The sequence below is a fragment of the Pandoraea thiooxydans genome, assembly GCF_001931675.1.
Taxonomy (GTDB): Bacteria; Pseudomonadota; Gammaproteobacteria; order Burkholderiales; family Burkholderiaceae; genus Pandoraea; species Pandoraea thiooxydans.
Window position 1 is genome coordinate 4,215,571 of the sequence record NZ_CP014839.1, and the last position, 113,972, is coordinate 4,329,542.

The 113,972-nt window shown below is 62.4% G+C and carries 97 protein-coding genes, 8 tRNA genes, 3 rRNA genes and 3 riboswitches (2 of these 111 only partly in view); of the genes, 66 read left to right on the forward strand and 42 right to left on the reverse strand.

The window, feature by feature from the left end; all coding sequences use genetic code 11:
* From PATSB16_RS19470 to PATSB16_RS19485, 4 genes are all read right to left on the reverse strand, one after another.
* Positions 1–587: the 5' portion of a response regulator gene (locus PATSB16_RS19470; protein WP_047215645.1), read on the reverse strand. It extends 79 nt beyond the left edge of the window; 587 of the gene's 666 nt are visible here — the first part of the coding sequence; its start codon is at positions 585–587; the stop codon falls past the left edge of the window.
* A gap of 24 nt (positions 588–611) precedes the next feature.
* On the reverse strand, positions 612–1,343 hold the full coding sequence (locus PATSB16_RS19475) for a sensor histidine kinase (protein ID WP_052892758.1): 732 nt from the start codon (positions 1,341–1,343) through the stop codon (positions 612–614).
* 444 nt (positions 1,344–1,787) lie between these two features.
* Positions 1,788–3,182, reverse strand: coding sequence for a sensor histidine kinase (locus tag PATSB16_RS19480; RefSeq protein WP_047215646.1), 1,395 nt, complete (start codon positions 3,180–3,182; stop codon positions 1,788–1,790).
* On the reverse strand, positions 3,179–3,853 hold the full coding sequence (locus tag PATSB16_RS19485; RefSeq protein WP_047215647.1) for a response regulator: 675 nt from the start codon (positions 3,851–3,853) through the stop codon (positions 3,179–3,181). The genes PATSB16_RS19480 and PATSB16_RS19485 overlap by 4 nt, the downstream gene beginning before the upstream one ends.
* Before the next feature lie 251 nt (positions 3,854–4,104).
* Between PATSB16_RS19485 and PATSB16_RS19490 the strand changes: the two genes are divergently transcribed.
* The 3 genes from PATSB16_RS19490 to PATSB16_RS19500 all read left to right on the forward strand — a co-directional run bounded on the left by PATSB16_RS19490 (position 4,105) and on the right by PATSB16_RS19500 (position 6,880).
* Positions 4,105–5,082: an ABC transporter substrate-binding protein gene (locus tag PATSB16_RS19490; protein ID WP_237170385.1), complete on the forward strand. Its 978-nt coding sequence runs from the start codon at positions 4,105–4,107 to the stop codon at positions 5,080–5,082.
* Between the two features lie 110 nt (positions 5,083–5,192).
* Positions 5,193–5,990 carry an ABC transporter ATP-binding protein gene (locus PATSB16_RS19495; protein WP_047215649.1) on the forward strand — a complete coding sequence of 266 codons (798 nt, stop codon included), beginning with the start codon at positions 5,193–5,195 and terminating at the stop codon, positions 5,988–5,990.
* Between the two features lie 35 nt (positions 5,991–6,025).
* Complete coding sequence (locus PATSB16_RS19500) at positions 6,026–6,880, forward strand: ABC transporter permease (protein WP_047215650.1); 855 nt, start codon at positions 6,026–6,028, stop codon at positions 6,878–6,880.
* Between the two features lie 80 nt (positions 6,881–6,960).
* On the opposite strand, the gene PATSB16_RS19505 is transcribed toward PATSB16_RS19500, so the two are convergent.
* Entirely contained in the window at positions 6,961–7,542 is a 582-nt protein-coding gene (locus PATSB16_RS19505; protein WP_047215651.1) for a BPSL1445 family SYLF domain-containing lipoprotein, read from the reverse strand.
* Positions 7,543–7,812: 270 nt separating this feature from the next.
* On the opposite strand from PATSB16_RS19505, the gene PATSB16_RS19510 reads away from it, so the two are divergent.
* From PATSB16_RS19510 to PATSB16_RS19525, 4 genes are all read left to right on the forward strand, one after another.
* Positions 7,813–8,247, forward strand: coding sequence for an Rrf2 family transcriptional regulator (locus PATSB16_RS19510; protein ID WP_047215652.1), 435 nt, complete (start codon positions 7,813–7,815; stop codon positions 8,245–8,247).
* 60 nt (positions 8,248–8,307) lie between these two features.
* Complete coding sequence (locus PATSB16_RS19515) at positions 8,308–8,919, forward strand: NAD(P)-dependent oxidoreductase (protein WP_047215653.1); 612 nt, start codon at positions 8,308–8,310, stop codon at positions 8,917–8,919.
* A 28-nt stretch (positions 8,920–8,947) separates the two neighbouring features.
* Positions 8,948–10,123 (forward strand): 2-methylaconitate cis-trans isomerase PrpF, encoded by a 1,176-nt coding sequence (gene prpF, locus PATSB16_RS19520; protein ID WP_047215654.1) that lies wholly within the window; start codon positions 8,948–8,950, stop codon positions 10,121–10,123.
* A gap of 207 nt (positions 10,124–10,330) precedes the next feature.
* On the forward strand, positions 10,331–10,648 hold the full coding sequence (locus tag PATSB16_RS19525; RefSeq protein ID WP_062551245.1) for a PilZ domain-containing protein: 318 nt from the start codon (positions 10,331–10,333) through the stop codon (positions 10,646–10,648).
* A gap of 88 nt (positions 10,649–10,736) precedes the next feature.
* Here the strand turns inward: PATSB16_RS19525 and PATSB16_RS19530 are convergent.
* Positions 10,737–10,812 (reverse strand) — tRNA-Arg (locus PATSB16_RS19530).
* 304 nt (positions 10,813–11,116) lie between these two features.
* Between PATSB16_RS19530 and PATSB16_RS19535 the strand changes: the two genes are divergently transcribed.
* The gene (locus PATSB16_RS19535; RefSeq protein WP_047215656.1) at positions 11,117–12,037 is read left to right on the forward strand and encodes a c-type cytochrome; all 921 of its coding nucleotides are present in this window, start codon (positions 11,117–11,119) and stop codon (positions 12,035–12,037) included.
* A gap of 110 nt (positions 12,038–12,147) precedes the next feature.
* Here the strand turns inward: PATSB16_RS19535 and PATSB16_RS19540 are convergent, their stop codons facing one another.
* Complete coding sequence (locus PATSB16_RS19540; RefSeq protein WP_047215657.1) at positions 12,148–14,244, reverse strand: UvrD-helicase domain-containing protein; 2,097 nt, start codon at positions 14,242–14,244, stop codon at positions 12,148–12,150.
* 238 nt (positions 14,245–14,482) lie between these two features.
* Between PATSB16_RS19540 and PATSB16_RS19545 the strand changes: the two genes are divergently transcribed.
* The 8 genes from PATSB16_RS19545 (at position 14,483) to PATSB16_RS19580 (ending at position 26,059) form a co-directional block, all read left to right on the forward strand.
* On the forward strand, positions 14,483–15,193 hold the full coding sequence (locus PATSB16_RS19545) for a hypothetical protein (RefSeq protein WP_052892759.1): 711 nt from the start codon (positions 14,483–14,485) through the stop codon (positions 15,191–15,193).
* Positions 15,194–15,274: 81 nt separating this feature from the next.
* Positions 15,275–15,370: riboswitch (glycine riboswitch) on the forward strand.
* An 8-nt stretch (positions 15,371–15,378) separates the two neighbouring features.
* A riboswitch (glycine riboswitch) is annotated at positions 15,379–15,506 on the forward strand.
* Between the two features lie 69 nt (positions 15,507–15,575).
* Positions 15,576–16,682: a glycine cleavage system aminomethyltransferase GcvT gene (gcvT, locus tag PATSB16_RS19550; protein WP_047215658.1), complete on the forward strand. Its 1,107-nt coding sequence runs from the start codon at positions 15,576–15,578 to the stop codon at positions 16,680–16,682.
* Positions 16,683–16,731: 49 nt separating this feature from the next.
* Complete coding sequence (gene gcvH, locus PATSB16_RS19555) at positions 16,732–17,112, forward strand: glycine cleavage system protein GcvH (RefSeq protein ID WP_047215659.1); 381 nt, start codon at positions 16,732–16,734, stop codon at positions 17,110–17,112.
* A 71-nt stretch (positions 17,113–17,183) separates the two neighbouring features.
* A complete protein-coding gene (gene gcvP / locus PATSB16_RS19560; RefSeq protein ID WP_047215660.1) occupies positions 17,184–20,123 on the forward strand; it encodes an aminomethyl-transferring glycine dehydrogenase in 2,940 nt (979 codons plus the stop codon).
* A 158-nt stretch (positions 20,124–20,281) separates the two neighbouring features.
* Complete coding sequence (locus PATSB16_RS19565; protein ID WP_047215661.1) at positions 20,282–21,673, forward strand: L-serine ammonia-lyase; 1,392 nt, start codon at positions 20,282–20,284, stop codon at positions 21,671–21,673.
* 35 nt (positions 21,674–21,708) lie between these two features.
* Positions 21,709–22,653 (forward strand): hypothetical protein, encoded by a 945-nt coding sequence (locus PATSB16_RS19570; RefSeq protein WP_047216779.1) that lies wholly within the window; start codon positions 21,709–21,711, stop codon positions 22,651–22,653.
* 154 nt (positions 22,654–22,807) lie between these two features.
* A complete protein-coding gene (amaB, locus tag PATSB16_RS19575) occupies positions 22,808–24,322 on the forward strand; it encodes an L-piperidine-6-carboxylate dehydrogenase (protein WP_047215662.1) in 1,515 nt (504 codons plus the stop codon).
* A 39-nt stretch (positions 24,323–24,361) separates the two neighbouring features.
* Positions 24,362–26,059: a thiamine pyrophosphate-binding protein gene (locus tag PATSB16_RS19580; protein ID WP_047215663.1), complete on the forward strand. Its 1,698-nt coding sequence runs from the start codon at positions 24,362–24,364 to the stop codon at positions 26,057–26,059.
* Here the strand turns inward: PATSB16_RS19580 and PATSB16_RS19585 are convergent.
* A complete protein-coding gene (locus PATSB16_RS19585; RefSeq protein WP_072628574.1) occupies positions 26,001–27,044 on the reverse strand; it encodes a LysR substrate-binding domain-containing protein in 1,044 nt (347 codons plus the stop codon). The genes PATSB16_RS19580 and PATSB16_RS19585 overlap by 59 nt on opposite strands.
* Before the next feature lie 484 nt (positions 27,045–27,528).
* Here PATSB16_RS19585 and PATSB16_RS20965 point away from each other — a divergent pair, with 484 nt between their 5' ends.
* Positions 27,529–27,693 (forward strand): hypothetical protein, encoded by a 165-nt coding sequence (locus tag PATSB16_RS20965; RefSeq protein ID WP_156884515.1) that lies wholly within the window; start codon positions 27,529–27,531, stop codon positions 27,691–27,693.
* Positions 27,630–29,006 carry an MFS family transporter gene (locus PATSB16_RS19590; RefSeq protein WP_418303873.1) on the forward strand — a complete coding sequence of 459 codons (1,377 nt, stop codon included), beginning with the start codon at positions 27,630–27,632 and terminating at the stop codon, positions 29,004–29,006. The genes PATSB16_RS20965 and PATSB16_RS19590 overlap by 64 nt, the downstream gene beginning before the upstream one ends.
* Before the next feature lie 97 nt (positions 29,007–29,103).
* On the opposite strand, the gene PATSB16_RS19595 is transcribed toward PATSB16_RS19590, so the two are convergent.
* The 4 genes from PATSB16_RS19595 to hemE form a co-directional block, all read right to left on the reverse strand.
* On the reverse strand, positions 29,104–30,255 hold the full coding sequence (locus PATSB16_RS19595; protein WP_047215664.1) for a branched-chain amino acid ABC transporter substrate-binding protein: 1,152 nt from the start codon (positions 30,253–30,255) through the stop codon (positions 29,104–29,106).
* Between the two features lie 208 nt (positions 30,256–30,463).
* Positions 30,464–34,378, reverse strand: a complete 3,915-nt coding sequence (gene putA, locus PATSB16_RS19600) for a trifunctional transcriptional regulator/proline dehydrogenase/L-glutamate gamma-semialdehyde dehydrogenase (protein ID WP_047215665.1) — start codon at positions 34,376–34,378, stop codon at positions 30,464–30,466.
* A gap of 198 nt (positions 34,379–34,576) precedes the next feature.
* The gene (locus tag PATSB16_RS19605) at positions 34,577–36,844 is read right to left on the reverse strand and encodes a primosomal protein N' (RefSeq protein WP_156884517.1); all 2,268 of its coding nucleotides are present in this window, start codon (positions 36,842–36,844) and stop codon (positions 34,577–34,579) included.
* A gap of 400 nt (positions 36,845–37,244) precedes the next feature.
* Positions 37,245–38,315, reverse strand: a complete 1,071-nt coding sequence (gene hemE / locus PATSB16_RS19610; protein ID WP_047215667.1) for a uroporphyrinogen decarboxylase — start codon at positions 38,313–38,315, stop codon at positions 37,245–37,247.
* Between the two features lie 109 nt (positions 38,316–38,424).
* Between hemE and PATSB16_RS19615 the strand changes: the two genes are divergently transcribed.
* Positions 38,425–39,219, forward strand: coding sequence for a transporter substrate-binding domain-containing protein (locus tag PATSB16_RS19615; RefSeq protein ID WP_047215668.1), 795 nt, complete (start codon positions 38,425–38,427; stop codon positions 39,217–39,219).
* Positions 39,220–39,309: 90 nt separating this feature from the next.
* Here PATSB16_RS19615 and PATSB16_RS19620 read toward each other — a convergent pair whose 3' ends face one another.
* From PATSB16_RS19620 to PATSB16_RS19640, 5 genes are all read right to left on the reverse strand, one after another.
* Positions 39,310–40,242 carry an alpha/beta hydrolase gene (locus PATSB16_RS19620; protein WP_047215669.1) on the reverse strand — a complete coding sequence of 311 codons (933 nt, stop codon included), beginning with the start codon at positions 40,240–40,242 and terminating at the stop codon, positions 39,310–39,312.
* 29 nt (positions 40,243–40,271) lie between these two features.
* A complete protein-coding gene (locus tag PATSB16_RS19625) occupies positions 40,272–40,736 on the reverse strand; it encodes a CoA-binding protein (RefSeq protein ID WP_047215670.1) in 465 nt (154 codons plus the stop codon).
* Positions 40,737–41,080: 344 nt separating this feature from the next.
* Positions 41,081–41,875, reverse strand: a complete 795-nt coding sequence (gene otnI / locus PATSB16_RS19630; RefSeq protein ID WP_047215671.1) for a 2-oxo-tetronate isomerase — start codon at positions 41,873–41,875, stop codon at positions 41,081–41,083.
* A 54-nt stretch (positions 41,876–41,929) separates the two neighbouring features.
* Entirely contained in the window at positions 41,930–42,421 is a 492-nt protein-coding gene (locus PATSB16_RS19635) for an energy transducer TonB family protein (RefSeq protein ID WP_047215672.1), read from the reverse strand.
* On the reverse strand, positions 42,418–43,653 hold the full coding sequence (locus tag PATSB16_RS19640; protein WP_047216782.1) for a dienelactone hydrolase family protein: 1,236 nt from the start codon (positions 43,651–43,653) through the stop codon (positions 42,418–42,420). Before PATSB16_RS19640 ends, PATSB16_RS19635 begins: the two co-directional genes overlap by 4 nt.
* A 179-nt stretch (positions 43,654–43,832) precedes the next feature.
* On the opposite strand from PATSB16_RS19640, the gene arsC reads away from it, so the two are divergent.
* Entirely contained in the window at positions 43,833–44,189 is a 357-nt protein-coding gene (gene arsC / locus PATSB16_RS19645; RefSeq protein ID WP_047216783.1) for an arsenate reductase (glutaredoxin), read from the forward strand.
* A gap of 55 nt (positions 44,190–44,244) precedes the next feature.
* Here arsC and PATSB16_RS19650 read toward each other — a convergent pair whose 3' ends face one another.
* Positions 44,245–44,952, reverse strand: coding sequence for a 3'-5' exonuclease family protein (locus tag PATSB16_RS19650; RefSeq protein ID WP_047215673.1), 708 nt, complete (start codon positions 44,950–44,952; stop codon positions 44,245–44,247).
* A gap of 8 nt (positions 44,953–44,960) precedes the next feature.
* Complete coding sequence (locus tag PATSB16_RS19655; protein ID WP_047215674.1) at positions 44,961–45,605, reverse strand: MBL fold metallo-hydrolase; 645 nt, start codon at positions 45,603–45,605, stop codon at positions 44,961–44,963.
* Positions 45,606–45,745: 140 nt separating this feature from the next.
* Between PATSB16_RS19655 and PATSB16_RS19660 the strand changes: the two genes are divergently transcribed.
* Positions 45,746–46,351, forward strand: coding sequence for a septal ring lytic transglycosylase RlpA family protein (locus PATSB16_RS19660; RefSeq protein WP_052892760.1), 606 nt, complete (start codon positions 45,746–45,748; stop codon positions 46,349–46,351).
* A gap of 18 nt (positions 46,352–46,369) precedes the next feature.
* On the opposite strand, the gene rsmI is transcribed toward PATSB16_RS19660, so the two are convergent.
* Positions 46,370–47,251, reverse strand: a complete 882-nt coding sequence (rsmI, locus tag PATSB16_RS19665) for a 16S rRNA (cytidine(1402)-2'-O)-methyltransferase (protein WP_047215675.1) — start codon at positions 47,249–47,251, stop codon at positions 46,370–46,372.
* A gap of 51 nt (positions 47,252–47,302) precedes the next feature.
* Here rsmI and PATSB16_RS19670 point away from each other — a divergent pair, with 51 nt between their 5' ends.
* From PATSB16_RS19670 to PATSB16_RS19690, 5 genes are all read left to right on the forward strand, one after another.
* The gene (locus PATSB16_RS19670; RefSeq protein ID WP_047215676.1) at positions 47,303–47,662 is read left to right on the forward strand and encodes a YraN family protein; all 360 of its coding nucleotides are present in this window, start codon (positions 47,303–47,305) and stop codon (positions 47,660–47,662) included.
* 92 nt (positions 47,663–47,754) lie between these two features.
* Positions 47,755–48,339, forward strand: a complete 585-nt coding sequence (locus tag PATSB16_RS19675) for a phosphoheptose isomerase (protein WP_047215677.1) — start codon at positions 47,755–47,757, stop codon at positions 48,337–48,339.
* A gap of 43 nt (positions 48,340–48,382) precedes the next feature.
* Positions 48,383–49,162, forward strand: a complete 780-nt coding sequence (locus PATSB16_RS19680; RefSeq protein WP_047215678.1) for a BON domain-containing protein — start codon at positions 48,383–48,385, stop codon at positions 49,160–49,162.
* A 174-nt stretch (positions 49,163–49,336) separates the two neighbouring features.
* Positions 49,337–51,052 carry a ShlB/FhaC/HecB family hemolysin secretion/activation protein gene (locus PATSB16_RS19685; RefSeq protein ID WP_052892761.1) on the forward strand — a complete coding sequence of 572 codons (1,716 nt, stop codon included), beginning with the start codon at positions 49,337–49,339 and terminating at the stop codon, positions 51,050–51,052.
* Positions 51,053–51,223: 171 nt separating this feature from the next.
* Positions 51,224–51,550, forward strand: coding sequence for a c-type cytochrome (locus PATSB16_RS19690; protein WP_047215679.1), 327 nt, complete (start codon positions 51,224–51,226; stop codon positions 51,548–51,550).
* 90 nt (positions 51,551–51,640) lie between these two features.
* Here the strand turns inward: PATSB16_RS19690 and PATSB16_RS19695 are convergent, their stop codons facing one another.
* Positions 51,641–52,234 carry an OmpW/AlkL family protein gene (locus PATSB16_RS19695; protein ID WP_047216786.1) on the reverse strand — a complete coding sequence of 198 codons (594 nt, stop codon included), beginning with the start codon at positions 52,232–52,234 and terminating at the stop codon, positions 51,641–51,643.
* A 204-nt stretch (positions 52,235–52,438) separates the two neighbouring features.
* On the opposite strand from PATSB16_RS19695, the gene PATSB16_RS19700 reads away from it, so the two are divergent.
* Positions 52,439–52,514 (forward strand) — tRNA-Ala (locus PATSB16_RS19700).
* 246 nt (positions 52,515–52,760) lie between these two features.
* Here PATSB16_RS19700 and PATSB16_RS19705 read toward each other — a convergent pair.
* The 4 genes from PATSB16_RS19705 to PATSB16_RS19720 all read right to left on the reverse strand — a co-directional run bounded on the left by PATSB16_RS19705 (position 52,761) and on the right by PATSB16_RS19720 (position 57,421).
* The gene (locus PATSB16_RS19705; RefSeq protein ID WP_047215680.1) at positions 52,761–53,306 is read right to left on the reverse strand and encodes a hypothetical protein; all 546 of its coding nucleotides are present in this window, start codon (positions 53,304–53,306) and stop codon (positions 52,761–52,763) included.
* Positions 53,307–53,551: 245 nt separating this feature from the next.
* On the reverse strand, positions 53,552–54,607 hold the full coding sequence (locus PATSB16_RS19710) for a serine hydrolase domain-containing protein (RefSeq protein ID WP_047215681.1): 1,056 nt from the start codon (positions 54,605–54,607) through the stop codon (positions 53,552–53,554).
* 26 nt (positions 54,608–54,633) lie between these two features.
* The gene (locus PATSB16_RS19715) at positions 54,634–55,926 is read right to left on the reverse strand and encodes an MFS transporter (RefSeq protein ID WP_047215682.1); all 1,293 of its coding nucleotides are present in this window, start codon (positions 55,924–55,926) and stop codon (positions 54,634–54,636) included.
* A gap of 79 nt (positions 55,927–56,005) precedes the next feature.
* Positions 56,006–57,421: a M20 family metallopeptidase gene (locus PATSB16_RS19720; RefSeq protein ID WP_047215683.1), complete on the reverse strand. Its 1,416-nt coding sequence runs from the start codon at positions 57,419–57,421 to the stop codon at positions 56,006–56,008.
* A 143-nt stretch (positions 57,422–57,564) separates the two neighbouring features.
* On the opposite strand from PATSB16_RS19720, the gene PATSB16_RS19725 reads away from it, so the two are divergent.
* The 3 genes from PATSB16_RS19725 to PATSB16_RS19735 all read left to right on the forward strand — a co-directional run bounded on the left by PATSB16_RS19725 (position 57,565) and on the right by PATSB16_RS19735 (position 60,095).
* Entirely contained in the window at positions 57,565–58,470 is a 906-nt protein-coding gene (locus tag PATSB16_RS19725; protein ID WP_047215684.1) for a LysR family transcriptional regulator, read from the forward strand.
* An 85-nt stretch (positions 58,471–58,555) separates the two neighbouring features.
* Positions 58,556–59,239: a phosphatase PAP2 family protein gene (locus PATSB16_RS19730; protein WP_047215685.1), complete on the forward strand. Its 684-nt coding sequence runs from the start codon at positions 58,556–58,558 to the stop codon at positions 59,237–59,239.
* A 76-nt stretch (positions 59,240–59,315) separates the two neighbouring features.
* A complete protein-coding gene (locus PATSB16_RS19735; protein WP_047215686.1) occupies positions 59,316–60,095 on the forward strand; it encodes an SDR family oxidoreductase in 780 nt (259 codons plus the stop codon).
* 23 nt (positions 60,096–60,118) lie between these two features.
* Here the strand turns inward: PATSB16_RS19735 and PATSB16_RS19740 are convergent, their stop codons facing one another.
* On the reverse strand, positions 60,119–61,369 hold the full coding sequence (locus tag PATSB16_RS19740) for an Hsp70 family protein (protein ID WP_047215687.1): 1,251 nt from the start codon (positions 61,367–61,369) through the stop codon (positions 60,119–60,121).
* Positions 61,370–61,682: 313 nt separating this feature from the next.
* On the opposite strand from PATSB16_RS19740, the gene PATSB16_RS19745 reads away from it, so the two are divergent.
* The 3 genes from PATSB16_RS19745 to PATSB16_RS19755 all read left to right on the forward strand — a co-directional run bounded on the left by PATSB16_RS19745 (position 61,683) and on the right by PATSB16_RS19755 (position 63,410).
* The gene (locus PATSB16_RS19745) at positions 61,683–62,294 is read left to right on the forward strand and encodes a cytochrome b/b6 domain-containing protein (protein ID WP_047215688.1); all 612 of its coding nucleotides are present in this window, start codon (positions 61,683–61,685) and stop codon (positions 62,292–62,294) included.
* Between the two features lie 27 nt (positions 62,295–62,321).
* On the forward strand, positions 62,322–63,104 hold the full coding sequence (locus PATSB16_RS19750) for a molybdopterin-dependent oxidoreductase (RefSeq protein WP_047215689.1): 783 nt from the start codon (positions 62,322–62,324) through the stop codon (positions 63,102–63,104).
* 84 nt (positions 63,105–63,188) lie between these two features.
* On the forward strand, positions 63,189–63,410 hold the full coding sequence (locus PATSB16_RS19755; protein ID WP_047215690.1) for a hypothetical protein: 222 nt from the start codon (positions 63,189–63,191) through the stop codon (positions 63,408–63,410).
* 57 nt (positions 63,411–63,467) lie between these two features.
* On the opposite strand, the gene PATSB16_RS19760 is transcribed toward PATSB16_RS19755, so the two are convergent.
* A complete protein-coding gene (locus PATSB16_RS19760) occupies positions 63,468–64,025 on the reverse strand; it encodes a YggT family protein (protein WP_047215691.1) in 558 nt (185 codons plus the stop codon).
* 223 nt (positions 64,026–64,248) lie between these two features.
* Between PATSB16_RS19760 and PATSB16_RS19765 the strand changes: the two genes are divergently transcribed.
* The 4 genes from PATSB16_RS19765 to PATSB16_RS19780 all read left to right on the forward strand — a co-directional run bounded on the left by PATSB16_RS19765 (position 64,249) and on the right by PATSB16_RS19780 (position 68,871).
* The gene (locus PATSB16_RS19765; protein WP_047215692.1) at positions 64,249–65,568 is read left to right on the forward strand and encodes a solute carrier family 23 protein; all 1,320 of its coding nucleotides are present in this window, start codon (positions 64,249–64,251) and stop codon (positions 65,566–65,568) included.
* A 223-nt stretch (positions 65,569–65,791) separates the two neighbouring features.
* A complete protein-coding gene (locus tag PATSB16_RS19770) occupies positions 65,792–67,306 on the forward strand; it encodes a DEAD/DEAH box helicase (protein WP_047215693.1) in 1,515 nt (504 codons plus the stop codon).
* A gap of 238 nt (positions 67,307–67,544) precedes the next feature.
* Entirely contained in the window at positions 67,545–68,105 is a 561-nt protein-coding gene (locus tag PATSB16_RS19775; RefSeq protein WP_047215694.1) for an LbetaH domain-containing protein, read from the forward strand.
* A gap of 13 nt (positions 68,106–68,118) precedes the next feature.
* Positions 68,119–68,871, forward strand: coding sequence for a peptidylprolyl isomerase (locus PATSB16_RS19780; RefSeq protein WP_047215695.1), 753 nt, complete (start codon positions 68,119–68,121; stop codon positions 68,869–68,871).
* Positions 68,872–68,902: 31 nt separating this feature from the next.
* Here the strand turns inward: PATSB16_RS19780 and PATSB16_RS19785 are convergent, their stop codons facing one another.
* Complete coding sequence (locus PATSB16_RS19785; protein WP_047215696.1) at positions 68,903–69,229, reverse strand: DUF190 domain-containing protein; 327 nt, start codon at positions 69,227–69,229, stop codon at positions 68,903–68,905.
* A gap of 13 nt (positions 69,230–69,242) precedes the next feature.
* Positions 69,243–69,638, reverse strand: a complete 396-nt coding sequence (gene crcB / locus PATSB16_RS19790) for a fluoride efflux transporter CrcB (protein ID WP_047215697.1) — start codon at positions 69,636–69,638, stop codon at positions 69,243–69,245.
* An 88-nt stretch (positions 69,639–69,726) separates the two neighbouring features.
* A riboswitch (Fluoride riboswitch) is annotated at positions 69,727–69,800 on the reverse strand.
* Between the two features lie 104 nt (positions 69,801–69,904).
* On the opposite strand from crcB, the gene mobB reads away from it, so the two are divergent.
* Complete coding sequence (mobB, locus tag PATSB16_RS19795) at positions 69,905–70,423, forward strand: molybdopterin-guanine dinucleotide biosynthesis protein B (RefSeq protein WP_047215698.1); 519 nt, start codon at positions 69,905–69,907, stop codon at positions 70,421–70,423.
* Between the two features lie 52 nt (positions 70,424–70,475).
* On the opposite strand, the gene PATSB16_RS19800 is transcribed toward mobB, so the two are convergent.
* Positions 70,476–71,165, reverse strand: coding sequence for an orotate phosphoribosyltransferase (locus PATSB16_RS19800; protein ID WP_047215699.1), 690 nt, complete (start codon positions 71,163–71,165; stop codon positions 70,476–70,478).
* A 240-nt stretch (positions 71,166–71,405) separates the two neighbouring features.
* On the opposite strand from PATSB16_RS19800, the gene PATSB16_RS19805 reads away from it, so the two are divergent.
* Positions 71,406–72,647: an MFS transporter gene (locus PATSB16_RS19805; RefSeq protein WP_047215700.1), complete on the forward strand. Its 1,242-nt coding sequence runs from the start codon at positions 71,406–71,408 to the stop codon at positions 72,645–72,647.
* Positions 72,648–72,805: 158 nt separating this feature from the next.
* Positions 72,806–75,082: an NADP-dependent malic enzyme gene (locus tag PATSB16_RS19810; protein WP_047216787.1), complete on the forward strand. Its 2,277-nt coding sequence runs from the start codon at positions 72,806–72,808 to the stop codon at positions 75,080–75,082.
* A gap of 79 nt (positions 75,083–75,161) precedes the next feature.
* Here PATSB16_RS19810 and PATSB16_RS19815 read toward each other — a convergent pair whose 3' ends face one another.
* A complete protein-coding gene (locus tag PATSB16_RS19815) occupies positions 75,162–78,713 on the reverse strand; it encodes an indolepyruvate ferredoxin oxidoreductase family protein (protein WP_047215701.1) in 3,552 nt (1,183 codons plus the stop codon).
* 369 nt (positions 78,714–79,082) lie between these two features.
* Here PATSB16_RS19815 and PATSB16_RS19820 point away from each other — a divergent pair, with 369 nt between their 5' ends.
* Positions 79,083–79,271, forward strand: coding sequence for a hypothetical protein (locus PATSB16_RS19820; protein WP_047215702.1), 189 nt, complete (start codon positions 79,083–79,085; stop codon positions 79,269–79,271).
* Positions 79,272–79,350: 79 nt separating this feature from the next.
* Here PATSB16_RS19820 and hppD read toward each other — a convergent pair whose 3' ends face one another.
* Positions 79,351–80,460, reverse strand: coding sequence for a 4-hydroxyphenylpyruvate dioxygenase (gene hppD / locus PATSB16_RS19825; protein WP_047215703.1), 1,110 nt, complete (start codon positions 80,458–80,460; stop codon positions 79,351–79,353).
* A gap of 153 nt (positions 80,461–80,613) precedes the next feature.
* Between hppD and PATSB16_RS19830 the strand changes: the two genes are divergently transcribed.
* Entirely contained in the window at positions 80,614–81,102 is a 489-nt protein-coding gene (locus PATSB16_RS19830) for an Lrp/AsnC family transcriptional regulator (protein ID WP_047215704.1), read from the forward strand.
* A 72-nt stretch (positions 81,103–81,174) separates the two neighbouring features.
* Here the strand turns inward: PATSB16_RS19830 and PATSB16_RS19835 are convergent, their stop codons facing one another.
* The 10 genes from PATSB16_RS19835 to PATSB16_RS20970 all read right to left on the reverse strand — a co-directional run bounded on the left by PATSB16_RS19835 (position 81,175) and on the right by PATSB16_RS20970 (position 89,154).
* Positions 81,175–81,837, reverse strand: coding sequence for a GNAT family N-acetyltransferase (locus PATSB16_RS19835; RefSeq protein WP_047215705.1), 663 nt, complete (start codon positions 81,835–81,837; stop codon positions 81,175–81,177).
* A gap of 254 nt (positions 81,838–82,091) precedes the next feature.
* Positions 82,092–83,054, reverse strand: coding sequence for an MBL fold metallo-hydrolase (locus PATSB16_RS19840; RefSeq protein WP_047215706.1), 963 nt, complete (start codon positions 83,052–83,054; stop codon positions 82,092–82,094).
* A gap of 122 nt (positions 83,055–83,176) precedes the next feature.
* On the reverse strand, positions 83,177–83,779 hold the full coding sequence (locus PATSB16_RS19845) for a TetR/AcrR family transcriptional regulator (RefSeq protein ID WP_047215707.1): 603 nt from the start codon (positions 83,777–83,779) through the stop codon (positions 83,177–83,179).
* 2 nt (positions 83,780–83,781) lie between these two features.
* Entirely contained in the window at positions 83,782–84,564 is a 783-nt protein-coding gene (locus PATSB16_RS19850) for a DUF1835 domain-containing protein (RefSeq protein WP_047215708.1), read from the reverse strand.
* A gap of 68 nt (positions 84,565–84,632) precedes the next feature.
* Entirely contained in the window at positions 84,633–85,721 is a 1,089-nt protein-coding gene (paaE, locus tag PATSB16_RS19855; protein WP_047215709.1) for a 1,2-phenylacetyl-CoA epoxidase subunit PaaE, read from the reverse strand.
* 56 nt (positions 85,722–85,777) lie between these two features.
* Complete coding sequence (gene paaD, locus PATSB16_RS19860; protein WP_047215710.1) at positions 85,778–86,350, reverse strand: 1,2-phenylacetyl-CoA epoxidase subunit PaaD; 573 nt, start codon at positions 86,348–86,350, stop codon at positions 85,778–85,780.
* Positions 86,344–87,153, reverse strand: coding sequence for a 1,2-phenylacetyl-CoA epoxidase subunit PaaC (gene paaC, locus PATSB16_RS19865; RefSeq protein ID WP_047215711.1), 810 nt, complete (start codon positions 87,151–87,153; stop codon positions 86,344–86,346). The genes paaD and paaC overlap by 7 nt, the downstream gene beginning before the upstream one ends.
* Positions 87,154–87,199: 46 nt before the next feature.
* Complete coding sequence (gene paaB / locus PATSB16_RS19870; protein WP_047215712.1) at positions 87,200–87,496, reverse strand: 1,2-phenylacetyl-CoA epoxidase subunit PaaB; 297 nt, start codon at positions 87,494–87,496, stop codon at positions 87,200–87,202.
* Between the two features lie 43 nt (positions 87,497–87,539).
* A complete protein-coding gene (gene paaA, locus PATSB16_RS19875; RefSeq protein WP_047215713.1) occupies positions 87,540–88,547 on the reverse strand; it encodes a 1,2-phenylacetyl-CoA epoxidase subunit PaaA in 1,008 nt (335 codons plus the stop codon).
* A 295-nt stretch (positions 88,548–88,842) separates the two neighbouring features.
* Entirely contained in the window at positions 88,843–89,154 is a 312-nt protein-coding gene (locus tag PATSB16_RS20970) for a hypothetical protein (RefSeq protein ID WP_156884521.1), read from the reverse strand.
* A 74-nt stretch (positions 89,155–89,228) separates the two neighbouring features.
* Between PATSB16_RS20970 and PATSB16_RS19880 the strand changes: the two genes are divergently transcribed.
* The 24 genes from PATSB16_RS19880 to rplC all read left to right on the forward strand — a co-directional run.
* A 16S ribosomal RNA gene (locus PATSB16_RS19880) occupies positions 89,229–90,763 on the forward strand.
* 128 nt (positions 90,764–90,891) lie between these two features.
* Positions 90,892–90,968, forward strand: a tRNA-Ile gene (locus PATSB16_RS19885).
* A gap of 14 nt (positions 90,969–90,982) precedes the next feature.
* Positions 90,983–91,058 (forward strand) — tRNA-Ala (locus PATSB16_RS19890).
* A gap of 251 nt (positions 91,059–91,309) precedes the next feature.
* A 23S ribosomal RNA gene (locus PATSB16_RS19895) occupies positions 91,310–94,188 on the forward strand.
* 110 nt (positions 94,189–94,298) lie between these two features.
* A 5S ribosomal RNA gene (gene rrf, locus PATSB16_RS19900) occupies positions 94,299–94,412 on the forward strand.
* The 16S, 23S and 5S rRNA genes sit together here with 5 tRNA genes alongside, the layout of an rRNA operon.
* 208 nt (positions 94,413–94,620) lie before the next feature.
* Positions 94,621–94,706, forward strand: a tRNA-Tyr gene (locus PATSB16_RS19905).
* A 35-nt stretch (positions 94,707–94,741) separates the two neighbouring features.
* A tRNA-Gly gene (locus PATSB16_RS19910) sits at positions 94,742–94,815 on the forward strand.
* Positions 94,816–94,839: 24 nt separating this feature from the next.
* Positions 94,840–94,914 (forward strand) — tRNA-Thr (locus PATSB16_RS19915).
* Between the two features lie 61 nt (positions 94,915–94,975).
* Positions 94,976–96,166, forward strand: coding sequence for an elongation factor Tu (tuf, locus tag PATSB16_RS19920; RefSeq protein WP_047215714.1), 1,191 nt, complete (start codon positions 94,976–94,978; stop codon positions 96,164–96,166).
* Positions 96,167–96,236: 70 nt separating this feature from the next.
* Positions 96,237–96,312: transfer RNA gene (locus tag PATSB16_RS19925), tRNA-Trp, on the forward strand.
* A 21-nt stretch (positions 96,313–96,333) separates the two neighbouring features.
* A complete protein-coding gene (secE, locus tag PATSB16_RS19930; protein ID WP_047215715.1) occupies positions 96,334–96,714 on the forward strand; it encodes a preprotein translocase subunit SecE in 381 nt (126 codons plus the stop codon).
* Between the two features lies 1 nt (position 96,715).
* A complete protein-coding gene (nusG, locus tag PATSB16_RS19935) occupies positions 96,716–97,273 on the forward strand; it encodes a transcription termination/antitermination protein NusG (RefSeq protein ID WP_047215716.1) in 558 nt (185 codons plus the stop codon).
* 119 nt (positions 97,274–97,392) lie between these two features.
* Entirely contained in the window at positions 97,393–97,824 is a 432-nt protein-coding gene (rplK, locus tag PATSB16_RS19940) for a 50S ribosomal protein L11 (protein WP_047215717.1), read from the forward strand.
* On the forward strand, positions 97,825–98,523 hold the full coding sequence (gene rplA / locus PATSB16_RS19945) for a 50S ribosomal protein L1 (protein WP_047215718.1): 699 nt from the start codon (positions 97,825–97,827) through the stop codon (positions 98,521–98,523). It begins immediately after the preceding gene.
* Between the two features lie 281 nt (positions 98,524–98,804).
* Complete coding sequence (gene rplJ, locus PATSB16_RS19950) at positions 98,805–99,302, forward strand: 50S ribosomal protein L10 (protein ID WP_047215719.1); 498 nt, start codon at positions 98,805–98,807, stop codon at positions 99,300–99,302.
* 65 nt (positions 99,303–99,367) lie between these two features.
* Positions 99,368–99,742, forward strand: a complete 375-nt coding sequence (rplL, locus tag PATSB16_RS19955; protein WP_047215720.1) for a 50S ribosomal protein L7/L12 — start codon at positions 99,368–99,370, stop codon at positions 99,740–99,742.
* Between the two features lie 361 nt (positions 99,743–100,103).
* Positions 100,104–104,210: a DNA-directed RNA polymerase subunit beta gene (gene rpoB, locus PATSB16_RS19960; protein ID WP_047215721.1), complete on the forward strand. Its 4,107-nt coding sequence runs from the start codon at positions 100,104–100,106 to the stop codon at positions 104,208–104,210.
* A gap of 29 nt (positions 104,211–104,239) precedes the next feature.
* Positions 104,240–108,451 (forward strand): DNA-directed RNA polymerase subunit beta', encoded by a 4,212-nt coding sequence (gene rpoC, locus PATSB16_RS19965; RefSeq protein WP_047215722.1) that lies wholly within the window; start codon positions 104,240–104,242, stop codon positions 108,449–108,451.
* Between the two features lie 255 nt (positions 108,452–108,706).
* The gene (rpsL, locus tag PATSB16_RS19970) at positions 108,707–109,084 is read left to right on the forward strand and encodes a 30S ribosomal protein S12 (RefSeq protein ID WP_047215723.1); all 378 of its coding nucleotides are present in this window, start codon (positions 108,707–108,709) and stop codon (positions 109,082–109,084) included.
* Between the two features lie 117 nt (positions 109,085–109,201).
* A complete protein-coding gene (rpsG, locus tag PATSB16_RS19975; protein ID WP_047215724.1) occupies positions 109,202–109,672 on the forward strand; it encodes a 30S ribosomal protein S7 in 471 nt (156 codons plus the stop codon).
* 112 nt (positions 109,673–109,784) lie between these two features.
* Positions 109,785–111,887, forward strand: a complete 2,103-nt coding sequence (gene fusA / locus PATSB16_RS19980; RefSeq protein ID WP_047215725.1) for an elongation factor G — start codon at positions 109,785–109,787, stop codon at positions 111,885–111,887.
* A gap of 46 nt (positions 111,888–111,933) precedes the next feature.
* Positions 111,934–113,124: an elongation factor Tu gene (gene tuf / locus PATSB16_RS19985; RefSeq protein ID WP_047215714.1), complete on the forward strand. Its 1,191-nt coding sequence runs from the start codon at positions 111,934–111,936 to the stop codon at positions 113,122–113,124.
* A 113-nt stretch (positions 113,125–113,237) separates the two neighbouring features.
* Positions 113,238–113,549 carry a 30S ribosomal protein S10 gene (rpsJ, locus tag PATSB16_RS19990; RefSeq protein WP_006998489.1) on the forward strand — a complete coding sequence of 104 codons (312 nt, stop codon included), beginning with the start codon at positions 113,238–113,240 and terminating at the stop codon, positions 113,547–113,549.
* Positions 113,550–113,691: 142 nt separating this feature from the next.
* Positions 113,692–113,972 carry the start of a 50S ribosomal protein L3 gene (gene rplC / locus PATSB16_RS19995; RefSeq protein ID WP_052892763.1) on the forward strand. 382 nt of this gene lie beyond the right edge of the window, so the window shows 281 of its 663 coding nt (coding positions 1–281); its start codon is at positions 113,692–113,694; its stop codon lies beyond the right edge, outside the window.

Sequence of the window (113,972 nt, forward strand, 5' to 3'; positions counted from 1 at the left end):
TTGGACAGGCGCATTTTCTCGAGCAGGCGCGAGCGGTAGACGCTGACCGTCTTGACCGACAGCGACAGGGCATTGGCAATGTCGGTCAGGCGCTTGCCGGACCCGATCATGCACAGCGTCTGGTATTCGCGATCGGACAGGATTTCATGCGCCGGGCGGTCGGCATCGGGCGCCAGATAGTCGGCCAGCGATTCGGCCACTTGCGGGCTGACATATTTGCGTCCGCTGGCGACCTGCCGCACCGCGTGCACCAGTTGCGTCGCGCTGGCGCGCTTGCTGAGATAGCCTGCCGCGCCGGCCTTGAGCGCGCGCAGGGCGAACTGCCCTTCGTCGTACATGCTGAAGAGCATTACCGGCAGGCACGGGTGGTCGCGCCGCAGTTGCTTGAGCACCTCGAGTCCGTTGGTGTCGGGCAGCGAAATGTCGAGCAGCACGACGTCCCAGTGGGACTGACGGACCAGTTCGATGGCCTGGGCACCGGTTTCGGCTTCGCCGACCGCGCTGACGACGCCATCCGCCATCAGCAGCTGCCGCACCCCTTGGCGTACGATCGTGTGGTCATCGGCGATCAATACTCTAAGCATCATGATGATTGTTCTGCGCAGGAAATGTCAGGAGAGCGTGGCAGACCCTGCGCGTCGGGGCAGGGTGACGCGCACGGCCGTGCCATGGGGCTGGGCGTTTTCGATGCGAAAGGTGCCGTTGAGGGAAATGCAGCGTTCTTGCATGCCTTTGAGGCCGAGCGAAGTACTTTTTCGCCGGGCGCCGGCGGGGATGCCGCGGCCGTTGTCGGCGACGGTCAGGGTAACGGATTGGCGCCTGGCGACCAGAGCGACACGCAACTGCGTGGCACGCGCGTGCTTGGCGGCATTGTTGAGCGCTTCCTGAGTGATGCGAAACAGCGCGGCGGCGGTCGCCGGCTCGAGCGCATCGAGTGCCGCCGCATCGTCGCATTCCCATGCGCACGGCAGTGCGGTGCGGCGCTCGAATTGCCGGACCCAGGCGCGCAGCGCCATGCTCAGGCCGTCGCGCAGTTCCGGCGGGTGCAGGTCGTGGGCCAGGGTGCTGACTGCCGTTTGCGTGTCGGCCAGTCCAAGTTCGAGCGACTCGAGCGCGCTCGACAGCGCGCTGTTGCCATCAGGCGCCTGCCGGCGTACCAGTTCGAGCGTCAGACGCAAGGCGGTCAGATGCGCGCCGAGCACGTCGTGGAGTTCGCGTCCGATACGAGTGCGTTCCGCATCGCGCGCGGCATTGATCTGTTGAGGCGCGAAGTGCATGACCTCGCGCCGGCGTGAGGTGCCGGGCCTGATCTGCGTCGTAATGGAATCGACGGAATGCCGCATCAAACTGTCCTGTAAATTCAGTGCACAAGCGGACTTGTCTTACGCGCTTGTTGACTTGCCGAGAATTTAACAAAATTTACATTTCGCAACAATTACAAGCGATGAAATTCTTGATAAATGACAGTTTTTCTTTTTGTTCGTTGATTTAAAAGGAAATTTATAAAAATAAGATGGTTAAAAGAAGTAAAAAGATTTGAAATCCTTAAGTAAGTAAGGGTATCTCCTTAGGGAATCGGGTCGAATTTCGCCAAAAAGCAACGCTCTCCGAATAAATATTTTTTGCGTTGTCGCCGGTTGAGCACAAATTACCGGCCGTCGAGACGGCTCGGACGACGAATCAGCATGACCGACGCGGACACATCGGTGGGGTTTGTAAGAATTTGTAAGGCATGGCGGTACGCCGTTCGGCTCGAGTGAATCGCCCGCCGTGCCCCGGCGTGATGACTAGGTGCCGCGATTCGAGGGTGCGGCCAGCGGCAGACGCACGCAAACAGCCAGGCCAATGCCGCCCGGGCCGGCTGCCAGTTCGATGGCGCCCTGACTGGCCGCGACGATCTCCTTGACGATCGCCAGGCCCAGACCGGTGCCTTCCTGTCCGGGGGCGGCGTGGCGATAGAAGCGCTCGAATACGCGGGCGCGGGCTTCGGCGCCGATGCCGGGGCCATTGTCCAGCACGACCAGTTCGGCAGCCTGACCGCGCCGGTGCGTCGATACGGTGACCTTGCCGCCCGACGGGATGTAACGGATCGCGTTGTCGACCAGGTTCATGACCAGTGCGCTGAATAGACCCGCATTACCGGTGACCCACACCGGGCTTGGGTCGGCCTCGAGTCCCAGATCGATGTCGCGGCGTTGCGCCAGCGCGGCCAGCTCTTCGAGTACGGCCGCGCTGACGGCCACCAGGTCGACGGGCTGGCGCAGCAGCGCGGCCGTGTTGGCCGCTTCGGCCTGCGCGAGCAGCAACAGTTTGTTGGTCAGGTCGATCATGCTGCGGCTGCTGTTGTGCATCGCGTCGAGCACGTCGGCGACGGCGGCGCGGTCGTCGAGCTGGGTGGCGAACTGAATTTGCGTGTCGAGCAGGGTGAGTGGGGTGCGCAGCTGATGCGCGGCGTCGGCGATGAAGCGCTTTTGCGCGGCCACCTGGGTGTGCAGCCGTTGGATACACAGATTGATCGCATCGACCACGGGGCGCAATTCGAGGTGCAGGTCGCCGGCGCGAATCGGCGCGAGCTCCATCGGGTCGCGTCCGGCGACGTCGTCCTTGAGGCGAATGATCGGGCGCAGTTCCATGGTCAGCCCAATCACCGCGAGCAATACGGTGAGCGCCAGCATGGCTACCTGACGATGCAGCGATGGCCGCCATAGCTCGGCGAGCATGCGGTCATGGCCGCGCCGGGTTTGTCCGACCAGAATGGCGACGCGGTGCGGCACGCCCGAGTCGTACATGGTGCGGATCGTTTTTGCCACGCGTATCGGCTGGCCGCCGAGGACAGCGTTGCGGTAGGTTGGCGCGGCGGCCGAGAAAGGCGCGGCGAACGGGAAGTCGGGGATGCCGGCGAGCAGCCGGCCATGCTCGGTGATCACCTGGTAATAGACCTCGTCCCGATCGGGGGAGGCGAACAACTCCAGCGCCGCCGGCGGCACGCTCACGTGCAGCGAGCCGTCGATCCAGCCGAGCTGGCCGGCGATCACCTGGGCCGACGTCGACAGAGCCCGGTCCTGGATCAGGTCGGCGGTGTCGCGCGCACTGAGGTAGGCCAGCCAGGCGCTGACGCCGATGTACAGCGTGAGGGGAATCAGCAGCCACAGCAGCAGCCGCAGGCGCAGGCTCGAGATCATGGCCGGTCTTTCGGGCGTAGCAGATAGCCCAGGCCGCGCAGCGTCATGATGCCGGCCTGGCAGGGTTCGAGTTTCTTGCGCAGGCGATGGACGTAGATTTCGATGGCATCCTCGCTGGGCTCGTCATCCAGGCCAAACACGCCGCTCATCAGCGCACTCTTCGAGATGGTCTTGCCCTGCTTGAGCATCAGGATCTCCAGCACGGCGTGTTCGCGCGCCGGCAGCATGAGGACTTTGCCGGCAATCGCGAACTCACGGGTGTGCGTGTTGTAGCTGAGGTCGGCGCAATTCATCTCGGCCGCCTTGTCCGGTGTTTGCCGGCGCACCAGTGCTTTGATGCGGGCCACCAGCTCGCGGACTTCGAACGGCTTGACGAGGTAGTCGTCGGCGCCCACGCCCAGGCAATCGACCTTCTCGTCGACCGAGCCGCTGGCGGTGAGAATGATCACCGGGACGTTGTCGCGTCGCTCGCGCAACCGGCGCAACACGCTCTTGCCGCTCATTTGCGGCAGCATCAGGTCGAGCAGCACGACGTCGTAGGCCTCGCTTTGCAGCAGGCGGTCGGCGGTGTCGCCGTCGCTGGCCGCGTCGACGGTGAACTTTTCCTCGCGCAGCATTTTGGCGAGCCAGTGCGAGAGCGGCAAGTTATCTTCGATGAGCAGTAATTTCATTGGTTGGGGCCGCTGGCCTACTCTGCCAGGGTTTGTACGTAGCGCCTGCAAAAAATCGAGGTTTAGAAAGCTGGATGAAAGGTGCGCACGCCTAGAATCGCTTCGCAGTATCGCCTTTATCGTGAAGGCGGTCTCATTATCCCGAAAAAATTATAGGAGACAACACCATGCGTGTTATGACCCGTTCTGGCCGGCCCCTGGTTCGCTCCCTGGTGGCATCGAGTATCCTCGGCGCGCTGTTGAGCGCGGGCATGGGTGCAGGGGTGGGCGCGGCACAGGCTGCCGACGCACCCAAGATATCGATCATGGTGGGCGGCATAAACAAGCTGATTTATCTGCCGGCCAAATTGACCCAGCAGCTGGGTTACTTCAAGGACGAGGGGCTGGACGTCGAGTTGCTGTCGCAGCCGGCGGGGGTCGACGCCGAGAACGAATTGCTGGCCGGCGCCGTGCAGGGTGTGGTCGGCTTCTACGATCACTCGATCGACCTGCAAAGCAAGGGCAAGGAGGTCGAGGCTATCGTGGTGTTCGGCCAGGTGCCCGGCGAGGTCGAACTGGTGTCGTCGAGCGCGGCCGCACAGATCAAGAGCATGGCCGACATCAAGGGCAAGACGCTGGGGGTGACCGGCCTGGGCGCGTCGACCAACTTCCTGACGCAGTTTCTCGCGGCCAAGAACGGCGTCAAGTCGAGCGAGTTTTCGGTGCTGCCGGTCGGCGCCGGCAATACCTTCATCGCCGCCATGCAGCAAAAGCGCATCGACGCCGGCATGACTTCCGAGCCGACGGCCTCGCGCCTGCTGTCGACCGGCCAGGCCTCGGTGCTGGTTGACATGCGCTCGCTCGAAGGCACCGAAAAGGCGCTGGGCGGCGCTTATCCGGCGTCGAGCTTCTACGTCAACCGCGCCTGGGCTCAGTCTCACAAGGCGGAAGCGGCCAAGCTGGCACGCGCGTTCGTCAGAACGCTGCAATTCATTCATACGCATACGCCCGAGCAAATCGCCGAGAAGATGCCGAAGGATTACTACGCCAACAACAAGGCGTTGTATTTGCAGGCGCTGACCAACTCGATGCCGATGTACTCCCCCAACGGCAAGATGCCCGTCGGGGGGCCGGAAACGGTGCTCAAGGTGATGTCGTCGTTCAATCCGAACGTCAAAGGCAAGCATATCGATCTGTCGAAGACCTATACCAACGAGTTCGTCGACCAGGCGCTGCACGCCAGCAAGTAAAGCTCTTCCCGCGAGCCCCCGGCACGCCGTGCCGGGGATCGATACCCCCGCCATTCGGCGCGTCTGACGATGCGGGGGCACGCTCGCGCTTCGTATTTGAAGGATTCCTTATGAACCCATCCGTTTCCCGCGACACGCCGGCGATCGAATTCAACCACGTGTCGTGCCGCTTCATTTCGCCCGACGGCAAGGCGACCGTGGCCCTGCGCGATTTCACCATGAGCGTGGCGCGCGGCGAGTTCGTCGCAGTGGTGGGTCCGACCGGTTGCGGCAAGTCGACCACGTTGAGCCTGATCACCGGCCTGCTCAAGCCGACCGTCGGCGAGGTGCGCGTGATGGGCGTGCCGGTCAGCGGCATCGATCCGCGCATCGGCTTTGTGTTTCAGAACGATGCGGTTTTTCCCTGGCGCAACGTGATCGACAACGTGGCAGCCGGACCGATGTTTCGCGGGCAGTCGAAGCAGGCCGCGCATGAGTTGGCGCGCGAGTGGATACGCCGGGTCGGGCTCGACAAGTTCGCGCATCATTACCCGCATCAGCTCTCGGGCGGCATGCGCAAGCGCGTGGCCCTGGCGCAGACTTTCATCAATCGCCCCGAAATCCTGCTGATGGACGAGCCGTTCAGCGCGCTCGACATGCAAACGCGCACGCTGATGCAGGATGAACTGTTGCAGCTGTGGGCGGGCAACGCCGGATCGGTGGTGTTCGTGACGCACGATCTCGAGGAGGCGATCGCCCTGGCCGACCGCGTGTTCGTGCTCTCGGCGCGGCCGGCCACGCTCAAGCGCGTCTACAACATCGATCTGCCGCGCCCGCGCATCACTTCAGAAGTGCGCTACGAACAGCGGTTTATCGATCTCTCTCGCGAAATCTGGGCGGATTTGCGCGAGGAAGTCCAGATCGGCTGATCGATCAACTCCCAGCAATTGGCAAGGTAAACACCATGAGTGAACAAGTGACGATGGACGGCTTCGACGACGTCAGCATGGCGCGCGAAGAGCAGCGGGCTCAGCGCAGGATTCGGCAGCGCTACTGGTTTGTGATTTTCCTGCGCGTGGCGATTCTGGTGGTGGCGCTGGGCGGCTGGGAGGTGGCGGCCGACATGAAATGGATCGATCCGTTCTTCTTTTCGCAGCCGTCGCTGATCGTGGCACAGATCTACGATTGGTTTGTCAATGGCACTTCGCAGGGACCGTTGCTCACGCAGGTGCTGGTGACCCTGGAGGAAACGGCGCTGGGCTTCCTGATCGGCTCGGTCGCGGGCGTGATCTTCGGCATCGTGCTGGGGCGCAACAAGTTGCTGTCTGACGTCTTCAGCCTGTATATCCAGATTGCCAATTCGATCCCGCGCGTGGTGCTGGGCTCGATCTTCGTGATCGCCTTGGGCCTGGGCATGGCCTCGAAGGTGGCGCTGGCCGTCGTGATGGTGTTCTTCGTGGTATTCGGCAATGCGTTCCAGGGGGTGCGTGAAGCCGACCGCTATATGATCGCCAATGCGCAGATTCTGGGGGCGTCGCCGCGACAATTGACCATGTCGGTAGTGATTCCGTCGGCGCTGAGCTGGATCCTGGCAAGCCTGCACGTGAGCTTCGGCTTCGCGCTGGTGGGCGCGGTCGTGGGCGAATTTCTCGGCTCGAAGCAGGGCATCGGCTTGCTGATCTCGACCGCTCAAGGCGCATTCAACGCCAGCGGCGTGTTCGCAGCGATGATCGTGCTGGCCGTGGTGGCGCTGGCCGCCGATTATGTGCTGACGTCGCTGGAGAAGCGCCTGCTCAAATGGCGCCCAGCGGCCTTTTGAACCAAGGCCGAGTCACGCCTGTACCAATAGGTCGTTGAATGAGGCGGTGGCGGTGCGCGTGGCGCGCCGCCACCGCTTTTTCATTCGACCTTGAGCCGGGTGATCTTCGTGCCTTCGATACTGAGGTTGGCCATCAGCCCTTGATTGGTCATCACGATGACGTCAACCGGGGCGGTTGCCGTGTTGAGGTCGACGTTGCCGTTGGCGCCCGCCTTGACGACGGCCACCGAGGCGTCCACGCCGGCGGTCCAGCCCTGGCTGCCGCGGAATTTATCCAACGCCTCCTGCGTCATGAACAGGAAGATGACGGCTTTGGACTGAGCGCCGATTTGCAGTCCGAATGAACCGGAGGCCGTGTTGTAGTAACCGACCGTTCGGCCGCCCACACGCAGTGCGCCTTCGCCGTATTGCGCGCCAACCACGAAGCCGGCAGCCAGTACGGACGGAAATACCAGCACGCCGCGCGCCTTGTCGACCAGTTCCCGCGAGCCGGGTACCGTCGTGTATAGACGATTGAGCGTGGCGGTGGTGTCGGCATCGATTTGCCGGGCCTTATCGGTGCTGGTGACGCTCGACATCGGGGTGGTGGTGCAGCCGGAGAGCACCAGAGTCGTTGCGCAAAGCGCGGCGGCTGATTTGACCAAAAACTCTCTTTTATGCATTTCGTTCTCCGCGACAGTTCAATGATGTAACCTGCGGCGATGGCGAAGCGCTGTTGCATCGACATGCGCGCAGGGATGGCGTGAATGTAGCGCTGCGGGATCTCTGGTCTTGTGCTGCTGCATTTTTGCAAATGCGTAAATTCATTATGCGGGTAAATCCCTGCTTGTCAAGAATCGGAGTGCTGGGCGTGTCTCGAGATTTTTTCAATTTCATGAAATTTGACAAGCCGCTCATATGTTACTAACATAGTCACACATTGGGCCATCACGATGACTACCAGCAGCCGATTCGCCGTTGCCGTACATATATTGACGTTGCTTGCCGGCGGCGACGGACCTATCCCGTCGACGTTGATCGCCGGCAGCGTGGGCACCAATCCGGCATTGATTCGCCGGTTGATCTCGCGTTTGGCCGAGGCCGGTTTGGTGGCATCGGAAATGGGCTCGCAAGGCGGGGCTACGCTGGCCAGGCCTGCGGCGAAGATTACGCTGCTGGAGATCTTTCGGGCAGTCGAGTCGACCGATCTCATCGCACTGCATCGCAGCGCGCCGAACCCGGCGTGCACGGTCGGCAAGGAAATCACCGGTGTATTGCAGCGGGTCGCCGAAAAAGCACAGGCAGCGATGGACGGTGTGCTTGCGGATCTGACGATTGCCGACATGCTGTCGCAGGTCAGGGCGGCTGGTCGTCGGGGCCGCCGGTGAATTTTTTTACCCCAATATGTAACTATATTGGTTTCATATTGCATTGAGGAGGAAATCATTATGAAAATCGCACTGATTGGCGCAACCGGCAACGTCGGACAACGGTTGACGGACGAAGCGCTGCGCCGTGGCCACACCGTGACGGCGATTTCCCGGCATGCGTCTCGATTGCCGGCAAGCCCGTCGTTGCTCACGCGTGACGTCGACTTGCACGATAGTGCCGCGCTGGCCGAGGCGCTCGAGGGAAGTGACATTGCGCTCAGCGCGGTGCGCTTTCAGGATGCGTCGGCGCCGGCTATTACCGGGCCGGTCAAGCGCGCGGGCATCCGGCGGCTGCTCGTCGTGGGTGGCGCCGGCAGCCTCGAGGTCGCGCCTGGATTGCAACTGGTCGATACGCCGGAATTTCCCGACGCCTATAAGAAGGAAGCCTTGGCCGGTCGCGATTTTCTCAACGCGTTACGGCAGGAACCCGAGCTCGACTGGACGTTTGTATCGCCATCGGCGTTGTTTGCGCCCGGCGAGCGCACCGGCAACTTTCGGGTGGGGCAGGACACGCTGCTCACCGATGCGCTGGGAAAGAGCTGGATTTCGATGGAGGATTTCGCGATTGCCTTTCTGGATGAAGTCGAGCGGCCGCGTCACAGCCGTCAGCGGTTTACGGTAGGTTATTGAATTCATACCACCAGACGCGAGGGCGGCCATGCCGCAACGAGAAATTCCCGCCGTTTACATGCGCGGCGGCACGAGTAAGGGTGTCTTTTTCCTGACCGACGATCTGCCGGCCGATCCCGCGCGGCGCGACCGCATGTTGCTGCGCGTGATCGGCAGCCCGGACCCTTATGGGCAGCAGATCGACGGCATGGGGGCGGCGACTTCCAGCACCAGCAAGGTTGTGCTGGTTGGGCCGTCGAGCCGGCCCGATTGCGATGTCGATTACCGCTTCGGACAGGTGGCGATCGACCGGCCGCTGATCGACTGGTCGGGCAATTGCGGCAATCTCACTTCGGCGGTCGGCCCGTTCGCGATCGCGCAAGGACTGGTCGCGGCGCCGCGCGATGGTACGGCCGTGGTGCGTATCTGGCAGGCCAATATCGCCGCGAGAATCATCGCGCATGTGCCGATGCGCGATGGCGAGGTTGTCGAAGAGGGCGATTTCGAACTCGACGGCGTGACGTTTCCCGCGGCGCAGATCCGCATCGAATTTCTCGACCCGAGCCCGGCGCGGGACGCAGAAGGGGCGCCCGGCGGCATGTTCCCGACCGGGCAGGCACTGGACTTGCTGGAGGTGCCCGGCATCGGGCGCGTGGAGTTGACGATGATCAACGCCGGTAACCCGGCCGTATTCATCGACGCAGCGCAGCTGGGGTTGCGGGGCAACGAAATGCAGCGCGAGGTCAATGGCGACGCAGCGCTTCTGGCCAGGTGCGAGGTGATTCGCGCGCACGCGACGGTTCGCATGGGGTTGGCGAGCGACGCCGACGCGGCAACGCGGCTGCGGCCGCACACGCCCAAACTGGCGTTCGTCGCGCCGGCGCTGGCCTACACGGCGTCGAGCGGCAAGGCGATCGAGCCGGCGATGGTCGACTTCAATGCACGCATTCTGTCGATGGGCAAGCTGCATCATGCGATGACCGGCACCGGGGCGGTGGCCATCGCGGTGGCGGCGGCGATACCGGGCACCCTGGTCAATCGGCTGTTGCCGGCCGGAGCGGTGCCCGAGCAGGTACGCTTCGGACACCCGTCCGGCGTGATGGCGGTGGGCGCCCAGGCTGAGCGGCGCGGCGACGCCTGGGTGGTGACCAAGGCGATCATGAGCCGCAGCGCGCGCCGGTTGATGACGGGCAAGGTCCACGTGCCAGCCGATGCCTGCGTCTGAAGGCGGCCGATCGCGGCGCATCTTCAGGATAAAATATGGCGAAAAAAGGTTCGCAATCCGGCATTGAAAGCCTGATTGACGTATGCTGGAATTCCAAGCGTAGCGACCCCTTTTCCAGGATAAACAGAATTGACCTCCGATGCTTCTCGCCTCGCATCCAAATTAGGTCTCTCACCGGGAATCTCGGTCGAGCGGTTCGGCACGCGCGTGCGAGTCAACTGGCAGGCCGCATTGCAATTCGAGGGCAGGGAGTTGTCGGTGCGTGTCTGGGATATTTCGATCGACGGACTGAGCTTCGTCACGGATGCCGCGATTGCGCTGGGCAGCAAGCTGGTCATGACGCTGCTGATCCGCGCCCCCGATGAATCCGGGCAACGGCTTGCGGTGCCGCTGTCGATCCAGGTCTGCAACAACATCCTGACCCGCGAGGGTTTTCGCACCGGCGCCTATATCGAAGCGATCGACCCCGAGCACAAACAACTGCTGACGACCTGGATCGAGCGGCTGCAGCCGCAGGGCGAATAGCGGATCCGGGTTCGAGCGGTGACGAGGGGTGATGGTGCGCGCACCGAGCCCAAAGGGCGATACGGCAAACAGAAAGACGTGAATTGGTTGGCGCGCCCGACTGGAATCGAACCAGTGACCCTCGGCTTCGGAGGCCGATACTCTATCCCCTGAGCTACGGGCGCATTCGTGTGTGGCGGTGTGTCAGACCGATTGGAGCGCGCAAGGCTGGCCTGCGGCCAATTAAGACGTGGAAGGATAGCGGTTTTAGCCCTCGCCGTCCATGCCTTGGCCGTGTTTTGCGACGCTTTTGTGTGAAAAAAACGACCGACGGCGTCCGTTGCAGGAAAATCCGGCTGTTCAGCCGAACTCCCATGCGATATTAAATAGCGGAGGTTTGCCGCTATAATTCCGTGTTAATTTTACTTAATAGCGCGCTAGACGCTAAAAGTCGACGCCCCCGGTTTCCACAAATTTTGAGAGATCCGCATGAGCGAAGCGCATAACGAGCACGAGACGCCGATCAAGACGCCGAAGCAGCTGATTGCCGTGGTTGCCGCTGGTTTTCTTGTCCCAATTGCCATTATTGCCCTGCTGGTGGTGTACGTCGGCAACAGTGCCCGCACCGGCGCCGGCAGCGGCGGGATGTCGGCGGAGGCTGTGACGCAGCGCATCGCGCCGGTAGCTCATGTGGAAGTGCGCGACGCCAACGCGCCGCACGTGTATCAGACCGGCGAGCAACTTTTCAAGGCGGTCTGCTCGGCTTGCCACGCGACCGGCGCGGCCGGAGCGCCCAAGGTGGGCAATAGCGCGGACTGGGCGCCGCGCATTGCGCAGGGCTTCCCGACGCTGCTCAAGACCGCGTTGGCGGGCAAGGGTGCGATGCCGCCGCGCGGCGGCACCAACCCGGCCGATGTCAGCGATTACGAAATCGCGCGCGCCATCGTCTATATGGCGAACCAATCGGGCGGCCACTTCAGCGAGCCGCCGCCGCCCGCGCAGCCCGCCTCGGGCGCTGGTGCGGCACCGGCTTCCGCTGCGGCGGCACCCGCGTCGGCGGCAAGCGCCGAGACGAACGCCGCGGCTGCGGCGATTGCCGCGATTTCCGCCGCCAAGCCGGCAGCCACCGCTTCGGCTGGCCAACCGGCGCCGGGCAGTCCGGCCGATCTGGCCGCCGGCAAGAAGCTATACGGGCAGGTTTGCGTGGCTTGCCATGCCGCCGGCGTGATGGGGGCGCCGAAGTTCGGCAACAAGGCGGACTGGGCCCCGCGCATCAAAACCGGCATGAACACGCTGTACAACGCGGCATTGCACGGCTTCAACGCAATGCCTGCCAAAGGCGGCTCGAATGCGCCTGATGACGAGGTGAAGTCCGCTGTCGATTACATGGTGCACGCGGCCCAGCAGTAAGACCCCTGGCGTGTTCCGATCAAGCCCCGTGCGCGCACGGGGCTTTTTTATATCCGCCCGCCCGACGCGTGGGCGCTTGGGCCTTGGGCGAGCAGGCTCGGCGGCGCGGCTCAGGCCGGGTTTGGCGTTTTGCCGCCTGCCAGCAGGGCCTTCAGGCTCGCCAACCGTTCCTTGGGCGTCATCGGCGCGTCTTCCGGGGCGGGCGGCGGCGCGTCGTCAAGGTTCATTTCGCGCACGAAGCGCGAGACCTCGCACACCATGGTGTCGCGCGCGCGCTTGCGCTTCTTGCACCAGCTCAAATGCAGGCTGCGTTGCGCACGGGTAATACCGACGTACATCAAGCGCCTCTCTTCCTCGATTTTTTCGTCGGTGATCTCGTCGTCTTCGCGCAGGTGCGGCAGGATGCCTTCCTCCACGCCGACCAGGAAGACGTGCGGATATTCGAGCCCCTTGGACGCATGCAGGGTCGACAGGCGCACCGCATCGGGATCGTCCTCGCGACCTTCGAGCATCGACATCAGGGCGACGGTCTGGGTCAATTCGAGCAGATTCTTGCCGGTATCGGCCAAGCCGTCGGCGTTGTCGAAGCCGGTCGCGCCGGCGCCTTCCTCCGCTGGCTTGGTGCCCCGGCGCTTGAGCCAGTCGAGAAACTCCAGGGTGTTCTGCCATTTGGCCTGTGCCTGCCGCTCGTCGAAGGCGTCATACAGATAGGCCTCGTAATGAATACCTTCCATCAGCTCGTTGAGCACTTCGGTGGCCGGGTCGCGCCCGGCGCGGTCGGCAATGCGCGTGATGAAGTCGCAAAAAGCGCGCAGCGGCTCGAGCTGGCGAGCCGCCACGCGCGTCTCGAGCGCGCCCATGTAGACGGCCTCGAATAGCGATACCTTGGCCTGGCCGGCGAAACTGCCGAGCGCTTCGAGCGAGCTGCTGCCGACGCCCCGGCGCGGCGTCGTGACGGCGCGAATGAAGGCCGGGTCGTCGTCCGGATTGGCGATCAGGCGCAGGTAAGCGCACAGATCCTTGATTTCGGCCTTGTCGAAAAAGGATTGACCGCCCGACAGGACATAGGGAATGCGCTCGCGACGCAGGATCTGTTCGAAAATACGGGCCTGGTGATTGCCGCGATACAGGATCGCATAGTCGCGGAATTGCGCGCGCCGCTCGAATTTATGCGCCGAGAGTTTGAACACCACCGATTCGGCTTCGTGCTCCTCGTCGTTCATGCCGGTGACGCCGATCGGATCCCCCATGCCGTGTTCGCTCCACAGCTTCTTCTCGAACAGCTTCGGGTTGTTGGCGATGACGTTGTTCGCTGCCTGCAGGATGCGCACCGTCGAGCGGTAGTTCTGCTCGAGCTTGATGACCTTGAGTTGCGGAAAATCGGTTTGCAGCTGTTTCAGGTTTTCGAGGGTGGCGCCGCGCCAGCCGTAAATCGCCTGGTCGTCGTCGCCGACGGCCGTGAACGCCGCGCGCGGGCCCGCCAGCAGCTTGAGCAGCGTGTATTGGCAGGTATTGGTGTCCTGGTATTCGTCGATCAGCAGGTAGCGCAGGCGATTTTGCCAGCGCTCGCGCACCGCTTCGTCCTTGGCAAACAGCTCGGTCGGGATGCGGATCAAGTCGTCGAAGTCGACCGCCTGGTAGGCGTGCAGCGTAGCCACATAGTTGCGAAACACCATGGCCGCCTGATGGTCGTCGGCGTTTTGCGCGCCGGCGAGCGCCTGTTCGGGCGTTACCAGGCCGTTTTTCCATAGGGAAATGGCGTTTTGCACGCGCCGGATCATGGCCTTGTCGGTGGTGCCCAACTGCTCCTGGATCAGCCCGAAGCAGTCGTCCGCGTCCATGATCGAGAACTGGGGCTTGAGGCCCACGTTTTCAGCCTCGCGGCGCAGGATCTGCACGCCCAGCGAATGGAAAGTGCAGACCGTCAATTGATTGACCGGCACCTTGCGGCCTTCCTTGCCGGGGGCGGTCAGCGTTTTGCCGTCGAGCAGTTTGGCCACGCGCTCGCGCATTTCGGCCGCCGCCTTGTTGGTGAAGGTCACGGCGGCAATGTGGCGGGGTTCGAATCCTTTCGCTTCGATCAGGTAGGCGATTTTTTGTGTAATGACGCGCGTCTTGCCGCTGCCGGCGCCGGCCAGCACCAGACAGGGGCCGTCGAAATAACGCACCGCCTCGTGTTGCGCGGGATTCAGTGGAAATGAGGACATCGGGATTCAACAGGCCGAGAATGACAGGCGGTTGCCGGGCGCGCGCGACGGCGCGGTGTCACATAACCGCCGGGCGGCCAAGTGTATCATGGGCTCCCAGGGCGGCTCGCGGGCCTTCGGGCAGCGGAACTTGTTACGGAAGATCGCGTCCAGTTTGTGTCGCAGGCGCGCCAGTGCTTACCGATGCGTATCGTCGGATGTGCGGTTGCGGGCATTCGACGTCATCAGAGGACGGCCCATGAATTTAAATCAAGTCGAAGAATCCCGGTGGCTGACCGGGGGGCTCATCGCGTTTGCCGCGGTGCTGACCCTGATCGCGCTCGGCGGCGCCTGGTGGGCGGTGACGGATCCCGGCGTGGTGCCGTCTGGCGACTTGCACGTCTTGCCGACCCGGGCCCCCGAGGCTAGCGGCCCGGTGCTCGCGGCGGCGTCCGCCGTTACCGGCAATGCGCCGCCGGGGGCCGCGGCAATCGAGCCGGCTGCCGCGCAAGGCGTGCCCGACACCATCCGTGCAGTGCCGATTCCGCCGGCGCCGCCGGTTGCGGTTGCCGGTAACGCGAGCGCCGGCACTCTGCCCGCGAGCATCGGCGCGACTCAGGCCGCACCATTGATGCTGCCGCTGGCCTCGGGCGTCGACGCCAGTGCGCAGGCGGCAACGCCTATGCCGGCGGCGCCGGCACAGGCGCCAGCACCCGATCTCATGCAGGCGCTGCAGCCGGTCGATGCCGCGCCCGCCACCACCCGGGCGCCGGACGCCACGCGGACGGCGGCGGCGCCGAAACCGGCGGCTGCGAGTGCGCCGAGCCTGGCGGGGCAGGTGGCCGCGTGCGATAAGTACGCGTGGTACCAGGTCCTGCAGCGCCAGCAGTGTTTGTGGTCGGTCTGCAATGGACGGTGGGGCCGGGACGGCTGCCCGGCTTACCAGCATCACTCGAGCGGCGAACATTAGGCGCCCGACGCGCGCTCGCGGGCCGCAGAGGCAATGCCGTCAACGGCATTTGACAAGCGGTAAGGTTGCCCTTACAGTGCCGATTCGTGATCGGGAGAGCGCGCCGGGAAGCACATGCCGACGCCGCCGAAGGGGTAACACCCGCAAACTCTCAGGCAAAAGGACCGATCGTGACGAAAGCGAAGCTTTCGATCTCTGGAGAGCGGCGGCGGCGATCAGCCGGCTGCCCACCGAAGGGGCGCGCGAGGCTCGGTAGCCACCCGTTGGCAACCCGCCGCGCAATCTCTCAGGTACCGAGGACAGAGGGGTCATCCAAGTATCCGGCCATCCGTGGCCTGGCGCTTGGATGACCCTTTTTCCTTTTCAGGACCCGAGACATCTCATGACCGAACTCAAACGTACTCCGCTGAACGCCGTGCATCGCGCACTGGGTGCCCGCATGGTCGATTTCGGCGGGTGGGACATGCCCGTCAACTACGGCTCGCAGATCGACGAACATCACGCCGTTCGTACCGGGGCAGGAATGTTCGACGTATCGCATATGTGCGTCGTCGATCTGTACGGGCCGAGCGTGCGGGAGTTTCTGCGCTACGCGCTGGCCAACAATGTCGACAAGCTGCAAACGCCGGGCAAGGCGCTCTATTCGTGCATGCTCAATCCCAACGGCGGCGTGATCGACGATCTGATCACCTATTTTTTCAGCGAAGATCATTTCCGGCTCGTCGTCAATGCCGGCACCGCGGATAAAGACCTCGCCTGGCTCGGCCAGCTCAATGCTCACGGCGACTACAACCTGACCATCACGCCGCGCCGCGAACTGGCGATCGTCGCGGTGCAAGGCCCTCAGGCGCGCGCCAAGGCGTGGCAGGCGGTACCGCAGATCCAGGCGGCCAGCGAAGTACTCAAGCCGTTCAACGCGACGGTGGTGGCCGACACGCCGTTCGGCGAGCTGATGGTGGCGCGCACCGGCTATACCGGCGAGGACGGTTTCGAACTGATTTGCCCGGCCACGCACGTGGCGGCGCTGTGGCAGGCGCTGGCCGCCGCCGGCGTGCGTCCGGCCGGACTCGGCGCACGCGACACGCTGCGCCTGGAAGCGGGCATGAACCTGTACGGACAGGATATGGACGACGATGTCTCGCCGCTCGACGCGGGCCTGGCGTGGACCGTCGAGCTGCAGAGCGAGCGGGCTTTCGTCGGCAAGGATGCTCTGGAGACGCAGGGACAGCGGGCGCGTCTGGCTGGCTTGATCCTGCTCGACAAGGGCGGGGTGCTGCGCGCGCACCAGAAAGTGCTGACGCCGCATGGCGCCGGCGAAATCACCAGCGGCACCTTCAGTCCGACGTTGCAGCAGTCGATCGCGTTTGCCCGCCTGCCGCGTGAGGTTGCCGACGGCGACACCGTACAAGTGCAGATTCGCGACAAGCAACTGGCCGCTCGTGTGGTCAAATTACCGTTCGTGCGCCACGGCAAGGCGGTCAACGCCTGAACTGGACCGAGCCGACACTTCTCCCCCTTTTCTTTTTCCGGAGCCTGACATGAGCATTCCCGCCGATCTGAAATACACCGAATCCCACGAATGGGTGCGCCGCGAAGCCGACGGCACGCTGACCATCGGCATTACCGATCACGCCCAGGAAGCACTGGGTGACATCGTGTTCCTCGAATTGCCCGACGCCGGCCGGCAAGTGGCCGTCGGCGAAGCGGTTGCGGTAATCGAGTCGGTCAAGGCCGCGTCCGACATTTATGCGCCGGTGGCCGGCGAGATCGTTGCCAACAATGGCGAGCTGGCCGGCACGCCCGACCAGATCAACAGCGACGCCTACGGCGCCTGGCTGTTCAAGATCAAGCCCGCCGACGCCGCGGCCGTCGAGAAGCTGCTGTCGGCCGAGGCCTACGCCAAGAGCATCGGCGCTTAAAGCCGGCACGCTGTAACGCCAGGGCCCGCCCGCCGCGGCGGGTCCGCCAAGACCCCAAGAGATTGTTGACCATGAACGCTTTGACTGACCTGCCTTTGACCCGCCGCACGCTCGCCGAGCTCGAGCAGCGCGACAATTTCGCCGCACGCCATATCGGCGCCGACTCCGGCGAGCAACGCGCCATGCTGGCCGAACTCGGTTATGCCTCGCGCGACGCCCTGATCGACGCGGTCGTTCCCGCCTCGATCCGCCGCGCCGAGGCGCAGTCGCTGGCCGCCGCATTGAGCGCGGCCGGACTGCCGGCGCAGCCGCAAACCGAGCAGGAGGCACTGGCGCGGCTGCGCGCGCTGGCCGACAAGAACAAGGTCTGCAAGTCTTTCATCGGCCAGGGTTACTACGGCACCTTCACGCCCGGCGTGATTCTGCGCAACGTGCTGGAAAATCCGGCCTGGTATACGGCCTACACGCCGTACCAGCCCGAAATTTCGCAGGGCCGGCTGGAAGCGTTGCTGAATTTCCAGCAGATGGTGATCGACCTGAGCGGGCTGGCGATCGCCAATGCCTCGATGCTCGACGAAGCGACCGCCGCGGCCGAGGCGATGACGCTGCTCAAACGCACCGGAAAATCCAAGTCGAACATCTTTTTCGTCGCTGATGACGTATTGCCGCAGACCATCGAGGTGGTGCGCACCCGTGCCCGGCCGCTCGACATCGAGGTGATGGTCGGACCCGCCGAGGCAGCTGTCGACGCCCAGGCGTTCGGTGTATTGCTGCAATATCCCGGGGTCAACGGCGACGTGCGCGATTACCGCGCGCTGGCCGACGCGGTGCATGCGCAAGGCGGCGGAGTGATCGCCGCGGCCGACCTGCTGGCGCTGACGCTGCTGGTGCCGCCGGGCGAATGGGGCGCGGACGTGGCGGTCGGCAACAGCCAGCGCTTTGGCGTGCCGATGGGCTTCGGCGGCCCGCATGCCGCATACATGGCAGTGCGCGACGAACTCAAGCGCTCGATGCCGGGCCGTCTGGTCGGCGTCACGGTCGACAGTCAGGGCAAGCCGGCGCTGCGCCTGGCGCTGCAAACCCGCGAGCAGCACATCCGCCGCGAAAAGGCGACCTCGAACATCTGCACGGCGCAGGCGCTGCTGGCCATCATGTCCAGCATGTATGCCGCATATCACGGGCCGCAGGGGCTGCGCACCATCGCCGAGCGCGTGCACCGCCTGACGGCTGTACTGGCCGCCGGTCTGGCGCAAATGGGACTGGCGCCGGTCAACACGACCTTCTTCGATACGCTGACCGTGCCGGTGGGCGGCAATGCGGCGGCCGCACACGCGGCAGCCGCGGCGCGGGCGATCAATCTGCGGGCGATCGACGCCGCGCATGTCGGCATTTCGCTGGACGAAACCAGCACGCGCGACGATGTCGTCGCGCTGTGGTCGGTGCTCGCCGGCGCGGCCGGCGTGAGCGCGGCGCAGCCGGATTTCGACGCGCTCGAGACGAACGCGGGCAATGCCTATCCGGCAGACCTGGCGCGGCACAGTGCGTACCTGACGCACCCGGTATTCAACCGCTATCACTCCGAGCACGAAATGCTGCGCTATCTGCGCAGCCTGGCCGATAAGGATCTCGCGCTCGACCGCACGATGATTCCGCTCGGCTCGTGCACGATGAAGCTCAACGCGACCAGCGAGATGCTGCCGGTGACGTGGCCGGAATTCGCCCATATCCATCCGTTCGCGCCGGCCGATCAGACGGTCGGTTATCGCGAAATGATCGCGCAGCTCGAACAGATGCTGGTGGCGGCGACCGGTTACGCGGCTGTCTCGCTGCAGCCCAATGCCGGCTCGCAGGGCGAGTACGCGGGCTTGCTGATCATCCAGGCCTACCACGCGTCGCGCGGTGAATCTGCGCGCAACGTCTGCCTGATTCCCGCGTCCGCTCACGGCACCAATCCGGCCTCGGCGCAAATGGCGGGCATGCAGGTCGTGGTGGTGGCCTGCGACACGCAGGGCAACGTCGATCTGGCCGACCTCAAAGCCAAGGCGGAGCAGCATCGTGATCGCCTGGCCGCGATCATGATCACCTATCCGTCGACGCACGGCGTGTTCGAGCAGGGCGTGCGCGAGATCTGCGATATCGTGCACGCCAACGGCGGGCAGGTCTACGTCGACGGTGCCAACATGAATGCCATGGTGGGGCTGTGCGCGCCCGGCCAATTCGGCGGCGACGTCTCCCACCTGAATCTGCACAAGACCTTCTGCATTCCGCATGGCGGCGGCGGCCCCGGCGTGGGCCCGGTGGCGGTCGGCGCGCACCTCGCGCCGTTCCTGCCGAATCAGGCCTCGACCGGCTACGTGCGCGGCGAGCAAGGCATCGGTGCGGTGTCCGGCGCGCCGTACGGCTCGGCGTCGATTCTGCCGATTTCGTGGATGTACATCGCGATGATGGGTGCGCAGGGGCTGAGCGCGGCCACCGAAAATGCGATTCTCAATGCCAACTATCTGGCAAACAAGCTCGCGCCTCACTACCCGGTGCTGTACAGCGGGCCGGGCGGACTGGTTGCGCACGAATGCATTCTCGATCTGCGTCCGCTCAAGGAAGCCAGCGGCATCTCGGTCGACGACGTCGCCAAGCGGCTGATGGATTTCGGCTTCCACGCGCCGACCATGAGCTTCCCGGTGCCAGGCACCTTGATGATCGAGCCGACCGAGTCGGAATCGAAGGCCGAGCTCGACCGCTTCATCGAAGCGATGGTGGCCATTCGCGAGGAGATTCGCGCCGTCGAGGAAGGCCGCGCCGACCGCGAGGACAATCCGCTCAAGCATGCGCCGCACACCGCGGCGGTGGTGACCGGCGACGAATGGACGCATGCCTATGCGCGCAGCCAGGCCGCTTATCCGGTCGCCAGCCTGCGCGAACGCAAGTACTGGCCGCCGGTGGGCCGTGCCGACAACGTGTACGGCGATCGCAACCTGTTCTGCGCCTGCGTGCCGATCAGCGAGTACCAGTAGCGGCGGGAGGCAGCGCGCCGCATGGCGCGCTGCACAACGGCATGTGTGCGGCATGACGAAAAAAGATGGAACGGCCGCCACACCGACGACATCGAACCGATAGTTGCAGCCGCATGTGAGCGCTCACATGCCGTTCGTGCCACCAAGGAGGCTGATGCATGGCGGTTTCTGTTTTCGATCTCTTCAAAATCGGCATCGGGCCGTCCAGCTCCCATACCGTCGGACCCATGCGCGCGGCGCTGATGTTCGCGCAAGGGCTCGAGCGTGACGGCCTGCTGGCGCAGACCGCGAGCGTGCGCGCCGAGCTGTATGGCTCGCTGGGCGCCACCGGCAAGGGGCACGGCACCGACAAGGGCGTGATCCTGGGGCTGATGGGCGAAGCGCCTGACACGGTCGAGCCGGCCGGCATCGCCGGCAAGCTCGCGCAAATGCGCGCCGAGCGTTCGCTGGCCCTGCTCGGCAAGCATCCGGTGCCATTCATCGAAAAGGAGCACATCGTCTTCTATCGCCGCGAAGCGATGGCCGAGCATCCCAACGGCATGAAGTTTCACGCGCTCGATGCCGCCGGCGCCACCTTGCGCGAGGGTCGTTATCTGTCGGTCGGCGGCGGCTTTGTGGTCACCGCGGGCGCCGCCAACACGCAGGTGCTCAGCGCGCACGACCAATTACCGCACCCGTTTCGCACCGGCAAGGAAATGCTGGCGATGTGCGAGCAGACCGGCAAGAGCATCGCTGGCCTGATGTGGGAAAACGAACGCGTGTGGCGCTCGGATGAAGACATTCGAGCCGGCCTGCTGCGCATCTGGGCGGTGATGCAGTCGTGTGTGGCCCGCGGCTGCGGCATCGGCAACACCGATGCCGACGGCGAACTGCCCGGGCCGCTGCATGTGCGGCGCCGCGCCCCGGAGCTGCATCGCCATCTGACGCAGCGCGCCGAACGCACCTTGTCCGATCCGTTGTCGGTGATGGACTGGGTCAATCTCTATGCGATCGCGGTCAACGAAGAAAACGCCGCCGGCGGCCGCGTCGTGACCGCCCCGACCAACGGCGCGGCCGGCATCATCCCGGCGGTCATGCACTACTACGACCGGTTTGTGCCGGGCTCCAGCGAGCAAGGGATTCTCGATTTTCTGTTGACTGCCGGCGCAATCGGCATCCTGTACAAGCTCAATGCATCGATATCGGGCGCCGAAGTGGGTTGTCAGGGCGAGGTCGGCGTCGCGTGCTCGATGGCGGCGGGGGCGTTGACCGCAGTACTCGGGGGCAGCGCGAGCCAAGTGGAAAATGCGGCCGAAATCGGCATGGAACACAATCTTGGACTCACCTGCGACCCGGTTGGCGGCCTGGTGCAGATTCCCTGTATCGAGCGCAACGCGATGGCCTCGATCAAGGCCGTCAACGCGGCCCGCATGGCATTGCGCGGCGACGGCCAGCACTACGTTTCGCTCGATTCGGTCATCAAGACCATGCGCGAGACCGGGGCGGACATGAAAACCAAATACAAGGAAACCGCACGCGGCGGGCTGGCGGTCAACATCGTCGAATGCTGATCCCGGCGCGCATGGTCATGGGGGCCGGAACTCGCATGCTGGCGCGCCTCGCGCTGGCCGGTGCCTTGCTCGGGGCGGCGGTGGCGTCGGCCGCACCGGTGGCCGTGACGGTGACGAACCATACCCGGCCCACCCGTTGCGCGGAGGAAGACAATGTGACGTTTACGCTGAGCGCGCCGGGCATCGAACAGTTTCGTGTCGAAGCCTTGCAGCCGGCCTATATCGGCGCGATACGCGATAACCATTTCGCGCCGGACTTCTCCGGATGCGACTTCAGCGGGCGTGGCAATGCGGCCGACCCGCACTACACCTTCACACCCCGCCACAAAGTGCTTTACCAAGGGCGCCGCACGCGCATCGTCGGCATCACCTTGCCGTCGTTCTGGCGGCCGGCGCGGGTGCCCGTGCGGGTTGCCGGACGCGCCGACACCGGCTTTCATCTGATCCAGATTTTTCGAAAGACGCACGGCCACTTCGTCGAGTCGATGGTTCTTTATCCCGCGGACGGCTATTGGCGTATCAAGCCCCTGCCCGCGCCCGGGTTGCGCGACAGCGGGTATGGCTCGTCATTCCTGGTCGGCCCGATCGAAAACGAGGGGCGGCCGGTGGTCGATATCGCATCGATCGACATTACCCCGGCGCCCCTGTCGGTGGTGCTGAATTTCGTTCAGGGCGGCCGTGCGGTGGCCACGCTCGAGAAAATCGATACGACACGCACGGCACTGCGTTTCACGCTGTTGCCCGGCAGCAGTGGCCGGCGGCCCTTCGCAATGCTGCGCTCGATGTATGTGGCGCCGCACAATGCCGACGTCAGCGAGGTGCGCTGGCGCGACGGGACCAACAGCGCCGGCCGGGCCGAGCCGCTGCCGGCGGTGACGACGCTGTATGCGACCGATGTGCGCTTTGGCCGGTCGGTGCCATCGCGGCACAACACCAGCGCGCCGGACATGCGATTCAGCGACTTCCAGAAGGACCGCTGAATCGGCGTTGGCGTCGGTGGGTGACCCAGTTTGTGCGAATTACGCACAAACTGCCGCATAAAAAGCGTTTGCACCGCAGACTCGCGCGGCGCTACGCTACTCGTCATTGACATGACACTGACGGCGCGTTCGCGTCGCCGCATGAGGAATCCCCATGAACCCGGCCGCATTGCTGCAATCTCTTGGCGTCGACATCGCCGCTCTCGAAGGATCCGACCTGCCGGTGCGCTCGCCGCGCGACGGCGCCCGGCTCGCCGTGCTGCGCGCCGACGATGCGCAGAGCGTCGAGCGCAAGATCGCGCTGGCCCACGCGGCGTTTGAACGCTGGTGCGTCGTGCCTGCGCCGGTGCGCGGCGAACTGGTGCGCCTGCTCGGCCAGGTGCTGCGTGAGCGCAAAACCGAACTGGGCCAGCTGGTGACGCTGGAGGCCGGGAAAATTCTCTCGGAAGGGTTGGGCGAAGTGCAGGAGATGATCGATATCTGCGACTTCGCGGTCGGCCTCTCGCGCCAATTGCACGGTCTGACCATCGCCTCCGAGCGGCCCGGTCACCGGATGATGGAGACGTGGCATCCGCTGGGCGTGTGCGGCGTGATTTCAGCGTTCAATTTTCCGGTCGCCGTGTGGTCATGGAACAGTGCGCTGGCGTTTGTATGCGGCGATGCCGTGGTGTGGAAGCCCTCCGAAAAAACGCCGCTGACCGCGCTGGCATGCGAAGCATTGCTGCGTCAGGCGATCGCTCGCTTCGAAGCGGCGCGCCCCGGCGTCGTGCCCACGGGGCTGCTTCAGGTCGTGCTGGGCGGGGCCGAGGCGGGCGATGTCCTGGCCGCCTCGACACGCGTGCCGGTGGTCAGCGCCACCGGCAGCACCCGCATGGGCCGCGCGGTCGCGCAACGGGTCGCGCAGCGCCTGGGGCGCAGCATTCTCGAGCTGGGCGGCAACAATGCGATGATCGTCACGCCGAGCGCCGAGCTCGATCTGGCATTGCGCGCCATCACCTTTGCCGCGGTCGGCACCGCCGGACAACGCTGCACCAGCCTGCGGCGTCTGATCGTGCACCGTTCGCTGACCGACACGCTGTGCGAGCGGCTGAAGAAGATCTATGGCTCGGTCAAGATCGGCGATCCGCTGGCAAGCGATACGCTGGTCGGTCCGCTCATCGACCGAGCTGCGTTCGAACAGATGCAACAGGCACTCGCGCAGGCGCGCGAACAGGGCGGCGAGGTCTTTGGCGGCGAGCGCGTGGCCAGTGACCTCGGAGATGATGCGTACTACGTAAGACCGGCCCTGGTGCGCATGCCGGCCCAGACCGACGTCATGCGGCATGAGACATTCGCCCCGATCCTCTACGTGCTGTCGTACGACGACTACGCGCAAGCGCTGCAGCTGCACAACGACGTTCCGCAAGGACTCTCGTCGGCGGTTTTCACCAACGACATGCGCGAGGCCGAGCGTTTCATGTCGCCGCAGGGCAGCGACTGCGGGATCGCCAACGTCAATATCGGTACCAGCGGCGCGGAAATCGGCGGAGCCTTCGGCGGCGAGAAAGAGACCGGCGGCGGGCGCGAATCCGGCTCGGACGCCTGGAAGGGTTACATGCGCCGCGCCACCAATACGATCAATTTCAGCACCGAGCTGCCGCTGGCGCAGGGCGTGCGGTTCGACATTTGAGGGCCGGGCGCCGCGGTTTTTCTGTCCTGAAAGGAATCTATGTCTTCGACCCCATCGACTGAACTCACCACGGGGGCGCGCCTGCTGGTCGAGGCGCTGGTGACGCAAGGCGTCGAGCGCGTTTTCTGCGTGCCCGGCGAGAGCTACCTGGCGGTGCTCGACGCACTGTACGACGTGCGCGAGCGCATCGAACTCGTGGTGTGCCGCCACGAGGCCGCGGCGGCCAATATGGCTGAAGCCACGGGCAAACTCACCGGCCGGCCGGGCATCGTGATGGTCACCCGTGGCCCGGGCGCCACGCACGCGTCGATCGGGGTGCACACGGCGTATCAGGACTCCACGCCGATGATTCTGCTGATCGGTCAGGTCGCACGCGATTGTCTGGACCGCGAAGCATTTCAGGAAATCGACTACCGGCGCATGTTCGGCCAGATGGCCAAATGGGTCGCGCAGATCGACGATGCGCGCCGGGTGCCCGAGTATCTGTCGCACGCGTTTCACGTCGCCGTGTCGGGTCGGCCTGGGCCTGTCGTGCTGGCGCTGCCCGAGGATATGCTCAGCGAGCCGTGCCCGGCAATGCCGGCCGCCCCTGAGTATCAGCGCGTGGCCGCGGCGCCCGCGCCGGCGCAGATGGTGCGCCTGCGCGCCATGCTGGAGGGTGCCCAGCGTCCGCTGGCGATCCTCGGCGGCAGCGGCTGGAACGCTCAGGCGTGCGCCGACGTGCGGCAATTCGCCGAGCGCTGGGATCTGCCGGTCACTTGTGCTTTCCGCTTCCAGGATCTGTTCGACAACACGCACCCGCAGTATGCGGGCGACGTCGGTCTCGGCATCAACCCGGCGCTGGCCAGGCGCGTCAAGGACGCCGATCTGATTCTCGCGATCGGCCCGCGTCTGGGCGAGGCAACCACCGGCAATTATTCGCTTTTCGAGATTCCACGCCCACGCCAGGCCCTGGTCCATATCCACAGCGGGGCCGAGGAATTGGGGCGCGTGTATGCCGCCGATTTGCCGATTAACGCCGGCATGCCGGAAATGGCCGCGGCGCTGGCCGGGCTCGATGGCCCGGCAGCGGTGCCGTGCTGGCGGGCCGCGACGGCCGAAGCCCACGCCGAATATATCGGCTGGAACACGCCGCAGCCGATCCCCGGGCCGCTGCAGTTGGGCGACATCATGAAGCAATTGCAGGCCCGCCTGCCCGCCGATGCCGTGGTTACCAACGGTGCGGGCAATTACGCGATCTGGCTGCACCGCTTCTTTCAGTATCGTCATTTCAAATCGCAACTGGCGCCGACTTCCGGGGCGATGGGTTACGGCGTGCCCGCCGCGCTGGCCGCCAAGGCGGCGCAGCGCGATCGCACGGTGGTGGCGCTGGCCGGTGACGGGTGCTTTCTGATGAGCGGCAACGAGTTGGCCACAGCGATGCAGTATGGCCTGGCGATCATCGTGCTGGTCATCAACAACGGCCAGTACGGCACGATTCGCATGCATCAGGAGCGGCACTACCCGGCGCGCGTGCACGGCACGGCGCTCACCAATCCGGATTTTGCCGCCTATGCGCGCTCGTTCGGCGCGTTCGGGGAAATAGTCGAGGACACCGCGCAATTCCTGCCGGCTTTTGAACGGGCGACGGCTTCTGGCCTGCCGGCAGTGCTCGAGCTGAGACTGCCGGCGGAGGCGATTACGCCGGCGACGACGTTGAGCGCCTTGCGCGCCCAGGCGCAGCAGCGGCCGGCGTGACGGACCCCGCGCGGCGCGTACGCCGCTTGGCCGGCGCAGGTGTTTGCGCTGGCCAGCCGTCGGCTTGCGCCCGATAGGCGAGCGTCTCGCGTTGCAGCCAGTCGCGAAACGCAAGCAACAGCGGCGCATCGGCACGATTCTCGGGAAATACCAAGTAATACGCCTTGGTGCCGCGCAGGCCCGGTTCGACTGGCACGAGCAGCCGGCCCTGATCCAACGCATCCTGCACCAGAAAGCGCGGCACGAGCGCCACGCCCATGCCGCAGATGGCGGCCTGCACCAGCATGCTGAACAGCTCGAACTGGTGGCCGGTGCGCATGTTGCGGGTTTCAGCCTCAAGCGCGCCGGTATGCACGCGAAACCAGTCGCGCCACGCATCCAGGCGCGTCGACTGGTGCAGCAGTGCCAGTTCGGCCAGCCTGGCCGGGTGCCGCGCAAAATAACCCGCAGGCCGGCCTGCGAGCAGCGCCGGGCTGCAGACCGGCACGACTTCCTCGCCGAACAGATATTCGACTCGCGCACCCGGCCAGACCGGATCGCCGAAATGGATGGCCGCATCGAACCCCGTATCTTCGAACAGGAACGGCCGGGTGCGCGTGGCCAGGTTGATCACAACGTCGGGATGGGCCCCGGTGAAGCTCGCCAGGCGCGGAATCAGCCATTGCGTGGCGAACGTCGGCAGCACGGCCAACTCGATCTTGCCGCCTTTGCCCTGACGGGCGATCAGATCGAGCGTGTCGGCCTCGAGATTGCCCAGGTAGGCGCGCACCTGCTGCCAGTACGCATGGCCGGCCTCGGTCAGCGTCACCCGCCGCTTGGCGCGATGAAACAGCTTCAGGCCGACCATCGCCTCGAGCGCGCCGATTTGCCGACCGATCGCGCTTTGCGTGTGGCACAGCTCTTCGGCCGCGCGCGAAAAACTCTGATGACGTGCGGCTGCCTCGAAGGCAATCAGCGACAGGGTACTCGGGATCATGCGGCGCATTGGGGCTCCGGTGGCAACGGGCGGGTCGGATGGCGCAGGGCCGATCGTATGTTACCGCCTTCGGCTTCGGTGTGGACGATCGCCGGCATCGTGGGCCAGGTGGCACTGGGTTGGCATCGGTCATCGTGTGCGGCAGGGGCAACGCGCCCGCGATGCTCCGGGATCGCGAGGGCGCAGCAGCGACGATATAAAGCGTCGTTCTGCGAACTATCGTAGTGTGAATCGATTGCCGGCTGGGATAGAATGGCCGGCGTCGCTCTCTTGCCTGTGGCGCATGGGCCGCGGCAGGTAGCCGGCCGTGGCCTGAAGCGTTTTGCCTTGTCGGATCGCATGCCGGTGCGCCCATTGGCGCGCTCTTCGTCATTTTCCGTATCGCCCCCTTGTAGCCCCGAGGGGCCCCGTGACCCAGCGGAGCCCGTCTCTTTGTTTGCCCTCCAGCTGTTCGATGCAGCTGGTGCGGACTGTCGCTAAAAAGGAGTGCTTAATGAAATTTTTCATGCAACCGACTGTCGACGCTGTCGATCGCGCGCCGCAGGAGCGCAGGCCGGGCTTGCCATGGCCGACGCTCATCGACGGACTCGCCGTGTGTGTCGCGGGCTTGCAAATTCTTTTTCTGTCGCCTGCGGGGCGTCGTCCGCGCGTGCGTTAAGAGGAGCGACGAAGATGATGAAGGAAGACAGATTTTCGCGTGCCGCGGATCAGCGTCGACGCATTTTTGCCATCGTCGGCGCATCGTCGGGCAACCTGGTCGAGTGGTTCGATTTTTACATCTACGCTTTTTGTGCGATTTATTTTGCCCACGCCTTTTTCCCGACCGGCAATCCCACCACGCAGTTGATGAATACCGCCGGCGTGTTCGCGGCCGGGTTCCTGGTACGGCCGATCGGCGGGTGGTTTTTCGGTCGCCTGGCGGACAGGCACGGCCGCCGCACGGCCATGCTGGTCTCGGTGATCATGATGTGTACCGGGTCGCTGGTCATTGCCTGCTTGCCGACCTACGCGACCATCGGCGCGGCCGCACCGGCGCTGCTGCTGGTGGCGCGACTGTTCCAGGGGCTCTCGGTCGGCGGCGAATACGGCACCAGCGCCACCTATATGAGTGAAGTGGCGCTCAAGGGGCGGCGCGGCTTTTTCGCCTCTTTCCAATACGTCACGCTGATCGGTGGTCAACTGCTGGCGCTGCTGGTGCTGGTGATTCTGCAATTCCTGCTCTCCACCGAGGAACTGCGGGCATGGGGCTGGCGGATCCCATTCGTGATTGGCGCTGCGATGGCGATCGTCGCGCTGTATCTGCGCCGCTCGCTCGATGAAACCACATCGGCCCAGACGCGTGCGCGCGAGGATGCCGGCACCCTCAGCGGGTTGCTCAAGCACAAGCGGGCGGTATTGACCGTCATTGGCTTCACTGCTGGCGGGTCGCTGGCCTTCTATACCTTCACCACTTACATGCAGAAATACCTGGTCAACACGGCTGGCATGAGCGTGCCGGCAGCCAGCGCGGTGATGACGGGGGCATTGCTGGTGTATATGTTGTTGCAGCCGCTATTCGGGGCTTTGTCCGATCGTATCGGGCGCCGCACTTCGATGATTTGGTTCGGCGCGCTCGGCACGCTGTGCACCGTGCCGATCCTGCATGCCCTCAAGGAAGTCACCAATCCTTATCTGGCCTTCGTGCTGGTGATGGCCGCGCTCACGATCGTCAGCTTTTACACTTCCATCAGCGGCCTGATCAAGTCGGAAATGTTTCCTCCCGAAGTGCGCGCGCTGGGCGTGGGCCTGTCGTACGCGATTGCCAACGCGATTTTTGGCGGCACGGCCGAGTATGTAGCGCTGGGCCTGAAGGCGCGGGGCTCTGAGGAAATGTTCTTCTGGTACGTGACCGGCTTGTGCGCGATATCCCTGATCGTGTCCGCGCGCATGGCCGATCCGTCCCGCACCGGGTATTTGAAAGACGCCGACTGAGTCTGCGGCATTGCGCCAGTCGCGCGAAAAAGGAGGCCGGCACACACTGCCGGCCTCGGTCCTGGCGCGGTAACCCCGGCGAGTTCGCGCGGGGTGTCTATCGTTCGACTGCCGTATTCAGCATTTGCCATCGGCCGCCGACCGCCTTGTAGACCGTGATGGTGCCGTATTTCAGGTTGCCGTGCGCATCGTAGGCGATGGTGCGCGCTGTCACGCCGGGCATTCGGGTGGCGGCCAACGCCGGCAGGAACCTGGCGGGCGCGGTGGAGTTGGCGCGTTTCATCGCGTTGATCATCGCCATGGTGCCGTCGTAGGCGTACGGCGCATATATGCCCGGCGCGGCGCCGAAGCGCTTGCGATAGCGGCGCTCGAAGTCCGCGCCACCCGGCATGCGGTCCAGCGGCATGCCGGCCGTCGAGGCGATGGTGCCGTTGGCGGCTTTGCCGGCGATCTGCAGAAAGGAGTCGGACTTGAGCGCCTCGCCGGCGATCAGCGGTGCGCCAATGCCGAGTTCGCGCATCTGTTTGACCAGGAGCGCGGCCGGTGCCTCGGCACCGCCATAGAATATGGCATTCACCCGCTCGCGCTTGATGTGCCCGAGCATCGCGCGAAAGTCACTGGCCTTGCGATTGAGCGCGTCGCGCCGCACGATGCGTGCGCCGGCTCCCTTGGCCGCTTTCTCGAATTCGTCGGCCAGCGCGCGGCCATAGGCGGTTTGGTCATCGACAATCGCGATGCGCTTGATGCCAAGGTGCTTGACGACGAATCTTCCGAGCACCGATCCTTGCTGCGTGTCGGTGGTCTGCATGCGGAAGGTCGAGCTGAAACCCTGCTCCGTATAGGCCGGGGCGGTGGTCATGGCAATTTCCGGAATGCCCGCGGCGGCGTAAATGCGCGATGCGAGAATCGTCGTTTCGGCGTTAAGGTGTCCCAGCATGCCTTGAATGTCGTCGTCGACCAGACGCTGCGCGACGAGCACCGCGCGGCGCGGGTCGCCTTTGTCGTCAGCCGCATCGAGCACGAACTTGACCGGCTGGCCGCCGATGACCGGCTTGCTCGCATTGACCTGATCGATTGCCAGCCGGACGCCGTTTTCCATGTCCTTGCCGTCACTGGCCTGTGTGCCCGACAGTGGAGCGGCAAAGCCCAGCTTTACCTCCTGTGTTTGCGCGAGCGCCGGCAACGCGGCGCCAAGCGCCAGCAGACCAGCGACGGCAATTGCGGCGCACCGATTGCGCTTGCCTTGCATCGACTTCTCCTTGCTCGATTCATGTACCGGCATAACGCGCCGAGCGAAATATAACGTCGACGCGGCGTGCTCGACTTACGGCGAGCCGATACGGAATGCGCATGATACGCCGGATCGATCTGACCCCTGGTGGACGAGGCATGCAAAAAACACGCGGGCGAGCCCCCATGGGAGGCCGCCCGCGTGCCTTGCGAGTGCCCGAAGATGTTCAGCCGATCGTCATCAGGCTTGCATTGCCGCCGGCCGCGGCAGTGTTCACGCTCACCGAGCGCTCGGTGAGCAGCCGTTCGAGCAGGTAGTCTTCCCCGGCGGCCAGAGCCTCCGGCGCCAGGCCCTGCACCGACAGGATCGGCCCGCTGCGTTGCGCGACTGCGCGGCTGAGGTCGCGCAGCTCATCGCTGTCGCCCTCGAACAACACGGCCGCGAGTTCGGCTACAGCGCCCGCATCGGCGTCGTCGGGCAGCATGCTGACGCGCGCCTTGAACGCTTTGGGCAAGGTGTCGAACAGGCTCTTGGCGGCCGGCCGCGCCGTGAAGATTGCGCGGTTGCCGGTTGCCAGCACGGCGGCCAGCTGGGTTTGCGCGCCCAGCGGCGAGCTGGCCACGCACAGGACTTGTCCGCGGGGCTCCAAACCGTAGGTGTTGCGCTCTCCGGTCGGGCCGGGCAGCACGGCGGTGGCGTCCAGCGGCGACGTCGCCAGATAGCGTTCGCAACGCTCGATCGCATCCTTCGCACCTTGCGCGGCAAGCCATTCGCGATACTCGGCCAGCGGTGCGAGCGCCGGCTCGTTGCGTGTGAATTCGGGCGGCAGCGACGCCGGGCAGGTCGCCAGCAGGCGCGGCAGGTAGAGCGGGCCGCCAGCCTTGGGACCGGTGCCCGAGAGGCCCTCGCCGCCGAACGGCTGCACGCCGACAACCGCGCCGATGACGTTGCGATTAACGTAAATATTGCCTACTTTCGCGCGTTCGGTGACGTAGGCGATAGTCTCGTCGATGCGCGTATGGACGCCGAACGTCAGGCCGTAACCCGTGCCGTTGATATCGTCGAGCAGTCGATCCAGATCGGTTCGCGCGTAGCGCACCACATGCAGGACCGGACCGAACACTTCGCGTTGCAACGATGTCAGGCTGTCGATTTCGATCAGGGTTGGCGGCACGAAAGTGCCGCGCCGGCAACGCTCGGGCAGCGTCAACTGATGGATCTTGAAACCCTTGCTGCGCATCGCCTCGATGTGACGTTCGATATTGGCCTGGGCTTCTGCGTCGATGACCGGGCCGACGTCGACCGACAGATGATCGGGGTTGCCGATCGTCAGCTCCTGCATCGCGCCCTTGAGCATATGCAGGGTGCGCTCGGCGATGTCGTCCTGCAGGCACAGCACGCGCAGCGCGGAGCAGCGCTGGCCGGCCGAGTCGAACGCCGAGGCAAGCACGTCATAGACGACTTGTTCGGGCAGGGCGGAGGAATCGACGATCATGGCATTCTGCCCGCCCGTCTCGGCGATCAACGGGATCGGCCGACCATTGGCATCGAGCCGGTCGGCCAGGGTACGCGCGATGAGGCGCGCCACTTCCGTCGAGCCGGTGAACATCACCGCCTTGGTGCGGGGGTCGGCGACCAGCGCGGCGCCTACCGTCTCGCCGTTGCCGGGCAGCAGTTGCACCGCACCGGCCGGCACGCCGGCCGCATGCAGCAGGCGCACGGCTTCGGCAGCGATCAGCGAGGTCTGTTCGGCGGGTTTGGCCAGCACGGGATTGCCGGCAGCCAGCGCGGCTGCTACCTGGCCGGTGAAAATCGCCAGCGGGAAATTCCACGGACTGATGCAGACCACCGGGCCCAGCGGGCGATGCAGGTCGTTGGAGAAGCCGCGCCCGATTTGCGCTGCGTAGTAGCGCAGGAAATCGACCGCTTCGCGTACTTCGGCGACCGCGTTGGGCAGCGATTTGCCGGCCTCGCGGATCACCAGGCCCATCAGCGTCGGCATGTGGGCCTCGAGCAGGTCGGCGGCGCGCAGCAGGCATTCGGCGCGCTCGCCCACGGGGGTGGCTTGCCAGATCGGCGCGGTGGCGACCGCCTGCGCCAGCGCTGCATCGACGTCGGCGGCGCCGGCGTCGATCACCTGGCCGACCACGTCGTGAAGATCGGCCGGATTGCGCACTTCGCGCACGACCCCTTCGGTGCGCTCGCCGTCGGCCAGCAGCGGCGCCGCACGCCAGGCGGTGCCGGCACTGGCCAGCAGCGCCGAGGAGAGTGACGCCAGGCGATGCTCGTTGGACAGGTCGATGCCGGCCGAGTTGGGCCGCTCGCGCCCGTAAAGATCGCGCGGCAACGGAATCTTGGTGTGCGGAGCGCCCAGCGGCGAAATTTTTTCCGCCTCGACAATGGGATTGGCCACCAGATCATCGAGGCTCACGGACTTGTCCGCGATGCGGTTGACGAACGACGTGTTGGCGCCGTTTTCGAGCAGGCGGCGCACCAGATAGGCGAGCAGCGTTTCGTGGGTGCCGACCGGCGCGTAGATGCGGCACGGCCGATTCAGCTTGCCGTTGGCCACCGGGCCGACCACTTCTTCATACAGCGGCTCGCCCATGCCGTGCAGGCACTGGAATTCATACTGGCCGGGATAGTAATTTTGCCCGGCAAGGTGGTAAATGGCCGACAGTGTGTGAGCATTGTGCGTGGCGAACTGCGGATAAATCGCGTCGGGCACGCTCAGCAGCTTTTTGGCGCACGCCAAGTAGGAGACGTCCGTGTAGATCTTGCGGGTATAGACCGGGTAGCCTTCCAGACCCTCGACCTGGGCGCGCTTGATCTCGGTATCCCAATAAGCGCCCTTGACCAGGCGGACCATCAGGCGATGGCGGCTGCGGCGGGCCAGATCGATCACGTAATCGATCACGAACGGCGCGCGTTTCTGGTAGGCCTGAATGACGAAGCCGATGCCGTTCCAGCCGGCCAGCTCCGGATCGAAACACAGCGCCTCGAGCAGGTCGAGCGAAATTTCGAGACGGTCGGCCTCTTCGGCATCGATGTTCAGGCCGATGTCGAACTGCCGGGCCAGCCGGGCCAGCGCCTGCACGCGCGGCAGCAGTTCGACCATCACGCGGTCTTGCTGGGCGCGGGAATAGCGCGGGTGCAGTGCCGAGAGCTTGATCGAAATACCCGGGCCCTCATAGATGCCCCGGCCGGCCGAGGCCTTGCCGATCGCCTGGATCGCCTGCTCGTAGGATGCGTAGTAGCGCTGTGCGTCTTCCTCGGTAGTGGCCGCCTCGCCCAGCATGTCGTAGGAGTAGCGAAAGCCCTGGGCTTCGAACTTGCGGCTGTTGGCGAGTGCTTCGGAGATGGTCTCGCCGGTGACGAACTGCTCGCCCATGAGGCGCATGGCCATGTCGACGCCCTTGCGGATCAGCGGCTCGCCGCCCTTGCCGATCATGCGGGTGAGCGCCGTCGAGAGGCTGGCTTCGCTGGTCGTGGTGACCAGTTTGCCGGTGATCATCAGGCCCCAGGTCGCGGCATTGACGAACATCGACGGCGAGTGGCCCATATGGGACTGCCAATCGCCCTTGCTGATCTTGTCGCGGATCAGCGCGTCGCGCGTCGCTTTGTCGGGGATGCGCAGCAGCGCTTCGGCCAGGCACATCAGTGCCACGCCTTCCTGGCTCGACAGCGAAAACTCATGGATCAGACCTTCCACGCCGCCGCCGGTGCGCTTGCCGCGCAGCGCCTCGACCAGCTTGCGTGCGAGCGCCTGGGTCGTATCGGCGAGCGCGGCGGGCAACTTGGCCTGACCGATCAGCACCGGCACGCACTCGGGTTCCGGGCGCCGATACGCGGCTGTGATGGCCGCGCGCAGCACCGATTGCGGCTGCACGTTTTGGGCGAACTCGAGAAACGGCTGCACGGTGCTCTCGTCATCGGGCGTCGACGAATCGACGACCTCGGTGCTACCCGGTCGCGCCGATTGCAGCTCCGGGGGCAGCGTGCCGCTCTCGATCTTTTCCAGATACGCGAAAATGGCCTGCTTGATCAGCCAGTGCGGAGTGCGTTCGATGAGCTGCGCGGCGGCCTTGAGCCGGCCGCGCAAGTTTTCGTCAACCTTGACGCCGAGCGTGGTATTTGCCATGAGAAGCACCTGCGAAATCCCTGACCGCCGATCGGCGGCCGGATTATGGGGTGAGTGGGAACTGCTCGAATCGTACCGTGCTTTAAAGTGGGGTGCAACCGCATTTTTGGATGGGTTGTACCTTTTCCGGTGCAACGGGATCGACCTCCCCGGGTTGCGCCGGGTGCGGCGCGGTGCACCCGGCCGATGCGCAGATGGTCAGATGTCGAGCGGGTCGACTTCCAGATACCAGCGGGCGGCCGTTTTGGTGTCCCTGAGGCGGGCGACCCAGCCGCTCAGGAATTGCTGCAAGGCCGGCCGCGACGGGCTCTCCACCAGCAATTGCGCGCGCTCGCTGTTGGCCACGCGCACCAGTGTCATCGGCACCGGATCGTAGAGCGTGACCTGCGCCGAGGCGAGTTCCGGCGTTTGGCCCAGGTCGCGGGCGGTTTGCAGAAACTCCAGTGCGACGGCCAGCGCGCGCGCTTCGGCGCGCAGCAGCGCCTGGTGCGTGAAGGGCGGCAGGCTGGCCTGTTCACGCTCGGCCAGTTGGCCGGCGGCAAAACCCGCGTAGTCGTGCCGCAGGAGCGCGGCATACAGCGGATGATCGGCGTAGCGTGTCTGGATCAGGACTTCGCCCGGCTGGCCGGCGCGGCCGGCGCGGCCGCTGACCTGCATCAATTGGGAGAACAGGCGCTCGCCGGCGCGAAAATCGTGCGAAAACAGGGCGGCGTCGGCGTTGATCACGCCCACCAGCGTGACATTGCGAAAATCGTGCCCCTTGGCCACCATCTGCGTACCCACCAGGATGTCGATCGCGCCGGCATGCACTTCGTCGAACAGTGCCTGCGCGCTGCCTTTGCGGCGGGTACTGTCGGCGTCGATGCGGGCGATACGGGCGTTCGGAAAGCGCCTTGCGAGCGTCTCCTCGATGCGCTGCGTGCCGCGCCCGAGCGGCGCCAGATCGAGATTGCCGCAATCCGGGCAAGCGCGCGGAATGGCTGCCTCCAGGCCGCAGTGATGACAGCGCAGGCGCCGCTCGCTTTTATGCAGCACCAGATGCGCGCTGCAGCGCGGGCAGCCGCTGATCCAGCCGCAAGCGTCGCATGCCAGCACCGGGGCGTAGCCGCGCCGGTTCAGAAACAGCAGGCTTTGCTGGCCGCGCGCCAGCCGCTGGGCGACCGCACCCAGCAGCGGTTGGGCCAGACCGTCTTCGAGGGCGCGCTGCGCCTGGCCCTCGCGCTGCAGATCGATCAGCCGGACTTCGGGCAGCACCGCGTCGGGCGAGGCCCGCTCGCGCAGCGTGAGCAGGCGGTAGCGGCCTTGCTGGGCGCGGCGCCAACTGTCCAGCGAGGGCGTGGCCGAGCCCAGCACGATCGGGATGCCGCGCTGGTGCGCGCGCCATACCGCCAGATCACGAGCGGAGTAGCGCAGGCTCTCCTGCTGTTTGTAGGACGGATCGTGCTCCTCGTCGACCACGATCAGGCGCAGGTGCGGCAGCGAGGCCAAGACCGCCAGCCGCGTGCCGAGCACGATGCGAGCCCGCCCGCGATGGGCGGCGAGCCAGTGGCGGGCGCGTTCCCCCTCGGCCAGGCCGCTGTGCAGCGTGGCCAGGGTTTCCTTGGGAAAGCGTCGGCGAAAGACTTGTTCCAGTTGCGGTGTGAGATTGATTTCGGGGACCAGAACCAACACCTGGGCGCCGGGATGCAGGAGCGCCGCGGCAACCGCGTGCAGGTAAACCTCGGTTTTGCCGCTGCCGGTCACGCCGTGAAGCAGGAACGGCGCCGGCGCGGCGTCTTCCCGGCGCAGCGCAGCATCGATTGCCTCGAAGGCGGCTTGTTGCTCGTCGGTCAGGCGCGGTGCGGCGGCTACTTCGAGCGGCGCGGCTGCGTCGGCGTAGTCATCGGCGTCGGTGTTTTCGACGATTACCCAGCCCTGCGCGGCCCACTGGTGCAGCAGTTCCGGCGCTTGTGCGCACAGGGCGCGGGCTTCGTCGGCATCGAGCGTGCCGGCGGCGCAAAGTCCTTCAGCCAGCCGGCGCCGGGCTTTGGCGCGGGCTGGCAGACTCGCCAGCAGCGCCGACTCGCCGCGCGGGTCGAGCCGAAAATGCCGGGCGCCGCGCTCGGCCAGCAGGCGTGGCCATCGGGCGGCGCTGCGCAAATGGGTCGGCAACGCGGGCAGGGCGACCTCGCCCAGCGCGCGCTGGTAGTAGCGTGCGGCGAATTCCATGAGCGCGCGCCAGTCCGCCGGCAAAGGCGGCAGCTCCCGCCACGCGATTTCCAGGGATCTGATTTTTTGCGACGGTACTTCGCTGCGCTGCGTCATCTCCCATACCACGCCAACCACCTGGCGGCGTCCGAACGGCACCTGCACCAGTTGGCCGGGGACGATGGGCGGCTCGCCGTGCCCCGTATATTGGACGCGGTAGTCGAACAGCGTGGTCAACGGCGTGTCGAGCGCGACACGCGCGAATAGGTCTGGAGGCACGGGCAAAACTTAAAGTAAAACCTCAGAATTCGCCATAAACCGAGGATTCATAGACGCTTTCATGGTTCGGGGCAAACCTGTGGATAACTATGTTGAAAACCTGCAGACGGCAGACGGCTGAATCACTGGCCGAGGTTCAGCTCGGCAAAATACTTCGCATGTGAACAGGCTAATTCTTATTTTTAATCAGTAAGTTATAACGAATGATGGGGCCATCCACGGGAGTGGTGGCTTTTGTCGCGATGCAGCGAGCATTTTGTGCATAAGTCAAGTCTTGCCAGGTCATTTTTTAAGGGGTTTTTCAATTTTTCTCCTTGACTTTTGCGTCTTGCCGACTCGGCCGAGCCTACTGGGGCGTAGCGGCCGCACAGGCCGCATGACGCTTTCGTGTCGGTCGAATTTACTTGATTTGACGCACCTTTCGGCTGTACGCGTGAACCTCGTCGACCAGGACGGCGACATGATCGGGCTCGGTGAACTGGGAAATGCCATGCCCCAGATTGAACACGTGGCCCGGATGGTTGCCGTAGGCGTCGAGCAGTCGGCGCGCCTCACTGCGGATGGCTTGCGGCGAAGCAAATAGAGCCGTCGGGTCGAGGTTGCCCTGCAGCGCGCAGCGTACGCCGATACGTTGGCGCGCGGCGGCCAGATCGACGGTCCAGTCCAGGCCGACGGCGTCGGCGCCGCTCTCGGCGATTGCCTCGAGCCATTGACCGCCACCCTTGGTGAAAACGATCTGCGGAATTCGGGCGCCGTCGTGTTCGCGTTTGATCTTCGCCAGCGCGCGAGTCATGGCCGCCAGCGAGAAACGCTGGTAAAGGCCATCGGCCAGCGTGCCGCCCCAGGTATCGAAAATCATCACCGCCTGCGCGCCGGCCTCGATCTGTGCATTCAGATACTGGGCGACAGCCTCGGTATTGATGTCGAGGATGCGCGTCAGCAGATCGGGGCGCTGGTACATCATCGTTTTGACGGTTCGAAAATCCGCCGATCCGCCGCCCTCGACCATATAGCAGGCGAGTGTCCATGGGCTTCCGGAGAAGCCGATCAGGGGCACTCGGCCGTTCAGGGCCGAGCGGATCTGCGTCACCGCGTCGAACACGTAGCGCAACGACGCCATGTCGGGCACGGCAAGGCTGGCGATGGCGGCCTCGTCGCGCAGCGGGTGCGCGAAGCGGGGCCCCTCGCCGGTCTCGAACGACAAGCCGAGCCCCATGGCGTCGGGAATCGTCAGGATGTCGGAGAACAGGATGGCCGCGTCCAGCGGGAAGCGCTCGAGCGGCTGCAGCGTCACCTCGGTGGCGTAGGCGGGGTTTTTCGCCAGCCCGAGGAAGCTGCCGGCGCGCGCGCGCGTCGCATTGTATTCGGGCAGATAGCGGCCGGCCTGGCGCATCAGCCAGATCGGCGTGTAATCGGTGGGTTGGCGCAGCAGCGCGCGCAGGAATGTGTCGTTTTGCAGGGTGGCGGGCACGGCGGTCTGGCTTCCGGTGTGGGGCAATGATGCATTCTACCTAACCATGCCCAAAGGGCGAACGCTAGCGTAGTATTTGACTTTCCATATGTTCGACGAGGAGACAACAATGAAAAGTCGTTGGATTGCCGTGGCGCTGTCGATGTTGCTTGGCGCTTTTTGCAGTGTGTCGCAGGCGCAGGCGCCGGCGAGTGTCGGGAACTCGCGGCTCGATGCGGTCATCAAGAGCGGCACGCTGCGTGTTTGCACCACGGGCGATTACAAGCCCTATACGTTTTTGCGTCCCGATGGCCAATTCGAGGGAATCGATATCGATCTGGCGAAGTCGCTGGCGGCGTCGCTGGGCGTCAAGGCCGATTTCGTGAAAACCACCTGGCCGCATCTGATGAGCGACTTCCTGGCCGACAAGTGCGACGTCGCGGTGGGTGGCATCTCGGTGTCGCTCGAGCGTGCCAAGCGCGTTTATTTCAGTCATGTGGTGATGGTCGACGGCAAGTCGCCGATCGCGCGCTGCGCTGATGTGAAGAAATACCAGACGCTGGCGCAACTGGATCGCCCGAGCGTGCGCGCCATCTTCAACCCGGGCGGCACCAACGAGAAATTTGCCCGCGCCTATCTGAGCAAGGCGCATTTGATCGAATACCCGGACAACGTCACGATTTTCGACCAGATCGTCAAGGGTAAAGCCGACGTGATGGTGACCGATACGTCCGAGACGCTGCTGCAGCACAAGCTGCATCCGACGCTGTGCCCGGTCAATCCGGGCAAGCCGCTGCAGTACGGCGAGAAGGCTTACATGCTGCCGATGGGCGACAACGTGTTCCGCGCTTATGTCGACCAATGGCTGCACCTGACCAAGGCCACCGGCGCCTATCAGAAGGTGGTCGACAAGTGGCTGAAGTGATGAGGCCCTGAGTCTGCGGATCGTGGCTAGTGGATAGCCGCGCAGCGCGGCAAAGGCGGCAGACGAGATGTCTTGCCGCCTTTTTCGTTGTCAGGCGAGCCAGTGCCGCAACCGGGCGGCGGCATCTTGCATGGCGCGGCGCCCGGCCGGGGACAGCGACTGCAGGCGCGCGAAGCCATGCGTCATGCCGTGCGCCTTGATCAATTCCGCTCTCCCCCCGTGTTGCTCGACGAAGTGCGCGTAGGCGACGCCGTCGTCATGCAGCGGGTCATGCTCGGCGACCAACACGATGGTCGGCGGTAATACGTGGCTGGGCGGCGCCGCGAGCAGGTCGACCCGGGTATCGTCTTGCGGCGCCTGCGCGCCATCCAGGAATTTCTCCCAATACCAGCGCATGTCTTCGCGCGAGAGGCCGATGCCATTGGCATGGGCAATGTAGCTGGGCGTGTCGAGATACGGTCGGGCGACCGGGTAGATCAGCCATTGGTGAGTCACCAGGCCGGGCACGGCAGCGTTGACCGAGGCGCAGGCCTGGGCCGCGAGATGGCCGCCCGCGCTGTCGCCGCCGGCCACCAGCGCGTCGCTCGCGAGCCCCAGCCGCACACGCTGCTCGGCGCACCACAGCAGCGCAGCGTGAGCGTCGTCGCACGGCGCCGGGAACGGATGCTCCGGGGCCAATCGATAGTCGACGCTGATCACGGCCACGTCGGCGTCGGCCGCGGCCAGGGCGCACAGCGAGTGATGGGTGTCGACATCGCCCACGACCCAGCCGCCACCGTGAAAATAAACCAGCAGCGGCGGGCGCTTTCGGGCCGGCCGGTAGAGCCGCGCGCGCAGGGTGCGTCCGGGCAGCGGTATCGTCATCTCGGTGATCTGGATGTGCGGCAACTGCGGCTGCGGGGCTTGACTGGACAACTCGGCAAAGCGCTGGCGGCGCGCCACGGCGTCGTTCGGGTCCGGCAGCGGCGCGTACTGCTGTGCGATGCGGGCGTAGTAGGCGGCAAGATCGGCGTCAATGCTCATCGGGCGGACTCTTCGGTTAAGCGGCAGATTCAGTGGGGCGATGTCAATTCGGCTTGCCAGCGCGCATGTTCGATCTTTACGCACCGGTCCATCACGACATCCAGCCCGGCGGCGCGGGCCTGCGCGGCGGCCTGCGGATGTTCGATGCCCAGCTGCATCCACAGGCTGCGCGCACCGATGGCGATGGCCTGCGCGGCAATCGGCGGAATATCTTCCGAGCGACGGAAGCAGTTGACCATGTCGATCGTCTGGCCCTGCGCGCGCATCGCTTGCGCCGCGTCTCGCAAGCTCGCGTAGCAGGTTTCGCCGAGAATGCCGCCGGGCAGGTCGACCGCCTGCGGATTGACCGGCACGATCCGGTAGCCGTGCGCCTGCATATAACGGCTGGTGGTATAGCTGGCGCGATCGGGGCGCGGTGAGAGTCCAACCACCGCGATCACCCGATCGCGTGCAAGGATCTCGGGAATGCGTGAGAGATTGTCGGTGTCGCTCATCGAAAACAAGGTCGGGATGATTATCGCTTCAAACTAACACGGCTTTGCGCGCAGGCGCCTGACTGAGCCGGCGCACCGCCACGCAAGCTCCGCGGGGCTCTCGAGACAGGCATGGAGGTTACATCCTGAAACACTTTGTTACCCCTGCATGAGGGGCTTTGTACCACAATCCTTCCATCGCTGTTGCACATTCCCCCGAGCGTTTGGCAGCGATGCCATATCGAGCAAGCGTTTCCCCCGATGCGTTCTCATGCTCACCGATATGGCTACCCAATCTGGTCTCCTCGCGCTAACCCCGTAGCGTGTGGTTTTGGCGGGCATATGCCCCGCCATTTTTTTTGTCTTCACGCTTTGCAAGTGGCACGCAGCCATGGCTTGAGCCAGCCGAGGCCCGCACGCGTCTGGCCCTGCGGCCGATATTCGCAACCGATCCAGCCGGTGTAGCCCAATTCATCGATCAACCTGAACAGGAACGGGTAATTGATTTCGCCTGTATCCGGTTCGTGGCGCGCGGGCACGCCGGCAATCTGGATGTGCCCGATGCCAGGCAGATATTGCCGCAACTTGACTGCCAGGTCGCCCTCGACGATCTGGCAGTGATAGAGATCGCACTGCACGCGCAGATTGGCCGCGCCGACGCGCAGGCATATGGCGTGGGCGTGATCCTGGCGATTCAGAAAATAGCCGGGCATGTCGCGGGTGTTGATGGGTTCGATCAGGATGGTGATGCCACGGGCTGCGGCTTGCTGTGCCGCATGCGTGAGGTTGGCGATGTAGCTGGCCTCGCATGCGGCGATGGTCTGTCCGGCGCCGACGATGCCGGCCATCACGTGCAGTTGCCGGCAACCAAGCGTGTCGGCATAGTCCAGGGCGCGTTCCAGTCCGTCCCGGAACTCCGCTTCGCGTCCCGGCACGGCAGCCAGGCCTCGTTCGCCCGCTGCCCAATCGCCGGCGGGCGTGTTGAACAACACTTGGGTCAAGCGATGCGCATCGAGCTGCGCGCGTACCTCGGCAGCCGGCGCTTCATACGGGAACAGGCATTCGACACCCTGAAAGCCATCGGCGGCCGCAGCGCCGAAGCGCTCGAGAAAAGGGTGCTCTTGATACATGAGCGTCAGGTTGGCGGCAAAGCGGGGCATGACACACTCCATGTAACGAAATGCGCGCCACCGTCGGCACGCGTTCAAGGGATGCTACTCGTCACCGATTTGCGCCGCGGCGACGCTGCGCAGCTGGAATCGTCCGTCGTTATTGAACAGCCACGTCTCGACGATGTGCACGTGGCCGCTGCTATCGAGCAGGGTTCGGCTCGGTGCCGGAAATGGCGAGGCGCGCCGCAAGCTCATCAGCGCCGTGGCATCGGCGGCCCGATCGCCGTTGTCGCGAAATAATCGCACACCCGTGAGGTACCCGCGCCGGTCGACCGCGTATTCGAGTGTCACTACCGAGCGCAACAGCGCTTGCGGCCGGCCCGGTGTAATCATGCGCGCATCGACCCGCGTGATGTACTTGGCCAGCGACACCTTGTAGCTCTCCAGGGCCGGGTTGGACGGCGCGCCAAGAACCAGCGGGCCGGGGTGCTTTTCGGAGATTGCGCAGCCGCCGAGCAGCAGCGCGAGCGCCAGCAGCAACCAGCCGCCGCCTGCGCGCCACCGGGTTTGCTGCGATGCGCAAGTGGTACTCATTCCTTACCCTCGCTTGTGCGCCAATTCGGCATCAGCGTGTTGGACGGCAAATTTTCGTCGAGCAGCTTGCGCGCCGTATCGATGCCCGCAACCGGCAAGCCGGTGGGCTCGAGCAGGCCGATCTGCACCAGTACGCTGGCCTGATCCCAGTAAATGTGCTCGTGATACAGCTTGTCGCCGCGGAACTTGACGATGGCGACCAGCGGAATCTGCACGCGTCGCCCGGTCGGCGCGACGCCCGGCAGCATCCAGTCGATTTCGCAGGTATGCGTGAAGCAGAACAGCATTTCGTCGACCAGCTGGTTGGCGCCAACCGTGCGCGATATCGGAATCAGTTTTGTGTCGGGCGGATTGGCGTTGACGAAATGGTACTGGTAGAAGCGCTTGAGTTGTTTATGACCGACCCCGCCGGTCATGGTGGGGATGTGATTGACATAGGGCTCGTCGACCATGGTTTTCATCAACGGCTCGACCTCGCGCGACTCGAACTCCAGCGCGCAGTGCGCCTCCCACAGCGACGGAAAATCGAAGTAAGGGCCGATTTCGCGCCGCAGGGCGGCAATCGAGCGTTGATGCGCCAGCGTGGCAGCGGGTTTGTCGAAGTGGTCGCCGCCGGGGCGCGCAAAGGCGTGGTCGACGCCGGGGTAGACGTACATCTCGGCATTGGGCGTTTGCGCAAATGCATCGATGATCTTGCCGCGCGTCTCGGCCGGGCAATACTTGTCGTCGGCGGCGAAGTGCAGCACCAGGCGCGACTTGATATTGCCGATTTCCTCCAGATGCTTTTCCAGCCCCACGCCGTAATAGCCGACGGCTACGTCCGCGTCGGTGCGGCACGCCGCCAGCATCGCGAGCTTGCCGCCCAGGCAGAATCCAAGCACGCCCGCCTTGCCGGCAAACTCCTTGCGCTCGCGCAACACCGCCAGGGTGGCGGCAATATCCTCCATGCCCTTGTCGACGTCGAACGCCTGCAGCAGGGCGAAAGCCTTTTGCCAATCGCCCGCGGTGTAGCCGAGCTCGATGTTGGGTTCCTGGCGCCAAAACAGGTCGGGTACCAGCACGACGTAGCCTTCCTCGGCATAGAGGTCGGCGAGATCGCGCATGGTCTGGTTGACGCCGAAAATCTCCTGGCACAGGACGATGCCAGGGCCGCGGCCGTCGGGCGGCACGGCCAGATAAGCGCGGAACTCCTGTCCTTGTGCGCTGGGAACGTTGATATAGCTACCCGCCATGCTGCCCTCCTTGGGGATGTCGATAAAACGGATCCGCGCGGGCCTGTGAGGCTCGACGACCGGCAGGCCATACGGACTCCGCAGCAAAGTCTCTTTCAAGATAGCACGACGACGAGCCGGGCATGCCGATAAAATGCGAGGGAAATCTGTTGCCCATTCGGGCCGATACCGGGAATGACATGATTACGATTTACCACAATCCGCGCTGCTCGAAGTCGCGTGGCGCATGCGATCTATTGGCGCAATCGGCGGCCGCCTCGGGCGAGACCGTGCAAGTGATCGAATATCTGAAAACGCCGCCGACGCTGGCGCAATTGCAGGTGCTGCAAAAGCAGCTCGGCGTAAGCGCCCGGGCAATGCTGCGCGATGGCGAACCGGAGTACCAGGCGTTGGGGCTGGACGACCCGTCGCTGGACGATACCGCCTTGCTGAGCGCGGTGGCCGAGCATCCGAAACTGTTGCAGCGGCCGATCGTCGTGCGAGGTGAGCGGGCCGTGATTGCGCGTCCGCCGCAAAAGGTGGAGGAAATTCTCTGAGGTGCGCCGATCCGGGCGTTGTGTCGGCCGGCCCGCGCATGCGATGGTTCAGCGCTTAGCGCTGTCCCGCCGGCCCGCTGTGCTCGGGCAGCGATGCGACACTGCCTTCTTCGTCTCCGGCATTTTCAGCGGCCGGCTCGCCGGCACCGACGCCGTCTGCTGAACCCGCGCCGGCTTCCGGAGCTTCGGCCAGCACGGCACGACGCGCCTTGAGTTCGGCCAGCATGTTGCAAAACAGCGCACCCTGCTCGATGGCATCGTCGAGCGCGACATGGGTATGCGGCAGCGGATCGAACCAGTGCTTTGGCAGGTTGGGCTTGATGCTCTTGCGGTACGGCAGGTCGGTCAGGGCGAAGGCAAGCGTTTTGATATCGAGCGCGGACCAGGAGAACGGACAGCGACCGGCAAAACGCATCATGTACCAGAACATGAAAGTGAAGTCGAAGCCCGCCGGATAGGCGACGAAGACCGGTTTGCCGGGCAGGGTGTCGACCCATTTGACGTAGGCCTTGAGCGCTGTCTCCGGCGCCTGCAGATCCTGGCGGCAGGCAGCCCACGCCTCGGGCTCGGTCTTCCACCATTTCATCGTGAAGGGATGCCCCTCGGCGCCGGGCAGCGTTTCGAGGTTGGCGCTGAAGGTTGCGATCAACTGCTTGTCGGCCGTGTAGGCGGCCGAGGCGAAACTCAACATCGAATGCGGGCCGGGGATAGGGCCGTCGGCTTCGACATCGGTGCTGACATAGATTTCAGGATTTTCGTTCATGGAGGGCATCAGCCAAAACGGGTATCGGCCACGAAGGGATTGGTGCGGCGTTGCTCGCCGAAAGTGGACACCGGCCCGTGGCCTGGCACGAAAGTGACGTCGTCGCCCAGCGGCCAGAGTTTTTCCCGAATCGAGCGAATCAGGTCGGCGTGGTTGCCGCGCGGGAAATCGGTGCGCCCGATCGAGCCTGCGAACAGCACGTCGCCCACGATCGCCAGCCGCGTCGGGCGATGGAAAAAGACCACGTGGCCCGGCGTATGCCCGGGGCAGTACAGCACCTCCAGCGTTTGCTCGCCGAAGCGTACGGTATCGCCATCGCTCAGCCAGCGATCGGGCGCCAGCGGCTCGGGTGCGGGAAAACCGAAGCGGGCGCAGGAGGCCTCGAGCTGATCGATCCAGAATTGGTCGTCTTGGTGAGGGCCTTCGATCGGCACGTCGTGGCGCCTTGCCAACGCGCCGGTGCCGGCGCAGTGGTCGACGTGGCCGTGCGTGAGCAAGATCTTCTCAAGCGTGGCGCCCTGGCGGGCGAGTTCTGTCTCGATCAGATCGAGATCGCCGCCCGGATCGACCACCGCGGCTCGGCGGGTGGTTTCACAAAGCAGGATGGAGCAGTTCTGCTGGAAGGGGGTAACGGGGATCAGAATGACTTTCATTGGACGCGCCGGTATCGATGGCGACATTGTAAAGCGCTATCGCCCGCGCCATCCTGTTGCGTTGCAAAATAAGTCAGCATGTACTTACTTCCGTTGCCGGTCTCAGCCGTGATAAACTCGCCGGCATGCGAATACGCGACATGCTCAAACGGTTCGCGATCGGCAGCCTGGCCGCCACATTGCTTGCGGCCTGCACTACGCCGCTCGAACCCTCCCCGCCCGCCTCACCGCCGACATCTTCCAAAGCAGCTCCGTCGTCGTCGGATGATGCCGCGCACACGTCTGCCACCGCATTTCATCCGCTCGACCTTGGCTGGCCCGGTACCTCGCCCGCCGATGCCGACGGCGTGCCCGAGGATGGCTCGGCCCATCTGCGCGCCGATGTCGGCACGTTCTTCGAGGAGGGCATGGCATCGTGGTACGGCAAAGCGTTCAACAAGCGCCGCACCGCCAGCGGCGAGCGTTTCAATATGCACGCGATGACCGCCGCGCATCCGACGCTGCCGCTGCTGAGTTGGGTGCTGGTGCGCAACGTGCGCAACAATAAGGCGGTGATGGTGCGCATCACCGACCGCGGTCCCTACAGCAAGCACCGCATCATCGATCTCTCATACGCGGCCGCGAAGAAGCTCGGCTTCGCCAAGCGGGGTGTCGCCAAGGTTGAAATCCGCAAGCTCACGCACAGCGAGGTCATCGCCTTGCGCATGGACCAGGAGGCTTCGCTCGACGGGTCCTCCGACAAATGATCGGGGGGCGGCAACCGGTTACCGCTCGCCCTTGAGCGCCAGCGCCCGTTCATACAGCGCGTTCTTCGACGCCCCGGTAATTGCCGCGGCCAGTTTGGCGGCCCCTTTGGTTGGCAGTGCTTCGAGCGCCAGCGCCAGTACGCGCTCGACCTCCGGCGACAGGGCGTCCGACGCGGCCGGCGGCGCACCTTGAACCACCAACACAAACTCACCGCGCTGCCGGTTGGCGTCGGCTTCGAGCCATGCGACGGCTTGCGCCAGCGCGCATTCATGCAGACTCTCGAAGCGCTTGGTCAATTCCCGGGCGATCAGTATCCTGCGCTGCGCACCGAGCACTTGACACAACGCGCCCACGGTCTCGACGATGCGGTGCGGTGCTTCGTAAAACACCAACGACTGCGGTTGGGCCGCCAGCGCCTGCAGCGCGGCAACGCGCTGCGCCGCCTTGGACGGCAGAAAGCCGATGAAAGTGAAGCCCTCGACCCAGGCGCCGGCGACACTGACGGCGGTGATCGCGGCGCTCGGGCCCGGCAGCGGAACGACCTCGAGGCCGGCAGACCTGACGGCTTCGACCAGCCGGGCGCCCGGATCGGAGATGCCTGGGGTGCCGGCGTCGGAAATGTAGGCAACACGCTCGCCCGCGCGCAGACGTGCGATGACTTTCTCGGCGGCGCTGCGCTCGTTGTGCTCGTGGGCGGCCAGCAGGGTTTTCTCCAGGCCGTAGCGCGCCAGCAGATGCGCGCTGTTGCGCGTGTCTTCCGCCGCCACGGCGTCGACCATGCCCAATACGTGCAATGCTCGCAGCGTGATATCGGCGGTATTGCCGATGGGCGTGGCGACCACGTACAGAGCGCCGCTCGGGTAATGCTGATCGTCCGCCAATGCAAGCAGGGCGCTCATGCGGCCAACTCCGGGAATAGGTAAAAAATTAACAACTTTTTCAGTGGACTCATGTCGAATCAGCTCGGTGCGGCGTACGAGGCTCGTGCGCTGCAATACCTGCGACGCCAGCGCCTGACTTTGGTGGCGCGTAATTATCGATGCCGTCGCGGCGAAATCGATCTCATTATGCGCGATCCCGACGACGTACTGGTGTTTGTCGAAGTGCGCGCCAGAAGGCAACGTGATTTCGGCGGCGCGCTGGAGAGCGTGACAACGCGCAAGCGCCAGCGGCTGGTGGCGGCGGCCGAACATTATTTGGCGACGCAGACCACGGCGTGGCCGGCCTGCCGGTTCGACGTGATCGCCTTCGACGGCCCGCCCGAGGCCGCGCCGCAGTGGGTGCGCAATGCGTTCGACGGGAGCGGATGAGCGCGGTGCAGCCTGTTAAACTTGCGCACTGGTGGTGTGCCGGGATGCAACCAGCGGCGTGCCCGAATCAACGATAGCTCCGCGATAACATCATGTCGATCGAACGCATTCAGCAACAATTCCGTGACAGTGCCGAACTCAAGCTCGCCGCGCTGGAGACCCTGGCGGCGCCGATCGAGGCGGCCACCGAACTCATGTTTACCGCCTTGGCCAACAATAACAAGGTGCTTGCCTGCGGCAATGGCGGCTCGGCCGCCGATTGCCAGCATTTCGCCGCCGAGCTGATCGGCCGCTTCGAGCGCGAACGCCCGGGCTTGCCTGCGATTGCCCTGACCACCGACAGTTCTATCCTGACTGCAATCGGTAACGACTACGATTTCAACAGCATCTTCGCCAAGCAGGTGCGCGCGCTGGGGCAACCCGAGGACGTGCTGCTGGCGATTTCCACGAGCGGCAATTCCACCAACATCCTGGCCGCGATCGAAGAAGCGCATGAGCGCGACATGACCGTCGTGGCGCTGACCGGTCGCGGCGGCGGCAAGATCCGCGACGCGCTCACTGAGCTGGACGTGCACATTTGCGTGCCGCACGAGCGCACCGCGCGCATCCAGGAAGTGCATTTGCTGGCGATTCACTGTTTATGCGATGGCATCGACGCCATGCTGCTTGGCGATTGAGCCCCGATCGCGTTTTGCTTGAAGCCCGAAGGAGAGCAACTTGATGATTTCACGACGTTCTATCAGAAATTTGTGCACCGGCTTGCTGCTGGCCGCGACGGTGGCGACGTTGCCTGGCTGCGGCTTGCTGCTGCTTGGCGGCGCGGCAGGGGGCGTTCTGGTGGCCACCGATCGACGCTCGCTGGGGGCGCAGACCGAAGACCGGGAGATTCAGGTCAAGGCGATCAGCGACCTGAACAGCAATCTGCCTGACGTCGCGCATGTCAACGTCACCTCCTTCAATCGTCGTGTGCTGCTGACCGGCGAAGTGCCCGACCAGGCGACTCGCCAGGAAGCGGAAAACATCGTCAAGGGCATTCAAAACGTGCGCGGCGTGGTCAATGCGTTGGCGATCTCAGGCGCCAGCTCGCTCTCCTCGCGGGCCAACGATGCGTGGATCACCAGCAAGGTCAAGGCATCGCTGGTTGCCGCGAAGGATATCTCGGCCAACGTGTTCAAGGTCGTCACCGAACGCTCCGACGTTTATCTGATGGGGCTGGTTACGCCAGCCGAAGGCGCCCGCGGCGCGGATATTGCGAGCCGCGTGCCTGGCGTTGACAAAGTCGTGAAGGTGTTTGAGTACATTCAGCCCGAAGACGCGCAGCGCCTGACAGAACAGGCTGCGAAAACCCCGCAGCCGGCCGAACCGGCCGACGAGACGGCGACCACCAGCGCCGTGCCGATCGGCAACGTCAGCACGACGCCGCTCTCCACGCCGGCCCCGATCAGCGATGCACCGGTGATCCCCGCGACGCCGGCCTCGCAACCCGGCGCACCGAAGTAAGCGAGGTCGCGCCCGGGGCAACGGGTAGCGGGCCGGCCGGGCGATGAAGCCGGCCGGCCCGTTGTTTGTGACCCCGATTTATCAGAGATCTCCCTCTAGCCCGCCGTTATTTCGTTAAGCCAAATATCTCGGTACACTGCGGGGCAGTGGATAAAAGCAATGGGAGGGGGCGCAATGGAAAAAGCTTCGAAGCCGCTGGGGGCGGGTGGCGGGCACCATCAGTTGACGCGGTTCGCGCTGGGCTTCGCGCTCGCCGCCCTGGCGACGGGCAGTGCGTATGCCGGCGATGGCAGTCCGTTGCGGGGCAACCCGATGGATTCGTTACCGACCATTCAGGCGCCCCAGGCCGCCCCGCCCACTTTTCACCTGCAGGCACCGACCCAGGAACAGGCGCTTCAAGCATTGCTCGCGCGCAAGATCGTACCGGTCAAATTCGGTATCGAGGGCGTCAAAAGCATCCCGTTCGCAACAGTCGCCAAGCTGTTCGCCCCACTGGCTGGCCATCAGATCACCATCGGCGAATTGGTCGCACGCGCCAACGACGTCACCAAGCTTTACCAGCAGCACGGTTACCTGCTGTCGTTCGGCTTCGTGCCCGCGCAGGACTTCAAGAATGGCTTCGTGAAAATCGTCGTCGTCGAGGGTTATGTCGCGCACACGCGCATTACGGGCAACCCCGGACCTTCGCGCGCCAAGCTCGAGGCGATCGCAGCTCACATCCAGGCCGAGCGGCCGTTGAAACGCGCCACTTTCGAGCGCTACCTGAACGTGCTGACCCTCGTGCCGGGTATGCATATCAAGGCGGATATGAAGCCGCCCGTGCGCACCGATGGCGCGACCGACCTGACGCTGGATGTGCGGCGCAAGCCGATCGCGGTGGGCGTCTCGCTCGGCACCAGCGACCCGGGCCTGCGCGGGCTGATCACAGTCACCACCAACGGGCTCACGCCGCTCGGCGAGCAAATGCAGTTCGCCACTATCGTGCCAAAGGGGCCGAACCACGAAGAGTACTACGCGGCATCGTACTCCCAGATGATCGGCAGCAACGGCCTGTCGCTCAAGCTCGATGCGTCTCATTACCGCGGCGTGCCGCACGACCAGACGCTCATCGACGACAACCTCACGCGGCACATCGATAACAAGCGGGCCGGCGCCACGCTGAGCTACCCGTTCGTGCTCAACAATCAGCGCCGGCTGGTCGGCAGCGGCGGGGTATACGCGGTCGAAAACAGCGACAGCTATCAATCGACCGTCAGCACGGCAAACGCCACGTCGAAGGTCAACATTCGTGTCGCCAATGCGCAATTGAGCTACAACGAGACGACGCCGAAACAAGCGCGCAGCGCGTCGATCGCCATCTACAAGGGCATCAACGGACTGGGGGCCAGTCAGAGTTCCAACTCGCCGGCGCTGGGCCCCTACGACCTCGGGTTCACACGCTATGTCGCCAGCGCAACGCAGAGCTTCGTGCTGCCGCATCAGTTTGGCGTGGTGCTGGCGGCCACCGGGCAATACAGCCCCAACACCGTGCCCACCCCGGAGCAGGCGACCTTCGGCGGCACTCGCTTCGGGCTGGGCTACCCGGCCGGCGAAGTCGCCGGGGATTCCGGCTGGGGTGCCTCGATCGAATTCAACCGGTTGTTCCGCACCAGCTTTGCATGGCTGAAGACGGTGCAGCCCTATATCGAAGCGGACACCGCGCGGGTTTATCTGAATCGGGGGCAACTGCAGCACGATAAGCTTGCCTCGCTCGCGCTCGGCGTGCGCGTGTCGGACCAACGGCACTATACGTTCGATCTTTCGCTGGCCAAGCCGGTGGCCGACAAACCCGCCAACAGCAATAACCGGTCGTTGCGTGTGAACGCCGCCTACTCCTACCGGTTCGACTAGATGGCTGCCGGCGTCGGCCTGCCGGCGTCGCCACACGGCCGGAGGAATCCGAATTATCGGGAAACCCGGCTGGCTGAATTCTTGCGGTTCGATCAAAATATCGGCCGGATGCGGCGGTGAGCCGTGCGTGTTGCCGCATCGCGAATTGACAAAAAATCGCAAGGAGTCGAAATGAAACAGGTGGTTCTTGCCGCGTTACTGATGACCGGCGTGTCGATGGCGCATGCGGTCGATGTGGCCCGGGCCAAGAAAATCGTTGCCGCCAATGCCTGCATGGGCTGCCATGCGGTCGATCGCAAAATCCTCGGTCCGGCTTTCCGCGACGTCGCGGCCAAATACAAGGGCGATAAGGGTGCCGAGGCGCAATTGGTGAGCAAGGTCAAAAACGGCGGCTCGGGCGTATGGGGCGTTGTCCCGATGCCGGCGCACCCCAACATGAGCGATGCCGACATCAAGACGGTCGTGCAGTGGATCCTGGCCGGCGCCCCCGACAAATAGCGGGCGATTCTGCGTGATGCCGGCAGCGGTGGGCGCTGCAGCCTGACGTGGCGGGCGGGGTGCTCGGCACGTCCGGCCTCGAATCACCCGTCAGAACTTCATCCCCACCCCAACGCCCACGACCAGCGGGTTGATCTTGAGCGTACCCAGCGGCACGCCGCCGGCCGATGCGTCAGTCTGGATCCAGAGCTTCTTGATATCCGCATTCAGGAAGACGCGCTTGGTCAACTGGACATCCATGCCGATTTGCAGTGCCGGGCCGACGCTGCTGCGATCGATCGATACCGGTTGGGCGCCAGCCTTCAGGTTGTCGTTATAGAACAGCGTGTAATTGATCCCGGCCCCGACATACGGCCGAATCTTGCCGTCGGGATTGAAGTGATATTGCGCGAGCAATGTCGGCGGCAGCAGACTGACACGGCCAAGCTCACCGATACCGGACGTTACCGTGTGGCGCGCGGTGCCGAGGATCAATTCGACACCGATATGCCGGGTTGCCATATACGTGAAGTCCAGCTCCGGAACGATCGAATTGTTCACGCCGACGCCCAGCGTCGACAGCACGCCCGAGGTCGATACGTCCGGCTGGATGCTGATCGCCCGCGCGCGAACCAGAATATCTCCGGCATCCGCGTGTGCTACCGCGCTGCCAGCCAAAAGTCCAATTGCCAGGGAACCGGCCATTCCCAATCTCAACGCCGTTTGCATCTTGCTCATCATGGCTCCGATCAATAGGTGATTTCATTGCTGCTTTCGGAGATCGACTGTAGTCAATGACCGCGTGACAAGCTTTGCGCCAGGTCAATTGGTGCTCGAGTGTCGTCGCAACGCAACTGCGTGCGGTGCCTAGCAACGGCCCAAAAAAGTACGCTATAATCGCCGCTTCGTGGGGCGGTAGCTCAGCTGGGAGAGCGTCGCGTTCGCAATGCGAAGGTCGGGAGTTCGATCCTCCTCCGCTCCACCAGAAATTCTCAATACGTTGATTGGCAAGGAAACTTGCCCTCCGACTCGCCGGTTCTGGCTTCGTGTCACACGACCGTGTCACGCAAGGCAAACCGGCGATGGCTTTCAAACTCCCCGCACATCTGCATCGCAAGCGCTATGGCGTGTTGCGCATCCCGCTTCGCATACCCAATGACTTGAGACGGATTTTCCTCACGCGGAAAATCGCGCCACGCGAAAGTCACCACGTGGCGCCCGGCGCCCCGTTTCACTTCAGCAGCGACGCGAACTCTGGCGCGTGGACGACCTTGCCGATCAGGTCCTGGACGGCGGGCATGAGCGCCTGGGCGGTTTGGTTGCAGGCGGTTTCGCCGTAGTAGCTGGTGGTGTAGGTGTACTTTTCGGCGACTTGCATATGCTGACCGTTTGACGATGTGACCGTAAGCGTCAGGTTCCAGATGCCGGAGGTGGACGAGAAGTCGATGCTGTCGAGGTGGCCGGTGAGCTGGATGGGCGCGGTGGGCGCATAGACGCCGGCGATTTTCAGTTCGGAGATAAAGGCCCGGCGGATGAATTCCGCGAACGGCTCGCCGTCCTGGGTTTTAATGGGTCCGACGCCGCGGCACATGATTTCGTTTGGATGTTGGTTGGCGCTCAGCGTCTGCGTGAACGCGCCCACGCCGACGCCATTGACTGCTGCGGTCTTCAGCGCGGTGACATTGTCTGCCGAAATAGAATATCGCGGCACGGCGTAGGTCGAACATCCTGCCAGCACGGCCGACGCGAGCGAAACGAGCGCAATGGTTTTTTTCATTCTTTTCCCCGATACATGACGTTTGGCGGCCCGGTGATTTGTTGGACACAGTGTCGCCGCCGGCATAACTGTGCCTGCCTGCATTCGGATTTTATGAAGTTCGTTGGGTCGAAGGCGGGCGATCTCGCCGCTTATTGAGCTACGACAAGAAGCAGGGAAATATTGGCAAAGAGATCGGCGCGCCAAACGGGGCAAGGCCAGCCGAAGCCGGCCGGCCTTGCCTTTGCGCGGACGTTGGCGCCAGGCTATGCGTCGTTGGCGATCGCCTGATAAACGCGGCCGAAGAAGTCATTGGCGTGCGCCGGGTCGAGCCAGCGCGCGATAACGACCAGCCGCTGCGTCGGTTCGATCCAGGTGAAGGAGCTGCCTGCGCCGATGGCGAAGTAGCTGGTGGCCGGCACGCTCGGGAACACACTGCGCTCGTGGTTGAGCCACACCAGATACCCGTAGTAAGGGGCGAGCGCGCACGGGGTGCGCATGCGCTGCAGCCACGCCTTCGAGAGGATTTGGCGGCCGTGGGCGAGTCCGTCGTCGAGCAGGAGTTGCCCGATCTTGAGTTGGTCATTGGCGCTGATCGACAGGCCGCCCCCCCAGTGCGTGCCGCCCGGCACCGATTGCACGCGCCGCCCGCCGACATCCACCCAAGCGTTGTCATAGCCGACCCAGCGCCAGTCATCGCTCGCGCCCAGCGGTTGCATGATGGCCTCGCGAAACACCTCCGGCAGCGGGCGGCCGAACAGGTGCAGCAACGCCAGCGAAAACTGATTGATGCGAACGTCGTTGTATTCCCAGTAAGTGCCCGGCGCTTGCAGGGGGCGCAAGTCCCCCTTCTTGCCGCCCGGTGCCTTGCCGAAGGTGACCGCGCGATAGTGATCGGCCTGATCGGACACCCCGAAACACGTGCCTTGCCACTCGCTGGTCTGCTGCAGCAGGTGAGCCCAGGTTACCGCTTGATTGTGCGGGTCGTCGAAGCCGATGCCGGGCACGCGCACGCCTACCGGTTCGTCGACGTCCGGCAGCAGGCCGCGATCGTGCGCCACGCCGGCCAGCAGGGCCAGGTAGGTCTTGGCGATGCTGAAGGTCAAGTCGGCGCGCTCGGGCTCGCCCCAGGTCGCCAGCAGGCGGCCGTCCCTGGCGATCGCGCCCGAGGCCGGGCCGCGGTCGTGTACCGGGCCGAGCAGGCGATTCCACGGCGGCGGGTCGTTGACATGCACGCCCCAGGCGCCGTCGACGTGACGGTCCCAGAGACTTTCATGATCGATCGCGAATTGTGTGGCTTGCTCGAGCGGGGTGGGCGGCATACGGCTCCTTGTCGTGACGACGGCATTCAATGCACGTTCAGGCGGCTGCGCGCCCAGACGATGGTGAACAGGCTGACTACGGCGGCGATCATCAGGTACAGGCCGGGCGCCAGGTTGTTGCCGGTGGCGGCAATGAGCGAGGCCACCGCCAGCGGCGTGAAGCCGCCGAAGATCGTGGTGCCCAGGTTGTAGCCGACGGCCATGCCGGTGGTGCGCGTGCGGGTCGGGAACAGATCGGCCATCAGCGCCGGGACCGGTGCGAAATAAAGCGCCTTGAGAATGCCGACCCACATCATGGCGGTGAGCAGCGTCGCCAGCGATGGATGCGCATTAATGAACATGAACGCCGGATAGATGGTCAGGAGGAACGCCAGCCCGGCCGCGAGCATGATGCGGGTGCGTCCGACCTTGTCCGACCAGTGGCCGACGAAGGGTGTCATGACCATGATGATGGCGCCGGTGACCAGCGTGCCGATGAAGCCGTACGAAGGCGCCAGCCCGAGCTGGCGTGTGGCGTAGGTCGGCATATAGAGAATCATGTATTGGGCGGTGGTGGTCAGCACCAGCGCGCCGATCGCCACCAGCAGGCGCTCTTTCTGCGTCGTCAACACTTCGCGTACCGGCGTGCGCGTCGGGCGCGTGCGCTCGAATTCCGGCGACTCGTCGACGTGGCGGCGGATGTACAGGCCCAGGGGGCCGATCAACATGCCGAACAGAAACGGAATCCGCCAGCCCCAGCTCGATAGTTGCGCCGGATTGAGCGTTGTGGTGAGCAGCACGCCGAAAGCGGATGCGAGCAGTGTGCTGGCGCCCTGGCTGGCGAATTGCCAACTCGACATGAAGCCGCTGCGCGCCGGGGCATGTTCGACCAGGAAGGCGGTCGAACTGCCGAACTCGCCGCCGGCCGAAAACCCCTGCAGCAGCCGCGAGATGAAAATGCCCAGCGGTGCAAGAACGCCGATCGTGGCGTAGGTGGGCATCAACGCGACCATGCCGGTACCCAGCGTCATCAGCGCGATCGACAGCATCAACGATGCCTTGCGGCCTTTGCGGTCGCTGTAGGAGCCCAGCACCATGGCGCCGATCGGCCGGGCCAGGTACGACAGCGCAAAGGTGCCGAGCGCGAGCAGCAGCGAAACGGTGCGGTCGTGGGTCGGGAAGAACAGGCGCGCCAGCGTCCCGGCGAAATAGCCATAGACGATCAGGTCGTACCATTCCAGCGCATTGCCGAGCGATGTGGCCAGAATCAGCCGATAGATACCGGTGGGTTGCCGGGATGCCGCGTCCAGCCGGGTGCTGCTTGCCGCATTGGGGTTCATCGGGTGCTCCTCCGAGGGGTGGTTAATCGATGCGGCTCGTGGGTCACCGGGCGCGGGCACCGGCATCGACCCCGGACGCTTACTTGTTGTTCGATCGTTGCCGTTGCTGCAGCACGGCCGGGCCGGCCTCGCCCAGATCCCAGAACAGGCCGGCCATGATGCGCAACCCTTCGCGCGCCACCGAGCCGAGCAGGTGTTCGTTCGGCGCATGCTGCGAGCAGCCGGGATAGGAGTGCGGCACCCACAGCGTGGGCAGGCCGAGCACCTCGGCGAAAACGTCGTTCGGCAGCGTGCCGCCGAGGTTCGGCAGCAGTACCGGCGCCTTGCCGGTCGTGCGCTGCAGCGAGGCGAGCGCCCATTGCACCCAGGGGTCGTCCGGGTCGACGCGCGTCGCCGGCATGCCGCGCTCGACCTCGATCTGGACCTGCGCGAAGCCATGCGCGTCGAGGTGATCGCGCACGATCCGCTCGAGATCCTCCCAAGGGGTGCCTACCACGAAGCGGATTTGCATGAATGCGAACGCGTAAGGCGGAATCGCATTGACCGGCTTGTCCGGATTGCCGGTCTTGAAGGCCAGCACTTCCAGGTTATTCCAGCCGAACACGCGTTCGGCCGGTGTCAGCCCCGGCTCGCCATAATCGGCATCGACCTCAGGCTCGCCCGGATTGCCGCCCACGGCGATGCCGGCCAGTGCGCGGCGCACCGCGTCGGGCAGCGGCGGCGGGCGCAGGCCTTCGACCAGAATGCGGCCGTGCCGGTCGACCATCGAGGCAATCGCATTGGCCAGCACCACGCCTGGGTTACGCAGCAGTCCGCCCCAGTTGCCGGAATGGTGCCCGCCATCGCGCAATTGCAGCGACAGCTTGAAGTTGACCAGGCCGCGCGAGCCGAGGAACAGCGTGGGATGAGCGGCACCCAGACGCGGGCCGTCCGAGGCGATCAGCAAATCGGCGGCCAGCACCTCGCGCTGGCTGGCGCAAAACGCATGCAGGCCTGGTGAGCCGGTTTCCTCGCCGGTCTCGAACAGCACCTTGAGGTTGAAGCCGAGGCGACCGCCGCGCGCATCGAGCACTGCCCTGAGCGCGGCCAGATTGATGCTGTGCTGCCCCTTGTTGTCGGCGGTGCCGCGCCCGTACCAATGGTCGCCCTCGACGGTGACCTGCCAGGGCGAGAGGCCGCCGCGCCACTGAGCTTCATAGCCGCGCACCACGTCGCCATGGCCATAGGTCAATACCGTCGGCAGGTTGTCACTCTCGTGCCGCTGGGCCACCAGGAACGGGCCGGCGCCGGCGACCGGATTGTCGTATAGGCGGGAGCCGAACCCGAGTTCGGCCAGCGCCGGGGCGATTTCGTCGCTCAGGTAGGCCCGCAGCGCCGGGCCGCTGTCGGGTTCCTGGCTTTCGGTGCGAAACGCCACGCGCTGGCGCAACGTCTCGAGAAAGGCGCCACGCTCGAAATGGTGGGTGACGTTGTCGATGGCGATGTCGCGGCTCACGTGGGTTCTCCGGGGCGGCGCGTTCGGTTTCGGATGCCGGCCGACGCGCACAAATAGATGCGGAAATTGTGAGCCGCGCCACCGGTGTAGACAATGTCAATATTTATCACTTATCTTTGCCGAAATGGCAAAGCGGAGAGATCATGCAAAACAATGCGCTACGTTATTTTCTCGAGGTGGCGCGCACCGGTTCGCTGACCAAGGCATCCGAGCGGCTCTATGTGGCGGTCTCGGCGCTGAGCCGGCAGATCGCCAAGCTCGAGAGCGAGATGGGCACGCCGTTGTTCGAGCGGCGCCCGCGTGGCATGGTGCTCAGCGAGGCCGGCGAGCTACTGGCCGCTCATGCGCGGCGCACCCTGCTGGAGGCCGAGCGTGTGACCGACGAAATTCGGGGTCTTACCTCGGGCGGCCGGGCGACCTTGCGGGTGGCGAGTTCCGAGGGTGTGGCCAACGACTTCCTGCCCCAGGTGTTTGCGCGATTTCGCCAGTCTTATCCGCAAACGCACCTGCAGCTCAATGTAGCCGCGCCGTCCGAAGCGACCCGCCGGGTGCGCGAGGGTACTGCCGATATCGCGGTGTGCTTCAGCCTCGCGCCGGAAAAGGACATCCACGTCCACTATGCACAGCGCGCGCCGATTTTCGCGCTGGTGCGAGATATTCATCCGCTGGCAGGGCGCGAGGCCGTTTCGCTGGCCGATCTGTTGCCGTACCCGCTGGCGATCTCGGAGCCGGGAGTGACGATCCGGCAACTCTTCGATATTGGTTGCAGCCTCGAGGGGCTGCTGTTCGAACCGGTGTTTGTCAGCAACTATCACGCCGCCCTGTACAGCTTCGTGCAGACCACCGACGCGGTGATGCTGACGGGCTACCTCACCGTGCGCGGCCGGCTCAAGTCGGATCGCGTGGCCGCCGTGCCGCTGAGCAATCCGGAATTGCACCAGCGAACCTTGCAAGTGCAGACCATGGCCGGGCGTACGCTGCCGGGCGCGGTCAATGCATTCCTCGACCTGGTGATCGCCGCCATTCACGATCCGACCCGGCTGGATTGAGCGGCCTTGGCGCTCGCATCGGCCGCGGAATTGTTAAACTGTGGCGAACGGCGCCACTCGCCGGTTTCCCAGCCCGACACTTCTCATGCTTGCCCCTTCTCACTGGATGATGCTGACCAATCTGGCCGATTCGGCGGTGCTCGCGCCCGCCGCGCTGGCGATTGCGATCTGGCTGGCCGCCAGCCGGGCCTGGCGCCTGGCAACGCTGTGGTGCGCGTTGTTCGGCGTCGGCGTGGTGATGGTCGCGGCAACCAAGATCGCCTTCATCGGTTGGGGATTGGGGGTGCGGTCGCTGAATTTCACGGGCATCAGCGGCCACACGATGCTGGCCACCGCCGTCTACCCGACCATCCTTTGGCTCGTGCTGCAGCGTTACCGGCCGGCGGTGCGCAACACGGGCGCCGCGCTCGGGCTCCTGTTCGGTGTCATTGTCGGCCTGTCGCGACTGGTGCTGCATGCGCATTCGCCATCCGAAGTGGTCGCCGGGTGCCTGTGGGGCGCGGTCGTCAGCATCGGGTTCATCGCACTGTCGCAATTGCGCAGCCTGCCGGCCCTGCATCCGTTGATGTTCGTCTGCAGTCTGCTGCTTATCGGCGCGGTGTTGTACGGCACGCGGGCGCCGAGTCAGCGTCTGATCATTCGCACCGCGCTGGCGCTGTCGGGCCATCACGAGCCTTATATACGCGTTACCTGGCGCATGCGTGGCACGGGCCGCAACCAACCCGCTCATGCGGCGCCTGTGTGCCGCGACGGGTTGTCGGGAACATAGCGCCGAGCTGTTCTTGCCGGGCGTTGCCCGATAGTGTCGTCTTGCCGTGCGTCATACCCATGGATATCGATCGCCGATGAATTCACTGCCGTTTCTCGAACGTTTCTCCCTGCAGGGGCAATGCGCGCTGGTGACCGGCGGCGCGCGCGGGCTCGGGTTCGAAATCGCCCGCGCGATGGCCGGCGCCGGCGCGCACGTGGTCATCTCGGGGCGCGACCCGGCTCGCCTCGAGCAGGCACGGGAAGTCATCGCGGCCGGTGGCTCGGCAGTATCGGGCGCTGCTTTCGACATGGCCGACACGGCGGCGATGCGCGCGGCGCTCGGCGCCATCGTCGCCCGCCAGGGGCGGCTCGATATCGTGGTGAACTGCGTCGGCGCTCGCTCGCGCCAACCGCTGCAGGATTTCGCCGATGACGATATTCGCGCACTGCTGGAGACCGATCTGACCGCCGGTATCCTGTTGGCGCGCGAAGCGGCCCGGCATATGCTGGCGCGCGGCCATGGACGGCTGATTACCGTGACTTCGATTGCCGGTCATGTCGCGCGCGCGGGCGATGCCGTCTACACGGCGGCCAAGCAGGGGCTGACCGGACTGGTACGGGCGCTGGCCGTCGAATATGGCGCGCACGGCATTACCAGCAATGCCATTGCGCCGGGATTTTTCGCCACCGAGACGAACGCGCCGATGGTGACCGACCCCGCGATCGTCGCCCATGTCGAGCGGCGCATTCCGCTCAAGCGCTGGGGCCGGCCCGATGAGATCGCCGGCGCGGCGGTGTTTCTCGCCTCGCCCGCGGCGTCATTCGTCAACGGCCATGTGCTGACGGTGGATGGCGGTATGACGATTACGATGTGAACCCGGCTGCGCGGGGCTGCCGCTCAGGAAAAAATCCGGCGCGCGTGAATGCCCAGGCCGGTAGCCACGCTGGCCAGCCGATCGCCTGCCACCGGCAAGGCGTTCGGAAAGGCAGCGGCCAGCGCGTTCGACAGAAAGCGCAATCCGGTCGAGCCGCCGGTGAAGTAGAGCGCGTCGATCGCCTGCGGAGCGACGCCGGCGGCGCGCGCGGTGTGTGTAGCAGCGGCCACGATGCGCTGCGTTTCCTCGCGTGTCGACTCGATCAATCCATGCTCGTCGAACGCGAGCGACAGATCCTCCTCCAGTAATTCCAGATCGATGCGCGTAGCGCTTCCGGCAGCCACGGCGATCTTGGCGTCTTCCGCGCAGCCGGCCAGCGCATGCCCCAGGCGCTGCGTGACGGTGCGCATCAGGCGGTCGTGATGGATCGGATCGGCGTAGAGATGGCGCATCAGGCGAATCTCGGCTGAGCGCTTGGGCCCGTAGATCGTGTTGATCAGATGCCAGGTCGCGAGGTCGAAATACACGCCGTTGGGAATCTCGCGTGCATCGGTGCCGATCGTCTTGTAGCCCATCTCGCGCAGGATGGTCGCCATTTCCACGCGTCGATCGAAATCGGTGCCGGCCACGTGCACGCCGTGATGCGCCAGCACGTCGGACTTGCGCTCGAGCTGGCGCATGCGTTGCGGCCCGACCCGCACCAGCGAGAAGTCGGAAGTGCCGCCGCCGATGTCGGCGACCAGCACGAGTTGTTCGGTCTCAAGCCGCGACTCGTAGTCGAACGCCGCGGCAATCGGTTCGAACTGAAATTCGATGTCCTTGAAGCCGACCTGGCGCGCCGCTTCGGTCAGCGAGCGCTGGGCTGCGGCGTCGCTGGCCGGATCGTCGTCGACGAAGAAAACCGGGCGGCCGAGCACCACCCGTTCGATCGGATGCCGCGCGTGTTGCTCGGCGGTGTGCTTGAGCTGGCGCAGGAACGTGGCGATCACGTCGAGATAGCGCATCGAGCGGCCGCCGCCGATGTCGGTGGCGCTCTCCAGCAGCGGCGAGCCCAGGATGCTTTTGAGCGAGCGCATCAGGCGACCGTCGTAGCCGTCGATATAGGCCGCTATCGCGGCGCGCCCGAAGGCCTGCGAGTTTTCGTCGGCGTTGAAGAATACTGCCGTCGGCATGGTCGAGTGAGTGCCTTCGAGCGTGGCCAGGCGGATGCCGGCGTGCTCGGGCAGCGCAACGGCGGAATTGGAGGTGCCGAAATCGATCGCGCAGAAACTCATGATGGCGATGGGTGAGAAGCAGACAAGCCGCCGAGTCTAGCACGGCCTGACGGGTGGCCGGGACGCCGCTCCTGCTCCGGCATACGGGTTAACCCGTGTTTATGGCCCGATCTGGCCGAGGAGCCGGGGCTATCGAAAATATTTGAAATTCGTCTGTAAGGAAATGCGTGGCCTGTCCGACTACGGCTTCAACAAAGCAGCGCGGGCTGCGATCTTGAGCCGTCGAACGCACCCGCTCGGGCCGCATGGGCCACGTTGGCCACCCAGGATACCTATCGTTGAACGATTCGATGACCGATTGGCAGGAGCACGAATGATGACAAAGCAAACTCCGCAGAAAACACCGGCGATCCACCCGGCCTGGTTGCGAACCATGCACTGGCTCAATGCCGTTGCCGTGATTGTGATGGTGCTCAGCGGTTGGCGGATATACGACGCCTCGCCAATCTTCGGCTTTTCGTTTCCCCCGGGCATCACGCTGGGCGGCTGGCTGGCCGGCGCGCTGCTGTGGCACTTCGCGGCGATGTGGCTGCTGGCCATCAATGGCGTGCTGTATCTGGCATTCAACCTGTTCACAGGGCGTTTCGCCCGCAAATTTTTCCCGTTACGGCCTGCCGAGATCCTGCGCGATCTGGGTGCCGCACTGCGCGGGCGTCTGGCGCATGCCGATTTGCGGCATTACAACGCGGTGCAGAAGCTGGCCTATTTATTCGTGATGGTCGACATCGCGGTGCTGGTGCTCTCGGGGCTGGTGATTTTCAAGTCGGTGCAATTCCCATTGTTGCGCGAGTTGATGGGGGGCTACGACACGGCGCGCGTGGTGCATTTCGTCGCGATGTCTTTGCTGGTCGCGTTTTTCATCGTGCACGTGGCGATGGTGGCGCTGGTGCCGCGCACCCTGCTGGCGATGCTGCGCGGGCGCTGACCGATAACCATTAACGAGGAGAATGTGATGCCGCGACCCATAGCGTCGAATGAAATCGATAGCCGTACCGCGCAGGATATCGTCGAGGCCGCCCGCCAGGAGTTGGGTTCGCCGGCCCGCCGTCTGTTCGGCAGGCGCTTGCTGACCCTGGGCGGCCTGTCGATGCTGACCGGCTGCACGGTCAACGGCGAGGGCGACGCCGAAAAATTGCTGATGCAGGTCTCGCGCCTGAACGATCGCGCGCAGGCCTGGCTGTTCGATCCCACCCGGCTGGCGCCGACGTATCCGGCGAGCATGATCACCCGGCCGTTCCCGTTCAACGCCTATTACGGCATCGATCAGGTGCCTCGCGTGGCCGGCAGCACATACAAGCTGGAACTCGGCGGCCTGGTGGCCGACAAGCGCCCGTGGACACTGGCCGAACTCAACGCGCTGCCGCAGACCAGCCAGATCACGCGCCACATTTGCGTGGAAGGGTGGAGTGCCATTGGCCAGTGGGGCGGCGTGCCGTTCGGGCTGTTTCTCAAGCGCATTGGCGCGGACCTGAGTGCCAGGTACGTCGCCTTCAAATGTGCCGACGATTACTACACGAGTATCGATATGCCCACCGCGCTGCATCCGCAAACGCTGCTGGCGCTGCGCTACGGCGACCAGACGTTGCCGGCGAAGTATGGCTATCCGATGAAGCTGCGCATGCCGACCAAGCTGGGCTACAAGAATCCGAAGCACATCATGGCGATCACCGTGACCAATACGTATCCGGGCGGTTACTGGGAAGACCAGGGATACAACTGGTTCGGCGGCTCCTGAGGTGGTTGCGCGGTACCGATTTCGTCTGGCTTGCCAGATGTTTTATCCGGCATGGTGCCGGTTCATTTTAGATAGGGGCGTTTCATGAAAAAGTTGATGATGGCAGTACTGGCCGCTTGTATCGGCATGGCGTCGGCAGGTGCGTTTGCACAGGACACGATGAAAAAGGACGCGATGGGCCATGAGTCGATGGCCGAGAAGACGATGAACAAATCTCATGCGAAGCAATCGCATGCGATGAAGAAGGACGGCATGGCCATGAAGAACGACAGCATGGGCATGAAGAAGGACAGCAAGATGCAGTAAGCGCGACGGCAAGAGCGTCGCGGGCGCGGCCGGCGGTTTGCCGGCCGCGCCCCTTTTTTACATGCCGAACAGCAGAAAGCCGCCGCGCGCGAGCAACATGAGCAGCACCTGAATGATCAGGAACAAGGCCAGCGGCGACAGATCGGCTCCGCCGATGGGCGGCAGCACGCGCCGGATCGGACGCAGGAACGGCGTGGTGAGGTAGTCGAGCACGGGCATCGCCGGCGAGTGCGGGTTGACCCACGACATGACCGCCATGAGCAGCGTCAGCCACATCAGCAGGTTGAGCGCCCATTTGACGAGCGTGAGCAGGGCGATCAGCAAGCCCAGCGGGAATAGCAGGGCGGGTTGCCCGCCCACCGCGGCGACCATCAGCACGAGGAAAACCAATGCCGTCAGATACGCCGCCACCAGGCTGGCCCAGTCGATGCCGCGATACCCGGGCAGGATGCGGCGCAGTGGCAACACCAGCCAGTCGGTGACCTGAAATACCCCACGCGAAATCGGATTGCCGGGCGGCATGCGGATGACCTGCATCCAGGCACGCAGCAGCAAAACGGCACCAAACAGCGTGAAAATGGTGTCGATCAGAAAACGTGCAATTTCACCAAACATCTGGGCTCCTAGCAGGGGAGCCGGCATTTTGCCGGCCGTCGACGATATGCAAAAGCGGATTGTCGCACGCTTTACCGCGCTTACCCAGGGCGCGCTGCCTTGCCATTCGCGCGGGGCCTCCGTACACTCGCGCCTAGCCTGAGCGGCCGGCTCGGGCCGAAGACTCGTTCCGCTCGCACACGCGACCAATCAATAAGAGGTTGAACCTCAAAGGAGAATATCGATGGCGGATTCCTATTTTCCCAAATGGCGACTGTCATCCGGTGTCGCGGGCAAGCAGGTGGTGGCTCCCGACGAGCGTCTGCCGGGGTTGCAGACGGTGGCGATGGGCGTGCAGCACGTGGTGGCGATGTTCGGCTCGACGGTGTTGGCGCCGCTGCTGATGGGCTTTGATCCGAATCTGGCGATTTTCATGTCCGGCGTCGGCACCTTGCTGTTTTTCGTGCTGGTGGGCGGGCGCGTGCCGAGCTATCTCGGCTCGAGCTTTTCGTTCATCGGGCTGGTGATCGCCGTGACCGGCTATGCCGGGCATGGCCTGAACGCGAACATCGGTGTGGCGCTGGGCGGCATCATCGCGTGCGGCGCGGTGTATGCGGTGATCGGGCTGGTGGTGATGGCGATCGGTACGCGCTGGATCGAAACGCTGATGCCGCCGGTGGTCACCGGTGCGGTGGTCGCGGTGATCGGTCTGAACCTGGCGCCGGTTGCCGTCAAGGGCGTCAGCGGCCAGGGCTTCGACAGCTGGATGGCGCTGATGACGATTCTGTGCGTGGGCGGTGTCGCGGTGTTTGCGCGCGGCATGATGCAGCGGCTGCTGATTTTGCTGGGATTGATCCTGGCCTACCTGATTTATGCACTACTGACCAATGGCGCCAGGCTTGGCACGCCGATCGACTTCGCGCCGGTGGCGCAGGCAGCATGGTTCGGCCTGCCGAAGTTCACCGCGCCGGTGTTTCACGCCAACGCGATGGTGTTGCTGGCGCCGGTGGCAATCATTCTGGTGGCGGAAAACCTCGGTCATATCAAGGCCGTCAGCGCCATGACCGGACAGAATCTCGATCCCTACATCGGCCGCGCCTTTCTGGGCGACGCGCTGGCGACCATCGTCTCGGGCAGCGTCGGCGGCACCGGCGTGACGACCTACGCGGAGAACATCGGTGTGATGGCGGTCACCAAGATCTATTCGACGCTGGTATTCGTGGTGGCGGCATGCATCGCACTGGTGCTGGGCTTCTCGCCGAAATTCGGCGCGCTGATCCATACCATCCCGGGGCCCGTGCTGGGCGGCGTTTCGATCGTCGTGTTCGGCTTGATCACGGTGGCCGGCGCGCGTATCTGGGTGCAGAATCGCGTCGATTTCTCCGACAACCGCAATCTGATCGTGACCGCTGTCACACTGGTGCTCGGGGCTGGCGACTTCACGCTGCGCTTTGGCGGTTTTGCGCTCGGCGGCATCGGCACCGCCACCTTCGGCGGGATTCTTTTGTACGCGCTGCTGCGCGGCCGCGCGCAGCCCGAGACCGGGACGATGGTGCAACGGTAAGAGCGACGCGCCGCCGGTCCCGGCGCGTCGGATCGCTGTGATGTTGCGCCGCACATGGTAGACTACGCGCGCTTGAATCCCGATAGACGGTGCCCGCGTTAGCGCGGCGGCCAAAGGATTCAAACGCGTCGCCCGCTGATCAATGTCGATCCGCTGAATGCGGCGCCCCATGCTTCTTCGATTTCTCTAAAGTGCGCCGGCCGCGGCCGGGCGCCTCATCATTATGTCCTTCAAAACACTCGGATTGTCCGAGGCCATCCTGCGTGCCGTGACCGAATTGGGTTACACCACGCCGACTCCCATTCAGGCGCAAGCGATCCCGGCGGTGCTGGCCGGCGGCGACCTGCTCGCCGGCGCGCAAACCGGTACCGGCAAGACCGCCGGCTTTACCTTGCCGATTCTGCAACGCCTGTCGCAAACGCCCGTGGCGCGCTCGCACGCGCCCGGCAAGCCGGCACCGGTGCGCGCGCTGATTCTGGCGCCGACGCGCGAATTGGCCGCGCAGGTCCAGGAGAGCGTGGCCCAGTACGGCAAATACCTGAAATTGAGTTCCGCCACCGTATTCGGCGGCGTGAGCATCGTGCCGCAGGTCAAGCAACTGGCGCGCGGCGTCGACATTCTGGTCGCGACCCCCGGGCGGCTGCTCGATCACATGCAGCAAAAGACGGTCGATCTGTCGCGCGTGGAGATCCTGGTGCTCGACGAGGCCGATCGCATGCTCGACATGGGCTTTATCCGCGACATTCGCCGCGTGCTCGCGGCGTTGCCGGCCAAGCGGCAGAATCTGCTGTTTTCGGCGACCTTCTCCGACGAGATCAAGGCGCTGGCCGACGGTTTGCTCGACCGCCCGGCGCTGATCGAAGTCGCGCGTCGCAACACCACCGCCGAACTGATCGCACAGAAAATCCACCCGGTCGATCGCGAACGCAAGCGCGAGTTGCTCGAGCATCTGATTACGTCGCAGAACTGGCATCAGGTGCTGGTGTTCACGCGCACCAAGCACGGCGCCAATCGCCTGGCCGAGCAATTGAACAAGAGCGGCATCACCGCGCTGGCGATCCACGGCAACAAGAGCCAGGGCGCGCGCACCCGGGCGCTTGCCGAATTCAAGCAAGGCACGCTGCAGGTGCTGGTGGCCACCGACATCGCGGCGCGCGGCATCGACATCGACCAGCTGCCGCATGTGGTGAACTTCGAGTTGCCGGAAGTCGCCGAGGATTACGTGCACCGGATCGGCCGCACCGGCCGCGCCGGCGCCAGCGGCGAAGCCATTTCGCTGGTGTGTGTGGACGAGCGCGATTTGCTGGCGAGTATCGAAAAGCTGATCAAGCGCAGTCTGCCGCGCGAGGTAGTGGCGGGTTTCGAGCCCGACCCCCATGCCGTCGCTCAGCCGATCCGCAAGAATTCTCGGCAGGGCGCGCCTGGACGCAACGGCGGGCAGCGCGCGCCGGCTACGCCGGCAGCCACGCAAGTCTTGCGCATCAAGAACGCGCCGAAGAAAAAAGCCGGCCAGTCTGCTGGCCAGCCGGGCAAGTCGCGCGCGCCGGGCAAACCGGCGTCCGGGCAAAGGAGCGTGCCGGCATCGGCCGAGCAAGGTCGTGCCGGCGCACCCAAGCCCGGCGGCGGGCGTTCCCGGGCGCAGACAGCGCAGGCCGCGCCGTCCCAGGGGCGGCGGCCGCAACGTGCCTCCTCGCAGGCGGCGCTGCTCACGCCAAAGGCAAAGTCCAGGCACGGGTAGCAGCGGAATTATCTCGATTTGCCAGACAAACCGGGCACCCCGCCCGGCTGTGGGCGTGCGGCAACAGTTGGCGCATGCCGCGCCACCGCAAATTTGATTAAACGGCGTTCATCGCCTAAAACTTCCTTATACCTGCATAACAGTTCGCCCTGCGCAATGCGGCATTGCGCAGGCGTTCCGGATATGGGAGTCAAGGTGAATTACCGGTGTGGCTGGCGACGGTAAGGAGCCATCGAAAATGCTGAGAAAGAATCCGCGCGGGGATTTCCCCGTGGTGCACGAAACGTCGTTTGTCGACCCGACGGCGATTTTGTGCGGCAAGGTCGTGGTCGGAGAAAATGTTTTCATCGGCCCCTACGTGGTGATCCGGGCCGATGAGGTCGACGAGCACGGCGACATGGCCCCGATCGTGATCGGCGCCAATTCGAATCTCCAGGACGGCGTGGTGATTCACTCGAAAGATGGCGCGCCCGTTACCATCGGCCAGAACACATCGATCGCGCACCGCTCGATCGTACATGGCCCGTGCGCCATCGGCGAGAACGTCTTCATCGGTTTCAACTCGGTGCTGTTCAATTGCGTGGTGCACGACTATGCGGTGGTGCGCCATAACTGCGTGGTCGACGGGCAGGACATTCCTTCCAATTTCTATGTGCCCTCGACCACCCACGTCAGCCCGGACACCGACCTGTCGACGATCCCCAAGGTCACGCGCGATGCCCGGCAATTCTCCGAATCCGTGATTCATACGAATGTCGGATTCGCGCGTGCCTATCGCCGGATTCAGAACGAATTTTGAGCCAGGAGTCGTTATGTCTTTGAGCGTCAACGGAATTGCGATCGATCCGCGCACACTGGCCGAGGAGATCGACCAGCACCGCGACCGGGACGATCCCGAGTCTGCCGCGCGACAGGCGCTGGTCGCGCGTGAGTTGCTGCGCCAGCGGGCGGTCGAGCTTCGTTTGCTTGGTGAAGATGGCGTGTTCGACGAGTCGGTCATCGACGCGCTGGTGACGTCCGACGTACGGGTGATGCCGCCGAGCCTGGAAGATTGCCAAACCTACTACGCCAACCACGCGACGCAGTTCCGTCAGGGCGACAAGGTAACGCTCAGCCAGATTCTTTTTGCCGCGGCACCGACGACACCGTTGAGCGTCGTGCTGCGCCGCGCCGAGGACACGTTGCAGGCGGTGCTTGCCGATCCGTCGCGCTTCGACGCCCTGGCGCGACAGTGTTCGGCATGCGGGCACGCGCAGCAGGAGCGTCATGTGGGCGAACTGGTGCGAGGCCAAAGCGTGCCGGAGTTCGAGTTGGTGGTTTTCAACGGCGATCGGCTGGGCGTGCTGCCGCGGCTGGTCAACACGCGCTTCGGCTTTCATGTGGTGCGCATCGAGCGTCGCGTCGTCGGCGAAGTGCCTGGTTTCGATGCCGTACGGGAGCGGGTCGAGCAGGTGCTGTGGCAACAGAACCGGCGTCAGGCGCTGCGCCATTACGTGGCGCTGCTCGCCGGCACGGCCGAGATCAGCGGCATGGCGACCTCGCCCGGCGGCGGCTGGCTGCAATAACGATCGCGTTGGCCGGGCGGCAGCGCAGTGCTCAGGGCGTGGCGGCCGAGCTCAGCATCCCGTATTCGATCGGAACCTTGACGTAAAAGACCTCGACCTTTTCGGCCCGCAGGCTGGCGAACAAGCGCTCCATTTCATCGGGACTGACGGCCAGCGTGACTTCGACGGGTTGCTCGGCCAGTTCGAAAAATCGCGCGCAATGCAGCCGCCCGCCGCGGCCATACCCCTCGGCGGCGTGCACGACGGTGGCGCCGCCGATGCCGAGGCGCTTGGCCTCGCCGACGATCCAGTCCGCCAGCGGCTGGTGCTTGTGGCGTTTGTTCTCCTGAAAGAACAGCGTGATTTGAAAGCCTTCCATAGGAATCTCCCGGTCAGGTATTGCGCAGCAGGAACGATGCGCCGGCGACGGTGGCCATGCCTAGAAACGTCATGATGAGCGCGCCGCTCACATGGATGAAAATCTCTGCCATGGCCCAGCCCAGCCGGCCTTCCTGCAGCAGGGTCGCGACTTCGGCGGAAAATGTGGAGAACGTCGTCAGGCCGCCGAGAAAGCCGGTAATGACCAGCAGACGCCATGCGGGCGGCAAGCCCGGGTACTGTCCGAAGAAAGCGGTGGCAATACCGATCAGATAACCCCCGGCCAGGTTGGCCGCCAGGGTGCCGAGCGGGATGGTCGGGAACAGCGCATTGAACTGTATCCCCAGTAACCAGCGCAGCACCGCGCCGAGCGAGGCGCCGAGGCTGATGGCGGCGATCGAGAGAAACATGCGGGCGATCCTTTCACATGAAGAAGTGCAATAAGGTACCCGATATTGGCGGCGCGCAAGGCGTGATGGCCCACGCGCCCGCGTCACGGGTTGCGTAGGCATCATCAGCCCCGGCACGAGGCCGGTGGCGGTTAAAGGAGGCATGCCATCTCCTGCCGCGAGTGTAGCAGAGCGGCCTCGCTTTGTGCCGCGGGTTTGCGCGCGGCGCCGGCTCAGGCAGAATAGCGGCGAGGCGGTGCGCCGCCACGAAAAGTAAAAGGGATCCCATGAAAGTTTTTGGCATCGCGGGCACCTCGGGTAGCGGCAAAACCACCTTGACCGAGGAACTGATCCGACGCTTTACCGAGGACGGCGTGCGTGTGGCCGCGGTCAAGCACACTCATCACGGTTTCGATCTCGATACGCCGGGCAAGGATTCCTACCGGATGCGCGAGGCGGGCAGCACCGACGTCGTGCTGGTGAGCGAGAGCCGGCTGGTGCTGATGCGCGAATATCGCGCGGCGCCCGAGCCGGAACTGCCGGACGTGCTGGCGCTGCTCTCGCCGTGCGACGTGGTGCTGGTCGAAGGGTATAAACGCAGCGCGGTGCCGAAGCTCGAGGTCTACCGGCCTTCGCGCGGCAAGCCGCCGCTGTGGCCTGAATTTCCCGACGTGGTGGCAGTGGCCAGCGACGAGCCGTTGACTACGCCGCTGCCGCGGCTCGATCTGAATGACGTGGATGCGATCTATGCGTTCATCCGCGATTATTTGACGCGATCGCCGGAAATTACCGTGCCGCAGCGATAAAAAAAGCGACCTCGCAGGCCGCTTTTTTCCGATGGCGCGAAGACGCTCGCGCTCAGTCCTTCGGGAAAGTCGAGGCACCGCCATGCTCGCCTGACCACTTGGCCGGCTCGTGCAGGAATTTCTCGACTTCGGCCAGCGTCTTGGCGTCGAAGTGATTGTTGGCCTTGGCCACACGCAGCACATCCCACCAGGTGGCCAGCGAGTGCAGCGAGACGTCGATCTCCTGCAGGACCTCACGGCTTTCCTTGAAGATGTCGTAATGGAAAATCACGAACACGTGATTGACCTTGGCGCCGGCCTCGCGCAGGGCCTTGCAGAAGTTGATCTTGCTGCGCCCGTCGGTGGTCAGGTCTTCGACCAGCAGTACACGCGAGCCTTCGGGCAAATCCCCTTCGATCTGGGCGTTGCGGCCGAACCCCTTCGGTTTTTTGCGCACGTATTGCATCGGCAGCATCAGCTTGTCGGCAAGCCAGGCGGCAAACGGAATGCCGGCGGTTTCGCCGCCGGCCACGGTGTCGATCTGCTCGCAGCCGATTTCCTGGATGATCACCGACTCGGCCAGATCCATCAGGGTGCGGCGCACGCGCGGGTACGAGATCAGCTTGCGGCAGTCGGTATAGACCGGGCTGGCCCAGCCGGAGGTGAAGATATACGGTTTCTCGGCATTGAAATGCACGGCCCCAACTTCGAGCAACAGCTTCGCGGTGAGGTCGGAAATCGTTTGACGGTCGATGCCTATCATGGACAGATCCTATGCGTGACGGTGTGGCGCCGTGGGTCGGAGGGCGCGCCGGATGCTTTGCCGAGCGCCGCCCCGGCGGGCCTGGCAGATGGACGGCAGGCGGCCGCCCTGGACGGACGGCGCGAGTTTCCTAACCCGGCATTATGCCACAGCGAGGGCTCGTCCGGGGCACCCGCGGGTTGCGTGGCGGCGCTGGCCGGGACTACACTCTGGCCACTTCGAGGCTCCCTATCCCATGTCATGGAAAATCAATCGGCCCTGCCGGCGGCACCGGCCGCGGAGACTGCCGGTCACCGCTACGCCAGTCGCGCGCTCTGGGCGGCCGCCGTGGGCTATGCGCTGGACGGATTCGATTTGCTGGTGCTCGGCTTCATGTTGCCGGTGATTGCCGCAGCCTTGCGTCTGAGCGCCGCTCAGTCCGGCGCGCTGGTGAGCTGGACGCTGGTCGGGGCCGTCGCCGGCGGCATTGGTTTCGGCATGTTGAGCGACCGGTTTGGCCGGGTGCGCGTGCTGAGCTGGACGATTCTTCTGTTTGCCGTGTTCACCGGACTGTGCGCGCTGGCGCGCGGCTACTGGGATCTGCTGCTCTATCGCACCGTGGCGGGGGTGGGCCTGGGTGGAGAGTTCGGTATCGGCATGGCGCTTGCGGCCGAGGCCTGTGCCCCGGCGCAACGGGCACGCGCTTCGTCGTTCGTGGCGCTGGGCTGGCAGGCGGGGGTACTGGCCGCGGCGCTGCTGACGCCGCTGCTGCTGCCGGTCATCGGCTGGCGCGGCATGTTCGCCGTTGGCCTGGCGCCGGCCGTCGTGTCGTTCCTGATGCGTCGCGCACTTGGCGAGCCCCGGCTGTTTCTGGAGCAGCGCGCGCGTGAGCCGCGCCCGGCCGGCTCGCTGCGCCTGCTGGTGAAGGACGGGCCGACGACGCGGGCGAGCGTGGGCGTGGCGATTCTGTGTTCGGTGCAGAATTTTGGTTATTACGGTTTGATGATTTGGATGCCGAGCTATCTGGCCAGGACGTTCGGCTACTCGCTTACCCGATCGGCACTCTGGACCGCCGTGACGGTGGTGGGCATGGCCTTCGGTATTTGGCTGTTCGGGCGGCTGGCCGATCGCATTGGCCGGCGCCCGACCTTCATTGGCTACCAGGTCGGCGCGCTGGTGATGGTGTTTGTTTATGCGAGGTTGCAATCGCCCGGGGCGCTCTTGATCGGCGGGGCGATCATGGGGCTGTTCGTCAACGGCATGATCGGCGGTTACGGGGCGCTGATTTCGGAACTGTATCCGACCGAGGCGCGTGCCACCGCGCAAAATGTGCTGTTCAATATCGGTCGGGCGGTCGGTGGATTCGGCCCGCTGGTGGTCGGCGCGGTAGCCCTTGCGTGGTCTTTCAAGGCGGCGCTGGGGCTGCTTGCCTCGCTTTATGCGCTCGACGTGCTGGCCACGCTGTGGCTGATTCCTGAGCGCAAGGGAGTGGTGCTCGACTGAGCGGGGCCGGCGGGCGCGCCCGCCCGAAACCGACCCGAGGTGTACACTCACGATCCTGCACGTCGCTGGAGGCGGCAGACTCAGGTGCGCACCGCAACGGCGCAGGCACCATGCGCATGGCAGATTGGCCAGTGAATTTGTTGAATCAGGTTACGAACATGGACGAACAACTCAAGCAAAGCGCGCTTTCCTATCACGAGAATCCGCGTCCGGGCAAAATCTCGGTTACCCCGACCAAACCTCTGTCGAATCAACTCGATCTGGCGCTGGCGTATTCGCCGGGGGTGGCTTTTGCGTGCGAGGCGATTGCAGCCGATCCGCTCAACGCCAATCGCTATACCTCGCGCAGCAACCTGGTGGGTGTGGTCACCAACGGCACGGCGGTGCTGGGCCTGGGCAATATCGGCCCGCTCGCGGCCAAGCCGGTGATGGAGGGCAAGGGGTGCCTGTTCAAGAAGTTCGCCGGTATCGACGTATTCGACATCGAACTGGCCGAGCACGACCCGGACAAGCTGGTCGAGGCGATCGCCATGCTCGAGCCGACCCTGGGCGGCATCAATCTCGAGGACATCAAGGCGCCGGAATGTTTCTACATCGAGCAGAAGCTGCGCGAGCGCATGAAGATTCCGGTGTTTCACGACGACCAGCACGGCACGGCGATTATTGCGTCGGCCGCGATTCTCAATGGCCTGAAGGTGGTCGGCAAGGACATCGGGCAAGTCAGGCTGGTGTGCTCGGGCGCGGGCGCCGCGGCGATCGCTTGCCTGGATCTGCTGGTGCACCTGGGCTTGAAGAAGGAAAACATCCTGGTGCTGGATTCGAAGGGCGTGATCCACACCGGGCGCGACAAGCTGGACCCGAGCAAGGCGCGTTATGCCGCGCAGACCGAAGCGCGCACGCTGGCCGATGCGAGCCAGGGCGCGGATGTGTTCCTGGGCTGCTCGACCGCCGGCGTGCTCAGCGCCGAGATGGTCAAGAGCATGGCCGACAAGCCGCTGATTCTCGCGCTCGCCAACCCGGAGCCGGAAATCCGCCCGGAAGTCGCCAAGGCGGCGCGGCCCGATTGCGTGATCGCCACCGGGCGCTCGGATTATCCGAATCAGGTCAATAACGTTCTGTGCTTCCCGTTCATCTTCCGCGGCGCGCTCGATGTGGGCGCGACCACCATTACCGAGGAAATGAAGCTCGCGACGGTCAAGGCGATTGCCGAACTGGCGCAGGAGGCCGAGCAGAGCGAGGAAGTGGCGCGCGCCTATGAAGGCCAGACGCTGGAGTTCGGCCCGGAATACATCATTCCGAAGCCGTTCGACCCGCGCCTGATCATCAAGATCGCGCCAGCCGTGGCGCAGGCCGCGATGGACTCCGGGGTGGCGACGCGCCCGATTCAGAACATGGACGCCTACCGCGAAAGTCTGGGCGCCACGGTGTACCGCTCCGGCATGGTGATGCGTCCGGTGTTCGCGGCGGCCAAGGCTCGCCCGGCGCGCATCGTTTTCGCCGAAGGCGAGGATGAGCGGGTGCTGCGCGCGGCGCAGTTCGTGCTCACCGAAGGCATTGCCAAGCCGATCATCATCGGGCGCCCGTCGGTGGTCGAGATGCGATTGCAGAAAATCGGTGCGCGCATCAAGCCCGGCGTCGATTTCGAGATCGTCGATCCGGAAAACGACGCACGCTATCAGCAGTGCTGGCAGGAATATCACAACCTCGGCGCGCGCCATGGTGTCACGCCGGACGTCGCCAAGGCGGCGATGCGCAAGGACAACACCCTGATCGGCGCGATCCTGGTGCGGCTGGGTGATGCCGACGGTATGATCTGCGGCATGATCGACACCTTCCATCGCCACCTCGGGGTGATCGATCAGGTGTTGGGCAAGGCGCCCGACGCGCAGCACTATGCGGCGATGAATCTGCTGATGCTCTCGGGCCGCAACCTGTTCATCAGCGACACCTATGTCAACGAATTGCCGAACTCGGAGCAACTGGCCGACATGACGGTGCTCGCCGCGCGCGAGATCGAGCGCTTCGGGATCGTCCCCAAGGTTGCGTTGCTGTCGAACTCGAATTTCGGCAGCGTGGCGTCGGCCTCGGCACAGCGTATGGCCAAGGCACGCGAGCTGCTGGCCGAGCGGGCGCCGGCGTTGGAAGTCGACGGCGAGATGCACGGCGATGCGGCGTTGTCCGAGACGGTGCGGCGTGCTGCGTTCCCAGCCTCGCGCCTGAGCGGTGAAGCGAATCTGCTGGTGATGCCGAATGTGGAGGCCGCCAACATCACGTATAACCTGCTCAAGATGACCAGCGGCGAAGGCGTGACGGTCGGGCCGTTCCTGCTGGGCTGCGCCAAGCCGGTACACATCCTGACGCCGGCCGCTACGGTGCGGCGCATCGTCAATATGACGACGGTGGCGGCAGCCAACGTGGCGGTCAACACGAAGTAAGTACGCCGCCGCGCCCGCGCGCGGCAAACAAAAAACGCATGAGGCCATAACCTCATGCGTTTTTTATTGAGTGCCGCGCTCAGGCAACCTGTTGCTGCGCCGGATTGCGGTATTGCGTCAGGAGCCTGGTCCATTTGGCGCGCACCTGCGCGAGGTTGCGTGCCTTGACGTGACCGAAGCCGCGAATCTCTTCCGGCAGGCTGGCGAGCTGCACTGCGAGCGGCAGATTGCGCTCGCTGAGCCCGCTCAGCAATTCGGCCACCAGTGTTTCGTATTCTCCGATCAGTGCGCGTTCGGTGCGACGCTCCTCGGTTTTGCCGAAAGGATCGAGCGGTCCGCCGCGCAGGCCCTTGAGTTTGGCAAGCAGCTTGAAGGCAGACATCATCCACGGGCCATACTGCTTTTTGAGCAGATTGCCATGCGCATCGCGCTTGGCAAAAAGCGGCGGCGCGAGATGGAATTTGAGCTGGTAGTTGCCCTCGAACTGGGCCTGTATTTTGGCCATGAAGGCCGGGTCGGTGTACAGGCGTGCGACTTCGTACTCGTCCTTGTACGCCATCAGCTTGTACAGGCCGCGCGCCACCGCTTCGGTCAGCGGCGTTTGCGTCGGATTGGCGCTGGCCGCCTGCTCGGCCGCACGAACTTTCTCGACCAGCGAGCGGTAACGCTGTGCATAGGCGGCGTTTTGATAGGCGATCAGCGATTCGCAGCGCTGCGCGATGAGGGTATCGAGCGCCTTGGGGGTATGCAGGGCGATCACGTTGGCCCCGTTCGGTGCCGCATCCTGCTGCGCCAGTCTTTGCACGCTGGCCAGATCATGTGCGGCGCGGCGGCCCCACTCGAAGGCTTGGCGATTTTTTTCGATGGCGACGCCATTGAGTTCGATGGCGCGCACGAGCGCCGCGTGCGACAGCGGTATCCAACCTTTTTGCCAGGCGTAGCCGAGCACGAACGGATTGGTGTAGATCGCGTCGCCCAGCAAGCGCAGCGCCAGTTGATGCGCGTCGACGAAATCGCAGGCGTCGCCAGCGGCATTGCGAATGTCCTGCTCGGTGCTGCTTCCCGGGAATTGCCAGTCGGGATTCTTGATCAGCTCGGCGGTCGGCGTGTGGGCGCTGTTGACGACCACGCGCGTGATGCCGTGCTGCATGCGCGACAGGGTGTCGTCGGAGGCGGTGACGATCGCGTCGCAGCCGATCACGACTTGCGCCTCGCCCATGGCGATACGCGTGGCGTGGATGTCGTCGGGGTGGTTGGCGATTTGCACGTGACTCATCACGGCGCCGCCCTTTTGCGCCAGGCCGGTGACGTCGAGCGTGGTGACGCCTTTGCCTTCCAGGTGGGCGGCCATGCCCAGCAGGTTGCCGATGGTGACGATGCCGGTGCCGCCCACGCCGGTCACGAGAATGCCGAATGGCCGCCGGATGGGCGGCAGCACCGGTTCGGGCAACGTCGGCAGGGTGTCCAGCGAGGCTTGCGCCGCCTTGGGTTTGCGTGGTTGCGCGCCCTCGACAGTCACGAAGCTCGGACAGAATCCCTTGAGGCAGGAGAAGTCCTTATTGCAGGACGATTGATTGATTTGCCGCTTGGTGCCGAATTCGGTGTCGAGCGGCTCGACCGACAGGCAGTTCGATTGTACCGAGCAGTCCCCGCAGCCCTCGCACACGGCGTCGTTGATGAATGCACGCCGCGCCGGATCCGGGTAGGTGCCGCGCTTGCGGCGCCGACGCTTCTCGGTGGCGCAAGTCTGGTCGTAGATCAGGATGGTGGTGCCGGGCACTTCGCGCAACTGGCGCTGGACCGCATCCAGTTCGTCGCGATGGTGCACCGGTGTGCCGGCAGCCAGTGCAACGCCCTGATATTTTTCGGGCTCGTCGGTGACCACGACGATTTTCGCGGCGCCTTCGGCTGCCAGCTGCTGGGTAATTTGCGGAACCGTCAGCACGCCGTCGACCGGCTGGCCGCCGGTCATCGCGACCGCATCGTTGTACAGGATCTTGTAGGTGATATTGACCTTGGACGAGATCGCCGCGCGGATCGCCAGCAGGCCCGAGTGAAAATACGTGCCGTCACCGAGGTTGGCGAAGATGTGGCGGTCCTGCGAGAACGGGGCCTGGCCTATCCAGGACGCGCCTTCGCCACCCATCTGAGTGAAGGTTTCGGTGCGGCGATCCATCCACACGGTCATGTAGTGGCAGCCGATGCCGGCGACCGCGCGCGAGCCCTCGGGCACATTGGTCGACGTGTTGTGCGGGCAGCCCGAGCAGAACCAGGGCTTGCGTTCGACCGCCACGCGCGGCTTGGCGAGCGCCTTTTCCTTGGCCTCGATCAGGGCGATACGAGCGGCGATGCGCGCGCGCACATCGGAAGGCAGTTCGAATTTTTCGAGGCGGGTCGCGATCGCCTTGGCGATGACTGCCGGCGACAGTTCGTAGTGCGCCGGCAACAGCCAGTTGCCCATCGGTACCGACCATTCGCCGCCTGCGCCGTCCTTTTCGTCGAACTTGCCGAATACGCGCGGGCGTACGTCGTCGCGCCAGTTGTATAGCTCTTCCTTGATGGCGTATTCGAGGATCTGGCGCTTTTCCTCGACCACCAGGATTTCCTGCAGGCCGGTGGCGAAGGCGCGCGCGCCCTGCGCCTCGAGCGGCCACACGCAGCCGACTTTGTAGAGCCGGATGCCGATGCGGCTGCAGGTTTGTTCGTCGAGACCGAGATCCGATAGTGCCTGGCAGACGTCGAGATACGCTTTGCCGGCGGTCATGATGCCAAAGCGCGCGTGGGGCGAATCGATCGTCACGCGGTCGAGCTTGTTGGCGCGGACGTAGGCCAGGCCCGCATACCATTTGTAGTCGAGCAGCCGCGCCTCCTGGACCAGCGGCGGGTCGGGCCAGCGCAGGTTGAGGCCATCGGGCGGCATGACGAAGTCTTCGGGCAGGGCGATGCGCACATGGTGCGGATCGATCATGACCGAGGCCGACGATTCGACCACATCAGTGACGCATTTCATGGCCACCCATAGTCCGGAATAGCGGCTCATGGCCCAACCGTGCAGCCCGTAGTCGAGGTATTCCTGCACGTTGGACGGGTACAGCACCGGCAGGCCACACGCCTTGAATACGTGTTCGGATTGATGCGCCAGGGTGGACGACTTGGCGGCGTGGTCGTCGCCGGCGAGCACCAGTACGCCGCCGTGCCTGGACGAGCCCGCCGAGTTGCCGTGCTTGAAGACGTCGCCGCTGCGATCGACGCCCGGCCCCTTGCCGTACCACATGGCAAATACGCCGTCATATTTGGCCGGATAGAGGTTGGTTTGCTGAGAACCCCACACGGCGGTGGCGGCCAGATCTTCATTCACGCCGGGCTGGAAGACGATGTTGCGCCCCGCCAAGTGCTGCTTGGCTTTCCATAGCGAGAGATCGAGCCCGCCCAGCGGTGAGCCACGGTAGCCGGAGATGAACCCCGCCGTGTTGAGCCCGGCCGACGCGTCGCGCTGCTGCTGGAGCATCGGCAGGCGCACCAGGGCCTGGATGCCGCTCATGTAGGCGCGGCCTTGCTCCAGCGTGTATTTGTCGTCGAGCGTGACGGAATCGAGCGCGGCCAACAGGCTGGCGTTCACGGGGGCGTTCATGGATGTGTGCTCCTCACAATTTTGGGATCGCCAAAACGACCTCATGCCGACTCTCGTGAAGTCTGGCCATGAGGGTGTCGTTGCTGGACCTTCGAGCCGGCTGCATGGCTCGACCGCAAGCGGGGATCCTATTCTTGCCGACTATGGTAGCACTCGCACTGCTCGCCCACCGCGCCGTCGCTGAGGTGATCGAGTCGGGGTGTTTTACCTGGCGCAGAGTATAGCTGAAATTGCCTTACGTTTACGTTAACGTTAACCCGGAAATCGACGGTAACAAGGTGTAAGTCCTAATGATGCGATAAGGCGCACATGGGCAGAATGGCACAACTGGCTACCGACTGATTTAACCGTGCAGCAAGGAGGACCCCCGTGAAGCATCGCCATGTCGCCAAATTCCTTTTGGTCTCGGCGTCGTTCCTGGCGCTCGAAATGAGTGTCGCCCGGGCCGACGAAATGGTGCGCAACAAGATTGCCAGCAACGTGACGTCGGCGCAGCGCGTTGCCAACGCCCGACAGGTCGGCGGCAACCGAAACACCTTGCGTCGACTGCCGAATTAGTCGATTTTCGATCGCAAAAAAACGCCACGCCGGCATTGCCCGCGTGGCGTTTTTGTCGAAGGCTGTCGTTAGGAGGCGATCAGTGCGTGGGTTTTTCGCCGGCTTCGAGGACCCCGCGACGGATCTGATCGAGTTCGATGGACTCGAATAACGCTTTGAAGTTACCTTCGCCGAACCCCTGGTTGCCCTTGCGCTGGATGATCTCGAAGAACACCGGGCCGATCTGGTTTTCGGTAAAGATTTGCAACAACAGGTCGTGCGGCGCGCCATCGATCAGGATCTTGCGCTGGCGCAGCTCGTCCAGCGGTTCGCCGTGGCCGGGAATGCGCCGATCGACCAGCTCGTAGTAGGTGTCGGGCGTGTCGAGCAGCGTGACCTGGGCCGCGCGCAAGCGGTCGACCGTCCGGTAGATGTCGGCCGATCCCAGCGCGATGTGCTGAATGCCCTCACCTCGGTAGGCGTCGAGATATTCCTGGATCTGTCCGGCTTTTTCCGATCCCTCTTCGTTGATCGGAATGCGGATCTTGCCGCACGGCGAGGTCATGGCCTTGGACTTGACCGCCGTTACCTTGCCCTCGATATCGAAGTAGCGCACTTCGCGGAAGTTGAAAAAGCGCTCGTAGAATTCGCTCCATTCTTTCATGCGCCCGCGGTAGACGTTGTGCGTCAAGTGGTCGATATAGGTCAGGCCGAATCCGGCTGGGTTAGGGTTGGCGCCTGGAATCGGCTCGAAGTCGACGTCGTAGATGCCGATGTTGCCGATATCGCCTTCCTTGGCGCCGTTTTTGCCGCGCCAACGGTCGACGAAATAAATGAGCGAGTCGCCGATGCCCTTGATGGCCGGGATGTTGAGCTCCATCGGACCGCTATGGCTGTCGAAGCCCCAGGCGCCCAACTCGAGCGCGCGCTGGTAAGCCTTGGCTGCGTCCTTGACGCGAAAGGCGATGGCGCAGATCGACGGACCATGCAGACGCGCGAAACGCTGAGCAAATGAATCCGGCTCTGCGTTGATCAGGAAATTGATGTCGCCCTGACGGTAGAGCGTGACGTCTTTGTGGCGGTGTTTTGCAACAGCGGTAAAACCCATTTTTTCGAACAACTGCCCGAGTGCTTTGGGATCGGGCGCGGTGTATTCGACGAATTCGAATCCGTCGGTCCCCATGGGGTTGTCCCAAGGTTGGAAAGTCATGGCATGTCTCCGTGCGGGGCGCTGGTTGCAGTCGCGCCGTTGTTCAAAATTTGAAGTGTAGACGAAGGCATGAGGGAGGAAATTGCCAAATTCGCTTCATTTTCATGATTTATAGCAATAAGATTGCTCTATATTTTGAGAATTGAGGAGAATATGCCAAGCATTGTGTTGGATAAAACGGATCGAAAAATTCTGGCGCTGCTTCAGGAGAACGGGCGGCTATCGAATCTGGAAGTGGCCGAACGGGTGAATTTATCGCCGAGCCCTTGTTTGAGACGCATTCGGCGCCTGGAAGAGGCGGGGGTGATCCGTGGCTATGTGGCGCTGGTCGATGCTGCGCAGGTCGGCTTGGGGCTGCTGGCGTACGTGAATGTGCGCCTCGACAAGCGTGGCGGGCCAGACAGTCGGGGGAAATCCCATGCGGAGCTGTTTCGCGCGGCGGTTGCGGCGTGGCCGGAGGTCGTCGGGTGTTATGCGATGACCGGCGAGATGGATTACTTGTTACGCGTGCATGTGCAGGATATGGAGCACTTTTCCCGTTTCGTGCAGGACGAGCTGCTGCATCACCCGAGCGTGATCGACGTCAAGACGAGTTTTGTGCTGGCGCGTTTCAAGGAGACCACGGCGCTGCCGCTGCCGTGAAGGCGGCCGAGATCATGGATTGACGATAAAAAACCCGGCCGTAGCCGGGTGGAGGTGAATCGTCGACCGGGTTCAGGCGACTTTCAGTTGCGGCAGCCACGCCGCCAGCAGTTGCTTGGTGTCGCGCACCTGCCGCTTGACCGCATAGTCGAAGGTTGCCGCCTGCTCCTGCAGGATTTCGTCGACGACTGTGGCGGTGTCGGCCGGCGGCAGTGTCAGATAGGCGTCGGCTTCGCCATACGCGTAGTTGATGTCCATGCCAGCCTTTTTCGCGATGTGCATCATGGTGGCATTGCGCGACAGGCAGTGCATATACAGTGTCTTGACGTGCTTGTTGCGGCAGTGCATGGCGGTGCGTTCGAACAGCCGTGAGCCGATCCCTTGGCCGCGGGCCTGCGCCAGCACGGACACGCCGAATTCGGCGACACGCTCGGAGCCATTGTCGGGAAGCATGGCGACATGCGCCGCGGCGATCAGATTCAGGTTGTCGTCGAAGACGCCAAAGACCGTGTCGCGAGAGAAATCGATGCCGCCGACGTAACCCTCGATGATGGCATCGCTGACGACCTGGCCGAAGCGTAGCAGGCGGTCGTCCTCGTCCAGCATGGCGAGGTGCTCGAACAGCTGGTGGCGATCAGCGGAGGTGAGTTCCCGGATCAGGACAGCGGTTTGCGCGGGATGGGCCGGCACGGGGTCGGCTGCGGGGATGGCGAAAATGCGTTCGAATAAGTTCATGGCGGGCCCCTCGGGGCGCCGGCTCTCGTGGCCGGAACAATATGATGCAATGCAACATATTATACAGACATTTATAGGTATTAACCCTTATTTTTCTGAGAAGATTCCGAATGGATCCTCTATTTTTCCTGCCTGTGTAACGGGCCGTGAGGCTGAATGCCATGCCGTAGTGCAGCAAATTTGCGCCGCTCGAGGGCAAAAAAAGCGGCCGGTGCATAGCCACCGGCCGCTTTGGCTGCTTTGCTGGCGCCTGATTACGCGCTTTGCAGGGCGCCCCACATTTCTTTGTCGCGCTCGGCGGTCCAGATGCGCGGGTGTTTGGTGCCGTTGGCCTCGTCATATGCCCGGCTCACGTCGAAGGGCAGGCAGTGTTCGTAGATGAAGACATGTCCGAATTTCGGATCCATCTGAGTTCGCGTGTAGTCGAACGCTTCCTTGAGCGATAGGCCCTTGTCGACCGCGGTCCGAGCGCTGCTCAGCAAGGTGGTGACGAAATCGCGGGTGTAATCGAGCCCCTCGTTGACGCGTTCGGGGGTGGTCAGCGCCGGGCCGCGGCCGGGGACGAGCTTTTCCGCTTTCATCGCGCGCAGGGCCTCGAGCGTGGCGGGCCATTCTTCCAATTGGGCATCGCCCGTGTAGGCCGCGGCCTCGAATTCAACCAGATCGCCGGAGAAAAGCACTTTTTGCTGCGGCAGCCAGACGATGGTGTCGCCCTTCGTGTGGCCCATGCCGACGTGCATGATCTTGACTTCCAGCTGGCCCATGAAAAGGGTCATTTCCTTTTCGAACACCAGGGTCGGCCAGGTCAGGCCGGGGATCGAGTCGACCGCCTGGAACAGGCGCGGGAATCGCTCGATCTCGGACTTCATGTCGGCCTCGCCGCGCTCGACGATCATCTCGTAGGTGCCGCGGCTGGCGATGATTTGCTCGCACCCTTCGGCTTTGTAAGCCGCTGCGCCGAGCACGCGAACCGCATGGTAGTGGGTCAGCACGACGTATTTGATCGGCTTGTCGGTAATTGCGCGGATGTGGGCGATCAGTTCCTTGGCCATCACCGGGGTTGCGGTGGTGTCGATCACCATCACGCCGTCGTCACCGATGATGACGCCGGAGTTCGGGTCGCCCTCGGCCGTATAGGCATAGGCGTTATCCGAAAGCTTGGTGAAAGTGGTTTTTTTGGCGGCCAGGTCGCCTCGGGACGCGAATTGTTTGCTCATGGGATATCCTGTCTCTCCGGTTAAACTAATCGTAATGAATTACGTATTATTTAATTATAGATGAGCGCAGCTATTTTGTCAGAATCCCGTCGTTCGCGTCCGATGGCCGGATCGAACCGAACTCAGGGCGCGCCGAGTCCATGCTCGAAGACCTGGATGACCTCTTCGGCAAAATCGCGATATCCCATGCGGCCGCCCGGCTTGAGCCAGGTGAATGTCCAGTTGATCATGCCGAACAACATCATGGTCAGGGCGGTTCGATTGTCTTTGTTGACGCGCTGCGGGTAGGCTCGCGCCAATTGTCGCGTGAAGGCTGCGACGACGTCGCGTTGCCGATTCAGGACGATCTCGCGCTGTTCGTCGGCGAGGAACTTGACGTCGTTCAACAGTGCGATGTGGCGCGTCTGCGATGTTTCATATTCGTGCAAGAACGCGCGCACGAGTTCGGCGAAGGTTTCCTGCTCGGACAGATTGCGGCGCTGACCGAGTGCCTCGACCTCGGCGATGATCAGCATCAGACGCTTGGTGTAGCGATCCAGCAAATCGAAAAGGATCGCCTCCTTGCTGGCGTAGTAGTGGTACAGGCGAGCTTTCGACGTGCCGCAGATTGCCGCGAGTTCGGACATCGACGTGCTGGGGTAGCTGGATTGAGCGAACGCCTGTGCCGCGACGTCTAGAATTTGTTCGCGTTGCGATTCGTGGTTGGGAGCCTTGGTACGTGCCATTGTTATAGTCGTGTGAGTTCACAGTTGGACGAGTCGTACGGATCTCCGCGCAGCTCCAGGCGGCCGGACGCCTGCAATTCCCGGTAACGCCAGAGCACAAACGTGTCGGTTGCGAAGAAACCTCGTATGGCCTGTGTGGCTGCCGCAATCGTCAGGCTGGTGGAAATCGCCGTCTCGGGCAGCAGCGCCATCAGGGTTTCGTCGACGTCTGCATAGGTGCCGCCTTCGAAGGTGTTGTGCTGCCAGCGGCGAATCTGCGTCTCGGCATGCTTCAGGGCGCGCCATTCCAATGCAAGACGGCCGATACGCAGCACGGAGATCGGCGCGATCAGCCTGAGCCGGGTGGCAATCACCGACTCGGGATACATCGCAAGGGCCGTCGGAGCATCGGCAGCCAGCCCGGGGTTGCCGAGGTCTGGCGCTTTAAGGGCAACTTCGTTCAGCCTCGCCGGGCAGGTACGCAAATGAAAGGCGACGCGTCGCAGCATCAGCTGATCGGCCGCGCTGTCACCGTGCCAGATCGAAACTTGGTTGGATTCCCCGGCCAGCTCGCGCAGCGTGTCGAGTTCGCTCGTCAGATCCAGTGAAAAATCCCGCTTGAGCATGGGCGCGACGCGCTGCCAAAAGGCTGCGCGTTGCCGGGGGTCGTCGTCGATTTCGCGCAACGGGCCGATAGCCAGGTCGTCGCGCAGGACAACCACGCGCTCCCCGCGCCCTGCATGCTCGAGCACTTGCCGCATGACGCCGCCGGCATGGTCGCCATTGACGATGTGAGTGTATTCCATGCGGCCAGTTTACACTGGTACGGCCACCGTTCCGTCGCGTTGGCACGATGCGCTGGCGTTTTCCCTCGTCAACGCTCGTCGTAACTGACGACAACGCGCTCGCTTACTGGATGCGCCTGGCAGGTCAGGATGAAGCCCTGCGCGATCTCGTGATCTTCCAGCGTGTAGTTCTTGTCCATCTTGACTTCGCCCTCCAGCACTTTGGCCCGGCAGGTGCAGCAGACGCCGCCCTTGCAGGCGTATGGCAGTGCCAGGCCGGCCCGCAGACCGGTGTCGAGGATGCTCTGGCCTTCATAGGGCTGGCGCAGGCGGCGTTCCTTGCCGTCGAGCACGACCACCAGGTCGGCCGCAGGCGTGCTGTCGGTGATTTCGATCGGCTTGGCGCCGGCCTGAGGCAGCGGAATGCCGAAGCGCTCGACATGAATCTTCTGCTTGGCCACCCCGGCGTCGGCCAGTGCGGCCTCGGCGGCGTCCATCATCGGGGCCGGGCCGCAGATGAATGCTTCGTCGATGCTCGCCGGCGGGATCAGGGTGTCGAGGAAGGCCGCGCATTTTGCCTGGTCGAGCAGGCCGCTGAAGAGGTCGATTTCCTGTGCTTCGTCGGACAGCACGTGGTAGAGCCGCAGACGGCCGAGGTAGCGGTTTTTCAGGTCTTCAAGTTCTTCGGCGAACATGATGGTCGGCACGGCGCGGTTGCCGTAGACCAGGGTGAATTCACTGCGCGGCTCGGCCGCCAGCGTGGTCTTGATGAGCGCGAGCATTGGCGTGATGCCCGAGCCGCCGGCAAAGCCGACATAGTGCTTGCGCTGTGCCGCGTCCAGCGGCGTGAAGAAACGCCCGTCGGGCGTCATGACGTCGATCGCGATGCCAGGCCGCAGATGATCGTTGGCGTAATTGGAGAACTTGCCGCCGGGCACGCGCTTGATGCCGATCCGCAGCTCGCCGGTCTGTTCGTAGTCGGGCACCCCGACGCAGATCGAATATGAGCGGCGGGCTTCCTCGCCGTCGATTTCCGTTTTAAGCGTCAGGAACTGGCCTTGCTTGAATCGGTAGGCGCCCCGCAGTTCTTGCGGCACGGCAAAGGCGATTGAAATGGCGTCGTCGGTTTCAGCGCGAACGTCGCGAATCGGCAGTTTGTGGAATTGAGGCGTCGTCATATTGGAGATCCTGGCGGGCAATGGGTGGCCAATGGCTCTAAAAGGGTGAGGGGCGCTCAGTACGGCTTGAAATAATCAAACGGTTCGCGGCAATCGAGGCAGCGGTAGAGCGCCTTGCAGGCCGTGGAGCCGAACGCGGACAGCAGTTCGGTGTTGCTCGAGTTGCAATGCGGACAGGTCACACCGTGTTGCGGCCGTGGATGAAAGCGCAAGGGCTGGCTGTCTGAGCGGGCATTCCCGGCGGTCGGCGGTGCGATACCGTACCGTTGCAATTTGTCGCGAGCCTCGTCGGTGATCCAGTCGGTCGTCCAGGCCGGCGCGAGCACGGTCGTGACGCGATAAGGTCCGACACCCGCCTGCGTGAGGGCGGCGCCGATGTCCTCGGCGATCTGTGCCATGGCGGGGCAACCCGAATAAGTCGGCGTGATGACGACCTCGATCACGGCCCCGGCCCCGGCCGCTTCGTCGGCAGACGCGCGCGCGAGCCGGACGTCTCGCAGAATTCCGAGTTCGCGAATCGACACGACCGGAATCTCGGGGTCGGGCACCGCCTCGAGCGCTTGCCTGGCGCGGGCCAGCACGTCGGTGGACACGGTGTTGGGCGCCATGGCGGGCGTGGCGTCTACCATGACGCGCCAGGATGTTGGCGTGCCAGGCTTTGCATTTCCGCGAGCAGGTAGCCCATGTGCTCGGAGTGCTCGCCGTCTTTGCCGGTGCTGATGTAGGCGCCAGTCGGCGAGGGCGTGAGCGTGGCGGTGCTAAGGACCTCGTTGACGAGCGCGTCCCAGGCCGGCTTGAGGCTGGCGGTGCTTACGCCCACGCCAGTGGCGGCAACGGCCTGTTCGATGGCGTCTTCCTGGAACACTTCGTTCATGTAGGGCAACAGGTAGTCGAGTGCGGCCTGGGTGCGGCGGTGCGAGACCTCGGTGCCGTCGCCGAGCCGAATCAGCCAGTCGCGGGCGTGATGCAGGTGATAGTGCGCTTCCTTGAGCGACTTCGCGGCAATTGCTGCGAGTTCAGGGTCGAGCGAGGTCGTCAGGGCTTGCCAGAGTTCGACCATCAGCGCCGAGTAGAGGAAGTTGCGTGTGATGGTTACCGCGTAATCCTTGTCGGCGTGAGCCGTGGCCGAGAGCGGGCCGTAGTGGGGCAATTCGGCCAGCGTCCAGTTGGAGAACTCGCGTTCGTTGCGCCAATAGGCGTAATGGTCCTCGTCGCGCGCTGGCTGTCCTGTCAGCTCGGCCTCGATTTGGCCGGCGCGCGTGTATAGCAGACGGGCCTGTCCGATCAGGTCGAGGCTGATGTTCGTCAGCGCGATGTCCTCTTCCAGGATGGGGCCGTGGCCGCACCACTCGCTGTTGCGCTGTCCGAGGATCAGGGCATTGTCGGCGAGTCGGAGCAGATAGGCGAGATGTTCCGGGGTGGCTTTTGTCATAACGAATCTCTTGTCGACGCGAGGGCGCGGGCGGCGCGCCACAGCTTTACATGTGGTTGACTTCTTCCGGCAACTGGTAGAACGTCGGGTGCCGGTAGATCTTGTCGGCAGCCGGATCGAACAGTTCCGGTTTGTCTTCCGGTGCGGAGGCGGTAATCGCTACCGACGGCACTACCCAGATGCTGACGCCTTCCTGGCGGCGGGTGTAGACGTCGCGCGCCATGCGCAATGCCATGCCGGCGTCGGCTGCATGAAGGCTGCCGCAATGCTTGTGCTCCAAGCCCTGTTTGCTGCGCACGAAAACTTCCCAAAGCGGCCATTCGTTGCTGGTTGCCTGAGTCATGTGTGATCCTCGATTGGTCAATGTGTTGAGTCTGGGTCGCTGCTCAAGCGGCTTGCTTGGCGGGTGAATGCTTGGCGTTATAGGCGAGCGCTGCGTCTCTGACCCAGGCACCGTCCTCGTGAGCCTTTACCCGGGTGCCCAGGCGTTCCTTGTTGCAGGGGCCTTCGCCGTTCACGACGCGCCAGAATTCGGCCCAGTCGATGGTTCCGTAATCATAGTGGCCGCGCTCTTCGTTCCACTTCAGATCAGGGTCGGGAAACGTGACGCCCAGCACCTTGCCTTGCTCGACGGTGGCGTCCACGAATTTTTGCCGCAGATCGTCGTTCGAGATCCGCTTGATGCCCCACTTCATGGTTTGAGCGCTGTGAATCGAGTCCTTGTCGCTCGGACCGAACATCATTAGCACCGGCCACCACCAGCGATCGACCGCTTGCTGGACCATTTGGCGCTGAGCTTCGCTGCCTGACATCATGGCCAGGAGCGCGTCGAACCCCTGACGCTGATGGAAGGACTCTTCCTTGCAGATGCGGATCATCGCGCGCGCATAGGGCCCGTAGGTGCAGCGGCACAGCGGAATCTGATTCATGATCGCGGCGCCGTCGACCAGCCATCCGATTACGCCGACGTCGGCCCAGGTCGGTGTCGGGTAGTTGAAGATGCTCGAGTATTTGGCTTTGCCGGCATGCAGGGCGGCAACCATTTGGTCGCGTGATATGCCCAGCGTTTCCGCGGCGGAATAGAGGTAAAGCCCATGCCCGCCCTCGTCCTGAACCTTGGCGAGCAGAATGGCCTTGCGCTTCAGGCTCGGAGCCCGGCTGATCCAGTTGCCTTCCGGCAGCATGCCGATGATCTCCGAGTGCGCATGCTGAGAAATCTGCCGGATGAGCGTCTTGCGATAGGCCTGCGGCATCCAGTCTTGCGGTTCTATTTTTTGATCGGCAGCCATGCACTCATCGAAATGTGCCTGTAGTTGTCGGTCCATTTCGCTCAGAGCGGCTTGGTCGCCTAGCGGCGTGACATTGCTGGCCAGATCGAGAGATTGGGTATACATAGCAGCGTGCCTCCGGCGAATTAATGGAATTGTCCGATTATAAACCAACCGACCGGTCGGTCAATAAATTTCTGTGAAGCCGCTTGCGGCGCTTGATCGGGTGCGGCGGCGATAACGGTGTTCGGGCGACGCCTTAATGAAGGTTCTGCTTTATTAGTGATTTTGCCGAGGCATGAACCGGCCTGCGACCGGGAGGATGGTCTAGTTGGCTGGCGCATAAAATATTTAAAAAAGGTCTTGCCAAGGGGGGGGAGGTGGACTAATATCTCGCTTCTTCGCGAAGACGAGGTTGCTGTTAAGGGGCCGAGGCGGAAGTGAAGAGTGTTGATGGGATTGGCTGTGCGAGGAGTTGAGCGCGGCGCTGGCGAGAAAAAGTTAGCAAAAACCTGTTGACAGAAGCGAGTGTGAAGTAGATAATCTCGCTTCTCTGCTGCAAACGCAGCGACGCAAAAAACGAAGTGAAGTTGACGAGTTTTGAGCGAATGATCTTTAACAATTGAACAGCCGATAAGTGTGGGCGCTCGATGGCGAGTGCGCCTTCTTCGGAAGGTAGCTTTAAAAACATTGAGAGCTCACACGGTAAAGGTGAGTTGTGATTTTTGATCATGACTTGTCAGTACTTGAGTTGAGCGACCTATTCGATCGCGAGCGATCGCGAGAATAGAAAACAGTAACAGGTTTGAACTGAAGAGTTTGATCCTGGCTCAGATTGAACGCTGGCGGCATGCCTTACACATGCAAGTCGAACGGCAGCGCGGAGAGCTTGCTCTCTGGCGGCGAGTGGCGAACGGGTGAGTAATACATCGGAACGTGCCCTGTAGTGGGGGATAGCTCGGCGAAAGCCGGATTAATACCGCATAAGCTCTACGGAGGAAAGCGGGGGACCGCAAGGCCTCGTGCTATAGGAGCGGCCGATGGCAGATTAGCTAGTTGGTGAGGTAAAGGCTCACCAAGGCGACGATCTGTAGCTGGTCTGAGAGGACGACCAGCCACACTGGGACTGAGACACGGCCCAGACTCCTACGGGAGGCAGCAGTGGGGAATTTTGGACAATGGGCGAAAGCCTGATCCAGCAATGCCGCGTGTGTGAAGAAGGCCTTCGGGTTGTAAAGCACTTTTGTTCGGGAAGAAAGTATTCGTGCTAATACCATGGATAGATGACGGTACCGGAAGAATAAGCACCGGCTAACTACGTGCCAGCAGCCGCGGTAATACGTAGGGTGCGAGCGTTAATCGGAATTACTGGGCGTAAAGCGTGCGCAGGCGGTTTTGTAAGACAGATGTGAAATCCCCGGGCTTAACCTGGGAACTGCATTTGTGACTGCAAGGCTAGAGTATGGCAGAGGGGGGTAGAATTCCACGTGTAGCAGTGAAATGCGTAGAGATGTGGAGGAATACCGATGGCGAAGGCAGCCCCCTGGGCCAATACTGACGCTCATGCACGAAAGCGTGGGGAGCAAACAGGATTAGATACCCTGGTAGTCCACGCCCTAAACGATGTCAACTAGTTGTTGGGGATTCATTTCCTTAGTAACGTAGCTAACGCGTGAAGTTGACCGCCTGGGGAGTACGGTCGCAAGATTAAAACTCAAAGGAATTGACGGGGACCCGCACAAGCGGTGGATGATGTGGATTAATTCGATGCAACGCGAAAAACCTTACCTACCCTTGACATGTACGGAATCCTGCTGAGAGGTGGGAGTGCTCGAAAGAGAACCGTAACACAGGTGCTGCATGGCTGTCGTCAGCTCGTGTCGTGAGATGTTGGGTTAAGTCCCGCAACGAGCGCAACCCTTGTCCTTAGTTGCTACGCAAGGGCACTCTAAGGAGACTGCCGGTGACAAACCGGAGGAAGGTGGGGATGACGTCAAGTCCTCATGGCCCTTATGGGTAGGGCTTCACACGTCATACAATGGTCGGTACAGAGGGCTGCCAAACCGCGAGGTGGAGCTAACCCCAGAAAACCGATCGTAGTCCGGATTGCAGTCTGCAACTCGACTGCATGAAGCTGGAATCGCTAGTAATCGCGGATCAGCATGTCGCGGTGAATACGTTCCCGGGTCTTGTACACACCGCCCGTCACACCATGGGAGTGGGTTTTACCAGAAGTAGGTAGCCTAACCGCAAGGAGGGCGCTTACCACGGTAGGATTCATGACTGGGGTGAAGTCGTAACAAGGTAGCCGTATCGGAAGGTGCGGCTGGATCACCTCCTTTCTAGAGCATGCGCTTAAAGTTGAGCGTTCACGCTTATCGGTTGTTTGACTGCATAGAAATGTGAAACGAGAAACGTGAAACGTTTTGGAATGTTTCGCATTTTGCCCGTCACATTTTTAGAGTGTGAGGGGTCTGTAGCTCAGGTGGTTAGAGCACACGCTTGATAAGCGTGGGGTCGTAGGTTCAAGTCCTACCAGACCCACCATCGAACCCGACATTGGGGGCATAGCTCAGCTGGGAGAGCACCTGCTTTGCAAGCAGGGGGTCGTCGGTTCGATCCCGTCTGCCTCCACCAATACCTGAGTTGCTAGTCGTGAGCGCTTGCTGAGCGCTCACGACTGGCAATAGCTAGTGCAGTTAAGCAGTATGGCTGTTCGTTCTTTAACAATCTGGAAGAAATAGTAGTGCATTGTAAGCGTCCCCGAGATGAGACGTGAGCAATGCATGGGTTGTGATTGTATCAACCAGTATTTAAGTGATCTTAAAGTCACTTGGAATACGGCACAACGCGAGAACTCAACCTGTGACGAGACATACTCGTTATAGGGTCAAGCGAATAAGTGCATGTGGTGGATGCCTTGGCGATCACAGGCGATGAAGGACGTGGTAGCCTGCGAAAAGTTGTGGGGAGCTGGCAAACGAGCTTTGATCCACAAATGTCCGAATGGGGAAACCCGGCCCGTATGGGTCATCCTTGGCTGAATACATAGGCCAAGCGAAGCGAACGCGGTGAACTGAAACATCTAAGTAGCCGCAGGAAAAGAAATCAACCGAGATTCCCAAAGTAGTGGCGAGCGAAATGGGAAGAGCCTGCAAGATTTAGCATCGGTGTTAGCGGAACGGCATGGAAAGGCCGGCCATAGCGGGTGATAGCCCCGTACGCGAAAACCCTGGTGTGGAACTAAGCTTGCGACAAGTAGGGCGGGACACGTGAAATCCTGTCTGAAGATGGGGGGACCATCCTCCAAGGCTAAATACTCGTGATCGACCGATAGTGAACCAGTACCGTGAGGGAAAGGCGAAAAGAACCCCGGGAGGGGAGTGAAATAGATCCTGAAACCGCATGCATACAAACAGTCGGAGCCTCGTAAGGGGTGACGGCGTACCTTTTGTATAATGGGTCAGCGACTTACGTTCAGTAGCAAGCTTAACCGTATAGGGAAGGCGTAGCGAAAGCGAGTCCGAATAGGGCGTTCAGTTGCTGGGCGTAGACCCGAAACCAGACGATCTATCCATGGCCAGGATGAAGGTGCGGTAACACGTACTGGAGGTCCGAACCCACTAGTGTTGAAAAACTAGGGGATGAGCTGTGGATAGGGGTGAAAGGCTAAACAAGTCTGGAAATAGCTGGTTCTCTCCGAAAACTATTTAGGTAGTGCCTCGTGTATCACCTTCGGGGGTAGAGCACTGTCATGGTTGAGGGGTCCATTGCGGATTACCTCGCCATAGCAAACTCCGAATACCGAAGAGTGCAATCACGGGAGACAGACATCGGGTGCTAACGTCCGGTGTCAAGAGGGAAACAACCCAGACCGCCAGCTAAGGTCCCTAAGATTGGCTAAGTGGGAAACGAAGTGGGAAGGCTAAAACAGTCAGGAGGTTGGCTTAGAAGCAGCCACCCTTTAAAGAAAGCGTAATAGCTCACTGATCGAGTCGTCCTGCGCGGAAGATGTAACGGGGCTAAGCCAGTCACCGAAGCTGCGGATGCGTGCTTGCACGCATGGTAGGAGAGCGTTCTGTAAGCCTGTGAAGGTGTCTTGTAAAGGATGCTGGAGGTATCAGAAGTGCGAATGCTGACATGAGTAGCGATAAAGGGGGTGAAAGGCCCCCTCGCCGTAAGCCCAAGGTTTCCTACGCAACGTTCATCGGCGTAGGGTGAGTCGGCCCCTAAGGCGAGGCAGAGATGCGTAGCTGATGGGAAGCAGGTTAATATTCCTGCACCGTCGTATGATGCGATGGGGGGACGGATCGCGGAAGGTTGTCCGGGTGTTGGAAGTCCCGGTCCCTGCATTGGAGAAGGCAGTTAGGCAAATCCGGCTGCGTAATTCAAGGGTGTGGGGCGAGCGAACTTGTTCGCGAAGCAATTGGAAGTGGTTCCAAGAAAAGCCTCTAAGCTTCAGTCATACGAGACCGTACCGCAAACCGACACAGGTGGGCGAGATGAGTATTCTAAGGCGCTTGAGAGAACTCGGGAGAAGGAACTCGGCAAATTGGTACCGTAACTTCGGGATAAGGTACGCCCTGGTAGCTTGACTGTCCTGCGACAGAAGGGCAAAAGGGTTGCAATAAACTGGTGGCTGCGACTGTTTAATAAAAACACAGCACTCTGCAAACACGAAAGTGGACGTATAGGGTGTGACGCCTGCCCGGTGCCGGAAGATTAAATGATGGGGTGCAAGCTCTTGATTGAAGTCCCGGTAAACGGCGGCCGTAACTATAACGGTCCTAAGGTAGCGAAATTCCTTGTCGGGTAAGTTCCGACCTGCACGAATGGCGTAACGATGGCCACACTGTCTCCTCCCGAGACTCAGCGAAGTTGAAGTGTTTGTGATGATGCAATCTACCCGCGGCTAGACGGAAAGACCCCATGAACCTTTACTGTAGCTTTGCATTGGATTTTGAACCGGTCTGTGTAGGATAGGTGGGAGGCTTTGAAGCAGGAACGCTAGTTTCTGTGGAGCCGTCCTTGAAATACCACCCTGGCTTGTTTGAGGTTCTAACCTTGGCCCGTTATCCGGGTCGGGGACAGTGCATGGTAGGCAGTTTGACTGGGGCGGTCTCCTCCCAAAGTGTAACGGAGGAGTACGAAGGTACGCTAGGTACGGTCGGAAATCGTGCTGATAGTGCAATGGCAAAAGCGTGCTTAACTGCGAGACTGACAAGTCGAGCAGGTGCGAAAGCAGGTCATAGTGATCCGGTGGTTCTGTATGGAAGGGCCATCGCTCAACGGATAAAAGGTACTCTGGGGATAACAGGCTGATACCGCCCAAGAGTTCATATCGACGGCGGTGTTTGGCACCTCGATGTCGGCTCATCTCATCCTGGGGCTGTAGCCGGTCCCAAGGGTATGGCTGTTCGCCATTTAAAGAGGTACGTGAGCTGGGTTTAAAACGTCGTGAGACAGTTTGGTCCCTATCTGCCGTGGGCGTTGGAAGTTTGAGGGGGGCTGCTCCTAGTACGAGAGGACCGGAGTGGACGAACCTCTGGTGTACCGGTTGTCACGCCAGTGGCATCGCCGGGTAGCTATGTTCGGAAGAGATAACCGCTGAAAGCATCTAAGCGGGAAACTCGCCTCAAGATGAGACTTCCCTGGGAACTCGATTCCCCTGAAGGGTCGTTCAAGACCAGGACGTTGATAGGCTGGGTGTGGAAGCGCAGTAATGCGTTAAGCTAACCAGTACTAATTGCCCGTGAGGCTTGATCCTATAACCAGTATGTTTCAGGTTATTTGCGTCGTTGTGCCTCTGATCACAACCACACTACTAATTCTCCAGATTGGCCAGGCTGACTCACCTCAGCCAGGCAACAAGTCATGCCTGATGACCATAGCGAGTTGGAACCACCCCTTCCCATCCCGAACAGGACCGTGAAACGACTCCACGCCGATGATAGTGCGGATTGCCCGTGTGAAAGTAGGTAATCGTCAGGCTTCTACCCTGAAACCCCCAGCAACCAACGCTGGGGGTTTCGCTTTTTTATCGCGGAATTTATCGAAGTAGCCTCCGATCAGCCCACAAGATCGTCTCTTCGCACAAGTTACAGAGGTCTTCCGCTTGTTATTTGAAAATGAAGGGGGGGGGGCTGAAGGAAGTGGTTGACTTTCAATCGCTGATTGCCCATAATTGCAAGTTCTCTGCGGAGGGGTGCCCGAGTGGCTAAAGGGGGCAGACTGTAAATCTGTTGGCTTACGCCTACGTTGGTTCGAATCCAACCTCCTCCACCAAAATGCAGTTGTTGGTTCGCGGTAAAGGGAGCTAAGCGGGTGTAGCTCAATGGTAGAGCAGAAGCCTTCCAAGCTTATGACGAGGGTTCGATTCCCTTCACCCGCTCCAGGCATTTGCGCAGACTAATTTTTTGCCCATGTGGCTCAGTGGTAGAGCACTCCCTTGGTAAGGGAGAGGTCGGCAGTTCGATCCTGCCCATGGGCACCAAAGCATTGCCGCCGCTAGGCGTGCGCGAGTACGACGAAATCTAACCTGTTAGGAGTCGAAAATGGCAAAGGAAAAATTTTCGCGGACGAAGCCGCACGTGAACGTTGGGACGATTGGGCACGTTGACCATGGCAAGACGACGCTGACGGCGGCGATTGCGACGGTTCTGTCGTCGAAGTTTGGCGGAGAGGCGAAGAAGTACGACGAGATCGATGCGGCGCCGGAAGAGAAGGCTCGTGGGATCACGATCAACACGGCGCACGTGGAGTATGAGACGGAAAACCGCCACTATGCGCACGTTGACTGCCCTGGGCACGCCGACTATGTGAAGAACATGATCACGGGCGCCGCGCAGATGGACGGGGCGATCCTGGTGTGCTCGGCCGCGGACGGCCCGATGCCGCAGACGCGGGAACACATTCTGCTGGCGCGCCAAGTGGGCGTGCCGTACATCATCGTGTTCCTGAACAAGTGCGACATGGTTGATGATGCTGAGCTGCTCGAGCTGGTGGAAATGGAAGTGCGCGAGCTGCTGAGCAAGTACGAATTTCCTGGCGACGACATTCCGATCATCAAGGGTTCGGCGAAGCTGGCGCTCGAAGGCGACAAGGGCGAGCTGGGCGAACAGGCGATCATGAAGCTGGCCGAAGCGCTGGACACGTACATCCCGACGCCGGAGCGTGCGGTCGATGGCGCGTTCCTGATGCCGATCGAAGACGTGTTCTCGATCTCGGGTCGCGGCACGGTGGTGACGGGTCGTATCGAGCGGGGTGTGGTCAAGGTTGGTGAGGAAATCGAAATCGTCGGTATCAAGCCGACGGTGAAGACGACCTGCACGGGCGTGGAAATGTTCCGCAAGCTGCTGGACCAAGGTCAGGCTGGCGACAATGTGGGTATTCTGCTGCGCGGCACCAAGCGCGAGGACGTGGAGCGTGGTCAAGTGTTGGCCAAGCCGGGTTCGATCACGCCGCACACGCATTTTGCGGCCGAAGTGTATGTTCTGAGCAAGGAAGAAGGTGGTCGCCACACGCCGTTCTTCAACAACTATCGTCCGCAGTTCTACTTCCGCACGACGGATGTGACCGGTTCGATCGAGTTGCCGGAGGGCAAGGAAATGGTGATGCCGGGCGACAACGTGGCCATTACGGTCAAGTTGATTGCGCCGATCGCGATGGAAGAGGGCCTGCGCTTCGCCATCCGTGAGGGTGGCCGCACCGTCGGCGCCGGCGTCGTCGCTAAAGTGATCGAGTAAAATCTAATACTTGATCTGCGCTTTTGAGGTCGGCCAATCGATTTAAATTGGCTGGCCTTTCTGCTGTTACAGGGGTATAGCTCAACTGGCAGAGCGTCGGTCTCCAAAACCGAAGGTTGGGGGTTCGATTCCCTCTGCCCCTGCCAATTTAACGCTGGCATCGAAATATGGCGAATTCACCTGTGGAAACTGTTCGGACCACCAGCGATAAGCTGTTGCTATTGCTTGCGGCCGTCCTGGTCGTCTTGGGTGTCGCCGCATTTTACGCGTTCGCCTTGCAATCTTTTTACGTCCGGCTAGGGGCTTTGATTGCCGGCGTTGCGCTGGGTGCTATTGTTGCTTTGATGTCGCAGTCAGGGAAGCGCTTCTTGGCATTCGCCAAAGATGCATACCGGGAAGTTGGGAAAGTGGTTTGGCCCACCCGCAAGGAAGCTACTCAGACGACAGCCATTGTGTTCGCATTTGTTGTCGTCATGGCCCTGTATCTTTGGCTCACCGACAAAGTCATTGAGTGGTCGGTTTTTTCCCTGATTCTTGGCTGGAAATGATATGACTGACGTTGATGCTGGGTCGGGGAAAAAGCGCTGGTATGTGGTGCACGCATACTCAGGCATGGAAAAGAGTGTTCAGCGTGCCTTGCAAGAGCGAATCGAGCGCGCAGGAATGCAGAGCCAGTTCGGCCGAATTCTGGTGCCGACCGAAGAGGTTGTTGAAATCAAGGGTGGTCACAAGTCGGTTACCGAGCGCCGTTTTTTTCCCGGCTACGTGCTCGTTGAAATGGAAATGACCGACGAGACGTGGCATTTGGTCAAAAACACCAATAAAGTGACTGGATTTGTCGGTGGTGCGCGTAATCGCCCCGTTCCGATTTCCGAGAAGGAAGTCGAGAAAATCATGTCGCAAATGCAGGAAGGGGTTGAGAAGCCGCGTCCCAAGACGCTGTTCGAGGTGGGTGAAATGGTCCGAGTTAAGGATGGCCCTTTCACCGATTTCAATGGCAGTGTTGACGAAGTCAATTACGAAAAATCCCGTCTGAGAGTGTCTGTTACGATTTTCGGGCGAGCGACACCGGTTGAGCTTGAGTTCGGCCAGGTCGAGAAACTGTAAGCGGTTTGTAGTTTGAAAGTTGCCGGCGGTTACGGCATTGAGGAGCGCTAGTAGCGGAACGGCGAACGCGCGTTACCACTCGTTTCGAATATGGGCCACATATTCGGCTAGGAGTCACTATGGCAAAGAAAATAATCGGCTTTATCAAACTGCAGATCCCTGCAGGTAAAGCGAACCCATCTCCCCCGGTTGGTCCTGCGCTGGGGCAGCGTGGCCTGAATATCATGGAGTTCTGTAAAGCGTTTAACGCGCAAACACAGGGCATGGAGCCTGGATTGCCGGTGCCGGTTGTTATTACCGCATACGCCGACAAGAGCTTCACTTTCATTCTCAAGACGCCGCCAGCAACTGTGCTGATTAAGAAGGCTGCGAAAATCGATAAGGGTTCGGCGAAGCCGCATACCGATAAAGTCGGCAAGATTACCCGCGCCCAAGCGGAGGAAATTGCGAAGACGAAGATGCCCGATCTTACCGCTGCAGACCTTGACGCAGCTGTTCGAACCATCGCCGGCAGTGCGCGGTCGATGGGTATCACGGTAGAGGGGGTATAAATGGCAAAGCTTTCCAAGCGGCAAAAGGCGATTGGCGAAAAAGTTGATCGCAACAAACTGTATGCCATCGAAGATGCCCTTTCCTTGGTCAAGGCATGCGCAACCGCTAAGTTCGATGAGTCCATTGATGTCGCCGTGCAGCTCGGCGTGGATGCGAAGAAATCGGATCAGGTTGTCCGTGGATCGGTCGTTTTGCCCGCAGGTACCGGTAAGGCTGTCCGCGTCGCTGTCTTTGCGCAGGGCGAAAAGGCTGAGCAGGCTCGCGCTGCGGGTGCCGAAGTGGTTGGGATGGAAGATCTCGCTGAGCAGGTCAAAGGCGGCAACATCAATTTTGACATAGTTATCGCCTCGCCGGATACCATGCGCGTTGTCGGGACTCTTGGGCAGATTCTCGGCCCGCGTGGATTGATGCCGAATCCGAAAGTCGGCACTGTGACGCCGGATGTCGCGACAGCCGTTAAGAACGCGAAAGCAGGGCAGGTGCAGTTCCGCGTCGACAAGGGCGGCATCATCCATGCGACGATTGGCCGCGCGTCGTTTGAACCTGCGGCCCTCAAGACCAATCTCGTTGCCTTGGTCGATGCGCTCAATAAAGCCAAACCCGCGACGAGCAAAGGTGCGTATCTGCGCAAGATCGCCTTGTCCAGCACGATGGGCGTTGGTGTGCGGGTGGATCAGAGCAGCCTGAGCGCTAGTTAAGATTTGTGTGCGAGAGTGCGCCGACCGTTGGGCTGGCCCTCTCGCCAAAAGAACTTTGGGCAGTAGGGTAGCTGACTACTGGTTATCAAAGACCGCTGGCGGGGTCTGTGTTGTTGGTGACTCCTTAAACCACAAGCCAGCGCAGATGGCGAACCCGAAATGGTTACGTAGTTCGAACTTGCCCTGCGAAAATCGTGGTGCTGTACGAATTCCTAACAGATCGGCCGCCGTTGATGGAAAAGGCGTCGTGATGGTCACGGCGTCAATTTTGGAGGTTAACCGTGGCACTTAACTTGGATGATAAGAAAGCCGTCGTGGCTGAGGTGGCGGCACAAGTTGCCGGCGCACAGACCGTCGTTCTGGCCGAATATCGCGGTATCACGGTTGGCGATCTGACGCAGTTGCGTGCGAAGGCACGCCAGCAAGGCGTTTATCTGCGCGTGTTGAAAAACACGCTGGCACGTCGTGCCGTGCAGGAAACTGCTTTTGCTGGTTTGGCCGAGCAGATGACGGGCCCGCTGATTTACGGTATGTCCGAAGATGCTGTTGCTGCGGCGAAAGTCCTCAACGACTTTTCCAAGACTAACGAAAAGTTGGTCCTTCGCGCGGGTTCCTATGACGGGCAGGTATTGGACAAGGCTGGCGTGCAAGCTCTGGCCAACATCCCGAGCCGCGAGGAATTGCTGGCGAAGCTGCTGGGCGTAATGCAAGCGCCGGTCTCCGGTTTTGCGCGCGCACTCGCTGCCTTGGCAGAAAAAAAGCAAGCGGAAGCTGCTTGATTTCTGCTTAGGCGAAAGTCGAATGATCGCTGACTTCGATCCGAATTAAATTAGGAGTTTTTCAAATGGCAATCACGAAAGAAGACATTCTCGAAGCCGTGGGCTCGATGTCGGTTATGGAACTGAATGACCTGGTGAAGGCATTCGAAGAGAAATTTGGTGTTTCCGCCGCCGCTCTGGCAGTGGCTGGCCCGGCGGGTGGCGGTGCTGCTCCGGCGGCCGAAGAGCAAACAGAATTCACCGTTGTGTTGGCCGAAGTCGGCAGCAACAAGGTTGGTGTGATTAAGGCGGTTCGCGAAATCACCGGTTTGGGCCTGAAAGAAGCCAAAGACTTGGTCGACGGCGCTCCGAAGCCCGTTAAGGAAGGTGTTGACAAGGCAGCTGCCGACGAAGCGAAGAAGAAACTGGAAGACGCCGGCGCGAAGGCTGAAATCAAGTAATTCGCTCTTCAAAGGGTGAAGGCTGGCGGTTTTTTGCCGTCAGCCTTTTGTACTTTGTGGGGCATATCGCTTAACCGCAAATTAGGTGATGTGAGTCGCGTCGAACTTATGTGAGGCGCACCTGAGAGGTCAAAGAAAAGGCGGGTGAGCTTTTTCTTTGTCTTCTGAAGCGACTGCAGAAGGCAAGTTTGGTCGGGCGATGGGCAACATAGGCATCCGTCGCCGTCAGCCAGCGGTTGGTAGCGGCCAACCACCAAGCTCGTCAGTCCGCGGCACTGTGCCGCGAAGACGTCTGGTCTCAGTCGATGAACACTCGGGTATTGGCCCGCCGAGCCTTACTCGCCGTGATTCGGAGATCGTAATGCACTATTCCTTCACAGAGAAGAAGCGTATTCGCAAAAGTTTTGCGAAACGTCCCACCGTGCACAAGGTTCCTTTTTTGCTGGCCACCCAGCTTGCCTCGTACACATCTTTCCTGCAGGCCGACGCTGTGCCGGCAGACCGTAAAAGTGAGGGCTTGCAAGCAGCATTCTCGTCTATCTTTCCGATTTCATCCCACAATGGTTTCGCTCGACTCGAGTTCGTGAGCTATGCGCTGGGAACGCCGGCATTCGATGTCAAAGAATGCCAGCAGCGTGGTTTGACTTTCTGTTCAGCGCTTCGCGCTCGGGTGCGCTTGGTTATTCTCGACAGAGAGTCGCCCAACAAGCCGGTCGTCAAGGAAGTCAAGGAGCAAGAGGTGTACATGGGCGAAATTCCGCTCATGACATCCACGGGTTCGTTCGTCATCAACGGTACGGAACGCGTCATCGTTTCGCAGTTGCACCGGTCGCCCGGCGTATTTTTCGAACACGACAAGGGGAAAACCCACAGTTCCGGGAAGCTATTGTTCTCCGCCCGGATCATTCCCTATCGTGGGTCCTGGCTCGACTTCGAGTTCGATCCGAAGGATATCCTTTACTTCCGCGTTGACCGTCGCCGCAAGATGCCGGTCACGATTTTGCTGAAAGCGATCGGGCAAACACCCGAGCAAATTCTGTCGCACTTCTTTGTTTTCGACAACTTTACGTTGATGCCCGAAGGCGCGCAGATGGAGTTCGTGCCAGAGCGTTTGCGTGGCGAGGTTGCTCGCTTTGACATCACTGACCGCGATGGCAATGTGATCGTCCAGAAGGACAAGCGGATCAACGCAAAGCATATTCGCGACCTTGAAAACGCAAAAACGAAATTTATTTCGGTACCCGAAGATTATCTCCTCGGTCGCGTGCTGGCCAAGAACGTGGTCGATGCCGATACCGGCGAGGTGATCGCCAACGCCAATGAAGAAATCGTGGAAGGCGTCCTGGCCAAGCTGCGTGAAGCGGGCGTAAAGGAAATCCAGACGCTGTACACCAACGATCTGGATCAGGGCCCCTACATTTCACAGACGCTGCGGGTGGATGAAACGGCGGATCAGACCGCAGCCCGAATCGCGATTTACCGGATGATGCGTCCGGGCGAGCCGCCGACCGAGGACGCGGTCGAGGCCCTGTTCAACCGTCTTTTCTACAGCGAAGATGCATACGATCTGTCCAAGGTCGGTCGTATGAAATTCAACCGGCGTGTCGGGCGCGACGAAGTGCTCGGGCCGATGACGCTGACCGACGACGATATTCTCGCCACCATCAAGATTTTGGTGGATCTGCGTAACGGCAAAGGCGAAGTCGACGACATTGATCACTTGGGCAATCGTCGGGTGCGGTGTGTCGGTGAACTCGCGGAAAACCAATTCCGCGCTGGGTTGGTGCGTGTCGAACGGGCTGTCAAGGAACGGCTGGGGCAGGCGGAAAGCGAAAATCTGATGCCGCACGATCTGATCAACAGCAAGCCGATTTCCTCGGCGATTCGTGAGTTCTTCGGCTCGTCGCAGCTGTCCCAGTTCATGGACCAGACGAACCCGCTGTCCGAAATCACACACAAGCGGCGTGTTTCGGCGCTTGGGCCGGGCGGCTTGACGCGCGAACGCGCGGGGTTCGAGGTGCGCGACGTGCATCCGACTCACTATGGTCGCGTCTGTCCGATTGAAACACCGGAAGGCCCGAACATTGGGCTCATTAATTCGCTCGCTCTGTACGCGCGTCTGAACGAATATGGCTTTCTCGAAACGCCCTATCGCAAGGTCGAGGATAGCAAGGTGACGGACCAGATCGATTACCTGTCGGCAATCGAGGAGGGTCGCTATGTCATTGCGCAGGCCAATGCGACGATGGATGCCCAGGGCAAACTGATCGACGAGCTGGTGTCATCGCGCGAGGCCGGTGAAACGCTGATGGTCACGCCTGATCGCGTTCAGTATATGGATGTCGCGCCGTCACAGATCGTGTCGGTGGCAGCATCGCTGATCCCGTTCCTTGAGCATGACGATGCCAATCGCGCGTTGATGGGATCGAACATGCAGCGGCAAGCGGTGCCGTGCCTGCGGCCTGAAAAGGCGCTGGTCGGTACGGGTGTCGAGCGTACCGTTGCCGTCGACTCCGGCACGACGGTTCAAGCGTTCCGCGGTGGCGTGGTCGATTATGTCGATGCAGGACGGATCGTCATTCGCGTAAACGATGATGAAGCCGTTGCCGGCGAAGTGGGTGTCGACATCTACAACCTCATCAAATATACGCGTTCGAACCAGAACACAAACATCAACCAGCGGCCGATCGTCGAAGTTGGCGATAAGGTCGAGCGCGGTGACGTGATCGCCGACGGCGCATCGACTGACCTGGGTGAGCTGGCACTGGGCCAGAACATGCTGGTCGCCTTCATGCCCTGGAACGGCTATAACTTCGAGGATTCGATCCTGATCTCGGAGCGCGTCGTTGCCGAAGACCGCTACACCTCGATTCATATTGAGGAACTGAATGTCGTTGCGCGCGACACCAAGCTCGGGCCGGAGGAAATTACGCGCGACATCTCGAATCTCGCCGAAGTGCAATTGGCACGTCTTGACGAGTCGGGCATCGTCTACATCGGCGCCGAGGTCGAGGCGGGTGACGTACTGGTCGGCAAGGTCACGCCGAAGGGCGAAACCCAGCTCACTCCTGAAGAAAAGCTGCTGCGCGCGATTTTTGGTGAAAAAGCGTCCGACGTGAAGGATACGTCGCTGCGCGTGCCGTCCGGCATGAGCGGCACTGTGATCGACGTGCAGGTCTTCACGCGTGAGGGTATTCAGCGCGATAAGCGGGCTCAGCAAATTATCGATGACGAGCTCAAACGCTACCGCCTGGACCTGAACGATCAGTTGCGTATTGTCGAAGGCGACGCGTTCCATCGGATCGAACGCCTGCTGGTCGGCAAGGTCGTCAATGGTGGTCCGAAGAAGCTTGCAAAGGGCGCGAAAATCACCAAGGAATATCTGGCTGATCTGGATCGGTATCACTGGTTTGATATTCGTGTGGCCGATGAAGAGGTGGCTGCACAGCTCGAAGCCGTCAAGGAATCCATCGAGCAGAAGCGCCATCAATTCGATCTCGCTTTTGAAGAGAAGCGCAAAAAGCTGACCCAAGGCGATGAGCTGCCGCCGGGTGTGCTCAAGATGGTCAAGGTCTACCTGGCGGTCAAACGACGTTTGCAGCCTGGTGACAAGATGGCCGGCCGTCACGGTAACAAGGGTGTCGTGTCGAAGATCGTGCCGATCGAGGACATGCCCTACATGGCCGATGGCACACCTGCCGACATCGTGCTCAACCCGCTCGGCGTGCCGTCGCGGATGAACGTGGGTCAGATTCTCGAAACCCATTTGGGCTGGGCGGCCAAGGGGCTGGGGCATCGCATCGGCGACATGCTGCGCGCCCAGGCGAAAGCTTCCGAGCTGCGTAAATTCATGACGCAAATTTACAACGAAAGCGGTCATCCGGAAGATATCGATGGCTTCTCCGACGCCGAAGTACTGGAGTTGGCGAAAAATCTTCAGAAGGGGGTACCGTTCGCCACGCCGGTGTTCGATGGTGCCCACGAAGAGGAAATCCATCGAGCACTTGATCTGGGTTATCCCGCCGAGATCGCGCAGCAACTCGGCATGACCCCGTCGAAGAATCAGGTCACGCTGTTTGACGGACGCACGGGTGAGGCTTTCGAGCGCCCGGTGACGGTCGGATACATGCACATGTTGAAGCTGCATCACTTGGTCGATGACAAGATGCACGCGCGCTCGACCGGTCCGTACTCGCTGGTGACGCAGCAACCGCTGGGCGGCAAGGCGCAATTCGGTGGCCAGCGCTTCGGTGAGATGGAGGTCTGGGCGCTGGAAGCCTATGGCGCCTCCTACGTGCTGCAGGAAATGCTGACGGTGAAGTCGGATGATGTGAACGGTCGGACCAAGGTTTATGAAAACCTGGTCAAGGGCGATCACGTGATCGATGCCGGTATGCCCGAGTCGTTCAACGTGCTGGTCAAGGAAATCCGCTCGCTGGGCATTGACATCGACCTTGAGCGCTTTTAAGCGACGTGATCAGGATATAGGAGAAAGCAATGAAAGCTTTGCTCGATCTATTTAAGCAAGTTCAGCAAGACGAACAGTTTGACGCGATCAAGATCGGTCTGGCCTCGCCTGACAAGATCCGGTCGTGGTCGTTCGGGGAAGTGAAGAAGCCGGAAACCATCAATTACCGGACCTTCAAGCCGGAACGCGACGGTCTGTTCTGCGCCAAGATTTTTGGCCCGATCAAAGACTATGAGTGCCTGTGCGGCAAGTACAAGCGTTTGAAGCACCGTGGCGTAATTTGCGAGAAGTGCGGCGTTGAAGTCACGCTGGCGAAGGTGCGCCGCGAACGCATGGGCCACATCGAGTTGGCTTCGCCGGTCGCGCACATCTGGTTCTTGAAATCGCTGCCGTCGCGCCTGGGCATGGTGCTCGACATGACGCTGCGCGACATCGAGCGCGTGTTGTATTTCGAAGCTTATGTTGTGCTCGACCCCGGTATGACGCCGCTCAAGCGTTGCCAGATCATGACCGAGGAAGACTATTACAACAAGGTCGAGGAATATGGCGACGAGTTCCGTGCTTCGATGGGAGCGGAAGGCGTACGCGAACTGCTGCGTTCGATTGACATCGATGCCCAGGTCGAACACTTGCGCGCCGAGCTGCAAGCGACTGGCTCCGAAGCCAAGATCAAAAAGTATGCAAAGCGCCTGAAGGTGCTCGAGGCATTCCAGCGTTCCGGCATCAAGCCGGAATGGATGGTGCTGGAGGTGCTGCCGGTGCTGCCGCCGGAGTTGCGCCCGTTGGTGCCGCTCGATGGTGGTCGTTTCGCGACATCGGACCTGAACGATCTGTACCGTCGCGTGATCAACCGGAACAACCGGTTGAAGCGGCTGCTCGAGCTGAAGGCGCCGGACATCATCGTGCGCAACGAGAAGCGGATGCTGCAGGAATCGGTCGATTCGCTGCTCGACAACGGCCGTCGCGGTAAAGCGATGACTGGGGCCAACAAGCGTCCGCTGAAATCGCTCGCCGACATGATCAAGGGCAAGAGCGGCCGTTTCCGCCAAAACTTGCTGGGCAAGCGCGTTGACTATTCGGGCCGGTCGGTGATTACCGTGGGCCCGACCCTCAAGCTGCATCAGTGCGGGCTGCCCAAGTTGATGGCGCTCGAGTTGTTCAAACCCTTCATTTTCCACAAGCTGGAAGTGCTGGGCGTGGCGACCACCATCAAGGCCGCCAAGAAGGAAGTCGAGAATCAAACACCGATCGTCTGGGACATCCTGGAAGAGGTGATTCGCGAACATCCGATCATGCTCAACCGCGCGCCGACTCTGCACCGCCTGGGCATTCAGGCGTTCGAGCCGGTGTTGATCGAAGGCAAGGCCATTCAGCTGCACCCGCTGGTCTGCGCGGCATTCAACGCCGACTTCGACGGTGACCAGATGGCTGTGCACGTCCCGCTGTCGCTGGAAGCACAGTTGGAAGCGCGCACCCTGATGCTGGCTTCGAACAACGTGCTGTTCCCCGCGAACGGCGATCCGTCGATCGTGCCGTCGCAGGATATCGTGCTGGGGCTGTACTACGCGACGCGCGACAAAATCAACGGCAAGGGCGAAGGGTTGACCTTTGCCGACGTCAGCGAGGCGCTGCGGGCATACGACAACAAGGAAGTCGAACTGACTTCCCGGGTCAATGTTCGAATCGTCGAGTACGATGTCGATGCTGAAACCGGTGAGAAAACCCGCAAGATCACGCTGTATCCGACGACTGTCGGTCGCGCCATCCTGTCGGAGATTCTGCCTGCTGGCCTGCCGTTCTCGGTATTGAACAAGTCGCTGAAGAAGAAGGAAATCTCGCGCCTCATCAACACGGCGTTCCGCCGTTGCGGTCTCCGCGAGACGGTGATTTTCGTCGACAAGCTGATGCAATCGGGCTTCCGCCTGGCTACGCGCGCCGGCATTTCCATTTGCGTGGACGACATGCTGGTGCCGACCAAGAAGGAAGAGATCATTTCCGAGGCAGCCAGGAAGGTGAAGGAATACGACCGTCAGTACATGTCCGGTCTGGTGACGGCGCAAGAGCGTTATAACAACGTGGTCGACATCTGGGGTGCAACTGGCGACGTGGTTGGCAAGGCGATGATGGAGCAACTGTCGTCGGAAGAGGTGATTGACCGCGACGGCAAGAAGGTGCGTCAGGAGTCCTTCAACTCGATTTACATGATGGCCGACTCGGGCGCGCGCGGTTCCGCGGCGCAGATTCGTCAGCTTGCCGGGATGCGGGGCTTGATGGCCAAGCCGGACGGTTCGATTATCGAAACGCCGATTACCGCGAACTTCCGCGAAGGCCTGAACGTGCTGCAGTACTTCATTTCGACGCACGGCGCGCGTAAGGGTTTGGCTGATACGGCTCTGAAGACCGCGAACTCGGGTTACCTGACCCGCCGGCTGGTTGACGTCACACAGGATCTGGTCGTGGTCGAGGATGACTGCGGCACTTCCAATGGCGTGGCCATGAAAGCGCTGGTCGAAGGTGGTGAGGTCGTCGAGGCGCTCAAGGACCGGATTCTCGGTCGGGTCGCTGTGGTCGACGTCGTCAATCCGGAAACCCAAGAGACCGTGTTCGAGGCGGGCACGTTGCTCGACGAGGACGCGGTGGAAGAAATCGAGCGCCTGGGTATCGACGAGGTCCGCGTGCGCACCCCGTTGACTTGCGATACGCGCTACGGCCTGTGCGCCAAATGCTATGGCCGCGATCTGGGGCGTGGATCGCTGGTGAACGTCGGCGAGGCGGTGGGTGTGATTGCCGCTCAGTCGATCGGTGAACCGGGCACGCAGCTCACCATGCGTACGTTCCACATCGGCGGTGCAGCGTCGCGTGCCGCTGTCGCATCGAATGTCGAAGCGAAGTCGAACGGTATGGTGCGCTTCACGGCAACCATGCGGTATGTGACTAACGGCAAGGGCGAACAGATCGTGATCTCGCGATCGGGCGAGGTCATGATTACGGATGACCACGGCCGCGAGCGTGAGCGCCATAAGATCCCCTACGGTGCAACGTTGCTGCAACTCGACGGCGTGACGGTGAAGGCCGGCACCCAGCTGGCGACGTGGGATCCGTTGACTCGACCGATCATCACCGAGCATGGCGGCACGGTGAAATTCGAAAACGTCGAGGAAGGCGTCACCGTTGCCAAGCAAATCGATGACGTCACCGGGTTGTCGACCCTGGTCGTGATCGATCCGAAACGTCGTGGCCCCACCAGCAAGAATGTACGCCCGCAGGTCAAGTTGCTGGACGAAAACGGCGAAGAGGTCAAGATCCCCGGCACCGATCACGCGGTAACGATCGGCTTCCAGGTGGGCGCACTGATCACCGTGAAGGATGGTCAACAAGTCCACATCGGCGAAGTGCTTGCCCGGATCCCGACCGAGTCGCAGAAAACGCGTGACATTACCGGCGGTTTGCCGCGCGTGGCCGAGTTGTTCGAAGCGCGCTCACCGAAGGATGCCGGCATTCTGGCCGAGGTCACGGGGACGGTCTCGTTCGGCAAGGACACCAAGGGCAAGCAACGTCTGGTCATTACCGACCTTGACGGGAACCAGCACGAATTCCTGATTCCGAAGGACAAGCAGGTGTTGGTGCACGATGGTCAGGTGGTCAACAAGGGTGAAATGATCGTGGACGGCCCCGCCGATCCGCATGACATTTTGCGCTTGCAGGGCATCGAAGCATTGGCGCGCTATATCGTCGATGAAGTGCAGGACGTGTATCGCCTGCAAGGCGTGAAGATCAACGACAAGCACATCGAGGTGATCGTTCGCCAGATGCTGCGTCGGGTTCAAATCGTCGATGCGGGCGACACACGATTCATTCCCGGCGAGCAGGTCGAGCGTTCCGAAATGCTCGATCAGAACGACCTGGTCAATGCGGATAACAAGCGTCCGGCGGTGTACGACAACGTATTGCTGGGGATCACGAAGGCATCTTTGTCGACCGATTCGTTCATTTCCGCTGCATCGTTCCAGGAAACCACGCGTGTCCTGACCGAGGCGGCGATCATGGGCAAGAAGGACGATTTGCGCGGCCTGAAGGAGAACGTAATCGTCGGCCGTCTGATCCCTGCTGGTACCGGACTGGCATTCCACAAGGCCCGCAAGGCCAGGGAGTTGTCCGACCGCGAACGCTTCGATCAAATCGCTGCGGAAGAGGCGTTCGAACCGATGCCGTCCTCGCTCGAGGAGCCGGCCGCAGAGTGATACCGCGGCTGTATGTATCTGTTGTGTAGTACGGGAAGGACGCTCATCCAAGAGTGTCCTTCCTCTGCATCAAAGCCCGTAAAGTCAGACGCTCGTTGACATGGCGGGCTTCGTTGCATAGAATGCTGGATTCCGGTTTTCTCGGCGGGATGCATTCGCCCTGCGATTGCGGTTGTTTGTCGAGCGGAATTGTCGTGCCGGCTGCTCGGTGGTGGGCGGCGGACACTGCGGTTTTGACTTATTTGAGAATACACAATGCCAACTATCAACCAATTGGTCCGCAAGCCGCGCACCTCTGCTCAAATCAAGAGCAAGAGCCCGGCGTTGCAGGACTGCCCGCAGCGTCGCGGTGTGTGCACCCGGGTGTACACGACGACGCCTAAAAAGCCTAACTCCGCTCTGCGTAAGGTCGCGAAGGTGCGCCTGACCAACGGTTTCGAGGTGATCTCGTATATCGGCGGTGAGGGTCACAACCTGCAAGAGCACTCGGTTGTCCTGATTCGCGGCGGCCGGGTGAAAGACTTGCCGGGTGTTCGCTATCACATGGTTCGCGGCAGCTTGGATACCCAGGGCGTCAAGGATCGTAAGCAGGCCCGTTCGAAGTACGGTGCAAAGCGGCCCAAAAAGGCGTAAAGCAATTGTTGGCGGTAATCGGACAGGTGCCGAGCCGCTAAGTAAGTGGTCACTCGGCCGGATGGCTTGTAGGTGGCCAGGGGGATGTTCCCCAACTGAATCGAAAAGGAAGAAATCATGCCGCGTCGTCGCGAAGTTCCCAAGCGCGAAGTATTGCCCGATCCCAAGTTCGGCAACGTCGATGTTGCCAAATTCATGAACGTCCTCATGCTGGCCGGTAAGAAGCCGGTGGCCGAGCGTATCGTTTATGGTGCATTCGAGCAGATCCAGAGCAAGGCGGGTAAAGATCCGCTGGAAGTGTTCAACACCGCCCTCGGCAACGTGAAGCCGGTGGTCGAGGTCAAGAGCCGCCGTGTGGGTGGTGCGAATTACCAGGTTCCGGTCGAAGTGCGTCCGTCGCGTCGTATGGCATTGGCGATGCGTTGGTTGCGCGAGGCTGCGAAGAAGCGCAGTGAGAAATCCATGGCACTGCGCCTTGCCGCCGAGTTGCTCGAGGCTGCAGAAGGTCGTGGCGGTGCGATGAAAAAGCGCGATGAGGTCCATCGCATGGCCGAGGCAAACAAGGCTTTCTCGCATTTCCGCTTCTGACGCTGGTAATCAAAACCAAAAGCAGAAATCGGGGCGGGTGCGCAATCATGCGCCTCGCCCGTTTGTGTTAGTGGCCCTGTGATTCGCAGGGTTACATTGAAAGAGGCTAAAAGTGGCTCGCAAGACTCCCATCGAGCGCTACCGAAATATTGGCATCAGCGCTCACATTGATGCAGGCAAGACAACCACAACCGAACGTATTCTCTTTTATACGGGCGTGAACCATAAAATCGGCGAAGTGCACGACGGTGCCGCGACGATGGACTGGATGGAGCAGGAGCAGGAGCGCGGCATTACGATCACGTCGGCTGCCACGACCTGCTTCTGGCGTGGCATGGGCAACAATTACCCTGAGCACCGCATTAACATCATCGATACGCCGGGACACGTCGACTTCACCATCGAGGTGGAGCGTTCGATGCGCGTGCTCGACGGCGCCTGCATGGTGTACTGCGCCGTCGGTGGTGTGCAGCCGCAGTCAGAGACGGTGTGGCGTCAGGCCAATAAATACAAGGTGCCGCGTTTGGCGTTCGTCAACAAGATGGACCGCACGGGCGCGAATTTCTTCAAGGTCTACGATCAGATGCGGTTGCGCCTGAAGGCCAACCCGGTGCCGGTCGTCGTGCCGATTGGCTCTGAAGAAAACTTCAAGGGCGTGATCGACCTGATCAAGATGAAGGCCATCCTTTGGGATGAGGCCAGCCAGGGCATGAAGTTCGATTACGTCGATGTTCCTGCCGAGTTGGCCGATATCGCGCAGGAATGGCGCGAAAAGATGATCGAGGTCGCGGCCGAGGCCAATGAAGACCTGATGAACAAATATCTTGAGTCGGGTGAATTGTCCGAGCAAGAAATCATCAAGGGCCTGCGTGATCGCACCATCGCGTGCGAAATCCAACCGATGCTTTGCGGAACCGCCTTCAAGAACAAGGGTGTTCAGCGCATGCTCGACGCCGTGATCGATTTCCTGCCGTCGCCAGTGGATATCCCGCCGGTCACGGGGCACGACGAAGACGACAAGGAAGTGCAGCGCAAGGCCTCCGATGACGAGAAATTCTCCGCGCTGGCCTTCAAGATCATGACTGACCCGTTCGTCGGTCAGTTGATTTTCTTCCGCGTGTATTCGGGCGTCGTCAACTCTGGGGATACGCTGTATAACCCGATCAAGGCGAAGAAAGAGCGCCTGGGGCGGATTCTGCAGATGCACGCCAATCAGCGTGAGGAAATCAAGGAAGTGCGAGCTGGCGACATCGCCGCCGCGGTCGGCCTCAAGGAAGCCACCACGGGTGACACGCTGTGCGATCCCGAGCACATCATCGTGCTCGAGCGCATGATCTTCCCCGAGCCGGTGATCTCCCAGGCCGTCGAGCCCAAAACCAAGGCCGACCAGGAAAAAATGGGCATCGCGCTCAATCGCCTGGCACAGGAAGACCCGTCGTTCCGCGTCAAGACCGACGAAGAATCGGGCCAAACCATCATCTCGGGCATGGGCGAGCTGCACCTGGAAATCCTGGTCGATCGCATGCGCCGCGAGTTCGGCGTCGAGGCCACCGTGGGCAAGCCGCAGGTGGCTTACCGCGAGACCATTCGCAAGAGCTGCGACGAGGTCGAGGGCAAGTTCGTCAAGCAGTCGGGCGGGCGCGGCCAGTACGGCCACGTGGTGCTCAAGCTCGAGCCGCAGGAGCCGGGCAAGGGCTACGAGTTCGTCGACGCGATCAAGGGCGGCGTGGTGCCGCGCGAGTACATCCCGGCGGTCGACAAGGGCATTCGCGAGACGCTCAACGCGGGCGTGCTGGCGGGCTATCCGGTGGTGGACGTCAAGGCCACGCTGTTCTTCGGTTCGTACCACGACGTCGATTCGAACGAAAACGCGTTCAAGATGGCCGGCTCGATGGCCTTCAAGGAAGGCATGCGCCGGGCCAGCCCGGTGCTGCTCGAGCCGATGATGGCCGTGGAAGTGGAAATGCCCGAAGAGTTCATGGGCAACGTGATGGGCGATCTGAGCTCGCGCCGGGGTATCGTGCAGGGCATGGACGACATGGTCGGCGGCGGCAAGATCGTGCGCGCCGAGGTGCCGCTGGCCGAGATGTTCGGCTATTCGACCTCGCTGCGCTCGCTCACCCAGGGGCGCGCCACCTACACCATGGAATTCAAGCATTACGCTGAAGCGCCGAAGAATGTCGCCGATGCAATTATCAGCGCCAAGACGAAGTGATTTGATTAGTGTCATCAACAATTTGAGAAATTGAGAAGGACTGAAAATGGCAAAGGAAAAATTTTCGCGGACGAAGCCGCACGTGAACGTTGGGACGATTGGGCACGTTGACCATGGCAAGACGACGCTGACGGCGGCGATTGCGACGGTTCTGTCGTCGAAGTTTGGCGGAGAGGCGAAGAAGTACGACGAGATCGATGCGGCGCCGGAAGAGAAGGCTCGTGGGATCACGATCAACACGGCGCACGTGGAGTATGAGACGGAAAACCGCCACTATGCGCACGTTGACTGCCCTGGGCACGCCGACTATGTGAAGAACATGATCACGGGCGCCGCGCAGATGGACGGGGCGATCCTGGTGTGCTCGGCCGCGGACGGCCCGATGCCGCAGACGCGGGAACACATTCTGCTGGCGCGCCAAGTGGGCGTGCCGTACATCATCGTGTTCCTGAACAAGTGCGACATGGTTGATGATGCTGAGCTGCTCGAGCTGGTGGAAATGGAAGTGCGCGAGCTGCTGAGCAAGTACGAATTTCCTGGCGACGACATTCCGATCATCAAGGGTTCGGCGAAGCTGGCGCTCGAAGGCGACAAGGGCGAGCTGGGCGAACAGGCGATCATGAAGCTGGCCGAAGCGCTGGACACGTACATCCCGACGCCGGAGCGTGCGGTCGATGGCGCGTTCCTGATGCCGATCGAAGACGTGTTCTCGATCTCGGGTCGCGGCACGGTGGTGACGGGTCGTATCGAGCGGGGTGTGGTCAAGGTTGGTGAGGAAATCGAAATCGTCGGTATCAAGCCGACGGTGAAGACGACCTGCACGGGCGTGGAAATGTTCCGCAAGCTGCTGGACCAAGGTCAGGCTGGCGACAATGTGGGTATTCTGCTGCGCGGCACCAAGCGCGAGGACGTGGAGCGTGGTCAAGTGTTGGCCAAGCCGGGTTCGATCACGCCGCACACGCATTTTGCGGCCGAAGTGTATGTTCTGAGCAAGGAAGAAGGTGGTCGCCACACGCCGTTCTTCAACAACTATCGTCCGCAGTTCTACTTCCGCACGACGGATGTGACCGGTTCGATCGAGTTGCCGGAGGGCAAGGAAATGGTGATGCCGGGCGACAACGTGGCCATTACGGTCAAGTTGATTGCGCCGATCGCGATGGAAGAGGGCCTGCGCTTCGCCATCCGTGAGGGTGGCCGCACCGTCGGCGCCGGCGTCGTCGCTAAAGTGATCGAGTAAAAGAGGAATGCGAGCCGGGTGCGATGGTCGCGCCCGGCCAGTCTGCCGTTCTTTATTAAAACCCGGCGAACCCTCCTTTTATATTGGGTCGCCTCGCTCTTTAGAGGAAAATCATGCAGAACCAAAAAATTCGCATTCGCCTGAAGGCTTTTGATTATCGGCTGATTGATCAATCTGCGGCCGAAATCGTCGATACCGCAAAGCGCACTGGCGCCATTGTGCGCGGTCCGGTGCCGCTGCCGACGCGTATTCAGCGCTTCGACATTCTGCGTTCCCCGCACGTTAACAAGACGTCGCGCGACCAGCTCGAAATTCGTACTCACCAGCGCTTGATGGACATCGTGGATCCGACTGACAAAACGGTGGACGCCCTGATGAAACTTGATCTGCCTGCTGGCGTGGATGTGGAAATCAAGTTGCAATAAACGAAAACACGCGGCTTGTCAAATGCTGGGATTGCTTTTATAATACTCAGCTTTTCGTGTGTATTAAAGAGTTGGGGCGCATTTGCGGCCCAATCTTTTGTCATTTAGCCCCGGCCAATCGCAGTCGGGAATGGAGAAAATCATGAGCCTTGGACTTGTCGGTCGCAAGGTTGGAATGACCCGTATTTTTACGGATGACGGCGATTCGATTCCCGTCACCGTGCTGGACGTGTCGGACAACCGCGTAACGCAAATCAAGACAAACGAAACGGATGGCTATAGCGCCGTCCAGGTGGCCTTCGGTAAGCGCCGTGCTTCGCGCGTGGCCAAGTCGATCGCCGGCCATTTGGCCAAAGCTGGTGTCGAAGCCGGCGAAATCCTCAAAGAATTCCGTCTCGACGCTGCCAAGGCCGCTGAGTTGCA

Coding starts and splice junctions, on each gene's coding strand:
- PATSB16_RS19475 (WP_052892758.1), bottom strand. CDS start 1,343: ATGCGGCATTCCGTCGATTCCATTACGACGCAGATCAGGCCCGGCACC.
- PATSB16_RS19480 (WP_047215646.1), bottom strand. CDS start 3,182: ATGATCTCGAGCCTGCGCCTGCGGCTGCTGCTGTGGCTGCTGATTCCC.
- PATSB16_RS19485 (WP_047215647.1), bottom strand. CDS start 3,853: ATGAAATTACTGCTCATCGAAGATAACTTGCCGCTCTCGCACTGGCTC.
- PATSB16_RS19490 (WP_237170385.1), top strand. CDS start 4,105: ATGGGTGCAGGGGTGGGCGCGGCACAGGCTGCCGACGCACCCAAGATA.
- PATSB16_RS19495 (WP_047215649.1), top strand. CDS start 5,193: ATGAACCCATCCGTTTCCCGCGACACGCCGGCGATCGAATTCAACCAC.
- PATSB16_RS19500 (WP_047215650.1), top strand. CDS start 6,026: ATGAGTGAACAAGTGACGATGGACGGCTTCGACGACGTCAGCATGGCG.
- PATSB16_RS19505 (WP_047215651.1), bottom strand. CDS start 7,542: ATGCATAAAAGAGAGTTTTTGGTCAAATCAGCCGCCGCGCTTTGCGCA.
- PATSB16_RS19510 (WP_047215652.1), top strand. CDS start 7,813: ATGACTACCAGCAGCCGATTCGCCGTTGCCGTACATATATTGACGTTG.
- PATSB16_RS19515 (WP_047215653.1), top strand. CDS start 8,308: ATGAAAATCGCACTGATTGGCGCAACCGGCAACGTCGGACAACGGTTG.
- prpF (WP_047215654.1), top strand. CDS start 8,948: ATGCCGCAACGAGAAATTCCCGCCGTTTACATGCGCGGCGGCACGAGT.
- PATSB16_RS19535 (WP_047215656.1), top strand. CDS start 11,117: ATGAGCGAAGCGCATAACGAGCACGAGACGCCGATCAAGACGCCGAAG.
- PATSB16_RS19540 (WP_047215657.1), bottom strand. CDS start 14,244: ATGTCCTCATTTCCACTGAATCCCGCGCAACACGAGGCGGTGCGTTAT.
- PATSB16_RS19545 (WP_052892759.1), top strand. CDS start 14,483: ATGAATTTAAATCAAGTCGAAGAATCCCGGTGGCTGACCGGGGGGCTC.
- gcvT (WP_047215658.1), top strand. CDS start 15,576: ATGACCGAACTCAAACGTACTCCGCTGAACGCCGTGCATCGCGCACTG.
- gcvH (WP_047215659.1), top strand. CDS start 16,732: ATGAGCATTCCCGCCGATCTGAAATACACCGAATCCCACGAATGGGTG.
- gcvP (WP_047215660.1), top strand. CDS start 17,184: ATGAACGCTTTGACTGACCTGCCTTTGACCCGCCGCACGCTCGCCGAG.
- PATSB16_RS19565 (WP_047215661.1), top strand. CDS start 20,282: ATGGCGGTTTCTGTTTTCGATCTCTTCAAAATCGGCATCGGGCCGTCC.
- PATSB16_RS19570 (WP_047216779.1), top strand. CDS start 21,709: ATGCTGGCGCGCCTCGCGCTGGCCGGTGCCTTGCTCGGGGCGGCGGTG.
- amaB (WP_047215662.1), top strand. CDS start 22,808: ATGAACCCGGCCGCATTGCTGCAATCTCTTGGCGTCGACATCGCCGCT.
- PATSB16_RS19580 (WP_047215663.1), top strand. CDS start 24,362: ATGTCTTCGACCCCATCGACTGAACTCACCACGGGGGCGCGCCTGCTG.
- PATSB16_RS19585 (WP_072628574.1), bottom strand. CDS start 27,044: ATGCGCCGCATGATCCCGAGTACCCTGTCGCTGATTGCCTTCGAGGCA.
- PATSB16_RS20965 (WP_156884515.1), top strand. CDS start 27,529: ATGAAATTTTTCATGCAACCGACTGTCGACGCTGTCGATCGCGCGCCG.
- PATSB16_RS19595 (WP_047215664.1), bottom strand. CDS start 30,255: ATGCAAGGCAAGCGCAATCGGTGCGCCGCAATTGCCGTCGCTGGTCTG.
- putA (WP_047215665.1), bottom strand. CDS start 34,378: ATGGCAAATACCACGCTCGGCGTCAAGGTTGACGAAAACTTGCGCGGC.
- PATSB16_RS19615 (WP_047215668.1), top strand. CDS start 38,425: ATGAAAAGTCGTTGGATTGCCGTGGCGCTGTCGATGTTGCTTGGCGCT.
- PATSB16_RS19620 (WP_047215669.1), bottom strand. CDS start 40,242: ATGAGCATTGACGCCGATCTTGCCGCCTACTACGCCCGCATCGCACAG.
- PATSB16_RS19625 (WP_047215670.1), bottom strand. CDS start 40,736: ATGAGCGACACCGACAATCTCTCACGCATTCCCGAGATCCTTGCACGC.
- otnI (WP_047215671.1), bottom strand. CDS start 41,875: ATGCCCCGCTTTGCCGCCAACCTGACGCTCATGTATCAAGAGCACCCT.
- PATSB16_RS19635 (WP_047215672.1), bottom strand. CDS start 42,421: ATGAGTACCACTTGCGCATCGCAGCAAACCCGGTGGCGCGCAGGCGGC.
- PATSB16_RS19640 (WP_047216782.1), bottom strand. CDS start 43,653: ATGGCGGGTAGCTATATCAACGTTCCCAGCGCACAAGGACAGGAGTTC.
- arsC (WP_047216783.1), top strand. CDS start 43,833: ATGATTACGATTTACCACAATCCGCGCTGCTCGAAGTCGCGTGGCGCA.
- PATSB16_RS19650 (WP_047215673.1), bottom strand. CDS start 44,952: ATGAACGAAAATCCTGAAATCTATGTCAGCACCGATGTCGAAGCCGAC.
- PATSB16_RS19655 (WP_047215674.1), bottom strand. CDS start 45,605: ATGAAAGTCATTCTGATCCCCGTTACCCCCTTCCAGCAGAACTGCTCC.
- PATSB16_RS19660 (WP_052892760.1), top strand. CDS start 45,746: ATGCTCAAACGGTTCGCGATCGGCAGCCTGGCCGCCACATTGCTTGCG.
- rsmI (WP_047215675.1), bottom strand. CDS start 47,251: ATGAGCGCCCTGCTTGCATTGGCGGACGATCAGCATTACCCGAGCGGC.
- PATSB16_RS19670 (WP_047215676.1), top strand. CDS start 47,303: ATGTCGAATCAGCTCGGTGCGGCGTACGAGGCTCGTGCGCTGCAATAC.
- PATSB16_RS19675 (WP_047215677.1), top strand. CDS start 47,755: ATGTCGATCGAACGCATTCAGCAACAATTCCGTGACAGTGCCGAACTC.
- PATSB16_RS19680 (WP_047215678.1), top strand. CDS start 48,383: ATGATTTCACGACGTTCTATCAGAAATTTGTGCACCGGCTTGCTGCTG.
- PATSB16_RS19685 (WP_052892761.1), top strand. CDS start 49,337: ATGGAAAAAGCTTCGAAGCCGCTGGGGGCGGGTGGCGGGCACCATCAG.
- PATSB16_RS19690 (WP_047215679.1), top strand. CDS start 51,224: ATGAAACAGGTGGTTCTTGCCGCGTTACTGATGACCGGCGTGTCGATG.
- PATSB16_RS19695 (WP_047216786.1), bottom strand. CDS start 52,234: ATGGCCGGTTCCCTGGCAATTGGACTTTTGGCTGGCAGCGCGGTAGCA.
- PATSB16_RS19705 (WP_047215680.1), bottom strand. CDS start 53,306: ATGAAAAAAACCATTGCGCTCGTTTCGCTCGCGTCGGCCGTGCTGGCA.
- PATSB16_RS19710 (WP_047215681.1), bottom strand. CDS start 54,607: ATGCCGCCCACCCCGCTCGAGCAAGCCACACAATTCGCGATCGATCAT.
- PATSB16_RS19715 (WP_047215682.1), bottom strand. CDS start 55,926: ATGAACCCCAATGCGGCAAGCAGCACCCGGCTGGACGCGGCATCCCGG.
- PATSB16_RS19725 (WP_047215684.1), top strand. CDS start 57,565: ATGCAAAACAATGCGCTACGTTATTTTCTCGAGGTGGCGCGCACCGGT.
- PATSB16_RS19730 (WP_047215685.1), top strand. CDS start 58,556: ATGCTTGCCCCTTCTCACTGGATGATGCTGACCAATCTGGCCGATTCG.
- PATSB16_RS19735 (WP_047215686.1), top strand. CDS start 59,316: ATGAATTCACTGCCGTTTCTCGAACGTTTCTCCCTGCAGGGGCAATGC.
- PATSB16_RS19740 (WP_047215687.1), bottom strand. CDS start 61,369: ATGAGTTTCTGCGCGATCGATTTCGGCACCTCCAATTCCGCCGTTGCG.
- PATSB16_RS19745 (WP_047215688.1), top strand. CDS start 61,683: ATGATGACAAAGCAAACTCCGCAGAAAACACCGGCGATCCACCCGGCC.
- PATSB16_RS19750 (WP_047215689.1), top strand. CDS start 62,322: ATGCCGCGACCCATAGCGTCGAATGAAATCGATAGCCGTACCGCGCAG.
- PATSB16_RS19755 (WP_047215690.1), top strand. CDS start 63,189: ATGAAAAAGTTGATGATGGCAGTACTGGCCGCTTGTATCGGCATGGCG.
- PATSB16_RS19760 (WP_047215691.1), bottom strand. CDS start 64,025: ATGTTTGGTGAAATTGCACGTTTTCTGATCGACACCATTTTCACGCTG.
- PATSB16_RS19765 (WP_047215692.1), top strand. CDS start 64,249: ATGGCGGATTCCTATTTTCCCAAATGGCGACTGTCATCCGGTGTCGCG.
- PATSB16_RS19770 (WP_047215693.1), top strand. CDS start 65,792: ATGTCCTTCAAAACACTCGGATTGTCCGAGGCCATCCTGCGTGCCGTG.
- PATSB16_RS19775 (WP_047215694.1), top strand. CDS start 67,545: ATGCTGAGAAAGAATCCGCGCGGGGATTTCCCCGTGGTGCACGAAACG.
- PATSB16_RS19780 (WP_047215695.1), top strand. CDS start 68,119: ATGTCTTTGAGCGTCAACGGAATTGCGATCGATCCGCGCACACTGGCC.
- PATSB16_RS19785 (WP_047215696.1), bottom strand. CDS start 69,229: ATGGAAGGCTTTCAAATCACGCTGTTCTTTCAGGAGAACAAACGCCAC.
- crcB (WP_047215697.1), bottom strand. CDS start 69,638: ATGTTTCTCTCGATCGCCGCCATCAGCCTCGGCGCCTCGCTCGGCGCG.
- mobB (WP_047215698.1), top strand. CDS start 69,905: ATGAAAGTTTTTGGCATCGCGGGCACCTCGGGTAGCGGCAAAACCACC.
- PATSB16_RS19800 (WP_047215699.1), bottom strand. CDS start 71,165: ATGATAGGCATCGACCGTCAAACGATTTCCGACCTCACCGCGAAGCTG.
- PATSB16_RS19805 (WP_047215700.1), top strand. CDS start 71,406: ATGGAAAATCAATCGGCCCTGCCGGCGGCACCGGCCGCGGAGACTGCC.
- PATSB16_RS19810 (WP_047216787.1), top strand. CDS start 72,806: ATGGACGAACAACTCAAGCAAAGCGCGCTTTCCTATCACGAGAATCCG.
- PATSB16_RS19815 (WP_047215701.1), bottom strand. CDS start 78,713: ATGAACGCCCCCGTGAACGCCAGCCTGTTGGCCGCGCTCGATTCCGTC.
- hppD (WP_047215703.1), bottom strand. CDS start 80,460: ATGACTTTCCAACCTTGGGACAACCCCATGGGGACCGACGGATTCGAA.
- PATSB16_RS19830 (WP_047215704.1), top strand. CDS start 80,614: ATGCCAAGCATTGTGTTGGATAAAACGGATCGAAAAATTCTGGCGCTG.
- PATSB16_RS19835 (WP_047215705.1), bottom strand. CDS start 81,837: ATGAACTTATTCGAACGCATTTTCGCCATCCCCGCAGCCGACCCCGTG.
- PATSB16_RS19840 (WP_047215706.1), bottom strand. CDS start 83,054: ATGAGCAAACAATTCGCGTCCCGAGGCGACCTGGCCGCCAAAAAAACC.
- PATSB16_RS19845 (WP_047215707.1), bottom strand. CDS start 83,779: ATGGCACGTACCAAGGCTCCCAACCACGAATCGCAACGCGAACAAATT.
- PATSB16_RS19850 (WP_047215708.1), bottom strand. CDS start 84,564: ATGGAATACACTCACATCGTCAATGGCGACCATGCCGGCGGCGTCATG.
- paaE (WP_047215709.1), bottom strand. CDS start 85,721: ATGACGACGCCTCAATTCCACAAACTGCCGATTCGCGACGTTCGCGCT.
- paaD (WP_047215710.1), bottom strand. CDS start 86,350: ATGGTAGACGCCACGCCCGCCATGGCGCCCAACACCGTGTCCACCGAC.
- paaC (WP_047215711.1), bottom strand. CDS start 87,153: ATGACAAAAGCCACCCCGGAACATCTCGCCTATCTGCTCCGACTCGCC.
- paaB (WP_047215712.1), bottom strand. CDS start 87,496: ATGACTCAGGCAACCAGCAACGAATGGCCGCTTTGGGAAGTTTTCGTG.
- paaA (WP_047215713.1), bottom strand. CDS start 88,547: ATGTATACCCAATCTCTCGATCTGGCCAGCAATGTCACGCCGCTAGGC.
- PATSB16_RS20970 (WP_156884521.1), bottom strand. CDS start 89,154: ATGATCAAAAATCACAACTCACCTTTACCGTGTGAGCTCTCAATGTTT.
- tuf (WP_047215714.1), top strand. CDS start 94,976: ATGGCAAAGGAAAAATTTTCGCGGACGAAGCCGCACGTGAACGTTGGG.
- secE (WP_047215715.1), top strand. CDS start 96,334: ATGGCGAATTCACCTGTGGAAACTGTTCGGACCACCAGCGATAAGCTG.
- nusG (WP_047215716.1), top strand. CDS start 96,716: ATGACTGACGTTGATGCTGGGTCGGGGAAAAAGCGCTGGTATGTGGTG.
- rplK (WP_047215717.1), top strand. CDS start 97,393: ATGGCAAAGAAAATAATCGGCTTTATCAAACTGCAGATCCCTGCAGGT.
- rplA (WP_047215718.1), top strand. CDS start 97,825: ATGGCAAAGCTTTCCAAGCGGCAAAAGGCGATTGGCGAAAAAGTTGAT.
- rplL (WP_047215720.1), top strand. CDS start 99,368: ATGGCAATCACGAAAGAAGACATTCTCGAAGCCGTGGGCTCGATGTCG.
- rpoB (WP_047215721.1), top strand. CDS start 100,104: ATGCACTATTCCTTCACAGAGAAGAAGCGTATTCGCAAAAGTTTTGCG.
- rpoC (WP_047215722.1), top strand. CDS start 104,240: ATGAAAGCTTTGCTCGATCTATTTAAGCAAGTTCAGCAAGACGAACAG.
- rpsL (WP_047215723.1), top strand. CDS start 108,707: ATGCCAACTATCAACCAATTGGTCCGCAAGCCGCGCACCTCTGCTCAA.
- rpsG (WP_047215724.1), top strand. CDS start 109,202: ATGCCGCGTCGTCGCGAAGTTCCCAAGCGCGAAGTATTGCCCGATCCC.
- tuf (WP_047215714.1), top strand. CDS start 111,934: ATGGCAAAGGAAAAATTTTCGCGGACGAAGCCGCACGTGAACGTTGGG.
- rpsJ (WP_006998489.1), top strand. CDS start 113,238: ATGCAGAACCAAAAAATTCGCATTCGCCTGAAGGCTTTTGATTATCGG.